Raw genomic sequence first — 110642 nt, 5'->3', positions numbered from 1 at the left:
GTACGTGACAACGCCCCGTTCCTGAGGAGGATATAATGGCATCGATCTTCCGCACCATCGCCGACCTGTGGAGCCTTGTGGTGGGCCTTGGCATCACCGGCAAGGAGTTCTGCAAACCCGGCGTCACCGTGCACTATCCCCGGGCCGAGGTAACGCCGGAAGCGGCCGCCTCGTTCCGGGGCCCCATAGAACTCATCGGACTGGACAAGGACCCGGCGAAGCCCCGGTGCATCGCCTGCATGCTCTGCGTGTCGGCCTGCCCCAGCGGGTGCATCGCCGTCACCCGCGCCGTCGCGCCCAAGCCCACGCCGGAAGAACTGAAGGCCATGGCCGAGGCCGAGGCGCGCGGCGAAAAGCCCAAGAAGCCCGCGCCGCCCAAGGCCCCCGGCACCTGGACCTACGACTTCTCGCTGTGCAGCCTGTGCGGCAGCTGCGTGGAAGTCTGCCCGGTGGATTCCATCGGCTTCTCCAACGACATCTACCTGGTGGGGACGAAACGCGAGGACTTCGTGTTCGACCAGCTGGCCCGCCTGGCCCGCAAGGCCGCGGCGCGCAAGCCGGAACCGAAAAAGGCCGCGCCCGAACCCCCTGCTCCGGCGACCACGGCAGCCCCCGAGGCCCCCGCACCGGCCGCCGCGCCCTCCGCCCCCGGCACCGCAACCCCCGCAAGCGAGGCGTGACATGGAAACACCGGCAATCCTCGCCTTCGGCTTCTACTTCCTGGTCATCGTCGTCGGCTGTTTCATGGCCGTGGGCTGCGCCAGCCTGGTGCGCGCGCTGGTGGGGCTCGTCGCCACGCTGCTGGGCGTGGCGGGCATGTACCTGCTGCTCAACGCGCCGTTCATGGCCTTCATGCAGATACTCATCTACGTGGGCGCCATCTGCGTGCTGATCTTCTTCGCGCTGATGCTGGCCCGGGCCGACGCCGACGGCGACGAGGCGGACCCCGCCCCGGCCGCGCGCACCTTCAAGGGCGTGCTGGCGGCCATGCTGCCCGGCGCGCTGCTGGCCCCCATCCTGCTGCTGCACCCCACGGCGTCGCACCTGCTGCCGCCGGACGTGCCGCTGGCCGACCTTGGCCGCAGGCTGATGGAGGACTACGTGCTGCCCTTCGAACTGATCTCGGTGGTCCTGCTCATCTCCATGGCCGGGGCCGTGCTGCTCGTCTGGGAAAGGAGGGACAAGTGAAACCGCTCGTGCTCTACCAACTGGCCTCCCTCGTGCTGCTTGGCGCGGGCCTGGCCGGGCTGGTCAAGCGGCGCACGCTGGTGGGCATGCTCATCGCCGTTGAACTGATGCTCAACGGCGCGGGGCTGTCCATCGTGGCCGCCACCCAGCTCACCGGGGCCGACGCCGCCCTCGGACAACTGGCCACGCTGCTGGTCATGGGCCTTGCCGCCGCCGAAGCCACCGTGGCCCTGGCCGCCATCGTGGTGGTGTTCCGCCGCTTCGGCACCACCCGCACCGACGCCCTGGCCACCCTGAGGGAGCAGCAGTGATGACAGCGCCCAACACCATCGAAACCGCAAGCCTGCTCGTTCCGCTTATCATCACCCTTGTGGCGCCCTTCGCCATCATGCTGGCGCGCGGCAACGCCAACCGGCGCGAGGCCGTGTCGTTCATCGCCGCCGCGCTGACCTTCGTCTCGGTGCTGCAACTGGCGCCGGGGGTGATCGGCGGGACCATCTACACCTACACCGTCACCACCATCCTGCCCGGCATCAGCCTGACCCTGTGCGCCGACGGGCTGGGGATGATCTTCGCGCTCATCGCCACCTTTTTGTGGGGCTTCGCCACCAGCTACAACATCGGGTACATGCGCGGGCTGAACGAACACGCCCAGACGCGCTACTACACCTGTTTCGCGGTGGCCATCTTCGGCGCGGTGGGGGTGGCCTTCTCGGCCACGGTGTTCACCCTGTACCTGTTCTACGAGGTGATCACGGTCTTCACCTACCCGCTCGTCGCGCACCATCAGGACGCGGAGGGCTTTGCCGGGGCGCGCAAGTACCTGGTGTACCTCATGGGCACCTCCAAGCTGTTCCTGCTGCCCGCCATGATCCTGACCTACGTGCTCACCGGCACGCTGGACATGCGCCTTGGCGACGTGCTGAACGGCATGTTCCCGGCGGACGTCATCGCCGCCCACCCCAACCTGGTGCGGCTGACCTACGTGCTGTACATCGCGGGCCTGGCCAAGGCGGCCCTGGCCCCGTTCCACAACTGGCTGCCCTCGGCCATGGTGGCCCCCACGCCGGTCTCGGCCCTGCTGCACGCGGTGGCCGTGGTCAAGGCGGGGGTGTTCTCCGTCAGCCGGATCATCCTGTCCGGCTTCGGGGTCGAGGCCATGGACACCCTGGGCCTGGGCATTCCCACCGCGTGGCTGGCGGCGTTCACCATCGTGGGGGCCTCGCTCATCGCCCTGACCAAGGACGACATCAAGGCCCGGCTGGCCTATTCCACGGTCAGCCAGCTGTCCTACGTGATCATCGGGGTGGCCCTGCTGACGCCGGCGGCCGTGCAGGGCGGGTTGATGCACATCCCCCACCACGCCTTCTCCAAGATCACCCTGTTCTTCGGCGCGGGGGCCATCTACGTGGCCACGCACATCAAGAAGATCAGCCAGATGAACGGTCTTGGCCGCCGCATGCCGTGGACCTTCGGGGCCTTCGGCCTGGCCTCGCTGTCCATGATCGGCATGCCGCCGGTGTGCGGCTTCGTCTCCAAGTGGTACATCGTCAACGGCTCGCTCCAGGCCGGGCAGACCGCCCTGCTGGTGGCCCTGCTGCTGTCCACCCTGCTCAACGCGGGCTACTTCGTGCCCATCTTCTACCGGGCGTTCATGCTGCCGCCCGCCCCGGACGCCAACATCGAGCAGTACAGCGAGGCCCCCGCCTCCATGGTGGTGCCGCTGTGCCTGACCGGGGCCATATCGCTGCTGCTGGGCCTGTACCCGCAGGTGTTCCTGAACTTCATCCAGGCGTTCGGCCACTTCTAGGAGCGCACCATGAACGGACTCGGAGCATTCCTTGAACGCCAGCGCGAACTGCGCGGCGCATGGCTGAAGGCGCTGTACGGGGTGCTGGCCGCCCTCGTGCTGCTGAACCTGTTCATCGGCCCGCACGAGCCGCACTTCGGCCTCGATGCCTACCCCGGCTTCTGGGCGCTGTTCGGCCTCGTGGTGGGCGTGCTGATGGTGGTGATCATGAAGCGCATGGTGCAGCCCGCCATCGTGCGCAAGGAGGACCACTATGGAGACGTCTAGCTTCCTGCATCCCGCCATCGGGTTCCTGGCCCTGGCGGCGGTGCTGCCCTTCCTGCGCGGCAAGTGGTGGAACTGGCTGCTGCCCGCCCCGGCGGTGCTGGCCATCTTCGCCGTGTTCACCATGACGCCGGGCGACCATCTGACCCTGCACTGGCTGGGGCAGACCCTGCTGCTGGGCCGCGTGGACAAGCTGTCGCTGGTCTTCGCCCAGGTGTTCGCGGTGATGTCGCTGGCGGGCATGCTGTACGCCATGCACGTGGAGGACCGGGGCCAGCACATCGCCGCCGCCCTGTACGTGTCCGGCGGGTTCGGCTGCGTGTTCGCGGGCGACTACCTGACCCTGTTCGTGTTCTGGGAACTGATGTCCATCGGCTCCACCTTCCTCGTGCTGCTGAACCGCACGCGCGAGTCGGTGCTGGCGGGCTTCCGCTACTTTCTCTACCACACCGCCGGGGGCCTCTTGCTGCTGGCGGGGCTGCTGCTGCGCTACAAGGCCCTGGGCACGTGGGAATTCACGGCCATGGCCCCGGCGGGAACCCCGCCCCTGTACGAATGGCTGATCCTGGCCGGGTTCTGCGTCAACGCGGCCGTGGTGCCGCTGCACGCCTGGCTGCCCGACGCCTACCCGCGCGGGACGGTGACCGGTTCGGTGTTCATGTGCGCCTACACCACCAAGACGGCGGTGTACGTGCTGGCGCGCGGCTTCGCCGGGTGGGAAATCCTGGCGGCGGCGGGCACGGTGATGGCGGTGTACGGCGTGCTGTACGCGTGCATCGAGAACAACGCCCGGCGCATCCTGTCGTACCACATCGTCTCGCAGGTGGGGTACATGGTGGCGGGCATCGGCGTGGGCACGGCCATGACGCTGAACGGCGCGGTGGCCCACGCCTACGCGCACATCCTGTACAAGGGCCTGCTGTTCATGGGCGCGGGCTGCCTGCTGCACGCGGCGGGCACCGCCAAGCTGGACAAGCTGGGCGGCCTGGCCGCGCGGCTGCCGTGGGTCATGGTGCTGTACATGGTGGCGGCCCTGTCCATCTCGGGCATGCCGGTGTTCAACGGGTTCATCTCCAAGACCATGACCATCACCGGCGCGGCCGAGGCGCACCGCACCCTCGTGGCGCTGGGCCTGGAAATCGCGGCGGTGGGCACGTTCATCTCGGTGGGCATCAAGCTGCCCTACTTCGCCTTCTGGGGCGGCAAGCCCACGGACAACGCCCGTGCGCTGGCCCCCATCCCGTGGAACATGTACGCGGGCATGACCGTGCTGGCCGTGCTGTGCATCGCGCAGGGCGTGGCCCCGTCCATCCTGTACGCCTGGCTGCCCTTCGAGGTGGAACACCCCTACGTGCCGTGGTCCGTGTGGCACGTGTTGCAGGCCCTGTTGCTGCTGGGCTTCTCCGGCCTGGCCTTCTACCTGCTGCGCAAGGTGATCACCCCGCACGAAGGGCTGAACCTGGACGTGGACATCGCCTACCGCGCGGTGGGCACCGGGGCCATGCGCTTCGTGTGCCGCCCGCTGGCCTTCCTGGACGACCGCTGGACCGAGGCCTATCGCACGGGCGGCCTGCGCGGGCTGATGGGCGTCGCGCTGGGCTCCGTGTGGTTCGACCGCAGGGCCATCGACGGCGTGGTGGACGGCAGCGCCCGCACGGTGCGGGGCATCGGCGGGCTTGGCGCGCGCACGCAGAACGGCAGCCTCCAGGACTACCTGGGGCTGGCCGCCTTCCTCGCGCTGTGCGTGTTCGGGCTCGTCTGGTACTTGGGCTAGCCGCAACGGGACCCACAAAAAACGGAGACGCCTGTGTATCCTGACATACCGGTCCTCAGCATCCTGATCTTCCTGCCCCTTGCGGCGGCGGCGCTGCTGCTGCCCCTGCGCGACGACGAGACCGTGCGCCGCGTGTCGCTGGCGGCGTCGCTGGCCGGGCTTGCGGCGGGTTGGCCGCTCATCGCCTTCAACCCCGACGCCGGGTTCCAGTTCGTGGAGCGCATGACCTGGGTGGCCCGCTGGGGCCTTGAATACCACCTGGCCGTGGACGGCATCAGCATCCTGATGGTGTGGCTGACCCTGTTCACCCTGCCGCTGTGCGTGCTCTGCTCGTGGACGTACATCGGCAAGCGGGTGAAGGAGTTCCACATCTGCCTGCTGCTGATGACCTCCGCCTGCATCGGCGTGTTCACGGCCATGGACCTGGTGCTGTTCTACGTGTTCTGGGAGGCCATGCTCATCCCCATGTACCTGCTCATCGCGGTGTGGGGCGGGGCCGAGCGGCGCTACGCGTCCATCAAGTTCTTCCTGTACACCCTTGCCGGGTCCACCCTGCTGCTGGTCGCCATCGTGGCCTTCCGCATCGCCGGGGGCACCTTCTCCATCCCCGACCTGATGCAGCAGACCTTCGGGTTCCGCTTCCAGTACTGGGCCTTCCTGGCCATGGCCCTGGCCTTCGCCATCAAGGTGCCCATGTTCCCCTTCCACACCTGGCTGCCCGCCGCCCACGTGCAGGCGCCGTCGGCGGGCAGCGTCATCCTAGCGGCGGTGCTGCTGAAGATGGGCACCTACGGGTTCCTGCGCTTCTGCCTGCCGCTGACGCCCGAGGCCAGCGTGCACTTCGCCCCGCTGATGATCGGCGTCTCGGTGGTGTCCATCCTGTACGGGGGCGCGGTGGCCCTGGGGCAGACCGACATCAAGAAACTGGTGGCCTATTCGTCGGTGGCCCACATGGGCTTCGTGACGCTGGGCATCTTCCTGTTCCAGAAAAGCGGCGTGCAGGGCGCGCTGCTCCAGATGCTGAACCACGGCATCGTCACCGGCGCCATGTTCATGATGATCGGCGCGCTGTACGAACGCAGCCACAGCCGCGAGGTGGCGGACAACATGGGCATGGGCAAGTACCTGCCCGCGTTCATGTTCTTCTGGGGGCTGTATGCCCTGGCCTCGTTCGGCTTTCCGGGCACCAACGGCTTCGTGGGCGAGGTGCTGGTGTTCGTGGCCGCCTTCCAGCAAAGCCTGACCGTGGGCGCGCTCATCGTGCCCGGCGCGCTGCTGTCGGCGGCGTACATGTTCCGGGTCAGCCTGCGCATGGCCTGGGGCAGCCCGTCCACGGCCAGGACGTGGAACGACCTGAACCGCCGCGAATGGACCTACCTGCTGCTGCCCGCCGTGCTGGTGCTGTGGATAGGACTTGCGCCCGCGCCCTTCCTGCGGCTGATCGACCCTTCCGTCGACCGCCTGCTGGCCGACCTGCGGGGCCGCGCCCCGGTGAAGGAAGCCCCGCTGGCACAAGACGCCCACAGGCATGAACCGCCCGCCGTCCTCGCATCCGCCGCCATCGCCAAGGAGGTGCGCCAGTGAACCTCGACCTTGCCCTGCTTGTTCCCGAATGCGCCATGCTGCTGCTGGTGGCCGTGCTGTTCGTGCAGGCGCTGGCCGCCGGACCCATGTCCGTGACGGCGCACCGCTGGCTGCCCTACGGGGCGCTGGCGGTGCTGGCCGCCACCGTGGCCGGGCTGCCCGCGGAAGGACTGCTGCTGTGGGACGCCTACAAGGTGGACGCCCTGTCGCAGTTCTTCAAGCTGTGCGTGGCGGGCGGCTTCTGCATCGCCGTGCTCAACGCCACCCGCCAGCCCACGCTGGAGGAAGGCAAGCGCGCCGACTACTTCCTGTTCCTGGGGGTTTCGGCGTGGGGCCTGATGCTGCTGGCGTCCGCCGCCGAACTGGTGACCCTGTACCTTGCGCTGGAACTGTCCTCGTACAGCCTGTACGTGCTCATTCCCCTGCGCGGGCGCACCCGCGAGGGAGCCGAGGCCGGGGTCAAGTACATCCTGTTCGGCGCGGCGGCCACGGCCATCTCGCTGTACGGGCTGTCGTACATCATGGCCGCGCAGCAGACCACGTACATCGCGGCGCTGGCCGCGCGCGACTGGTCGTGGGCGGCAAGCCCCACGGCGGTGGTGGGCCTGTCCCTGTTCCTGTGCGGCATGTTCTACAAGCTGGCCCTGTTCCCGTTCCACTTCTGGTGCCCCGACGTGTACCAGGGCGCCAGCAACGAGACGGCGGCCTACGTGGCCACCCTGCCCAAGCTGGGCGCGGTGGTGGTGCTGGTGCGCCTGGCCGCCCTGCTCCAGCCGGGGCTGGAGGTGACCACGGCCATCGCCTGGCTGGGCGTCATCTCCATGACCTTCGGCAACCTGTGCGCCCTGGTGCAGCAGGACCTGAAGCGCATGCTGGGCTTCTCGTCCGTGGCGCACGCGGGCTACGTCACCGTGGGCCTGGTGTCCGGCACGGCGGAGGGCCTTGCCGCCGCCGCGTTCTACGCGCTGGTGTACGTGGTCATGAACCTGCTGTGCTTCTGGGTGGTCTCCCGGGTGGCCGTGGACGGGCGCAACCTGGTCCTGTCCGACCTCAACGGGCTGCACCGCCGCTCTCCCGTGCTGGCCTTCGCCCTTGGCGTGGGGGCCTTCGCCCTGGTGGGCCTGCCGCCCACGGCGGGCTTCATGGGCAAGCTGTTCCTGATCACGGCGGCGTGGAACCACGGGTACAACTGGCTGGTCATCGCCCTGGCCCTGAACAGCGCCATCGCCATCTACTACTACCTGTCGCTGGTGCGCCACGCCTACACCGAGCCGGACGAGAACACGGCCCTGCCCGCGCCCGACCAGAGCGCGTTCAGCCTGGGCGGCGCGGTGGCGCTGGCCGCCGCCACGCTGGTGCTAGGCATCGTGCCCGCGCCGCTGTTCGAGAAGGCGGTCAAGGCGGGGATGGCCCTCTTCGGCTGATCCGGTCCGAAAACGAAAGAACGAAGGGGCCGTCCCCCGGCCCCGGCTTTCCCGAAACCATACGGAATCCCCCTGTCCCGCATCACGGGGCAGGGGGATTCCTTACACTTCCCGATGGGCCATGCCCTCGACAGGCCGCGCGGAAATCCCCTACCATGGCCCCATCGCGCGCGCCCGTCCCCCGTCATTTCCCGTTCGCCGCGCGGCACAACCTGCCGGAGGCTCCGCCATGTCCGAACACGCCCCCTCCGCCCTGCTCGGCACCGCCATCATACCCGGCCCCGCAGCCGGGCCGCTGCTCGTCGCCCACCTTGGCGGCCCCAAGACCGGCAGCAGCGCCATCCAGTCCTTCTGCGACCACAACCGCACCGCCCTGTTCCGCGAGCACGGCATCCTCTACCCCACCCTGAACCCCGACCTCGTGCCCGGCGAGACGCACCCCGAAATCCCCGGCGACCCGAACTTCGAACTGCCGCACCACGGGGCCGTGATCATGGGCATGGAGCCCGGCGCGCAGGACGACTACCTGGACCGCGCCGTGGCCACCTGCCGGGCCACAGGCGCCCGCATGTTGCTGCTGAGCCTGGAAGCCCCCAGCCTGCCCGCCTATGCGGACATGGTGCGCCGCCACACCGAGCGGACGGGCCTGCGCGCCGTGGCCGTGTGCTACGTGCGGCGGCAGGACACCTGGATGGAGGACGCCTGGAAGCAGTGGGGGCTGAAGTACGACCAGTACCCCACGCCGGACGACTTCGTCCGCGCCCTCATGGACCGCGCACAGGACGACGTGTTCTTCCGCGCCGCCGTCTCGGTGCTGGAACACGCCTGGCTGGACGCGACGTGGGGTTTCATGGCCCCCGGTGACGTGGTGGTGCGCCCCTACGAGCGTTCCGCCCTGCGCTGCGGCGACGTGGTGGCCGACCTGCTGGGCCTGCTGGGGGTCGGCTCCATCGCGGACATGGACCCGCCGCCCGCCACCAACTTCAACACCAACCACGGCTTCACGCCAGAGGCCATCCGGCTGCTGCGCACGGTGCGCCCCATGTTCGACGGGGTGTTCGACAACGGCCCCTTTGAGATGCTGTACGATGCGCTGCCCCGCGCGGCCGCGGCCCCGTTCGGCCACGTGGGCCTGCTGTCGCCCGGCATGCGCGCCAAGGTGCTGGCCCACTACGCCCCGTACAACCAACGGCTGGCCCGGCGCATGCCCGGCCAGCCCGGTCATGACGGCGGCGTGCTGTTCCGCGAAACGCCGGACCCGGACGCGCCGTGGTGGCCCGACCGCGACCTGACCGCGCAGGAGGTGGCCACCATGCTCATGCAGTGCATCCACCGCCAGCACGTGCGCATCGGCCAGTTGCAGGGCCGCATCGAACGGCTGGAACGGCTGGAGAAGAAGGCTCGCAGGCGACTGGCCGCGCTGGACGGGGGGCCAGGTTCGCCGGAATGACGCCTCCCCCACGGGCGGCATCGCCGGGGACGGGGCTTCCCGCATGTCCTGCGTTCGCCGTGTGGCACGGCAACCACACCATTCCGGACAGGGCGTGGTGCCAATGTCACGCCAAGTCGCGCTTCCGTGACTGCCGCGCCGAAACCTGCTAGTGTCCTGCCGCAGGGCGGGAGTATTACGGCAACACACCGGTTTTCCCTGAAATTCCGGCCATACGGACCAGCCACGCGGACCGGCCCTCCAGGCCGCCGCGCACCCATGGCCCACGCGCTGCCGCGCGAACACGCATCCGCGCCAACGGAAGGATGAAGTGCGCGCGAACGCCGCTCGACGCAGGCATCCCCGGCCGGTTCCCCGCCGCCGCGCCGTTCACGCAACCTTTGCCTTCACGAGAACCACCACATGCTCATCGGTCCGCACACCCACGACGAATTCATGGAAGTGGCGCGCACGTTCCACGGCTACCCGGCCCCCGGCCTGATCATCGGCGGCTACATGGTCGAACTGGCCCGCCGGGGTCTGCCGGAAGGCGTGCTGTTCGACGCCATTTCCGAGACCGAACAGTGTCTGCCCGACGCGGTCCAGCTGCTGACCCCCTGCACGGTGGGCAACGGCTGGCTGCGCATTATGAACTTCGGCATCTACGCGGTGTCGCTGTTCGACAAGCGCACCGGCGAAGGGGTGCGCGTGCACCTGGACGTGGACAAGATGGGGCCGTGGGGCGAAATCCGCACCTGGTTCCTGAAGCTGAAGCCCAAGAAGGACCAGGACACGCCGCTGTTGCAGGCGCAGATCAAGGAGGCGGGGCCGGACATCCTCACCGCCCGGCCCATCACCGTGCGGCCCGACCGGCTGGGCCACAAGGGCAAGGGCCTGGTGGGCCGCTGCCCGCTGTGCGGCGAGTACTATCCGGTGTCCTCGGGCGGCATCTGCCGCTCGTGCCAGGGCGAATCGCCCTACCACGCCGGGCCGGGCCTGGCCTTCGAGGGTCAGCCCGCCCTGCGCGCCGTGCCCGTGGCCGAGGCCGTGGGCAGGCGCGCCCTGCACGACATGACCCGCATCGTGCCCGGCGAGCACAAGGACGCCGAATTCACCGCCGGGCAGGAACTGACCGCCGGGGACATCTGTAGATTGCAACTGATGGGGCGCAACTCCATTTACGTGCAGGAGGACACGGACGCCGCCGTGGCCGAGGGCGGCAAGACAGATGGGGCCTGGGTGCACGAGGACGAGGCCGCCAAGACCTTCGCCGCCATGCTGGCGGGCGAGGGCGTGGCCATGCGCGAGGACCCGCGCGAGGGCAAGGCCAACCTCACCGCCACCCGCGACGGCCTGCTGCTGGTGGACGCCGAACGGCTGGAGCGCTTCAACCTGGTGCCCGACGTGATGTGCGCCACCCGCCAGGGCTACAGCGTGGTGCTGGCGGGCACCAAGGTAGCGGGCACGCGGGCCATCCCGCTGTACCTCTCGCGCGAAAATTACATCAAGGCCACGGCCATGTTGCAGGACGGCCCGCTGTTGCGGGTGCTGCCCATGCGCGCCGCGAAAATCGGCATCCTGGTCACCGGCACCGAGGTCTTCCAGGGGCTGATCCAGGACAAGTTCGCGCCCATCATCGCCCAGAAGGCCCAGCGCCTGAACTGCGAGGTGGTGAACACCGTGTTCGCCCCCGACGACGCGGCCCTGATCACCCAGGGCGTGCGCGACCTGATCGCCGCCGGGGCGGACCTGGTGGTGACCACGGCCGGGCTGTCCGTGGACCCGGACGACGTGACCCGCAAGGGCCTGGTGGACGCGGGCCTTGCCGACATGCTGTACGGCCTGCCCATGCTGCCCGGCACCATGAGCCTGGTGGGGCGCATCGCCAACGAACAGGCCCCCCACCCCGTGCAGGTGCTGGGCGTGCCCGCCTGCGCGCTGTTCTACAAGACCACCGCGCTGGACATCCTGCTGCCGCGCCTGCTGGCCGGGGTGGAGATCACCCGGCGCGACCTGGCCAAACTGGGCGAAGGCGGCCTGTGCATGGAGTGCAAGAGCTGCACGTATCCCAAGTGCCCCTTCGGAAAATAGCGCCCGGACGGTACCCCGATCACGAGCGAAACCGGGAAGGCGCGGGCCTTCCCGGTTTTTCCGTTTCCGGCGTTTGCCGCTGCCGCCCCCACCCTTGACGCGCCCGGCAAGCCCCCCGATACTCCCCCCATGAGCCGTACCCCACGCCATGCCGCCGTCCGCTTCTGGCGCGACCCGGACCTGCCCGGAGTGGAGGTGCGCCGGTCGAGCTACAACGAGGAAACCTTCCGCCGCCACACCCACGCCGCGTATTCCATCGGGCTCATGGACGGCGGGGCCGCCTCGTTCATGCTGGAAGGCGCGCCGCACCGGGCCGTGGCCGGGCAACTGGTGCTCATCGAACCGGGCCGGGTGCATGCCTGCAACCCCGACCGCGACACCTTCTTCGCCTACCGCATGTTCTACGTGGACCCGGACTGGCTGGCGGAACCGGCGGCAACCGCCGAGACCCCGGAAGCTCCCGCCGCTTCCGGCCCGTCAGGCCCGTCAGGCCCGTCAGGCCAGTCTGGGCAATCCGGCCAGTCCGGCCAGTCCGGCGAACCCGGTAACTCCGAAAGCTGCGCCCGCCCGGCTTTGCCGCCCCGCTTCCGCTCGCCGGTGGTGGACTGCGCGCAGACCACGGCCGCGTGGTCGGCCCTGTACGACGCGGTGACGCGCGGCGGTTCGGTGCTGGAAAAGCAGTCGCTGCTGGTGCAGGCGGCGGAACTGCTGCTGGCCCGCCACTGCCTGCCCGCTTCCGGCACCGGCCCCGCCCCCGGCGCAGCCCTTGCCACGGACCACGCCACGGACCCCGCCCCAGCCCTTGCCGATATCCCCTTGCCGTCCCGGCCCGCCGCAGCCGCGAACCCGCCGGACCCCGCCGAGGCGGTGGAGGCGGTGCGCCGCCACCTGCGCGGCCACGTGGCCGACCCGGTACGGCTGGACGACCTGGCCCGGCTGGCCGGACGCAGCCGCTGCCACCTGCTGCGCATGTTCCAGCAGGCCACGGGCCTGCCCCCGCACGCCTACCAGACCCAACTCCGCGTGGACGCGGCACGACGCCTGCTGGCCGCCGGGCATTCCATCAGCCACGTGGCGGCGGAAACCGGCTTTTCCGACCAGAGCCACTTTTCGCGCGTGTTCCGCGACCTGACCGGGGCCACCCCCCGCCAGTACCAGCAGGGCGGGGCCGGGGCGCACCCGTCCGGAGAAACCGCCGACGACGCTTGACGCCACGCCGGTTCGCATTCCTGCGCGCCCTTCTGCACCCCTCCGCCGCAAAATCCTTCCATACGCCAGCACCACCCAATGCTAATGGATGATCCGGCGTGCCGCATGCCGCCAACCGTCATCCACCGACGCGAGATGCCCGCCATCCGGACCATCCGGACCATCGGGGCCACCAGGACCATTCGGGGCCGCGCCTGCTGCGCATGGCCGCCCCGCCGGGCGACGCATTCCGCACCCCCATGGGAGATTTTGCATGAACCTCGATTCCACCAAGTTCGCCATCATACTCGACGGTGGCCTGCCGGGCGGCGTGGCCGCCAATGCCGCCGCCGTGCTGTCCCTGTCCGTGGGCCGCGCCTTTCCGGAAATCGTGGGCCCCGCCGTCACCGACGGCGACGGGGACGAGCACCCCGGCATCACCCAGTTGCCCATCCCCGTGCTGCGCGCCGCGCCCGAGGCGCTACCCGAACTGCGCCGCAAGGCCGCCGCGCGCGGGCTGTACTGCGTGGGCTTCACCCACACGGCGCGCACCGCGCGCAGCTACGACGCCTACATGCAGCGCATGGCCGCCACCGCCCACGACGACCTGGGTTTCGTGGGCATCGCCATCGTGGGAGAACGCGGTGCCGTGGACGGCCTGTGCGGCGCGCTGCCCATGCTGCGCTGACCTCGCTGCACTGGCCTCGCTGCACTGGCCGCCCCGCTCCGCCACCTCCGGACGTCTTTCCGGCTGTACGCTTCCAGCACCTTGGGCAGCTTTTCTGCGGCAAGCGGCCATCACGCACCCCCCGCCTGTCACCACGCCCACGCCAGCAGCACTGCCAGCACGAGCACCACAAAACTCACCACGACCAAGGCTGCCACCACGGGCGCACCGGTGCCGTCATCGCTCATGACAGGTTGCACAACGCAGCCCGCAGGCTGTCCCGGCATGCGCTCACCGCTTCCCCGCGTTCGGTGACCGCTTTCCACAAACGCTTCCGACTTCCCCTGCATGGCGACAGCGCACCGGACGGGCGGTGCCCATCCACGTGAACGAGGCCGGTAATCCTGCAATATGCCATCGTCATCACGCCACCTTTCCTTCTTCATGCGTGGCGTCCTGCGCCATGTTGCGAGGGTCGAACAGATACCGCTCCGGCACACCGGCAGCCCGCAGGGCGTCCAGCACCCGCTTTGAGTGCGAATGCCCCTGGATCACCCGAAGGACTGCCTGATGGGATATGCCGAGACTTTCCGCGACCCGCCTGGCGTTGGTGTTGTTGAGATCCAACGCCTCGCGGATCCGGAAGCGCATCCGCCCCCGCCGCGCCCCACAAAGCTGCCGCTGCTCCAGATTCATCACATTTCCTCCTCCGGCATTTTCCTGTGCTTGGAGCCTGCTTCCCTTGCAGGCACGCCCGGCCGTAGTCCCGCAGTTTCCTGTCCTCGCCGGTCATCACGTCCAACCCCATCGTGCGCAGAATCACACGCAGAGGCCCGGCGTCTCCGGTTCCGAAACAGGCAGACCGTCCAGTCCATACGAGGTTGCTGCCGTTGACCCATGGCACCGGGGCGGGTAGGTTGGACCTGCTAGGATTGTGTGCAACCTCTCGCAAGTCAATAATAGCTCACATGGAGCACGGAATCAAGCCAAAAACAGCTCAAAAGCTAAAAACGGTTTCTTTCCGGATTAACATGCCAACTCCGCAGATTGGCTTGCGATTGGGCGCAAAACCTCATGCAACACTTCTTCAGGTGGAACATTTGCGCCATGAGTAGCTTCCAGGAACGGCTCAAGGATCTGCGCGGGCAGACTAGCCAGGCCAAATTCGCAGAGATGATTGGGGTGCCTCAAACCACTCTTGGCAGATATGAACGGGGCGAGTCTCAACCGGATGTGGAGTTTGCGAGCCATGTTTGTCTTGCTCTCGGCATAAATCCCAATTGGCTATTGTTGGGTATTGGCCCCATACGGCAAGAGCACCAGCCCGAAACGGCAGCAAAGAAGACACCGGCCGCGTCCGAAACGCTCGTCTGCGCCGACTGCGAACTGATCATGGTGCCGATGGTTGAAGCCCGGCTCTCTGCGGGGAGCGATTCTTTCGAGGTGGGAGAGAACGTGGGGCGGCGCTATGCCTTCCGCACCGACTTCCTGCTGCGCAAGGGCTCGCCGTCAAGCATGGTGCTCATGCGCGTCGATGGCGACAGCATGGAACCCTACGTCCTGAATGGCGACGCGGTGCTGATCGACCAGAGCCAGCGCGAGACGCGCCCGGGCAAGATCTACGCCGTGGGCGTCGAAGACATGGTGTACCTCAAGGTCGTGAACGCCGCGCCCGGCAAACTCGTGCTCACCAGCCACAACGCGGCCTATCCGCCGCTGGAGGTCGATGCGCGCGGCGACCTCGCCGGTGGTGTCCGCATCATCGGCCGGGCAGTGTGGGTCGGCCGCGAATTGAATTGACCCGTTGCGGCACAAGACGTGAAAACGCCCCGGAAATGTGCGCTGTTTTCTGCGCAAACTCCGGGGCATCTCGTTCTCAAGTCCGGCGGCAATGGCAGCCGCTGACGGGCTGTTGTCCCTAACCCATCGCCAGGTCCGCCACCACAGGGCGTCGTTGCCAGTTTTTCCGCGTCGTTCCTGCACCCTTCCCGCATTTTACTGATTCGTTCCAGGCCCAACGCCCTTTCTCATCCGTCTAGCCCCCCTATCCGGCGCACACCGGACCGTGGGGCGGCGGTGCAAGCCCCGCCCACCAGCCTCTTTCTCCACCCCCGCCGTACACCCCAAGGGCCGGACCTGTTCCGGCCCTTTGCCGTTTCCGGGCCGAACCCGAAGCCGTACCCCCGGACCGCGCCCGCCGCCTCCATTGCCCCGCCGCCGCTCTCCTGCCTTCCACCCGCCCCCCTGTTTCCGCCTGCCGTCCGCCCCGCCTCCCATCTCTCCGTAAAGCCGCCTTTACATCTCTTTCCGTCTCTTGATGGGCATTCCGGCCTGCCGTTTCCGTACATACCGGTAACAGGTCCTTCACACCTCAGCACGGAAGTTCAGCCCATGAGACAGCAACGGCACCGCACAACGGTGCTCCATTCCATCGAGGAAGGACTGTGCACGGACGATTCGCCATGTCCCGGCGTGAACATGATCGCCTGCTACCTGGAAAAATCGGCCACTCCAGCCGAACGAAGGCGTCTTGAATCGCACTTCGCATCGTGCAGGTCATGCAGGGCAGACCTTCTTGAACTGCGCAAGATCATGAAGGCTCCGGAAGTGAAGACACCGTTCGAGGCCGTGGAGGCGGCGCTGGCCCTCTCCACCCGGCACGACACGGGACATGCCACTGAACTGGGCACGGAACAGGGCACGGAGGACAGCAATGACCACTATCTCATCCTTGTATAGCGCCACCAGCGCGTCGTCTTCCAGTAGCAGCAGCGGGACCACGCTGGATTCCGACGCCTTCCTGCAACTGCTCATCGCGGAGTTGCAGAACCAGGACCCCACCAATCCCACCGACTCCACCGAGATGATCAACCAGATCGCCTCGTTCTCCACGGTGGAACAGCTGTCGGCCCTCAACGACACGGCCACGTCCATCTACGACTCGCTCACCGCCATGAGCCTGAACTCCGCCGTGAGCTTCATCGGGCAGTCCGTGCTGGCCGAAGGCGACGACATCTCCAAGACCAGCGACGGAACCACCGCCGTCAGCTTCACGCTGGAGTCGGACGCGGAAAGCCTGACCGCGCACGTCTACAACTCCAGCGGCACCATCATCAATTCCATCTCCCTCGGCGCCACGGACAGCGGCACCTACACCTTCACCTGGGACGGCACCAGCTACACCGGCGCCGAAGTGGCCAACGGCACCTACAGCGTGGTGTTCGAAGCCTACGACGAGGACGGCGACAGCCTGGAGGTCTCCACCATGGTGGCGGGCACGGTCTCCGGCGTCTCGGTGGAGAACGGCACTACGGTGCTCACCCTGTCCGACGGCCGCACGGTGAACCTCGAAGACGTCTACAGCGTCGTCTCCTCCGACGCATAACAACCAGCACGCGCACTGTCGCGGGAGCACGCCATGGGCCTTTCATCCTCCATGTATGCCAGCGTCTCGGGGCTGCTGAGCACCGCCGAGTCCATCAGCGTCATCGGCAACAACCTCGCCAACTCCAGCACCACGGGCTACAAGTCCATGTCCATGCTGTTCGAGGACGTGTTCTATTCCTCCATCACCACGTCCGGCGGCATCGACCAGATCGGCAACGGGTCGGCCATCTCGGCCATTTCCACGAACTTTTCGCAGGGCTCGTACCAGGACACCTCCGAGGCCATGAACATGGCCATCGCGGGGGAAGGGTACTTCATCGTGGAGGACCCGCAGAACGCGGGCCAAATCTACTACACCCGCGCGGGCGACTTCACTTTCGACGCCGAAGGGTACCTGACGAACTCGTCCGGCTACCAGGTGCAGGGCTGGGCCGTGGACCCGGACACCGCCAGTTCCAGCGACCCGCAGACCACCGGAGCCCTCGGCGACATCCAGCTGAAAAGCCGCACCTCACCCGCGTCCGCCACCACCAACGTCACCCTGGCGGTGAACCTGGATTCCGACGGCGAGGACAACTCCACCTCCACCACCGACCCGTACTTCTCGTTGCTCACCGAATGGGACGGCAGCGCCGACGATCCGCTGGGCACCACCAAGTACGAGTACCAGACCACCATTACCGTGTACGACGAGGCCGGTTCCGCCCACGAGCTGACCGTGTACTTCGACAAGGTGGAGGACGGAACCACCGGCACCACCACCTGGGAATACATCGTCACCATGGACCCCGGTGAGGACGTGCGCACCATCAACGGCCAGAGCGTGGCCGGCACTTCGGCCGCCGGGCTGCTGATGGCGGGCACGCTGACCTTCGACGCCACCGGCGCGCTGGTCTCGCAGACGGCCTTCACGCTCGACTCCACCGCCAGCGGCGACCTGACCGACCTTTCCAACTGGACCCTGGCCGACCTTTCCACCAGCGGCCTGCCGGTATTCACCTGCAACTTCTCCGGCTCGGCCAACGCCAGCACCACCGACGAGGCGGACGCCATCCAGATCGAACTGGACTTCGGCCTGTCGGCCAAGTCCATCACCGATGGCTGGGACACCACCGTCACCAGCGCGGCGGACATCGGCACGGACAGTTCGCTGCTGTTCGGCTTCACCTCCACGGCCTACGACACCGACCGCTCCACCAGCCACGATTCGGCCAGCAGCACCGACAACTCCAGCCAGAACGGCTACGCCACCGGCTACCTGACCAGCTACTACGTGGACGAGGGCGGGGTGATCTACGGCACCTACTCCAACGGCCAGACCCAGGCGCTGTTCATCGTGGCCCTGGCCAGCTTCGACAACGACCAGGGCCTGCAACTGGAAGGCGGCAACCTGTACTCCGCCACCACCGAATCGGGCACGGCCAACATCGGCAGGGCAGGGCAGGGCATCTACGGCAGCATCTACGGGGAAAAGCTGGAGGAATCCAACGTGGACGTGTCCACCGAGATGGTCGACCTCATCGTGATGCAGCGCGCCTACCAGGCCAACAGCAAGGTCATCACCACCGTGGACGAGATGCTTCAGACCGCTCTTGGCCTGAAGCGCTAGGGACTGTTTCCAAATTGTCCTTTCGCCCGTTGGCTTTGGAAACAACCCCTGGCGCAGCCGGGGCGCGCGGGGTTCGTCGGCCCCGCGCGCCCGCCTCCCGGTCCCGCCGCAACGCACGGGTCTGCCCGTAAGGACGCGCCATGTCCTCGCTCAGTTCCATTTTCAACATCGGTGCCAGCGCGCTTTCCAACGCGCAGATCGGCATATCGGTGACCAGCAACAACCTGTCCAATGCCGACGTGGAAGGCTACTCGCGCCAGACGGTGCAGTACACCACGGGGCCCACGGTCAGCAGCGGCGGGTACACCTACGGGTCGGGCGCCACGGTGTCGGAGATCACCCGGCATTTCAGCTACACCGTGGAGTCGCAGTACCTGACGTACAGTTCCCAGGCGTCCATGTGGGAAACCATCACCTCCACCCTCTCGTCCATGGAAACGCTGTTCGACGACAGCGACGACGAGGGCTACGACCTGTCCACCGCCCTGGACGCCTTCTGGACCAGCCTCGACGCCCTGGCCGCCGATCCGGAAAGCGAGGCCGCCCGCACCGAACTGACCGGCTATGCGGAAACGCTGACCACGCTGCTCAATTCCACCAGCGCCAGCCTGGAGGCGGTGCAGACCAGCCTGAATTCGCAGATCGAACAGCAGGTGGACGACATCAACGACCTGCTGGACACCCTGGCCGACCTCAACTCGCAACTGGCCGGAGACCCGGAAAACGCCACCCTGCTGGACAGCCAGGCCACCGCCCTGCGCGACCTCGCCACCTACATCGACCTTTCGGTGGTCTACAACGACGACGGCCAGGCCACCGTGTACACCAGTTCCGGCCAGACCCTGGTGCAGGGCGACGTGACCTACAAGCTGGCCTACGAGGGGCCGCAGGCCACCCAGTCGCTGACCTCCGCTTCCACCTTCGACGGGCAGATCTACTTCGAGGGCGAAAGCAGCAACGAGATCACCCTGGAATTCGTCACGTCGGGCACGACCGACGGAGCGGCCGGGGCGGCCACCTACAAGGTCTCGCTGGACGGCGGGGAAACCTGGCTCACCGACGATTCCGGCAACACCCTGCTGTTCACCGCGTCGGGCGCGGACGACAAGGTGACCGTGGCCGGGGTGTCCATCTGGTTCGGCTCGTCCACCGATTCCGGCGCGGCCGCCAGCGGCAACCTGGCCGTGGGCGACGACTTCACCGTCATGGCGAAATCCGGGGTGTACTGGTACCAGACCACCTCCGGAAAGGTGAACGTCACCCCCATCGATGTCACCGACTCGGACAGCAACAACCACCTTTCCGGCGGCAGCCTGGCCGGGCTGCTGGCCACCCGCGACCAGTACGTGGGCAGCTACCTGGAAACACTGGACGCCCTGGCCGAAGAACTGGCCTGGCAGGTCAACTACGTGCACAGCCAGGGCGCGGGGCTGGCCAACTTCTCGTCCGCCACGTCCGAAAACTCCGTGGGCGACGCCACCGAGGCCCTCTCGGACAGCAGCCTGACCTACGCCGACCGGCTGACCACGGGCACCCTGTCCATCTCGGTGTACGACGACGCCACCGGAGAGGTGTCCACGCTGTCGTCCATCGCCATCGATCCCACGTCCGACAGCCTGCAGGACGTGGCCGACGCCCTCAACACCACCTTTTCGGGCCTGCTCACGGCCAGCATCAGCAACGGGCAACTCACCATCGCGGCGGCGGACGGCCATTCGTTCCAGTTCGCGGGCGACACCTCGGGCCTGCTCGCGGCGCTGGGGATCAACACCTTCTTCTCGGGTGACGACGCCGGAAGCATCTCGGTGTCCGACTCGGTGCTGAACGACCCCAACCGGGTCAACGCCGCCGCCGTGGACGCCTCGGGCGAGGTGCTTTCCGGCGACTCCACCTGCGCCAACAACCTGGCCGCACTGGCGGACACCAAGGTGACCCTGGACCTGGCCGGAGGCTCCACCTCCAAGACCCTGAGCAAGCAACTGGCCGCGCTGGCCTCCACCGTGGGCACCGACGTGGACACCTCCGCCCGCAAGTACACCTACTACAGCACCCTGGCCGACAACGCCGACGACCTGCAACAGTCCATATCCGGCGTGAACACCGACGAAGAACTGATCAACCTCACCAAGTACCAGCAGGCGTACAGCATCGCCGCGCAACTCATCCAGGTGGCCAACGAGATGTTTGAAACCGTTCTTTCGTTGCGGGACTAGGCGGATACGCCCCGCCCTGCCCCCCCAGGAGCCCGCCATGCGCATCTCCACCAGCATGACCTACGCCAACTCGCTGAAATACATGACCCGGCTGCAATCGGACATCAACCGGCTGACCATCCAGATGGCCACCCAGCAGCGCATCAACTGCCCGTCGGACGACCCCTACGGCACCGAGGTGGCGCTGACCAATTCCACGCTGATCAGCCAACTGACCCAATACCAGAGCAACGTGGACACGGCCAAGGGCTGGCTCTCGCTGGCCGACGACACCCTGGGCGACGCCAGCACCGTGATCACCAGCCTCATCGAACTGGCCGAGCAGGCGGCCAACGGCACGCTCACCGAGGCCAACCGCGAGGCCATCGCGGAAGAGGCGCGCGGCCTGTACGAACAGCTGATCACCTACGCCAACACCCAGTACAACGGGCAATCCATCTTCGCCGGACGCGATTCCGGGGGCACGGCCTACACCCTGGGCCTGGGGGCCACGGTGACCGGGGCCACCCTGTCTTCGGGCGCCGGGTCCGCCGTACTCTCCCCCGTACTGGCCGTGGACGGCGAGGCGGACCAGAGCATCCGCATCGAATTCACCGGCGACGGCACCGTGGGCACGGACGACATCACCTACCGCTATTCCACCGACGGCGGCGACACCTGGACCGAGGCCACCCTGGCCGCCGGAGAGACCACCCTGTCCTGCGACGGGGTGCAGGTGCACATGCAGGACGGCACCGGTGTCTCCGCCGTGTCCGGTGACGACACCGGCGCGGGCACGCGCATCACCGTGCGCCCGGCCGCCATCTACACCGGCGACGCGGACGACGGCGCAAAGGTGACGGCCCAGAGCAACACCGACGTCACCGCCACGCCCACCGGCACCTTCAGCAGTTCGGTGGTGGTGCGCATCGAGGGCGACACCACCGTGTCCGGCCCCGTATCGTACCGCTATTCCAGCGACGGCGGGCTCACCTGGTCCGACGTGAAGAGTTCGGACAACGGCACGCTGACCGTGCCCGGCGGCACCCTGGAGCTTTCGGCGGGCAGCGGCAGCGACCTTGCGGCGGGCGACACCTTCACCATCACCTCCGACTCCACCGACCTCACGGTGCGGGTGTCCACCTCCACCAGCATCGCCATCAACAGCTGCGGGCTGGACGTGTTCGGCGGGCTCTACAGCGCCGACGGCACCGGCTACTCCGGCACCGGCGACGACGACCTGTTCGAGGCCATCGGCCAGTTCATCGGCTACCTGGAGACCAACAACGAGGAAGGCATCGCCGAAAGCCTGGAGGCCATCACCGCCGGGCAGGCCAGGATGCTTTCCGCCGCCAGCGACATCGGCGCGCGCGAAATACGCCTGGAACACATCGAGACGGCCAACACCCTGCTCACCTCCACGGCCAAGAACGCCGTCAGCAACGTGGTGGACGCCGACACCACGGAACTGGCCACCGAACTCTCCAAGCTCACCACCATCTACGAGGCGGTGCTCAGCACGCAGTCCGCGGTCATGAAGCTGAGCCTGCTCGATTACCTCTGATCCGGCTCCCGCCCGGCTTCAGCCCCCCGCGCGCCCCGCGCTCCCCGCTCTCACGGAGGCCCTCATGTCCGAATACTGGTCCGGCTCCATCACCTTCACCGGCCTGAACACCGGCACCGACTGGGACGAGATCATCGAGGCCCAGATGGCCGTGGAGGAATACCGCTACAACAGCATGCTTGCGGCACAGTCGGACTACGAGGCCAGGCTGGCCGCGGTGCAGGACCTGGAAACCCAGATGACCACGCTGTACCAGACCCTGCAAAACTACAGCGACGTGTCCGACTTTCTTGCCAAGGGGGCCACCTCTTCCGACGAGACCTGCGTCACCGTCACCGCCGACAACGACGCCGAAGAAGGCTCGCACACCGTGGTGGTCAACCAGTTGGCCAAGAACGACATCTGGAGCAGCGACGACGGCTACGCCTCCACCGACACGGTGATCACCGACACCGACCAGACCTTCTCGTTCACCTACGGCGACGAGACGTACACCATCGACGTGCCGGGCGGCACCACCCTTTCGGAGTTCGCCAGCCTCATCAACAACGCCAGCGGCAACAACGACGACGTCCGCGCCGGCATCATCAACGAAGGCAGCGCGTACCACCTGCAGATACGCGGCATGGACCTTGGCGCGGACAACACCGTGACCATCAACGATACCGGCTTCGACGCCATGGGGCCGGACGCCTTCACCAACACCCAGAAGGCCCAGAACGCCCAGATCAAGGTGGACGGCTTTCCCGCCGCCGCCGACGAGTGGATCGAGCGCTCCACCAACACCATCGACGACGTCATCGACGGGGTGACCCTGCAACTCAAGAAGGCCACCGGCAGCGACGGCGTGAACGTGGACGTCACGCTGGACAGCGACGCCATGGTCGAGGCCATCGAAACGGTGGTGGAGAGCATCAACACCATCCTGCAACTGCTCATGGACCTGCGCAGCCAGGGCACGGTGTCGTCGTCGGTGTCCACGGCCACGGCGTCCGACGATGATGACGACGACGATGACGACGATTCCACGGCCGCTTCGGTGCTGGCCAGCAACTACGGCATCAAGCTGGTGCAGAGCAGCCTGAAGAGCATCCTGTCCACCAAGGGGCTGGGCTTCTCCTACTACAACTCCACCGACGAAACGGGCGACCTGTTCACCAGCCTGTCCACCATCGGCATCTCCACCGACGCCGACGAGGATTCGGAAACCTTCGGCCTGCTGGTCATCGACTACGACGAACTGGAAGCGGCCATAAAGAAAGACCCGCAGGCCGTGGCCGAACTGCTGTCGGCCGACGTTGCGGGCAGCACCGATTCCGGCGACTTTTCCTTCGACAGCGCCATCTCGGGCACCACCAAGGCCGGCGAGTACGACGTGTCGTACCGCATCGAGAACGGGGAGATCGTGGAGGCGTACATCAACGGCAACGCCGCCTCCATCTCGGGCTGGACCATCACCGGCGCCTCGGGCGAGGACGAGCAGGGCCTGGCCATCAGCGTGGACAACACCTCCGACGGCGCCTACACCGGCGCCGTGTACCTGAAGCAGGGCAAGATCGGGCAGCTCGTCGACACCCTGGAGGACATGACCAGCAGCGAAGGCACCCTCCAGATCATGGAGGACAGCTTCCAGGACATCCTGGACCAGTACGCGCAGTCCATCTCGCGCGAGGAGGAACGGCTGAGCCTGGTGGAAAGCCGCCTGCGCACCCGCTATTCCAACCTGGAAACCCTGCTCACCAGCTACGACAACCTGTCGTCCACCATCGAATCGCTGCTTGCCTCGCTGGACAGCGACTAGCCCGGCCCAGCCCGCATGCCGCAAGGGCCATGCGAAAGGGGAAACACCACATCCGGGCGTTTCCCCTTTCGTAGTTTGCGCGCCTGCCTGTTCGGATCCCGCTCCGTACGGCGCACGCAGAAGGGGCCGGACGTAAGCCCGGCCCCTTGCCGTCGGTGTGTCCGCCCGTCGTTCCCCTCCACCCTCGGGCAGCGGCCCTGTTCCGGCTCGCTCCCCGAAGGGGTCCGGCTAGCCGCTGATCAGCGAAAGCGCCATCTGCGGCAGCGAGTTGGCCTGCGACAGCATGGCCACGGCGGTCTGCGCCAGCACCTGCTGCTTGGTGTACTCGGTCATTTCCAGCGAGACGTCCACGTCCGAGATGCGCGATTCCGCGGCGGACAGGTTTTCGGACTGGGTCTCAAGGTTGGTGATGGTGGCTTCCAGCCGGTTCTGCATGGCGCCCAGCGAGGCGCGGATCTGGTCCTTGGAGATGATGGCGTTGTCGATGGCGGTCAGGGCGTCCTGGGCCGCCTGCTGGGTGGAGATGCTCGCCCCGTTGCCGGAGGCGGAACTGCCGAGGCCCAGCGCCTTGGCCGACACCGCGCCGATGCGGATGTTGTAGTAGTCCTGCGCGCTGTCGTTGCCCGAGCCGAAGTGGATGTGCAACTGCCCCGTGGATTGCAGGCCGGAGCCGTCGTAGGTCGATCCGGACAGGTTGCCGTTCAGCAGCATGATGCCGTTGAAGTCGGTGGCGCTGGCGATTCGGGTGATTTCCGAGGCCATGGCCTGGTATTCGGAATCGATGATCAGGCGCTGATCCGAGTTGTAGGTGCCGGTGGCGGCCTGTTCCGCCAGTTCCTTCATGCGGATGAGCTTTTCGTCGATGGTTTCCATGGCGCCGTCGGCGGTCTGGATCAGCGAGATGGCGTCGTTGGCGTTGCGCACGCCCTGGTTCAGCGCAGTGATGTCCGAACGCATCAGTTCGCGGATGGCAAGACCGGCGGCGTCGTCCGCAGCGGAGTTGATGCGCAGGCCGGAAGACAGGCGCTGGGTGGACTTTTCGAGCTTGTTGTAGGTTGCGTTCAGCGTATTGGCTGTGGTGAGCGCCGTAAAGTTGTTGTTGACGACGAGAGACATGATGTTTCCTCCATGAAAAATACACTATCCTTGTGTGCCTCTGCCATGCATGCAGCGCATGCTTGTTGGCCTTATCGACATCGCAACGCCACGCTCTTAATTTTCATATTTCCATAACCACTCGCAAAGTCACGAAATTAACGTTCATAACAGTATCTTTGCATTACTTTGCGTTGCTTGTGGCGTCTGCCTTTGGCACAAGAAAAAGGCCCGGAAGGTTCCGGGCCTTTGCGTTGCGCGGCGCGCATCACAGGCAGAAGTGGTGGCGCAACCGCGCAAGGGCGTTCTGCTTCAGACTGCGCACGGTCTTGGGATGGATGTCCAGCGTGCGCGCCACTTCATCGGTATCGAGGTCGTCCTGGAACAGCAGCCGCAGCACCGTGCTCTGCCGCCTGCTCAGCAGGCCGGGGGGCAGGTCCAGTTCGCCACGGTCGTCGGAAACCGGGGCCTCGGCCCACAGCCGTCCGGCCAGTTCGTCCTCAACGTCATGGCCGTCATAGGCATCGTGGGCGTCATGGTGGGGATAGGGCACGTGGCGCGCCAGCCGTTCGGTGCGGCGCGCGCGCAGGCAGTCCAGCGCGGTGGAGCGCGCCACCACGGTAAGCCAGGTGGACAGGCCCGCCCGGGCGGGATCGTAGGTGGACAACAGATGGAACCCGTCGCCGACGAGACGGCAGAACACCTCCTGCGTCACGTCCTGCGCATCGAGTCCGGCGGCGTCCCCGCCGTTCCACTGAAGGGTGTAGTGCACGGCCTTGTGGATCACCGGGGCGTAGGCGGACACGAAACGGCGCCATGCCTTTCCGTCGCCGGTCATGCATGCCGTTATGTCCGTAGCGGTTCCTGTATTGGCTTCCATCTTCATCTCCAGTCGTGCGTTCTGTGGAGCCGGAATTGCGGCAACCGGGTCCATGCACCACGCCGGAAATTGTGGAAAAGCCAAACCCCGCGCATCGCGGGCTGTCATCATGTATACGCGCGGCCATCCGCATTGTCCGTTCAGAACGGGTAGTGTTTCGAAAACATCGGACACACTAGTTTACATTGTTTTACACTAACGGAAATCATTAGGGCGTGATTCTTGCAGTATACCGGTCGCAAGCGGCAACCGGGTAATATGTGCCACCGCCCAGAGGGTGACATCATGGAACGAGTCCTGTTGATCGACGACGACAAGGAACTCTGCGCATTACTGACCGAATATCTCGCTCCCGAAGGGCTTGCCGTGGACCCCTGCCATACCGGTGGCCAGGGGCTGGCACGCGCGTTGTCGGGCGACTACGACGCGGCCCTGCTGGACGTGGCCCTGCCCGACACCAGCGGCTTCGACGTGCTCGGCACCATCCGTTCCCGTTCGGCCCTGCCCGTGCTCATGCTGACCGGGCGCGGCGACGACGTGGACCGCATCGTGGGGCTGGAGATGGGCGCGGACGACTACGTCCCCAAACCTTTCGTGCCACGCGAACTGCTGGCGCGCCTGCGCGCCGTGCTGCGCCGCACCCGCGTCCACGGGATGGGGGGGATGGGGGGAACCGGGGGGACGGCAGGGACGGCGGCGGGCGCGGCCGGGCCGGGCTTCATTGGCGGCGTGGGACCGTACCGCAAGCGCAACCTGACCTTCGGGGGCATCACCGTGGACCGTTCGGCCCGCACGGCCCTGCGCGACGGCGCCCCCCTGCCCCTGACCCCCGTGGAATACGCCATCCTGGTGCTGCTGCTGGAGGCCGAAGGCGGCACGGTGGCGCGCGAGGACATCTCGCGCGGGGTGCTGGGGCGCGACATCCTGCCCTTCGACCGGTCCATAGACGTGCACGTCAGCAACCTGCGCAAGAAGCTGGGCCCCTGCGACGACGGCCAGCCGCGCGTGGGCACGGTGCGCGGGGTGGGCTACTATTTCCGCGTCTCGCCCACGGAATCCACCTTCGGCGGGCAGGATGCGGAGGAACCGCGCCTCGGGGCGGGGCATGAGAACGTGGCCCGTTAGGCTGGTGGTGCTGCTGCTGGTGGGCTGCGGCATCTTCACCCTGGGCACCTTCGTCCGCATCCGGCTGGAAGACCGCCCCAAGCGCGGCCCCTTCGAGATGAACGCCGTGCTGCTGGACCTGCTGGGCGAGCGCATCTCGGAGTACATGGCCGAAGGGCGCACGGAGAAATTGGACGCCCTGCTGGACACACTGCGCAGGCGCGGCGTGCATGTCGTGGTGCACGACGCCGGATTGCAGCCCCTGGCCGACAACGGCCCGGTTCCGCCGGTTCCGTCGGTTCCGCCGATGCCCTTCGGTCCGCCGCCCCGCCCCAATGGAAAGGACGGAAGGGGTGAAACGGGCGGGGAGGACGGCGGCAACGCCGGGAGAGGCCCCGCCGTCACGGGCAATTCCGGCTCCCCCGGCTCGGAGGCCTTCGCACCCGGTACGCCCGGCGTTGCCGGACATCCTTCCGCACCCCCCGGCCAGCCCATGGGGCCGCCTCCGCGTCCCTCCTGGCCGCAACGCGTCCTGGCCGCCCTGGAAGGGCGCACCCCGCCTCCGGGTTCCCTCGCGGGACCGCCCCCGGCGCCCGCGCGGCAGTCGCCGGAAACCGAGGCCGCCGTGCAGGCCGAAGCCCGCCAACAGGCCGAGGAGGCGCGCGACACGGGCGCCACCCAGGTCGATTTCCCCCCGCCGTTCACCTTCCGGCCGGTGATCCTCATGGCCGACCCCATCGACCTGCCCGGCGGCGAACACGGCGTGCTCACCCTGCGCAAGGACATGCCCACCCCGCCGGACATGCGCCTGCCGCCCTTCGTGCTGCCCCTGGCCCTGGCCATGGTGCTGGCGGGCGGCGTGCTGCACCTGCTGCTGCGCCAGACCAGCCGCCCCATCGGCGAGGTGGGCAGCGCGCTGCAACGCTTCGCGCGGGGGGACCTGCACGTGCGCGTCAACGGCAGCGTGGCCTCGCATGGCACGGAGCTTGCGCACCTTGCCAACGATTTCAATACCATGGCCGAACGCACGGAAGAACTGCTGCAAACCCAGCGCCGCCTGCTGCACGAGGTGTCGCACGAGATGCGTTCGCCCCTTTCACGCGTGGCGCTGGCGCTGGAAATGGCCTCGCGCACCGTCTCTCCGGAATCGCAGCGCTTTCTGGAACGCATCCGCCGCGACGCCGAGCGCCTTTCTGCCCTCAGTTCGCACCTGCTGGCCACGGGGCATCTGGACCACCAGAAGGAGGACGCCCCGCCCGCGTGGTTCGACCTGGAAGCGATGCTGACGCAATTGGCGGACGAGACCGACTTCCAGGCCCGCGCCGACCGCAAGCGGGTGGTGCTGCACGTGGACGGGCCGTGCGCGCCCTTTCACGGCATGCGCGAAATGCTGTACGGCGCGCTGGACAACGTGGTGCAGAACGCCCTGAAGTTCTCGCCGCCGGGCAGCCGGGTGGATGTATCCCTGTCGACCGGGGCAGCGATGGTCGGGCCGGAACGGCCCGGCTGCGCCACCGTGCGTTCCGCCTGCCCCCATCCGGAGCGCCACGCCGTGATCTGCGTGCAGGACCAGGGGCCGGGCGTGCCCGAGGCCGACCTTCCCCTGCTCTTCATGCCGTTCTTCCGGGCGGGCAACGCCCCGCGCGGCTCGGGCACCGGGCTTGGCCTGGCCATCGCCCAGCGCGCCGTGGAACTGCACGGCGGCTCCATAGCGGCCGAAAACCTGCCCCAGGGCGGGTTGCGGGTCACCATCCGCCTGCCCGCGTAGAGGCAGCCATCCCGCCACATCTTCACCCCTTGTCGCCACCCTTTCCGCCCGGAAAACGAACCGCCCCGCACGGCAACGTGCGGGGCGGGCAAAGCCGGGCAAATTTTGCCGGGCGGCTTCTTTACAGTTCTTTACTGGGTCGAAACTGCCCATAGCGGGTCGCCGTTCCCCGTCGCGGCCGGTTCCGCGCCCTCCGGAGCTTGCCAGCCGCCGCCCAGCGCCCGGTACAGGGTGATGGCGCGGGTGGCCAGCACCGCCCGCGCCTGCACGTGGGTCAGGGCGGCGGTGGACAGTTCGCGCTCGGCGTCGGCCACGTCCAGAAAGTCGGTCAGCCCGGCCCGGTAGCGGTCCCAGGCCAGGGTCAGGGCGGTGCGGTCGGCCTCCAGCACGGCGGCCAGGTCTGGCAGCCTGCGCTGCTGGCGGTCCACGGCGTACAGGGCCGCTTCCGCCTCCTCCACCGCCGTGCGGGCCGTGGACAGGTAGGTCAGCGCGGCCTGCTCGCGTTTGGCGTCGGCCTGCTCGATGCGCGCGGTGGTGGCCCCGGAATCGAACAGGGTCAACCCCAGCGCCGGGGCCACCGACCACACCCCGCTGCCCGAGGACAGCAGCCTGTTCATGGCGGACGCCTGCGAGCCCAGCGCCGCCGACAGGCTGAGCGTGGGCCAGCGTTCCGCCGTGGTGGCGGCCAGGTCCGCCGCCGCCGCGGCCAGGCTGCGCTCCGCCGCGCGGATGTCCGGGCGGCGCAGCAGCAGGTCGGCGGGCAGGCCCACGGGCACCTGGCGCGCGGGCGCGGGAATGGGCGCGGTGCGTTCCAGCACCGGGCGCAATTCGCCGGGGGCGGCGTCCGCCAGGCGTTCCAGGCGGGCCAGGGCCGCCCAGGCGTTGTTCTCATAGTCGGCGGCGTCGGCCAGCGAGGAATGCCACAGCGCGGCGGCCTGGGCCACGTCGATGTCCCCCACAAGGCCGGCGTCGCGCCGGGCGGTGACCAGGGCCAGGGTTTCGGCCCGGCTGGCCGCGATGGTGCGGGTCAGGTCCAGTTCGTTCTGGGCCTGGCGCAGGGTCACGTACTGGGTGGCCACCTCGGCCAGCAGGGCGACCAAGGTGTCGCACCGGTCCTCTTCCGCCGCCTGGGCGTCGGCCACGCGCGCCTCGCGGGTGGCGCGCAGCCGCCCGAACAGGTCGATCTCCCAGGCCATGTCCAGTCCCGTGGCGTACACGTTGCCGTTGCGCGAACCGGTGGACTGCGCCTCGCCCGTTCCCGCGCGGCTGCGGGTGGCCGAGGCGGAGCCGGTGACCGTGGGGCCAAGGCCGGCCCCGGCCTCGCGCGCGGCGGCGCGGGCCTCGCGCACCTTTTCGGCGGCGATGCGCACGTCGAAGTTGGCGGTGGCAGCGCGGGCCAGCAGGCCGTCCAGCACCGGATCGCCGAAGCTGGTCCACCATCGGGCCAGGGTTGCGCCCGGATGCGGCGCCAGCGACAGCGGGGCGGACCGACCGGCGGCCGCCTCCGCGCTCCACGCGGCGGGCATGTCGGGCCGGGGGGCGACGGTCGCGGCCGCGCAGCCCGCAGCCAGCGCCGCGCACAGCAGGACGCACGGCAGCATGGCCGCACGCCGGGAACGGAACGGCGCGGTCATCCCCGCACCCCCGCGCCGGATCCGGCCTTGTTGCCGATGGGACGCGCACCGGCGTCGCGCACCGGCACCACCACCTCGGGAAGCTGCCCGTCATCAACGAACTGCCTGACGGGTACAAACGTCTTGGCAGGTGCGAACCGCCCGGCGGGTACGGACTGCGCATCCTTCCTCCCGTCCTTGCGGTCGCCGCCGCCCGTTGCCGCGTCGCGCCCGGTGTCGTCGAAATACACGTCCACCTGCTGGCCCACGTAGGCGGGCATGTCCCTGGCGTCGAAGGCGTACAGCACCTGCAAGACGCGGATGTCCACGCGTTCGGTGGTGTCGCCGGTCAGCGAGGTCTTGGGCAGCACGTAGGGCTCCACCCGAACGAAGCGCAGCGGCGCGGAAAGGTCGCGGTTGCCGCGCAGGAACACCGTGGCGGGCATGCCCGCGCGGTAGCGCCAGGCGATGTTCTCGTCGATGTCCACCCGCACGTGCAGCCGGGTGACGTCGCCCAGCATGACCAGCGGCGTGGAGAGCGCCCCGGCCGTGGCGTATTCGCCCTCGCTCACGTTGACCTGCAACACCGTGGCGTCCATGGGCGCGCGCACGCACAGCCGGTCCAGGTCCACCTCGATGGCCCGTGCGGCGGCCTCGGCCTGGGTCACGTCGGCCGTGGCGGAGGCCAACTCCGCGCGAGCCGTCTCTTCCGCGTAGCCGCGCTGGGCCGCCTCTTCCGCGCTCACGGCGCGGCCGTCGCGCAGGCTGCGCACCCGTGCGGCGTCGGCGCGGGCCTTTTCCAGGGCCACGCGCGCCTCGGCCACCTTGGCCCGGGCCACGGCCAGGGCGGCCTTCTGCTCGGCCAGCGCGGCCTTGCGCTCGCGGTCGTCCAGCCGGAACAGCAGGTCGCCCTTGCGCACCGCGTCGCCCACGGTGACGGGAATCTCCACGATGACCCCGGAGGTGGGCGTGGCCACGCCCACGTCGCGGCTGGCCGCCTCCACGATGCCGGAACCGCTGATGTACTTCTCATAGGGCGGCGCGGCCGGGTCGGCCACCGGGGGCACCGGGGCCGGGGGCGCGGACGCGCGCGAGGCGTACACGACGCCCGCCGCAAGGCCAGCCAGGGCCAGGGCGGGCAGGACGTAGGTCAGGATGATGTTGCGTCGCATGGTTGTCCCTGTATTGTTACGTGGCGGAGGAAGGTCCGGGGGAATGCCGGGCCGCGCCGGGCGTGCCCACGCGGGTCACCCGGCCGTCGTCCAGTTCCGCGATGCGGTCCGAAAAATCGAAGATGCGCGCGTCGTGGGTGACGATGACCAGCGCCCGGCCGTCCACGGTGCCCACCCGGCGCAGCAGTTCCATGACCCGTTGGCCGTTGGCGTGGTCCAGGGCGCTGGTGGGCTCGTCGCACACGATCAGCTGCGGCTCGTGCACCAGGGCGCGGGCGATGGCCACGCGCTGCTGCTGCCCGCCGGAAAGGTCGCCGGGCGCGGATTCCATCTTGTCGCCAAGGTCCACCAGGTCCAGCGCGGCTTCCGCCCTGCGCATGGCCTCGCGCACCGGCGCGCCGCAGATGCGCAACGGCACGGAAACGTTCTCCGCCGCCGTCAGCGCGGGGTTCAGGTTGTAGGCCTGGAACACGAAGCCGATGTTGCGGGCGCGAAAGGCCGCGCGCGGCCGGGGGGCCAGGGCGGTCATGTCCTGCCCCAGGATGCGGCATGCGCCGTCGGTGGGGTCCAGGATGCCCGCCATCACCGAGATCAGCGTGGTCTTGCCGCAGCCGGAGGGCCCCACCAGCATCAGCAGTTCGCCGCGCTGCACGGTCAGGTCCACGCCGCGCAGGGCGTGCACGGCGGTGGCCCCCTCGCCGTAGCGTTTCTCCAGCCCGGCGCAGACCACGGCGGGGCCGCCGGTCATGCCGGTGGGGGCGAAGGGTGCGAAGGCGGCGGCAGTGGCGGGCGCGACGCGCATGTTTCTGTCCTGCATGGATGCCGCCCCCTATTGCTTGAACACGATGGCCGGTTCCAGCCGCAGCACCTGGCGGATGCTCAGCACCGCCGAAACCAGGGTGATGGACAGCACCGCGCCCCCGCCCACCGCCAGGATGAGCGGGGAAAGGCGCATGCCCATGGGGTCGCCGGGCAGGTTGCCCATGATCATGGCCATGCCCACCCCCAGGCCGAATCCGGTGCCCGCCACCAGCAGCGCCTGCGACAGGATCATCAGCAGCAGGGTGCGGTCGTCGGCGCCCATGGCCTTCAGCACGCCGAAGTGGCGCAGCGCGTCCTGGGTGAAGTTGTGGAACATCAGCCCGGTGACCACCGCGCCGATGCAGAAGCTCATGAGGATGGTGGTGCCGAAGTGCATGATGATGGCCGTGCGCCTGATGAAATGCTGCAAGGTGCGCGCGCGGAAGTCGTCGGCGGTCAGGGCGGTCAGGCCCGTCTCCGACGCGATGCGCGCGGCAAGCCCGTGGTGGTCCTGCCCCTGCTGGGCCTTGACCAGCACGAAGGACAGCACCTTGCGCTCGCTCTTGTTGAACAGCTTGACCCGCGAATAGGTGGTGTACAGCATGGGCTGCGACTGGAAGGTGGGGGTGGCGTCGGCCACGCCCACCACCACGGCGCGGCGGTCGTTGGCCTCCAGCGCGTCGCCCACGCCCAGGGGGCGCATGCCGCGTTCCGTCTGCACGGCCAGGCGGTTGGCCGCGCCCTCGGCGTCCACCACCACGGCGTCGCTCATGCGCAGGTCGACCATGCTGCCGGACCTCATGACGCCCGGCGCGCCGACGAGCGACACGTCGTCCACGCCGATGAGCCCGCAGCCCACGGTGTTGCCGTCGGGCAGGCGCACCTTCAGCGAGCCCTTGTGCAGGGGCACGGCCCATTCCACGCCGCTGACGCTGCGCACCAGCGACAGGCGCGTGTCGGGCATGGCTTTCGATTCCTCCACCGACTGGGCCTGGGGGTCCATGACCCAGATGTCGGCGATGGCGATGTCGTCGATGAGGCCGTAGGTGCGGGTGAGGATGCTGGCGAACACGGCGGGCTGCTGGGTCATGATCAGCGAGGTGAAGGCCAGGCTCAGCACCATGCCGAGGTACTTGCCCCGGTTGGCGAGCAGCATCTTGAGGGCGATCTGGTACATGCGGGTTCCGATGGCTGGGGCGTCGCGCCGGTGCCGTATGCACGGCGCGTGGGGCAGGGTCTAGCCCGGCGGCGTACCCGCAATATGTGTTGCCCGTTGCCGCTTCGTTGCCGCAACAGGCAAAGTGTTGCCGCGTATTGCGCCCCGCGCCGCGGAAACACTGTGTTGCAAAAAACCCGTGCACGGGGACCGGCGCGGCGCTATAGGAGGCCCATGAACACCCCGGAACACATCCTTGTCGTGGACGACGACCCCGAAATCCGCGAGTTGCTCACCGGCTTTCTGGACAAGCACGGCTTCCGCGCCGAATCGGCCGCCGACGGCGTCGAGATGTTCCGCATGCTCGAGGTGGGGCGCTACGACCTCGTGGTGCTGGACGTGATGCTGCCCGGCGACGACGGGCTGACCCTGTGCCGCAGGCTGCGCGCCCGCTCCGACCTGCCGGTGATCATGCTCACCGCCCTGGACGACGACACCGACCGCATCATCGGGCTGGAACTGGGCGCCGACGACTACGTGGCCAAGCCGTTCAACCCGCGCGAACTGGTGGCCCGCATCCGCACCGTGCTGCGCCGGGCCCGCGCCCTGCCCGAAAACATCGCCAAGGCCGAGCCGGAGGCCATGTCGCGCGCCATCCGCTTTGCCGGGTGGACGCTGGACACGGTGCCCCGCCACCTGGTGGCTCCCGACGGGGTGGTGGTGAACCTGAGCGGCGCGGAATACCGCCTGCTGCGGGTGTTCCTGAAGTATCCCAACAGGGTGATGAGCCGCGACCAGTTGCTGGACCTGACCCAGGGCCGCGCGGCGGAAGCCTTCGACCGGTCCATCGACGTGCTGGTCAGCCGCCTGCGCACCCGCCTGCGCGACAACGGGCGCGAACCGCAGATCATCAAGACCGTGCGCGGCGACGGCTACTACCTGGCCACCGACGTGGAACGCGACGCCGGAACCGACGGCGTCCCGGCCGCCACGCCCGACGCATCCCCCGGCGCGCCCTCTTCCCCCTTCCCCGGCCCGGCCGACGCATGAGCCCCGCCGCCGTCCCCCCGGCCGCACGGCCGCCGTTACCAGAAGCGCGGCCGCCGTTTCCCGGAGCGCGGCTGCTCTCCGCCCTGCCCCCGCGCACCCTGCGCGGCCGGGTGGTGCTGGTGCTGGTGTGCGGCATCGTGCTCATCCAGATCGTCAGCATGCTGTACGTGATCTCGCGCGGGGGGCCGTTCGTCTACAGTTCCGTGGCCCGCCAGGCGGCCATGCGCCTTGCCGGGCAGGCTCTGGTGCTGGACGCGGCCCGGCCGGAGGCCCGGGGCGACATGATCGGCCAGATGGCGCAGGGCGCCAGCCGCATCGCCATGACCACCACCCCGCCCGCCGCCACCCCGGCCGACATGTCCGGCTGGGCCGCCGACGTGTATTCCTCCATTTTCGCGGATCACCTGCGCGGGCTGCTGGCCCCGGACATGCAGATGGTCTGCCGGGTGGACGGCATCGCCCGCGACGTGGGACGCCGCCCGCCGCCCCCCCCGGGCCGCATCGACGACGGCCACTACGACATCGGCTACACCGTGGGCGTGCGCCTGCGCGACGGCATGTGGGCCGTGTTCACCCACGTGCTGCCCGAGGGCAACCGGCCGTGGATACCCGAACCCATGCTGTGGGACCTGGGCTGGCGCATCGTGGGCGTGGCCCTGCTGGGCCTGGTGGTGGTGGGCTGGATGACCCGCCCCCTGCGCATGCTGGCCGACGCCGCCGACGAATTCGGCGCGGGGCTGGTGCGCGCCCCCCTGCCGGAGCGCGGCCCGCTGGAAATCCGCCGCGCGGCCCAAGCCTTCAACCGCATGCAGGACCGCATCCGCCAGTTCGTGGACGAGCGGGGACGGCTGCTGGCCGCCATCTCGCACGACCTGCGCACCCCGGTCACCCGCATGCGCCTGCGCGCGGACCAGGTGGAGCCGCCGGAGCTGCGCGAGCGGTTTCTGGCGGACCTCGACGAGATCCGGGACCTGCTCTCCACCACCATCGACTTCGTGCGCAGCACCGACAGCCGGGAGGCCACGGCCTCCGTGGACGTGACCGCCCTGCTGGAAAGTCTGGCGGAAGACTGTCGTGACCTCCAGATGGGGCAGATGGGGCAGATAGGGCATACAGGGCAGATAGGGCAGATAGGGCACATGGGGCAGACAGGGCACACCGCTCCCCCGCAGGTCCGCATCACCCTGCACGGCGCCGCCGAAGGGCGTCCCACGCACATCCAGGCCCAGCCCCTGGCGCTGAAGCGCTGCCTGTCCAACCTGCTGGAAAACGCGGTGCGCTACGGCGGCGGGCAGGTGGACATCGAGGTGCGGGACGCGGACGACATGCTGTCCGTGGCCATCCGCGACCGGGGACCGGGCCTGCCGGAACAGTACACGGACAAGGTGTTCGAGCCGTTCTTCCGCGTGGAGCATTCGCGCAACCGCCAGACCGGCGGCAGCGGCCTTGGCCTGTCCATCGCCCGCAACATCGCCCGCCAGCACGGCGGCGACATAACCCTGGCCAACCGCGAGGGCGGCGGACTGGAGGCGCTGGTGCGCCTGCCCCGCGCGCGCCGCGCCGCGCAGTAGCCCCTCCGGGCGCACCACCCGGCCTTCCCCCGTCCGCCGCGATCCCCGTGCCTTGGCGGCCGCACAGGCCATGCCGCGCCCCCCGTTCACGCTGCTTCCGTCAAGTCGACGCACCCCCCAAAACGGTATCGCCCCGCCCTGCCGCCCCGTGTTTCACGCCGGGGCGATTACCTCCTGCGTGACCGCAGCTACCGGATATCATGCGCAATCCGGAATACGGCACTCAACATGCAATCTCCGTTAGAATGTGTCGCGCTGCCATCCCCCGGAAAATACTTTAAAATTCCGTCTCGCGCGCTAACCTCTCCGGCATGACTGCCGATGAAACACAGAGGGGCTGCATCATCAGGGAGGCACAATGCGGGGCACAACGGGATTTTTCGACAGGCTGAACACCAGAATCGGCGCGCTGGTCGTGGCCCTGCTGGTGGCAGGGTTCGGCGGGCTGGGCTGGTACGTCATGTCGGCCACCACGAATCTGGCGCTGCACCTGCGCCAGGCCAGTTCGCAAGGGCTGGTGGACACGGCGCGGATAGCCACCGATCTCAACCTGGAGAACGAAAAGAAGCTCACCGCCGCCCTGGCCCGCCAGAGGGCCATCGTGGAGGCGGTGGCAAGCGGCCGGGACGAGAACGGCGTGGCCCAGGGGCGCTTCCGCGACTACCTGCGCACCTACAGGGAAATCTGGTCGGCCTACGCCTTCGACCGGCGCGGCGTGGTGGTGGCCGGCGCCAACAACGGGGGCGAGGACGAACGCGGGAAGGACAAGAGCGGGCACGCCGTGGTCCGCCAGGTGCTGAACGGCAGCGAAACGGCCCTGGACAAGACCGTGGCCAAGGGTGACGGCGGCCGGATGATCTTCCGCATGGCCACCGCCCTGCGCGACGCATCCGGGGCGGTCACCGGCGGGGTGCAGGTATCCTTCGACTTCAATGCGTTCGCCGAAACCGCCATCTCGCCCATCAAGGTCGGACAGACCGGCTACCTGTACATGCTCGACGCCGACGGCACCTTCATTGCCCACCCCGACCCGGCCATGCTGCTGCAACCGGGCAAGGACATGCCGTTCGTGCGCGAGATGCTGGCCAACCCGCGCGGGACGCTGGAGTACGAATTCAAGGGCGCGCGCAAGCTGGCGGCGTACACCCGCGTCGCCCAGACCGGCTGGATCATGGCCAGCACCGTGAACGAGTCGGAACTGCTGGCGGAGGCGTACTCCCTGCGCAACGTGGTGGCGGGCATCGCCGCGCTGGTCTGCGTGGTGCTGGCCGTAGCGGTCGTGCTGCTGCTGCGCAGGCTGGTGGTGGTGCCGTTGCAGGCCGTGGGGCAGTTCACGGCGGACATCGCCGGCGGCAACTTCGGCACCACGCTGGAAGGCGGCTTTTCCTGCGAACTGGCGCAACTTGCCGACAACACCCGGCGCATGAAGGACCGCATCAAGCACGAACTGGGCTTTGCCCGGGGCGTGCTGGAAAGCATTCCCACCCCGTGCGGCATCGTGGCGCCCGACTTCACCATGTCCTGGGCCAACACCCAGGTCTGTGAACTGCTGGGCAGGCCCAATCCGCCCTCCGACCATTACGGCCTGAAGTCCGGCGAATTCTACTGGTTCGACCCGGACCGCGAAACCTTGTCGGACAAGGCCATCAAGGAACGGCGCACCCTGACCGGGCAGACCGTGTGGACGTCGCGGGACGGCAGGCGCACCGTGCACATCAGCGTGGTGACCACGCCGTTCTACGACATGGACGGCGTACTGCTGGGCTCCATCTCGTTCTGGAACGACATCAGCGAGATGGTGGAAAAGCAGCAGCAGATCGAGGCCCAGCGCGACCGCATCGCCGAGGCGGCCCGTGCCGCCATGGACGTTTCGGCCCGGCTGTCCACGGCGGCGGAAGAACTCGCGTCGCAGATCGAGGAATCCAGCCGGGGCACGGAAAACCAGAAGACCCGCGTTGCCGAGTCGGCCACGGCCGTGGAACAGATGAACGCCTCCATCCTGGAGGTGGCGCGCAGCGCGGGCAGCGCGGCGGAAAACGCCGACCTCGCCCGCTCGCGCGCCGGGCAGGGCGAAAAGGTGGTGCAGGACACGGTGGGCTCCATCCGCGCCCTGCGCGACCGCATGTCGGAAATGGGCGGCAGCCTGCACGAACTGGGCAGGCAGGCCGACGGCATCGGCGCCATCATCGACATGATCTCGGACATCGCCGACCAGACCAACCTGCTGGCCCTGAACGCGGCCATCGAGGCGGCCCGGGCCGGTGACGCCGGACGCGGCTTCGCCGTGGTGGCCGACGAGGTGCGCAAGCTGGCGGAAAAGACCATGAACGCCACCGGCGAGGTGGGGCAGGTCATCCGGGCCATCCAGCAGGTGACCCAGAAGAGCGTGGACCTGATGGGCCTGGCCGACGCCGACGCCAACGCCTCGGCCGAACGGTCGGCCCAGGCGGGCGCCTCGCTGCGCGAGATACTCAGCGTTTCCGTGGACACGGCGGACATGGTGCGGTCCATCGCATCGGCCGCCGAGGAACAGTCGGCGGCCAGCGAGCAGATCGCCCGGGCCACGGACGAACTGAACGTCATCTCCGGCGAGACGGCCGAGGCCATGAACCAGTCGGCCCTGGCCATAGCGGAAGTGGCCCGCATGGCCGAGGAACTGCGCGCCATCATCGAGAGCATGAAGTCCTAGCCGGGACGGCGCGGGCGTGGCCCGCAGACGAAAAGAATCCCACCACACCGGGAGAAAGCCATGGAAACGACTAGGCCAACCTTGACCGATACTATTTTTTGGTATATCTCCCCCTCATGAACTGGATCGTCACCATCAGCGCCAAGGCTGCGAAGGGGATTGCCAAGCTGCCCCAGCGGGTGCAGGACGCCGTGGCCGCGCTTATCGCGGACATCCGCGCTGCTGGCCCGGTGCGCGGCGACTGGCCCAACTACAGCAAGCTAGGTGACGACAGGCACCACTGCCACCTCAAGAAAGGCAGGCCTGCCTATGTGGCCGTGTGGGAAGAGAAGGACAAGAAAGCCAAGGAAGTGGAGGTGACCTATGCTGGCACCCACGAGAAAGCACCCTACTGAAACGTTTACCGTGACGTGTCCGACTGACGTGCAGGCCAGCGTCATGGCCTTTCTGCGCGATAAGGGCTGCACGGTGCAGGGTTCCGTGGCCCCTGAGGAAGTGTTGGACATGTCCCCGGCGGCCATCCTGCGCGGCATGCGCTACCGCGAGGACATCACCCAGGCCGAACTTTCGCGCCGCACGGGCATTCCGCAGCGGCATATCAGCGAGATGGAAAACAACCGCCGCCCCATCGGCAAGCAGAACGCCCGCAAACTGGCCGAGGCGTTGAACTGCCCGCCCGCACGTTTCCTTGCAGCGTAACCACCGGCAGAAAAGCACAGGCCCCACTTCGGCGGGGCCTTTTCTATTGCTCAAAGGCATATCGAAAGCCTACGCCGTTCCGCCATCGCCTTTCCCAAGGCCCCAACACCCAGCCGCACCCCATGCTCTGGTTGACAAACCCGCCCCGATCCGTACCCTGTTTCCAACGCGCCAGGGCGGTGCGCCGGGGGCAATCGGAGCCCCACCATGGCCGCCCCGGCGCGTTATCTTTTCCCCATCCCAATGGCCGCAAAAAGGCGCAATCCGTGCGGACCATCGTGCGGACCACTCAACTCAAAAAACGCGAAAAAGGAGCCAGAATTTCTTCTAACTCCTTAATATTGCATGGTGGGCGGTGAGGGGATCGAACCCCCGGCATTCGGCTTGTAAGGCCCAATTATTGCTGCCAAGTTCCTATTTTAAATACACTTCCATTTTCAAAAAAACCGCACAGGCTAGCATGATTCACCGTGGTCCGAGTGAGTCACGAGTGAGCCGCGAAAGCCCCCTCGGGCTTTCGTTTTTCTCCTTGCCACAAAACTTATTTTGACTTATTAAAAACTCATGACGCGCATCGAATGGGCACTGAAGGCGGTGAAGCAACTGCGCAAGCTGCCGCAGGCAGAGCAGGTGAAGGTTCATGCCGCCGTGGGAGCCCTTTCCGAGTGGCCGGATGTGCGCAACGTCAAGGCGCTGGTCAACAGGATTGACTACCGGCTGCGTGTCGGGCGCTACCGCGTCCTGTTCCATGTGACGCCCGATGGCGAGTTGACCGTCATCAACATCGACGAGGTGAGAAAACGCGATGAACGCACCTACTGAACACCAGATCATCCGGCACAACGGGCAGCCCGTGGCCGTCGTGGTACCCTACGCGGAGTACGTTCGGGCCTTCGGTCCGCAGGCCGGGACGGAATCCACTGTTCCGCACGATGTGGTGGGGCGCGTGGTCAACGATGGCGTTTCCCCCTGCCGGGCATGGCGCGAACATCTTGGGCTGACGCAGGCCGAGGTGGCCGCCCGCATGGGCGTCACCCAGTCCGCCTACGCCCAGATGGAGGCCAGCGACGCGAAGCTCCGCGTCGCGACCCGGCGCAAAATCGCTACCGCCCTCAGCGTGGCGGTCGAGTTGCTCGACCTGTAGCCCAGGCCCTTGCTCATCCCCTCGGCTTGTTGCCCCAGAACACTAGCCAGTTCACACCAAAAATCCCACCTCCACCGCTCTCACATCCTCCACAGCACCGGCGGCCATCACAGCCGCCGCAAGGTCGCGCTGCTGTTCTGCCAACCGCTGCCGCGCATAGTCGAGCCCTTCCGAGTCGCTGACGGCCAACAGAGCCGCCTCCACCGCCACCACGGTGGGCGCAGGGTTCGACAGCGCCACAAGACCCGCCAAGGCGGCGTCATGGGCCTTGGCGATCTCAGCCAGCTTCGCGGCTTTGGCCTCTTCAAGCGTCGGCTCCGACAGCGGGGCATCTTCGACTTGCCGCACCGCCTCCCACGCATCGACCACAGACTGCCAAGCCGCAATATTCTCCAACCTCTCGTTGGACGTGCCGTCGTTGTACTCTACGTGCCCCGCCAGCCCGTCCCACTGCACGGCATGCAACTTGTCAGGCAACCCGGACAGATCCACGGCCAGGGCGCGCCCGTCCACGATCACCATGTTGTCGTCCCGGATGATGGTCAGTCGCATGAATTAGCCCTCCACCTGCTGCTGATGTCCTGCAATCCCCCGCTCCCGGGTGCTCATGCTGGCAAGGCGCACGATCTCGCCGATCCCGGCCATGGTCACTCCGCTGGCCCTCACCATCTCGTTGCGGAACGACTCAACCGCCGCCGCGCCTTGGCGCACCTCTTGCGCATTCTCAATGAGCAGGACGGGCAGCCACGAGACCGCGCAGCCCCACTCGTCGATATCCTGTCCCGTTTGCGGATGCTTGCCCCGCAACTGGATGTACCAGCGGCATGTTTCCCGGCACGCCTTGAAGCCGTTAAGCGGGCACTTGTCCTGTTTCTTCATGGCTAGTCCTTCTGGGCGATGATGAGGTCTATGTACTTCACACGCATATCCAATCCATGGGAATGGGCACCGCCGGAACCGGCGTTCGCCGTGGACGACGTGGAAGGCTTTACCAGCCAATATTCGCTACCGCTGCCGGCAGTCCCCTCCCATGACCGCGCGTACACTCCTCCGTGGGCATGGCTGGGCATATGCGCCGTCGTCAGCGTAAATGCATCAGTGGTCGTCCTTCCGAACAGCGTGCTGAAATTCACGCTGCCTCCGCTGGAAACCGCGCCACTGACCACCCTCAACGCCTTGTCGTTGTGGCTGGCGTCCTTGGTCCAGCCCGTGGGCGCCGTGGACTGCTGGAACAGCATCCGGGTGCCGGACTCAAACCCGCCCCCGCCTCCGGCCGCTTTCCACATCACAGGGTCCGTGCCCACCAGCATCCACAGGCTGTTGTCGTCCAACTGCCGGGCCAGCTTCCCGATGCCGCTGGCATCCACTCCCACACCCGTCTCGCGCGCCGCCTGGTTGGGGAACTCCCACGCATAGGGCACGTGCATGTTGTCAGGGCCTTTCAACCCTCCGTGCATCGTCGTCATCAGAACACCCCCATGACCTGCTGCGGTTCGCCATTCACCAACGCGTAGAGCGGCACCTCCACGCCGTTTTCGATCACCGTCACCGGTCGGATAGCCCCGGAGGGCGTGTTGAGTTGGTAGTCCACGTCAACGGTCAGGCCATCAGCCACACTGCCAGTGTGGCTGACTGCGAAGCGGTACATGTGCCCGACCTCGATGTTGCGGGCGAGGAACGAGGGGTATGGAGTCTTGCCAAGGTAAGCCCACTCGTCGGCCTCGGCGCCCAGCCTGCGCGCGAATACGCGCCACTCCAGGGCCGTTCCCCGCCAGGCAAGAGAGATGAGCTTCTTGCTCACCAAGTCCTCGTTGGCGTCGATGATGGTGGCCACAAGGCCCACCACGGCAGGCAAGTTGGCCGCGCTGTCGGTTTGCGGCGCCACGCCCTCGTCAGCATAGACCGCCTCGTCGTATTCCAGCGCCTTGAGCGTCACGCGCATGTCGCTGGAACGGCTCAGCGAGCGCACCCGGTACCACCGCGTCACACGCTGCACCTCACCCACAGCGGCGGAACAGCCGGGGGACGGTACCTGCTCCCACGGAGCCGCGAGCGTCAGGGTATCGGTCAGCGTCGATTCGGCCACGGGGGCAAGGGGCCGCACCTCGACCTTCTCCACGCCCTCCACGTCGCCCGCCACATCCACATGCGCCAGCCGCACCTCGTAGGCCGTTCCGGGCTCAAGCTGCACCGGACGGCTCAGCTTCACCGTGGTCTCGGTGGCCGACAGCACCACGCCCGATTGCGTGGCCATGAGCCGGTCGGCCGCAACCTGGATCACCGAACCGCGCCGGATGTGCGGCCCCAGGGCACGCCAAAGCAACGTGAGGTCCACGCGGCGGCTCAGGTAGCGGTTGCACCGGTTGATGTATTCTCCGGCCCGCTGCGCCCCCTCATCGCTGTTGCACGGGTACAGGGTGATCTGCGCCACCGTCGGCGGCCGGTCCACCACCGCGTTGAAGAAGTCGCCAGGGGCAAAGACCACCTGCTTGCCCCGTTCCGGGTCGAACCAGGTGATCTCGCACCCGTCGGCCAAGTCATCCGAATTCGGGTATTCGAGGCCCAGCGTCCCTTGCAGGATGTCGGCAGAGGTCGCGAGAAACGCGGCATCCGGCAGGGCCACGGGGCGGTCGCTGATGCACACGATCTTCGTGCCCACCCTGTCCACGATGAACCGTCCGAACTGCCCCAGATACCCGAGCGCAGTTTCCAGCGTGCACTGGGTGTCCCAGTACATCGAGCCTTTCAGCCCCTTGATCTCACACCACTCGGCAGCCTCCGCGAACGACGGAACATCGATGCTTTCCACGGGCTCGCCCGCGCCCCAGCGAGTGTTGGTGATCAATTCCAGCGCAGCCCACGCCATGTTGCCGATGTCGCGGCTGACGGCCCCGCCCTGCCCATCCGGCAGCATGGCCGTCATGCGCCTTGCGCTGCACGTGACCTTCGGCGCGCTGCCGTTGAGTTTGTCCGTGGGGAGCGCCCTGATCGCCAGCAAGGCGCAGTGCGGCAGTCGGAAGTCATCCGGCACGATCTCGTGTGTGTATTCGAGCCAGGTGTCCGAGATGTACCGATCACCGGTCGGGGGCGCGACGGGGTGCCGGTAACGTACCTCGTGCCGTCCCTCGGCCACCTCGAACTCATAGTAGCGCATGATCGCGGCACGTTTTGCCCCGGAAATCGACACCGTGCCGAGGTTCACCCACGCCGTCTCCCCATAGAGACGGTGCTGGAACTGCACCTGCACGGTCACCGGGTCCAGCCCGCCCTTGTCGTTGGCGTACCCGAGGCCGGACGCGCACTGCACGCCGAAGCCCAGCTTGCGCACGCCGGTGCCGTCCAGCACCACCTCGTGCCATTCCGTGGAGAGCTTGACCGTCACCCCTTCGGTCCGCTCGGTGATTGCGTCGTTGAACCACGGGAGAACGTCCTGCCCTTCCGTCCCGAGCCGGATGTCGATTTCGAGGCCCTCGTAGTTGCCAGCCTTGTTCCCGTCGATCCGGACATCGAAAATCTCATCCACCGGCCCCTCGGAGATGAGGAAAAGGCCATTCCACAACCGACGGTCGCCCGAGGTCGAAAGGTGCTGCGTCAGCTTGGTCGGAGTGAGGTTGCGCTTTTCGCCTTGGAGCACGGGTACCGGTCGCCCCGGCTCCATGGGGTTGGCCTGCGCGCTGAACCCATATGTGGGCGAGTTGTCCATCGGATTCTGACCCAGCCCCTGCCCAAGCGAAGGCTTGGCCGAGGGGATGAAGGCGTTGACCCCCACCGCTCCCACCAGGGCCACAGCCGCAGTGCCAAGCCCGGTCATGGTCCCCACGGACAAGGTGGAAACAAGACCGTATGCACCAATGGCGTTTTCAAAACCAAGCGCAAGCATGCCGCCAACAGCAGGCGCGGCAAGCATCACCGCCATCATCGCCACTGCGGCAATGGTATTCGACCCCCCACCGCCGCCGTCACCCGGCACCAGGGCCACGGATATGCCGTCACCCGGTCGTACGATGTAGCGCTCCGCCTCCTCGAAGGACAGGAGGCGCCCGCTCGCCAGAAAGAGCAGGTCCAGCCCATCCTCGATGAGCATGCCCTCAGGCCACCGCGCATCAAGGATGTCGGCAATAGTCAGCCCCGGTCGCCACTCCACCCACTCGCTCACCACCTGCGTGAGATCGAGGCAATTCCGGTGCAACACGAGCAGCACGTCGTCCGCCCGCATCTTCATTGCGGGCGGAAAGAACGGCACGGCGTTGTTGGCAGGGGTCAACCGTTCCATACGTAGAACCCGGCGATGAGCCTGGCATAGGGCGAGGTATCCAGTCGATCCGCATGCACCTGCATGTTGCGCTGGATGTGCGCGAACCGACAGGAATCGAACACCACGCCCACATGGTCCACGAAATCCCGATGGCGGGGACTGGTGCGCAAGGCCACCACGGCGCCCGGCTCCGGTCCCGCCAACTCCTTCCATTCGCCGCTCTGCAACGCCCTCTCGTAGAGGCCATGCCGATCAACAGCCGAGGCAGGCGGAACGATGTTGGGCACCCGACGCCCGAACACAGCGGACAGTGCCATCACGAAGCCCCAGCAGTCATAAAGTGGCACCCGGCGCACCGGGCACATCTCGCCCCGGCCACGCCGCCGGAACTGCCCGGACAAAACGTGGCGCAACTGCTCGGCCTGTCCCTGGGGCAACATGAGGCTAGCCAAAGAGAGCCCCCTTTCCGATGAACGGGAACCCGCCGAACCGCTCGAACCGGCCTGGGTCCAGCGTCTGGTCGATGAGCTTGCAGTTGGTGGCGGTATGGCGGCAGGTGGCCACATGGGGGCACTCGTCCGACCGCAGCCAACTGCAATAGTCCCGCATGATGCGCCGCCTCGGCACCATGCGGCCCATGGTGTTGAGCGTGCCCAGGGTGAAGTGCACCTTGTCGCCGGGGGCCGGAATCGAAATGCCCAGGTCAACAAGGGCAAGCTCGTGCGTGGGTTCCGGGTCATCAAGCAAAGCCGTGTTGACCACCAGCACCCGAACCTTGCACGACACCCGGCCATGCTGCTTCCGCCAGTCCTCCAACTCCTCGACGTACTTCTGGGGCACTCCACCGGCGTTGAACACCGTGAGAGTCAGCGTACCCCGGCGCGCGCCCTCGCCTTCCGCCCAATCCTCATGCTCGAAATTCATGGCCTGCCAGAGCCGCGTTTCCTCCGGTCCCAGAATGGCGCGAACCTTGCCGCCGAAGTCCGGCCGGGCCACCAGCCGATATGCACCTGCGGGCTGCCCCTGGAGGGTGTCCTCGCTGCGGCGGTGGAACACCGCCACCTCAAACCACGCCTCGCCCGCGGCGCGCTCCAGAGCCACCGAACCGCTCCAGTCACCATCCCCCACGGAGAAGGTCAGCCCCCCCGCCTCCGGCAGGACAAAGGTTACCTCGTCGCCAGGCTGGGCCAAGTCGCCAACCTGCGCATCGGTCAGGGGCCATACCCACGACTGAGGGTCACGTGCGAAACGCATGGTACGTCCGGTGGGCAGCCCCACCTCCAGAAACAGCAGGTAAGGACTGCCCCCGTGGCGGCGATTGCGTTCGATGATCTGGGCAAGCGTAGCCATGGTCACTCCGTGCGCCGGATAGGCTGGATGGTGCATTGCACGGCGAGCCTGCTGGGTGTGTCCCGCGACTCGCTGTGCGTGATGGCGTTGGACACGAAGCGGGCCTCCCACTGCACGCCAGTGCGCGGTCGCACCCACAGGAACGGCGTGGACCGCTGGTTGGCATGGAATGCCACAAGGGTGTCGAAGTCGGCGTAGCTCATGGCCGCCCACTCCAGCCGCATGGGCTGTTGCCGGGGCACCGAGAAACGCGGCCGGGCAGCATCGTCCCCGGTCTCCATGTTCGCCTCGTCCAACGGGTCGAAAATCCCCCCGGACATGGACGAAGGCACGGCGATGTCAGGCCAGACGTTCATGCTCACGCTCCGCTGGCCACGGCGTCACGGACGCCCATGATGTTGTTGGCCCAGCCCTTGAGCCAGATGGTCATCACGGCGGCGGTCTGGTCGAAGCGCATCTCCGTGCGCCGGGCCTGCACAGGCTGCCCGCCCTCGTTGATCACCCGGACCTCGAACTTCGTAGGCATGCCTCCCGTCCCTCCGGCCACCTTCACCCCAAGGTCGCCCCGGCTGGTACGGCCAAGAGGCATGATGGCCTCCTCGCCCGCCTCGCCCATGAGGCCGATGCCGTGAGCGAAGGGGAACAGGGTGGGCTTGTTCACGACAGAGTTGCGGTAGGCCGAGATGCCGGGGCCGCTGAACACATTCCCCTGCGCCGACGCGGTGAACAGTCCGCCCCAATTGATGCTGCCGAAAGCCTTGGCGAGCGGCCCGGTGATGTTCTGCTCGACCTGGGCCTTGATGATCATGCGCGCGAAAGCCTCGCCCACCGCCTCGATGTTGGCCTGTGCGCCCATGGCCCAATCGGTGATGGCATCTGCCATGCCGTCCAGCGCCTTCTTGGTGGCCTCCTTCCACTGTGACGCGGCGTTGCTGGCGGCCTCGGCGTACTCGATGAACGCCAACTTGGCCCCGTCGCTCCCGGCCTGCGAGATTTCGAGCATCTTCCGGGCTTCCACCTCCGCGAGCAGAGTCTTGTCCTGAACCACCTTCCGGTAGTTCGACATTTCGCGGTCGAGGATGCGGGCCTGCAAATCCTCCCGGTTCTTCAGTAGCCCGGCTGCCATCTGGTAGAACTGCTGCTCCACCTGCATGTTGCGCTGGGCGGTGGTCAGGTGGATGCGCTCGACCTCAAGCGCCACCTGTTTTTCCACCTCCTCGCGGGAGCCCACCTTCTCCCAGTCGCGGCGCTTGTTTTCGAGTTCGGCCAAGGCACGTGCGCGGTCGATCTCGGACTTGTCGAGGTTGCCCCCGGCCTGAGCCGCCACCTCGTTGCGCAAGAACGAAAGCTCGGTCTCCCGGTCACGCCCTTGGTCAAGGAAGGCCTTGCGGGCGCTGCGATACTCCTGAATCGTGGCAAAGCCCTTGGCGAACGCTTCCTCTGCCGCAGCCTTGAGGCGTTCCATCTCCGGCGTGACCGAGCCGATGTCCTTCTTCCACTTCTCGAAATTCTTGCTGAACCGAAGCTGCGCGGCCTGGGCCTCATCGCCGGTGATGCCTGCCAGCGCCTCGTTGACCTCGCGCAGCGCAGCCGCCGCGCGCCCCGCCGCCGCAGCCTCGTTCTTGCCCACGGAGGAAAGCTGCCGGTCGCGCTCCTTGGCGGCCTCGACGAGCTTGCCCTCCCAATAGTCCGTGCTTTCCCCCGCATCACGGAGACGTTCAATGACACGGGTGATGGCGGTCTCGGTCTCGTTGTAGGAATCGTTGATCTTCTGGATTTTCGCAGCGTCCGTGTCCTTGAGAAAGGCGTTGGCAGCCTGCCGTGCCTTGCCCAGGGCGGCATCGAGCGCTTCGGCGGCGTTCGTCTGGTCGGCAAAGGCCCCGTCGCGCTGCCGGTTCCCGGCGGCGATTCGAGCCAGGTAGGCGTCGATCTGCTCCTGCGAGTAGCCATATTGCCCTTCGCCAATCAGCTCATTGCCCTTGATGCCCTTGGCCTGCATCTCGGCGATGATGGCGCGGCGCCGGGCAGTCGCCTCCATGGCGTCCGAGGTCGCCTTCAACGCATCCTTCACGGCGTTGATCCCGGCCACCATGGCATCGGTCTGGCTGGCGCTGGCCTTGAACCGCTCCCACTCGGTGGAGAGCCCGCTGGTCGCCTTCTGCGCCTCGGAAGCTCCGCCGGTGTACTCGGTGCGCAGAACGCGGGCGAGCTTCGGCAGCAGATCGTCGGCAGTCACCCGACCCTGTTCCAGCAGCTTGTCGAGCTCGGCGGTGGTCAAGCCCATGGCCTGTGCCGCGAGACGGAACGCGCCGGGCAGCCGTTCACCAAGTTGGCCCCGCAACTCTTGGGCCTGCACCTTGCCCTTCGAGATCATCTGCCCGATGGCGAGGTAGATGCCCTGCATGTCCGCCTGCGACAGGGACAGCGCGGCCCCTGCCTCGGACACTGCCGTGAAGATGGAGTTCATGTCGGCCTCAAGGGCGGTGCCCTTGCCCGACGCGAAAAAGGTCTTGGCTGACTCGGCAGTGGAGCGGAACTCAAGCCCGAGGCGCTGGGTGGTGTCGTAGATGAACTGGAGTTGCTGGCGGGCGGCTGTCGTGGAGCCGTAAATGGTGGTGTAGGCCCGGTTCAGCCTCTCCACCTCCATGGCCGCCCTGAAGGTGGCCATGGCTGCGGCACCCGCCGCCACGCCAGCCGCTGCCACATACGGGGTAAACGCCATGGCCGCAGTGCCCGCCATGCGCAACGCCCCGCTCGTGTCGCCCAGTTCAAAGCGCAGGCGGGCCATTTGCAGCGAACTCGCCCCCGTGCTGCGCTGGATATTGACGAAGGCACGCTCGGCAGCCTGCGAGGCGGACTGGCGCACCATGGAGGCGGCCAGTTCATCCATGCGCGAACGGCTGACCCCGGCCTTGCTCGCAAGCTCGTCCAGATTCTTGCCCAGCCCCGAGAAGGAACTACCCGAGGCGGTGGCGCTTCGGGAGGCCACCGCAAGGGACGATGTGAGCTTGGTCAGGTTGCCCGACATCGTGCGCGGAGACAGTGCCCCGTTGATGGCGTCCGACATGGCCCGTCCCTGCTCGCGCGCAAGGGCCTTCGCACGGTCCAGGTCCGTCTTGAGCCCCTCGTACGTCAGGCGAACAGGCACGTAGATGCCGGGTATCTTCCTCGCCATGAATTCCTCGTTCGGTATTCAGGGCGCTGGTGGAATAATCTGCCATACGGTGCTATCTTGACGGCATGCCTTCCCCGTTGGTAGGGCTGCCCTTGGTTAACAAAGAGAGACCATTTGTAACCGGCTTCTTGCGCCAAAGCGGCTTCGTGAGTACCCTGTCAGCAAAGGAGGTAGCTATGGGACGCGCTATGAAATACCTGTTCGCGGGTATCGGCGGCATGCTCGACATGGCTCCTCGAGCCAATCCCCCCGCATCCCGCCGTTTGCAGGAAACCCGCAATGCGATCAACGCCCAGGGCCCCCTCGGGACACTAGGGCGGGACTTCGAAATGGTCGGAAACGACCTTCGCGCCGCAATAGCGAGGTACACCCGTGGCAGAAAGGCCGCATGACCACGCCGTTGAGCCTGCCGTCCAAGCCCCGGCCCAGGTCGCCCAAGGCGTCCTGCCGGGGCTTGAAGCTATGGAAGCATCCGTCACCATCTCCGGCGAACTGCACTCAGGTCCACTTCCCGCTCCGCAAACTCTCGAGGCTTACGAGCGCATAGCTCCGGGAGCCGCCGGGCGCATCATAGCCATGGCCGAAGAGGAGCAGAGGCACCGCCACGCCTGCGACTCCTCGCTGATCTCCGCGCAGATACAAGACAGCAAAGCCGAGCGGCAGGCCGAACAACGCGGACAGTGGTTGGCGTTCTGCCTCGCCATGACCATGAGCCTTGTCGCCGGGATGGCCATATGGCAGGGGCATCCCGTCACTGGCGGGGCCATTCTCGGCACCACGCTGGTGGGCATCGCAGCCGTGTTCATCACCCGAAAGCCGTGGGGCAAGCCGCCCCCGGAACAACAGCAATGACCCCCAATGGGGCCGGGCCATCCCGGCCCCCTTTCATTTCCACCAGCACCCTATTTGCTTGTCAGTGAACAGGCCCGGCAACGTCGGGGTTATTCCGAAAACAGCGTCTCGATCGCTTCGTCGTCGTTGGCGAAGCCGGTTTCTACGCGACGCCGCCGAATGGCGCAGAACGCCATCCATTCGGTGAACTCGGCGCTACTCATGCGCCGCAGCATTTCACCGACCGTCATCCCCAGTTCGAGCGCAAGGGAGAAGGCGAATGCCCTCTCCCCGCGCGTCAGGAGTTTTTTTCAGCCTCCTCCACGGCTCCGGCATGCAGGCCGTTGAGCCGGATGGCCTCCTGCAACAGCCGGTCGATCACTTCGGGGTTCTTGCGGCCAAGGGTCGTGTCCGCGTCCTCGGGCGCGAACAGTGGCAAGCCCTCGTCATCCACCAGGCAGAGCGCGAGGAACTCGGCGTTGCTGATCTCCACGCCGCCGTTCTCGTCGGTCCTGCGCTTGGCGAGGTTGTCTCGGGCGGCGGCACTGAACCCGCGCAGCGTCACCTGTCCGCCCCACTCCGGCACGTCCACGACGGCCATGGGCAAGTCCTGCGCGTTCAGGATGTCATCTCTCGTCAGGCCCATGATCTGCTCCTTAGGCGGCAAGGCGCGTCACCTTGCCGGAAACCTTGATGGTCAGGGAGAACCGCTGCACGTTGTTGGTTTCCCAGTTGAGGGGCAGCGACTTCACGTAGCCAGCGAAGCCCCACTTGGTTCCGGCCGACGTGACCACCTGCCAGTTCTGCACCTCGCCGCTGTCCAGCAGGTCGAGCAGGGCCAGATGCTGGGCGTTGGTGTCGTCCCAGATACCCTCGGCGCTGAACGAACCGTAATCGGCCAGACCCGGCGCATACTCCTTGCCGTCCGACTCAAGGTCGGTCACGTCGATGTCGTCTTTGGAAATGCCGTCGATGGAGAGCTTGGTCAGGCCGGGCAGGGTGGTGAACACCTCCGGTTCGGCACCGTCCCCGAGCTTGAGCACGGAGCCCTTCGACAGCGTGTACTTCTTGGCCATGGTGAATCCTCCGGGCTACGCCCACACGATGAAGTCCATGGAAACACGGCAAACACGCGCCTCCCCGTCCGAGAGGTCGCGGTCCTCGTCCAGTTCGGCGGCAAACTCGGCACCGGTCATCACGCCGCGCACCGCCTTCGCCAGCCGCTTTGCCTCGGCATAGGTCTTGGCCCAGGCGTCGATCTGGATGCTGATGCGCTCGCACGGCACGTCCCCATCCAGAACCGCCTCCGGGGCTCCGCTCACCCGCTGGTAGGTGATGAACGGTAGCGGCGCGCCCTTGGGCGCGGACAGCGGGAAGATGCGCCGGGACACGATCCCGGCCACGCCCGCATCCGCCGCAAGGGCGGCCTGCATCACCTGCTCGAAATCAACCCCGCTCATCGTAGGCACCCCCGAGACGGGCCTGAATCTCGTGAATGGCGGCCCGCATCACCCTGTCCCGCGCCGGGCGCAGGAAGGGATGCGCCGGGACATGCCCCACGGTCCGACCGTTCGCGTCGATCATGGCGTGTCCGAACTCCACGAGGTGCGCATGCGGCGCGCGGGCGACAACGATGTAGCCGCCCCCCTCGAACTTGGACTTCCGGGCCTTGATCGACCTGCGCAGCTTCCCGGTCTTGTCGGTGAACGCCGCCGTGTTCCGGGCGTCGGCCGCGATGCGCTCGGCGAGCATCTCAAGCTCGGGTTCCAGCATCTCTCGCACCTGCTCGGCCACGGCCTCGTCCGGGATGTCCACGGACACGGAACTCACGGGAATGAGCGCCATCAAATCCTCTCCTTGCACATCAGGTGCATCTCGCCCCCATCAAGGGACAGCACCGCGTCGATGGTCAGCACCCGCCCGCCGAACGACACCCGCATGTCGGCCCGCACGTCGCTCCGGCTCCGGATGCGCACCCGGTGCGTCACCTCGGATTGCGCCTGCGCCGCCGCAAAGAACTCACGCCCGGCAATCGGCTCCACAGCGGCCCACACGGTGGCCACGTCCTGCCATTCCGTGGCGTCCGCCCCGCCCCATTCCCCCGGCTGGTGCATGGGGGCCTGGAGCGTGATGCGATGACGCAGCAGTCCGGCGCGCATGGTCAGGCTCCCACCATCACGTAGGGGTCGAGCAGGCAGTCCACGAAGTCGCGGGTCATGCGGGTCACCAGCGTTCCGGTGATGAAGGTTTCGCGCTGGGCGTACAGCCCGCCGAGGCGCACCAGCATCCATTGCCGGATGGCGTGCGGCGTCGTGGCCCGAGCGTTCTCCTCATCTCCTTCCACCGGCCAGCCCGCCCTCACGCGCACCGTCACCTCGGCCCCATCGGGAAAGCCCGGCAGTGGCGTGAACGTCCCCCGCACGGGATGCTCCTGCGGGGACAGGCCGGAGGGGACGAGGGTGTAGAACCCCTGATCCACCTCCGCCCCGTCCACGGTCACGGCCTCCACCTCACGCACGGGAGCAAGAGGCAGGGGCACCGGGTCCACCAGCGGGCCGGGCATGGTGATCGTCCAGGGCGAGTCCACGAAGACCCGCCCGGTGAGCGTCTCGCCCTGCTCCCGCACCGCGACGATGAGCGCGGCCAGCAGCGCGTCATCCTCGGAGACCTCCACCCGGCAATGGGCCTTGGCCTCGCCAAGGGTGACGGGCTCGATGCGGGGTGCGGCGACACGGCGGATGATCATTTCCTCTCCTGCTTCCCGGCGGGCTTGCCGCCTTTGGAGACATCGGCGGCGACACCGGCGGCCCGTGCCTGCGCGGCCACCTCGTCGTCCACCTCCACGACACCAGCGGGATAGTCCTCGGGCCAGCATCCGTTGCGCCAGTAGCGGAACGGTTCTTTCAGGGTGATCTTCTGCATGGGGCTTCCCCTATGGCCGGGGCCTCTCGACCCCGGCCGTCATAGTTACGCCGCAGCGAGCTTCAGCAGCTTCACCGCCTCGGAATCCACCAGCATGCTCCCCACGCGCTTCGTGGTGTAGAAGTGCACGTAGGGCTTGTTGGTGAACGGGTCGCGCAGGCTGCGAATGCCGATGCGGTCGATGATCCAGTAGGCGCGGGCGAAGTTGCCGAAGGCGATGGGAATGGCACCGGCCCCGATGTCGGGCATGTCCTCGTTCTCGGTCACGCCGTAGCCAAAGACGAGCGAGGGCTGGCCCGCCTGCATGGACGGCTGCCAGATGTAGTTGCCGTCCAGATCCTTCCACTTGCGGACGGCGGCCAGCGTCTTGCCGTTCATCATGAACGCGGCCCCGGCCCGGTGCCCCTTCTTCAGCGTGTAGATCAGGTCCACCAGGTCATCGGCGGGGTTCACGTCGGCAGTGCGGGCCTTGAAGCCACCGGCAACGCCCGTGGTCAGGAACTGGAGCGTGCCGAAGTCGCGTTCGCCGTCGGGTTCCGCGCTCTGGGGGTAGGCCAGAAGGCCCTTGGGCTTGTTGGCCCCGTCGCCGAGGATGAAGGCCGCGCCTTCCTGCTCCGCAAACTCGGTCACGATGTCCGCGCCCAGTTCGGCCTCGACGTTGTAGAACAGGTCGTCGAGGGCCTTCTGGGTGACCGCCGGATTGGCGTAGACCTCGCCCATCACGGGCTTGAGTTCGGCCAGCGTCGGCGTGCCGGTTTCCGGACGGGCGGCCTTCTCGCCCACCCAGCCCGAAGCCGTACCGCCGAGGTTCACCAGTTTGCGGTACTCCTCGGTTCCGATGGTCACGACGCGGCACACCTGGCGCATGGGGGACTCGTCGCGCAGGAGGCGCGTGATCTCCTTGTCCTGCTCGATGGGCAGCGCGTAGCCGCCATCGGCGGGGGTGCCGACGCTGACGGCCTTGGCCTCGATCTCGGCCAGGCCGGTCTCGTCACCCTTGCGCGCCCAGCGGTTCCACGCCGCCTTGTGCTCGGCGTGAAGCTGGGCTTCCTCGTCGCCGCCCGCACCAGGGCGGTTGGCCTTCTTGGCCAGGTCATCCAGTTCCTTCCCCAAGCGGGAAAGTTCGGCGTTGGCCTTCTCGACCTTGGCTTCGAGTTCCGAGACGGCCTTGCCTTCCGCCATGGCCTTCAGCCGTTCATCGTTGGCCTTCTTGAACTCCTCGAAGGCCGTCCCCTGCTGTTCGAGCAGGCGCTTGATTTCCTCGCTCATGTTGTGTCTCCGCTACGCCCGGAGGGCGTCGATGTTCCGCCGCACCATGGCGGCAAGTTCGCCAACGTCGCCTTCCTCAGCGTCCCGCAGAGGCAAGCCCTTGAAGCCATCCGCAAGGATGAGCTTCGCCTGTTTCCTCGAAAACCCGGCTTCTCGCAGGGCAAATTCCGCTTCCCGGATGGTGGGGCACTCGCCGTCACTCTTGACCCCGGTGACCCGAGCCTTTCCGTTGGCCGGGAAGGTCACGAGGGATACCTCGACAAGTTCGATGGCGGTGAGGGTGCGCCGTGGCTCCTCCGGCTTCGACCGCGCAACCCATTCCTTGGCGATGTAGCCGATGCTCATCCCGTTGATGGCCGGGCGCGGCTTCATCTTCATCAGCGTGTAGATTTCCCGACCGCGCGGCGTGTCGGCCAGCGTGCCCTCCACGTAGAGACCGTGCCCGTCCTCGCGGATTTCGGTCCACACACCGACCGGCGTGAAGTCGTCGGCCCCGATGCCCCACCCGCCGTGCTGGAGGAGCATGGCGGGCCACACGCCCGAGGTCTTGAACTCCGCGATGGTCTTGGTGAACGCGCCCTTGGCGATCACATCACCGTAAGCGTCCATGTTCCCGAACACCGCGCCATACCCACTGAACGTCATGGAGGCGGTATCCTGGCCAGCGCCCTCGGCGAGTTTCAGGTCGAGCAGGCCGAAGCTAAGCCTTTCCATCGCTTCCCTCCGTGCGTTCCGGCGCGGAACCGGGTTCCACCATGTTCAGCGGCACCCGGTACTCGTCGCCGCCCTCATAGGGATTCATGTCTTCAAGCTCCCGGATGTCGTTGGGGGACAAGGCCCCCACCCCGTAGAGCCGGGTGTAGAATTCCGCCCGGTCCCGCGCGGCCCCGCGCATGAGACCGTTGGCGTTGAACCGCAGGTAGTAGCCCTTTGCCCTTTCCTCCGGCGTCAGCAGCTTCTGCGTGCCGCTCTGCTCGATGCAGGCGTACCAGGGGCCAAGGGTGTGCACGCCGTGCTGGAGGAACATCTGTTCGGCGCTGGCGTAGGTGCTGGCCTTGTCGTAGTGGCCGACCATGATGGGCAGCACGCCGAAGGCCCGGCAGACCTCCTCGACCTGGTGCCGTCGGGTTTCGAGGAACTGTGCCTGATCGTTGGGCGACACGAGGGGAAACCACTTCATGCCGCCGCCGAGGATCGCGGTCTTGAAGGCGTTCTCGTTCCCGCCGTGGGCCGCCTGCCACGCCTCGCGCAGTTCCTTGCGCTGCTCCTGCGTCAGGTTGATTTCCGTCGTGAGCAGGCCCGACATCCGGGCTCCGTTCTTGAACAGGCGGGCACCGTGCTCTTCCGTGGCCAGAGCAAGCCCGATGGCCTCGCGCGCCTGCCGCACACCATCAAGTCCGCACACCCCATCCCAGGACAACCAGCGGAGATGCCACATGTCCTCCGCAGGCACCCGCACCCGCTTTCCGTCCTTGGTCGAGAGGTCGTAGGTGATCTCCCACCCGTTGCGCGTGACGGTCACGGAGCCCGGCTGGTACGGCAGCATCTCGACGATGCGGTCGCCCACGCGGTTCAACCAGACGAAGGCGTTGCCGGTCAGGCTAAGATGCAGTCCGAGCATGTGCCGGAACTCGAAACTGGTCTGGTACTCGTTGGGGCCATGGGCCACGAGGGAGAACAGCGGGTGGGCCGACGCCTCCATTCGGGCCCGGCCATCCGCCCGGTAGAGCTTGAACGGCACCTGTGCGAGGCCGTTGGCGATGACGCGGGCGCAAGCGAGCACCGCAGTGCATTGGATGGCCGTAGCCGCTGTCACGTGGACGCCGCTCTTGGCCAAAACCCCACCCAGCACCTCCGCCAACAGGTCGTAGGAGGTCATGCGGGTGCCCTTCCCTTCGCGCCGGAACAAGCGGGACAACCAGCCCATCACCAGACCTCCGCGAAGATTTCCGGTTCCTCGGCGGGGGCGGCCAAGGCACGCCCAACCGCCATGATCAGGGCAACGGCGCCGTCGATCTTGGAGCTCTCGCGCTCCTTGGTCGGGTAGAAGTATTTCACCGGCCCGCCGCCGCGCGCCTGCTTGAGCACCACGTTGCCCATCATCCACGTGAGCACCGGATCATCGGCATGCGCATGCCTGCGCGCCTCGTTCAGCATGGCCACTTCCGGATAAGGCCGACACATCACGTCACCCTGCGCGGTGGTCGTGGTGTACGAGCGACCGTTCTCGCGGATGAACCGCTCAAGCTCCTCGATCTCGGCAAGACGGGCGGCCAGCAGGCCCAGCGTTTCCTCGAAGGTCTCGGAGGCCAGCCCAAGCGGTGAGAGCTTGGCGCAGAGCACTCCGAACCACACCAGCGCCCGCCCCGAAAGGAACGCAGGGGCGTTCGCCACCACCGCCGAGGGTTCAGGCGCGGCCTCGTTTGCCCGGTCCTTGCGGAACGTGCCCTGAAGCACCTTCAGGGTGCGTGGTTTCTGCTTCCGTCCTGTCGCCACTTTTGGTCCTCAGTTTTGACATCGCGCGAAATCGGGAGACCATCCCGGTCTACCGATTGCCCACTCAAAGATTTACCCTCCCCCTCCCCTTGGCCGCCCGCCGTCCTCGCGGTTGGTCTTGGCGGTGTGGCACCGGTGGCAAAGGGGTTGGAGGTTCGCCCTGTCGTCCGTTCCACCGCGTGCCCTGCTCACGATGTGGTCAACGTCGGTGGCCGGCACGAGGTGGCCCTGGGCTGCACAGGCGCGGCAGAGCGGCTCCTCGCGGAGCACCTGGGCGCGGATGGCCCGCCATGCCCGGCCATAGCCACGTGCGGCGGCGCTTCCCCTTGCCTTGTCCTGCCGTGCCTCGCGTTCAGCCGCTCGGCCTCGCGCCGCTTCGGCGTGCGGAGGGCAGTAGCCCGAGGCGTCGCGGGTCAGGGCCCGGCAACCGGGATGCCGACAGGGCTTGAGGGGCCGGAGGGTGCTCATGTGCGCCTCCTAGCCTCCCGTTTGCATCGCTCTTCGGCGAGGGTGCTGTAGGTGGTGTCGAGGCCCCAGGGATGGGGGCCGATAGGACACTGGTGTCCTATCAGAGCGGACACGGGTGTCCTCTCCACTATTCCACCTCTCTTTCCACCCTCCGGAGGGCTTGCAGCCCTCAGCACAGAGGAGCGCCCGGTGCGCTGGGAGACGAAGAGTCCGGAGTCCACGAGGGTGGCCACAGCGCGTCGGACGGTCCTGACGGTGACCCCGCAGAGTTCCGCCAGCCTGGCTTGGGAAATGCGTGCGCGCCCGGAGCGCGCATCGAGCGAGAGCGCCAGCACGAGCCCGACGAGCCGTTCGGTGGGCGTCAGGGCTGCCGCAAGGATGCGGCGCTGGAGTGCGAAGGTGTCTGTGCATGGGCGTTCGCTCGTCATGTTGGCAGGGGCGGGTTGTTGTTGCCTTCGGGCGTGGCCCCGCCCCTGTGCCCCACGGCTCCGCGCACCAACGCAGCCCGTGGCGGCGGCCCGAGAACTAGCGTCCCTTCCTGTCGAGGGTCTGGCGAATCCAGCGCACGTCGGTTTCGATGGCGGCGAGCCGCTCCATGGCCGACTGCTGGCGCGCCTGCTCGATCTCGATGGCCCGGACGCGGGCCGAGAGGTCCGCCGCCCACCAGATCGAGGAGGCAGCCTGGAGGAGGATGGCGAAGATGAGGGCGAGGCCCCATCGGCGCTCGATCATCCAGCAGCTTGCGTCACGTGCGGTCATCGCGCCCCCTGCACCTACCGGGCGGCCCGGCGGCCGATGCTGATCCGATCCCCGAACCACGAGCCTGCGATGCCGCAGAAGGTCACGCGGGTGCCCTCGTCGATGGCGTCCGGCAGGAAATAGCCGACGGCGAGCACGACCACGGCCGCCACGGTGACGGCGGGCCGGATGGCGGCGCGAAGATCGACCACCCACTGCGAGGGGGTGCCGGACACGTCACGATTGAAGAACTCGGCCTGGGCGCGCTGGGACTCGGCTGTGGCCCGCACATAGTCGGCCATGACTTCGGGCTTGGTGGTGGCGAGGGTGGCCAGGGTGCGCTCGGGGCTGTCGTCGTCCTTGCCGAGCACCTTCTTGCGCACGAGGTCCACGACCGGCGGCAGGATCATGCCGCCGACCGTGGTGATCGCTTCGAGCAGGCCGGGAATCATGCCTGCCCCCGCGCCATGTCGATCCCGCGCCCGATGGTGGCCGTGTCGTAGGGGTGCTGGCCGTTCTCGTGCCGGATGATGCAGGCGACGAGGGTGGGCAGCACATCGGCGACGACGATGGGCTCGTCAGGGCTGACGCCGAGGCGTTCCGCGACGTGGCGGATGTAGGCTTCGGTGTTGTTCTCGGTCGGGGGTGCCCAGCGCGAGATGATCTGCCGGACCGTCTTAAGCCCGTGCTTGCGCTGGTAGTTGAGCAGGATGACGGCCATCGCACGGATGCCGTCTTCGGGCGTGGCGAACGTGCAAAAGTCGGGATCGCCCTGGGTCGGGGCGAGGCCCTTCCACTTGTCGCCGTGCCGGATGTTGCCGGGGTTGTTGTTGCGGATGCCGCGCGGGATAGCCATGGCTACGCTCCTGTTTGGGAGAAGCGTAGCGCGGGGGGGCGGGGGGAGATCAAGAAAGGCTAGCTTGGAAACGGGGGTTTACAAGCAAGCAAGCTCAAGCGGAAAAAAGGGGGACTAAAAACTAGTAAGAGAACACTCTGCCCGGCGACAATAAATTAGGGGCAACAATCGCAAAGTTGTCTTCCGCGCGTTGTTCACGTAAGATGCTACTATCGACAATCGTAACCCTGTGTAGCTCCGCGCACGAGCACAAAGAAGAGAGAGAATGGCGACTGGACAGAAAAGTGACCTTCCCTTTGGCAGCGAGTTCTCCCCTTCGCAGGTCAATCTCCCTCGGCTGCTTGATCTCGCTGACAAACACGGGGGCGACCAGAAAGCGCTTCAAGACGCCATCCGGGCAGAGTACTTCGCGGAACATGGTGGAGGCAGCGTCAAGAACCAGCAAACCCTCGCTATGAACTGTCGTCTGGGTATGAGAGCCTATGGGCTCATCGACGATATGGCCACCCTAACCGAGTTCGGCCGGGTGCTCTATGACATCCGCAGCGATGAGGCCAATCTCTACGACAAACTTGGCACGCACATCCTACTAAACCTCAAGGGCATGGCGTTGGTGCGCTGCATCCAAGAGATGACCATCGCGGGGGAGCGCGTCACACTCGACGCGCTGCGCCACGCGCTCGAAGAGCGCGGCATCCACTTTCCCAAGGGCGGCAAGCATCCGAGCATGATGCGCCTTTGGCTGGAAAAGGCGGGGGTGTTCGCTGCTGGCAGTTGGCGTATCAACGAGGCACGACTGCGCGCACTGATCGGCGCAGACAGTGACGAGTTCGCTGCACTCGCCCGCTTCACACCCGAACAACGCGCTTTCCTCCTAGCGCTCGCTAACTGTGGTGTGACCGCCCCGCAGCCCGCCAACGTCATCCGCGACCTAGCCGCAGCCACCTATGGCGTTCGCTTCCCCGACAAGAATTTGCCGCAGGCGATACTAAACGCGTTGCGAGATGCCGGGTACATCAACTTCACAAAGACCACCAGTGGCCGTGGCGGTAAGCCGATGGAGGTGACGCCCACTGCGAAGCTGCGCAGCGACCTTGTGGAGCCGCTACTCAACCAGCTGAAAAACCAGCTAGACCCGAAACTCATCGCACTACTGACCAAGCCCCTTGACGACATCCTCACGGAGCTTGATGCCGACGACAAATACCTTGCAGGGCTTGCTCTTGAGGCGCTGGCCTTCAAGCTCATGCGCATCCTCGGGATGGACTACATCGCAACCCGTCTCCGCAATATCTCCGCGACTGGTGGTGCGGAGGTTGATCTCATTTTCCACTCGTCCCGATTAGTCTATTCGCGCTGGCAGGTTCAGTGCAAAAACACGGCGCGCGTGTCTCTTGATGACGTGGCGAAGGAAGTTGGCCTAACGCACTTTCTTAAGAGCACTGTCATCGTGATGGTCAGCACTGGTGCCATCGGCGAAGATGCTCGCCGCTACGCCAATAAAATCATGCAGGACTCGAATCTCTGCGTCGTGATGATCGATCGACAAGACTTGGAAGCCATCAAAGAGAATCCTGCAAGCATCGCCGATGCTTTCAAACGCGAAGCGCACAACGCGATGACTCTAAAAAATATTGACTTATAAGTATCCCATCATGCCAAACAGAAAAATTCAGAAGCCGTTGTTGTTCCACAAAACCAAACACGGGAAAATTTATCTCGGCGACAGTCTTGACGTGATGGCGGGCATGAAGCCGGGCAGCGTTGACCTTGTAATGACTAGCCCGCCCTTCGGGCTCGTCCGCAAGAAAGAATATGGCAACGCCGACTCTCATGAATATCTCGAATGGTTCCAGCCTTTCGCTCAGCAATTCAATCGCGTGCTCAAAGACAGCGGTAGCCTCGTGATTGACATCGGTGGCGCGTGGATGCCCGGTCAGCCGACGCGTAGCCTGTATCACTTCAAGCTACTCATCATGTTATGCGAAGAATTTGGCTTCCATCTAGCGCAAGAATTCTATTGGTGGAGCCCGTCGAAGCTCCCCACACCTGCCGAGTGGGTTACGGTACGTCGCATCCGTGTGAAGGACGCAATCAATACCGTGTGGTGGTTGTCTAAAACCCCGTGGCCTAAGGCCAGCAATCGCCGCGTGCTGCAACCTTACAGCCCTAGCATGAAGCACCTGCTTGCCAAGGGTTACAAAGCACAAAGGCGGCCTTCGGGCCACGACATCAGCGAGAAATTCGCCATCGACAACGGCGCGGCCATTCCGCCAAATCTCATCGCCCTACCTAACACTGAAAGCAACGGCGTCTATCACCGCTTCTGCCAGGAGCATGGTATCAAGCCACACCCTGCTCGCTACCCTGCCGAGCTTCCCGAATACTTCATCAGGATGTGCACGGATGAACGCGATACAGTGCTCGATCCATTCGGAGGAAGTTGCGTCACAGGCGAAGTGTCTGAACGCCTCAAACGGAAGTGGGTGTGCGCAGAACTCAACGAAGAGTATCTAGAAGGTGCGCTCGGACGCTTTACATCCGACAACGCGGAAGCGCTTGCCGCTCGGGCATCCATCGCTACAAAGCTAGACGACGAAGCAAACTACTATAAGATCCCTCGCCCTGGCATCCTCTGGAATGGCAGTCACGGCGACACACTCGCCGAGGATGGAGGCAAAAAACGCGCTATCAAATCTACTGCTCCAAGCAAAGCATCAAGCAAAGCTCACGATGGCTCAAGTGATGTTGAGCCTATGTCCAAAACAGATTGGCGATGCAATCGTTGAGCGCGAAGCTGACTGTTCTCTTTGATATCATAAATCTATCGCAATATCGCACTTCACGCGATTGAGGCTTTTAATATAGCAAACTTGAAATCAATGACATTGCCACTTAGGCATAGTGATCTGTCAATCCATGGCCTCATGCGACAGGAAGACCTCAAAAACCCGCATGGCACCCTTTACGGAATATCGGAACTGTCACGCTTCCCAAGCTAATTACCATCATACTAACAAACTGCATCAGTTGCGCGCAACATCTCTAGATTCTTCCGGCAGCAAATCTCCTCCTCTTGTCTCCACCAGAATGGCGGGACTCCACCTCACCCATGCACAATGGGGTTCCCTGCGCGTGCCTGTCGCGCCGCAGCCGGGGCAAAAGTAGTCTGCCTCTCGATCATCAGGCCCATAGACACGAGAAAACCTGAATCGAAGCTGAGCCCCGCAATCCGGACACAGTGGAGCCCACGAAGGCCTCGCCATCAGCACGTCCTCCCGGCGCTCGCGCGCATTTCCATGGTATCCGGCACCACTCCGGACCGCATGTTGACAGACATGACCGCCCCCCTTAATTTAACGACAAACGGTAAACGCTGGACGGGAAATGGTCGCATCGTTCCGCTGCAAGGAAACACGGGCACTCTTCGAGGGCGCGCCAACCCGCAGGTTCAGGGCCTTCACCAGCGTTGCCCTGCGCAAGCTCGACATGCTCGACGCCGCCGCATGCATTGACGACCTGCGCATCCCTCCGGCCAACCGTCTCGAAGCACTCAAGGGCGACCGGCAGGGGCAGCACAGCATCCGAATCAATGACCAATGGCGCATATGCTTCGTCTGGCGCGACGGGGCCGCCCATGATGTCGAAATCGTGGATTACCACTGAGGATACCGCCATGCGCATCCGCACCCACCCCGGCGAAATTCTGAACGAAGAATTCTTGAAGCCCCTGAACATCACGGCCCATGCCCTTGCCGTGGCGCTTGGGGTGCCCGCCACCCGCATTTCGGACATCGTCCACCAGCGGCGCGGCGTCACCGCCGACACGGCGGCGCGGCTTGCCCGGTTCTTCGGGACCAGCGCGGCCTTCTGGATGAACCTGCAATCCGCCTACGACCTGTCCGTCGTGCAGCGCGACAAGGGCGACGATCTGCTGCATATCCGTCCGCATCCTTCCGCCGGTACGGCCCACGCCTACTGATCCGGGCATCAGAACCTCTCCACGTCCCACTCACCGCGCTTGCCGGGCTTCACGGCCACGAACGTGAACCAGGGCTTCTGCTTGGCCGCGACCTTGATCTTCACGCGGGCATCATCTTCCCAGTGCCCTTTCACCTCGTGAAGTTCGACAACGCCGCTTGCCCGGATGACGAGGAAGTCGGGCGTATAGAACGTCTTGTCGGCGAGCCGCAGCTTGAGCCCCTCGTAGTCCCAGCCCACGATCTTGCCCGCCCGTTCGAGGCCGGCCAGATGCTCGGCATACCGGGCCTCGGTCTGATTCATCCCCTCGCTGCGGTAGGTCCGGCCGGGCGCGGGTAGCCGCCCCTTGGCCCTCACCGGCGCCGGGACACCCGCCGGGCGCTGCACGGGTGGCGCTGCCTGCACCGGCGCACGGTTGCGCATCCACTTTTCCAGCCCCCCAGCCGCCTTGATCTCTGCTGCGCTGACCGTGCTCATCGTGCGGCCCCCGCCAGAGCCTCGGCACGCGCCCGCTCGTGCTCCGGCCGCTCCTGCCAGTCCACGCCGCCACGCTCGAATGCCCGCACTGCGCGCGGCACCGGCCCGCCATGGTTGCCCCTGTCCGGGTAGAGCCCGAGGCGTTCGCGCTCGAAGGCAACGGTGCCGCCCACGTAGCCGCGCGGCATGACCATGAGTCCCAGCGCCTCGATGTCGCGTCGGCTCTCCCCGTTGCCGCCGGGATGGCACCGGCACCGGCGGACCAGGCGCTGCCACGTGTCCGCACCGGTGCGCGGATCGCGGGCCGGTGCCCAGGCGAAGATCACCCCCGGCTCATCGCACTCGGGGCAGCAGCGGGAATCGCTGACCACCTGCTCGGGGTGGTTGGCCTGCCACTCCTCCCACAGCACGCGGATAGCCTGGCCGAGGTTGCGCGGCAGCGTGGCGCCGTCGAGCAGACGCTGCCGAATCCACTCCAGCGGTGGCCCCGACGGGACATGCCCGCACTGCTCGAACCAGATGTCGCGGGAACGCTCGCCGGGCGGGTTGCACCCGAATCCCGCGTAGACATCGCTCACCAGCGCCTCGAATGCCGTCCGCCCCATGTTCCGTGGCGTTGCCTTGCTCATGCCCGTACCTCCGTCTGCTCTGCTTCTCTGGCCAGCCTGGCCTCATAGTCGGCGGTGTTGATCTCGTGGAACGACTTGCCCCGCAGGTTGGCGTACGGGTCCGGCGACCGTGGCGGCTTGTTGAGCCAAAACCGCCCGGAGAGGAACTTCTGGGGCGACGGGATGAACCGTCCGCCCTCCTTGGCCCATTGCTCGCTGCCCTCCCACTCGGACAAGGCATCGAAGAGCCGGGGAAGGCCGGGGTACGCCCTGGCCTTCTTCATGGCCAGCCACGACGGCAAGACGGCGTAGATCGGCTGCCGGGCCCGCTCAGGGTAGGCGTCGAGGAACTGCTCAAGCTCGATGTCCGGGACATGGCGAGGCGGCTCTGGCGCATCAGCCTCTTCGGGAGGGAGAGAATCGACCGGCCCCAACCCGTCTCCACCCCCCAACGGGGGGGTAGGGGGGGTGCCTTTATTCTTCTCTTCTCTCTTCTCTTCTCCTCTGTCGTGACCATGCGTGACGGGGCGTGACTCTTCGTGACCGTGCGTGACATCGCGTGACATGTCGTGACATGCAGTCGCGTCACGCTGCCGCATACGCTGGGCGCGTTTGCGGTCAGTGGCGGTGACGTCCTCTCGTTTCGGCTGTCGCTCGTCCCACTTTGCGATGCGCTCGTTCAGGATCATCCCCTTGGCACGCATGGCCTCGACGATGGCGCATGCTGCCCCGTCATCAAGACCAAGGATGGCGTCTGCCCCCTCGCAGTCGAAACCATCGACCATGCCCCTGTCCCTGGACTCGCAGGCCCTTTCCAGAAGCATCGCCCAGACGGCCACGACTGCGGCCACGTTCTGGCGAGACTTGCGGGCCACGACCTGAAACTTCGGGTCGCTAGCGGCCCCTGTGTACCAGCGGAACCAATTCATCACGTCCTCCACTCAAGCGGCGTTGCCGCCACCCTCGCATGTCCGGCCACGGATTTCCGGAGGCTGTGCGAGATATGCAAACGACCTGCTTCTAACGGCTGCCTTTCGATAGGCAGTCCCCTTATTCTCACCACATGGGTAAACTTCAACCCACGAAATTCCTGTAATAATCTTGGCTGATCTTTACTGTGGACACCCATTCGCCAAGCCTTAACGTGAACGGTTTGACCGCGTCTTTTAGCGTCGGCGAAAAAATGCACCCTGCCGTCCGTACCCAACTACCTGTGAACCCCAGACGCGTCTTTTAAAGGGTATGAATACAAGCGCCCTCACCGGACAGGGTGCCCCCCTCTCCCCCTCCCCTCTGGTTCCTGCCCCCTCCTCCCCCAGCAACGGGTCTTGCACCACTCGACGTGCAGCCACTGCCAGGGCGGCTTGGTGAAGGGACACGGGCGCAGGTGGGGATATCGGAGGTACGCGGCGCGGGCAGCCTCTGGCGTCGTGTAGCCGATCTGCTCGGGCGACTTGGGGCGGTAGGGGCATCCACAGGGCACGCCCTGAGCATCGCTCCGCGCAGGGGAGCGACCAACCCCGGATGCACGCAGGCTTGCCACTCCTGCATCGCAGTGCCGGGAATCGCCCGCCAATTGGACTTCACGCTGCCTGTACTGTCCCGTCACACGCGCCCCCTTCATGCATGGGCACACGGCGTCATCGCCGCGCTATCCTGCCTTGCGTATCCATTTGTGGTTATTGCACAACATCAGCAATTCATGTTGACCGCACCAGAAGTGGACACTACACATCTTGAGAGCACATCGCCTCCGATGTACTCCCTCTCTGAGGAGCCTCCGTCTGCACCACGGGGGCTTCTCTCTTTTCGGGCTATGCGCCACTGCGTCGCAGCCAGATTGGCTCCGCAGTCTGCAACCACACCACGCGCCACGGAGAGCACCTACCCTGCGCCGCTGTCCCGGTCTCTGGCGCGCACAACCACGTCCTCCAATTCCTTGAGTGCGGCGCGCAGCCTGGGCATGAGGTCGGTGTAGTGCCGCCCGGCGCGCGCGGCCTTGATGAAGTCGGTCACGGCCTCGTAGCCTTGCAGGCACTCGTCCTCCATGCTCCGGCCATCCGGCTCGCCGCCAAGGGGCCGCAGCCCGTAGCCCATGAACCCGGCCAGCGCCTCCAACGGGGCCACGGAGCCGCAGGCGCGCATCAGCGGCACCAGCGATTCGACGCCGAGCTTCGCGCCTGCGTCATAGGGGGAAAGCTCGCGCGAGAGCGTGGACTTGTGCTTGCCGATCTCGGCGGCGATGGCCGTCAGGGTCCGCCCCGAGTTCTCCACCATGTCCGCGATCACATCTTCCAACGCGCGCATTAAACAACCTCCTGACAAGTTTCATTTTCCCTTCACGCATGGCGGGGTAACGTGTGAGCATGGAAAAGAAGGTACATGCCCACGTCACCAGCCGCCGGTGCCTGAACGGCAACCACGCCGCCCTGGTCCGCCTGACCTCGCCGGAGGATGTGGACTGGCGATCCGTCCTGCTCCCCTCCCCCGCGTTGTCCGGCTCGCTGCTTGATGCCGTGGTTGCAACGGCTCTGCGTCACCACGCGGGAGGGCATGGGGCGCGCCTGCGCGCCGAGTACCAGCTACGACTGCCGACGCACCCTTGATGCAGGATGCTGTACCGCCAGCACCCGGCCAGTCCCCTCCGGCAGCAGCGCCCCGCGTCCTGTAAAAATCATGCTGCATAATTGACCTTGCCCGTGTGCCCGCCCTACCCCACAGGAGGAGACAACTACCCACCAACACACTCATTCTCGCGGGGCACCTCATGAACGATCTCATCAGTACCGCCATCCGGAACCGCTGCTGCCTTTTCGTCCGCAGCGCAGAGCATGAATGCATCATCGAGCCACACCTTCTGGGGCTCAGCGCCAACGGCAAGCTCCTGCTCAAGTCCTACCAACCACCCATCCCGGACGTGCCGTCCCCTGTTGCTGGCTGGAGGACTTACCGGCTGGAGGACATCGAGGAGATCGAACTCACAGACATCCCGTTTCCCGGCCCACGCGCTGACTATGACGCCACGCAATCGGGCCGCATCGCCAAGGTCATCTGCCAACTGTAGCGGGGGATCACCCTCCCGCCCGCAATGCCGGGGGCGTAGTTGCCCCCGGCTGCGCACCCTCGGTATGGAGGTGGCAACCACCCCAACCTTCAACCAAGGAGATTGTGATGGACGACAACACCCGCGCACTGCACAAGGTATTCGGCGCCCTGCTCGTCAACGCACGGTATGCAGCGTTCAACTTCTACCAGCAGCGCAAAGGAACACCGCTCACACAGGAAGAGATGGAAGAGATCGCAAACGGTGTCCTGAACGAGATCGGCGAAAACGTCGTAGCTGTCATAAAGACGGAACTCGACGACGAATAAGCTCCCTCTGCGCATGCAGGCCTCGCCGCAGCCCGGTGTAGTCAAGGCGAGGGGCAACGTAGCGCCCCCCATCACCCTGCCCCTCGTCGAGATCATCCCGGAAAGCCTTGCGGTATGCGGCTCTGGAGTTATCAAACGCCGCCAGCCAAATCCGCAGGGCACTCTTGGCATCCAAGGAGGTGGTCAGGTGCCGCCTGACCGCCTCCACCTCTTCCCGGATGGCTCGGAGTTCGGTGAGCAGTTGCTGGCCCGTGGCCTCGGTCATGAGAGATCGGGACATGCTGCCTCCTGGTTCCGCCCGCAGGCGGGTTGAAGTGACAACGCGGCCCGGCAGCATGGGCATGACATGCCGTCAGGCCGCGTCGCGGGGAGGGGTGGGGGAAGGGAGAGAGGTGCCGTAGACCAGCGGGAGCAGCTTAAAAACAGACTCACCGCTCAACCCCTTTTCTCCACGCAAGAAACGAGAAAGGCTTGCCTGCTCAACTCCACAGGCCTGCGCAACCGCCGTCTGGGTCAGGCTGCGACGAGCCATTACTGCCCGCAAAGCTGTTCGAAAGTCGTCTTGCCGCATGCCCGCATTTTATGTCTTTAAACATCATGATGCAATACGGACAAAGACTTTCAGCATATGACAAAATTCATAACCTATGATTCTGTCCAAGCATGGGATTTAAAGAAGACTTCAGAGATGGCCTAATCAGGGCTTCACAGGGAATGTTCCGCAATCCCTCGCACTTGGCTGCGGAGGCCCATGTGGAGCAGGCCTCAGTCTCGCGCTATCTCCGCAACGAAAAAGGCCTATCCCTTGAATCCGTCGGAAAACTCCTAGACGCGATCGGGGCGCGCCTAGTCTTTCCGGATGAGCAACTCCCCTCCCGCGAAGTCTGCTGGGTGGATGCCAAGGTGGTTGCTGCCGGGAACGGTCTCCCCTCGCCAGAGCATGAGGACTATTACGCCGTCCCGCTGGTGGACGAGGCCGGGGCCGGACCTGGCATCATTCCCCAAGGGCAACTGATCTCCTGGTTCCTCGTTTGGAGGCACCAGGAAACCATCCGCCATAGGGCAGACTTGATCGCCGTGCGGATTGCAAAGGGATCGGACTCAATGGCCCCGACGCTGGCACCGGGCGACATTGTGCTTGTGGACAGACAGGACAAGAACGCAGATAGGCCGGGGCGCATCATGCTTGTGATGGACCCGGATGGGGCGGGCAAGGTGAAGCGAGTGCATGCGCAACACCTGCCGGAAGAGAAGGACTACCGCCTCACCTACTACTCGGACAACGCGGCGGTGTATCCGCCAGAGGTCTACAGCCTCAAGCGCGACTTCGAAGGGGATTGGCACCGGGCCATCGTCGGCCGGGTTATCTGGGCGTGGAGCGATGTGAGCGGGAAGTAACTCAAAGACGCGTGCAGGACTGAATCATGCAAAGAAAAACTGCAAAGTTTATGTTTTATGAAATCACAGAATGTGGGTATTACACGTTTAGAAAGAGGCAACATGAGTTTTGCACAGCAAAAGATGCGTTTACAACACTCTACACATGGATAAAATCGCGAAAATCAATATATGAAACAGCAACATTTGAACCAGAAGAAGACTCTGATGACTACAAAGTATACTGCTATGAGATGGAAAAAGGAAACAGTTTTGTCTTAACCACATGGAACGCCTCACCCGACACGGATGGGCAAATCGCAGCAATTAATGGACTTGCCCAGGTTGGGGCTTCTGATGTGCGAACATCAAATTTTCCAGATGGGTATATTGCCGGGTACGAAACATATTTCTGGATCATTCCTGAGATGAACGTACTCGTGACCATTCGCTTTGACCGGACAAACAACGGGCAAAGCGCCCTTTGCAAGTACGTTGACGGTTTTCTCAGGTGCCTCTCCCCCTATGTCATAGAATTTAGAACCAAAAAAGGCGAAATCGCGACCAGATATGGCGCGACAAAAGAAACGGCCAAGACCTTAAGACCGGCCTTTGCTACCAAACGACGCCGCCTCCCCGGCAAAATCGAAGCCATTAAGGCGAGGCGTGCCCACATCACAAAAATCATTCAGAAGACAAAACTTACCCCGCTAATCAAAGCCAACGACACCGCCCTCTGGCAAGCCGCTCTTGCCAGAGTGGGCATGCGAACCAAGGCGGTGCAGCCGGTTGAAGTAGATTTTGATACCGAGTTTGCCTACACCCCATCCAAGGAAGAGTTGGAAGACATCATCACGGCGTGGGAGACGCAGCGAGGCAACCAAGGGAGCGATGACGTCGGGTTCAGAATGCGGGGCAATGCAAATGAAATAGAATGGTTAGGGAGATGCCTTGCAAAGGGAGAAATCGACCTTAACGTTCATATAAATGAACAGGGAATCATCAGGGCCTCCTCGCTATTAGAGGCACTTGAAGAAAAACGTGAATGGATCATCAACAGTGCGTATCCCCAAAACAATCGCTAGGATACTCGCAGGTGGAGCCCTAATTGCGATATTCTTCGTTGGTTACGCCTACGGACAATCAATCCCATTTTCAAATCAGCTTCAGGCGTTTGACACTCTAAGACAGACGTCTGTGCTCATATTTGGCGTTGTAGGAGCGTGGCTAGCTGTTTTGTTTCCAATGGTGCACACTCAAACAGCATCCCAAAAAGATGCTCAAGACCTTACACGAAAACTCTTCAAGCCAATAACGTCTTCACTATACATCATCACCTACTCGCTCATGGCACCACTGCTAGCTCCATTAATCAAAAAAGTACCATACGCCGTACATATTATTCCAGAACTACGCGGTGTCGGCTTCGCCTCACTCTGCGTAGCAACAGCCATTCAAATTTATACTCTCCTCCTTGCTCTGCAACCTTTCGACCTCTTCAAGACAGAAACAGACCTCATCATTGAGAAGGATGCATGCAGAAAACGTTACAGAGGAAATATTACGGAGACACAAGAGCCCAATCCTAGCGACAAGACTGACCACGCACCATAACATAAATAAGCCCCGCCGACGGGGCTTTTCGCTTGCACAGCTTGCGATGCGAGCACGCATATTGGCATGATGCTCCCCCCACCACCGCAACACCCTAGGCATTCCCATGGACAGCCCAGAAAAACGACAACACGCCTCGGAGCTTGAGTTTCGCAGATCAATATTTTTAGAACAACTCAAAGCCCGTGGCGTCGTCTACAACAGCAGCAATCTTGCAACGATCGAATACGGAAAAATGGCTCTTCGGGGCTGCTTTCTCCTTAATGGTGCAGCTGCTGTCGCCATACTTGGCTCCGGCAACCCACGCCTACTAGAAGACGTCAAATATTTTGCTATTGGTGCGCTCTTGAGCGTTTTCGCTACAGGAATTTCGTATCTCTCTCAATATTTCATCGCAGAATCGTGGAAGTCATCTATATTTACACCTCCACATAACGACATAGCAGTAAATGAATCAGCAAAATACGACACGTTGTACAGCAAAATAGGAATTGTGCTGACCGTGCTAAGCTCTCTCGCAATCATCCTTGCATACGCCTCGTTTTCCTTTGGCGTTTACCAATGCAACGACAAAATATGCGTTCAAAAAGCAAGCATCGCCTGTACAGAGATAGTATTCACCTGACACTGCCGTGCCCGGCGAGGCGCTGATCAGGCCGCCTGCTGTCCTTCGCTGTCCTCTTCCAGGTGGCCTTCGGGAAGGCCATCAAGGAAAGCTTGGTAGGGTGTCCGGCCGTTCATGCTTCTGCCTTGGTGCGTCCGTTCGTGGTTATAGTGGTGCAGGTAAGCGTCCAGGTCCGCCTGCATTTCGTCCAGGGACTCGTACCAGTTCCTGCGCCCCTGAATTCTGAAATGTTCGTCGAGCAATGTCCTGTGCAGTCGCTCCACAAAGCCGTTGCTTTGCGGGCGCCTGACGCGGGTTGTCCGGTGTTCGATGCCTTCCAGTTGCAGGAACAACTCGTAGGGATGTCTGTCGGGACGCCCGCAGAATTCCCGACCATTATCCGAAAGCACCGTGACGACCGGCGTGTCGTGCTCCTCGAATAAGGGCAGCACGGACTCGTTGAGCATATGCACCGCCGTAACCGGCAGCTTGCTGGTGTACAGCCTGCCGAAGGCGTAGCGGCTGTGACAGTCGATGGCCGATTGCAGATAGATTTTCCCCACGCCTTTCAGCGTGCCCACGAAAAACGTATCCACGGCTACCAGATCGCCGCTGCATCGGGTTTCGATATGCCGCTCCCGGAATTCCGGGCTGAATCGCTCCAGGGTGCGAACCTGATCGTCATTCAGGGCGATTCCGGTATCTCGTACATGCCGCTCCAGGCGCAGCAGCCGCTCATGCCGGGTCAGCATCCCGTTGCGGCTCCAGACGCCCCGCACACCCCCGGAACTGACCTGAACACCTTGCAGCACCAGTTGCTGAGCCACGCGCACCGGGCCATGCGTCGGGAACTCAAGGCTGTGCGCCAGAATCCTTTCTGCCGTCGCCTCGTCCACCCGGTTCGGGTGCGGTTCTCGTGGCCCCGGCAGGCGGTCCGCAAGCCCTTCAGCTCCGAACGTCTGGTAATTGCGTCGGATTTCATAGAACTGCTGCCGCGAATACCCCATGATGCGGCACGCCCTGCTCACATTATCCAGTTCGCTTGCAAGCTCTAGCAGGCTCAACTTCCTTCGTGCTACCTTCTTGCCAGTGGTCATGTCGGTCTCCTTGCTGGTGGTTGATGAAGCTTCGCAACCTCATCGCTACCCCAGACGGGCACGGCATGACCACTTCCTTTCGGAAGGCCTACTGTCAGGTAATAACTAGCTCAGCACACATCGCCTCCCTTGCCACCCCTAGACAACCCACTTTCGAGGCGAACTATAACAAGATGTTAAAAACCCATTCCGCTGAATAGCCACCGAGATACACAACCCCACTACCTCCTCGCCACCACGTTCATCATTGCCCCCCTCTCACCCCCCTGATATAGGATACCCACCCTTGGGGAAGGGCTTTCACCAGCATGGCCGATATCGGTCGAGGAGGTTCAATGAACCGACTGCTCATGGTGATGGCCCTTTGTGCCTCACAACAGCCCCGGCGGCGTTCGCCGCCGACGCATCTGCCCTGCCTCCTGGCCCGTTGGCCTGTGAGGAGTTGCGTCTCCTTCGCCTTCTTTGCTAATCTCCCCTGCAATCATCCTTGCGGCTATGGTTGAAACAAACAAAGGGGGGGCCGCCATGGCACAGGAACAGAATGTTCCACAGCAGTGCGACACCACAGATGCACAGCGAATAGCGTATAATGCAAAATATTGTGCATCACTTGAATCTATTGTTCGCTCTGCAATGGACGACTATAACCACACAACGTACACCCTAAAGAGCTTTCAGCACTCAACAATAAAAACGTATCTCTGGATATCTACCGTTGTTTTTGCTGCCGAGCTTGCGTTCTATGCAGATGTATCAGGGTCAAATACGCTTATTTCGTTCATCGGAATGGAAATAAATATACAAAGCAAGATATTTAAAGCCCTCTCATCGCTATCACTGATGCTTTCCATGGCTGTCTTTATCCTTGGCGTTGATACAATGCGCGGAAGGAACTCGACAAGTTCACCCACATCACATGGCTGGTTAGCTTTGTCGAATATGGCATATGCAGACTGCGACGAAGATTACCGCGATAACTACAGAATTGCTCTTATTCAAGACATAAGCAACGCGATCACTAGTCATTTAAAAGAATCCAACTCAAGAGGCAAAAAACTAAGATGTATGTCATGGGGCATACTCGCTTCCGTGGGATGTGCCATCCTGACACTGCTTTGTTGACCGCAACTGGCGGATAAAGGAGGTGATACAGATGAGCGACAGTAAGAAACCCTCTGCGCCCCCACCACCTCCTCCCCCGCCACCGGCTCCGACATCTCAGCATGTCACCAACGGGTGGACTGGCGACCGCATTATTGATCGCAAGGCCCCTCCACCTCCTCCGCCGTCCAAGAAGAAGTAGCGCCCGTCGCTTCCGGTTCTGACCAACCGGACTTTCGAGCCCCCGCCTTGGGGGCTCACTTTCCGCCGCCCCCCCCCAGTGGGCGGTGTTTTTTTTATCAGTTTTAATGATTTTAAACATGAAAAAATTGACTCGCAATGTTTTATGACATAAAACATATTCACCACCACCGAGGAACACCCCACGAGCAGCGCCACCCCGGCAGAGCGAGCGGAAGGAGCCAAGGACGGTGGTGCCCAGCAAGTACCGAGCACGGCAAGCCGCAAGCCCTTGGGAGCGGGAAGGCACGCGACGGCAGGGAATGGGCCACGGTATCGAACCTGATTCATTACCGGCGGAGGGAACATGGCGACCATCATCACCAGAGTGAACGGCAAGCCCGTCTGGGCGAACAGCGCCGACATGCTGGCCCTGCTCATCGTGGCCATGCAGATCGGGGCGCTCAGCGCGCAGGCCCGCACGTGGCAGCGCGCGCAGGGGTGGAGGTAGCGGCGATGCCTACCTTCAAAAACCTCCTCACCGCCGCCGTCGTGCCTGCGCTTACCGGCATGGGCGTGGCCTGCGCCATTATCGCGGCCTTGGCCGTGGCGGCGCACGTGGGCACTATCCTCATCGACGGGGGGCTGTAACCATGCAGTGGTTCACCATCGCCTACACCCGCGAGGGCGCAGACCGCATCCACCTCGAAACGGTCGAGCACCCCAACGAAGTCGAGGCATGGGGCTACGCCGTGGACATGGCCGACACCGGTTGCGAGGTCGAGATCATGCCCCACTACTTCTGCATCCCCTCGCACCACGGCCACAGCTTCCGGCGCGAAGTCAGGGACGCCAGCGCCCGCGCCGATGCGGTCAACTGGCACCACAAGGGACTCGCGGCCCGCGAGCGCCTGAAACAGGTGGCCCAGGCACCGGCGACCTAGCGCACCGCGCGGCCCCGCGCCGCACCTTTCCCACATCCCTGTCACGGGAGGACAGCATGAACCAGGCACAGACTCTTGCGCCCATCTCGCCTCACGCCCCGGCTCCGGCCAACTACATGCCGGTGACCGACCTTGTGGCGCAGGTGGGGCACATCCAGCAGGTGATGCACGCAGTCATGAAGGACGGCGAACACTTCGGAAAAATCCCCGGCTGCGGCGACAAGCCGACCCTGCTCAAGGCCGGGGCCGAGAAGCTGGCCATGACGTTCCGGCTCGCGCCCGAATACGACATCCAGGAGCGCGAGATGCCCGGCGGACACCGCGAGTACCGCGTGATGGTTCGGCTCGTGTCCATCCTCACCGGCGTCATGGTCGGCGCTGGCGTGGGCCTGTGCTCCACCATGGAGGGTAAGTACCGCTACCGGGCCGGTGATGGCGAGATCACCTCCGTCCCCGTGCCCAAGAACTACTGGGACACCCGCCGCAGCGACCCCACCGCCGCCGCCCGCATCCTGCGCGAGATTGCCAACAAGGCCGGTCTGCCCGGCTCCAAGTTCGGCACCAAGAAGGACGCGGAAGGCCGCTGGATGGTCAGCACCCACGGCGAGCGCGTCGAGCACGACAACCCCGCCGACTACTACAACACGGTGCTCAAGATGGCGAAGAAGCGCGCCCTCGTGGACGCGGTTCTCACCTCCACTGCCGCCTCCGACATCTTCACGCAGGACATCGAGGACATGCCCGAGGTCATTCCCGGTGCCGGTGCCGCCACCTCCACGCAGCAGCCGAAGCCCCAGGGCGCGGGCAAGAAGACCACCGCCCCGCCTCAGGGCAACCAGCAGCCCGCCCACAACCCGGACCAGCCCCCGGCCCCCTCTGCCGCGCAACTCGCCATGCTGCGCAACGAGGGCAAGAAGGCCGGGCTCGATGAGGTGGCCCTGGTCTCCCTCGCGCGCCACATGACCGGCGACGACTCGATCCAGAGCATCGACCAACTCACCAAGCCCGAAACCACCCAGATGATCGACGGCATCAAGTCCGGTGCGCTGCTCAACATCCCGCCCGATGCCAACCAGCAGATGGGCGACATGCCCTCGGGGTTCTAGCCATGACCGAACCGAAGATCACCGAAACCCTGCCCGCCATCTCGTTCAACGCCGAGGAACTCGAAGCGTGGGTGCGGGCCATCGTGGCCAACTACGAGGGGCTCGTGGTCACCGAGGACATGGTGCCTGCCATCAAGTCCGAGATGGCTGGCCTGAACAAGGTGCGCGACCGGCTCGAAGCGGCCCGCAAGGAAGCAGTGCGCCGGGTCAGCGCCCCGATCAGGGAGTTCGAGGAGCAGATCAAGGCGGTCACCGCCATCATCGTGGAGGCCCGCGCCGGGCTCAATGCGCAGGTGAAGGCGTTCGAGGAACTCCAGCGCGCGGACAAGCGCCGGGAGGTCCAGTTCCTCATCACGGCCACCCTTGATGAGCACGGGCTGCCCGGCCTCGACATCCCGATTCAGGATGCCTGGCTGAACAAGACCAAGCCCCTCAAGACCATCAAGGCCGAGGTCGAGGCGATCATCCTGCGCCACATCCAGCAAGAGCGGGAACGCGCCGCCCTCGAACAGGCGCAACAGGACCGGGCCGTGGCCATCGAACAGAAGGTCGAAGCCCTGGCCGAAATCTACGGCTTCTCCCTCCCGGCCTCGTCCTTCCTGCGCTTGCAGGACTTGCAGGTGCCCTTGGCCGAAGCACTGGCCCAGATCGAGCAGGCCTATTCGGCGCGCGCGCAGGCCATGCGCATCGCCCCGGCGGCTCCTGCCGCCACCCCATCCCGGTCCGCGCAGGTGCTCCAGCCCGTGGCCCCTGCCGCCGCCCCCGGACGCCCCCTGCGCAAGACGCTGACCATCACGCTCGAATACGACGCCATGCGCGAGCCTGCTGTATTGGCCTCGCTCCGGCATCTCGAAAGCCTCTGCGCGTCGTTCACCCGCACCCCCGGCATGCGCGCCGCGTAGCCGGAAAGGAGGCCCCATGGCCCGCAGGAAGAAGGAAAAGGCCCCGGTTCAGGCCGATCTCCCCGAGAACACCGTCTTCATCACCATCACCGCCGACATCCTCCAGGAGACCGACGCCGCAATCCTGATCCGCTGCGGCGAGGTCGAGGACTGGTTGCCCCTCAGCCAGATCGAATTCACCGGCACCAAGGGCGACGCCGGCGTGGTCATCAACCTTCCCGAGTGGCTGGGCGACGAGAAGGGCCTGACCGACGGCATGGGCGCGGCCCCGGCTCCGACCGATGCCGAGCAGGCCGACGCCTCCGGCGAAGACGACGCGGCCACCGAAGAACCCGGCGCGTCGGTGGTCGCCAACGACCAGAACTGGCTGCGGCAGGAAACGATCACCGTCACGCAGGAACTGACGCAGGCCGAGAAGGTCGAGTACGCCGAAGAGATGGCCCGCCTTGATGACGAGATCGAGGAACTGGAAACCGAACGCGACCGGGTGAGCAAGGCGTTGAAGAAGCAGATCGACGCCAAGGAAGACGAACGCCGCGCCCTGTCCAAGGTCGTGCGCGAAGGCACCGAGACGCGCGAAATCTTCTGCGACCTGGTGGCCGACTACAACACCTGCGAAATGGTCTGGACCGACGCCCACCCGCCCCACGAAGAAGTGCGGCGCCGCAAGATGACTGCCGAGGAACGGCAGCTTCCCCTGATCATGAACACCCGCCCCGCCCCGGCGGACCAGCCTGCGGACGACGTGGCCGACAACGGCGAGGAACTGCCCGAGGACGCCCCCGGCTTCGATGCTCACGACGCCGAGGTGACCGGCAATGACGCGCCGGACGATGGCGGGCCGGATGATTCCGACATTGATCCCGACTACCCCATCCCGGTGCCGCCCATGGCCGCACACGCCGAAGCCGAAGCGGTGCAGTAACCGACCACCCCTGACCAAGGAGCAAGACATGACTCGTGAAGCTGGTTTTCTGGGGATTCTGGCCAAGATGGGGATGGAGGACTGCGCCTGCGAACGGAAGCGCGCCAACTTCCCGAAGTTCGAGAACGAGGGCGATGCCCTTGCCTATGCCAAGCGCATCGCCACGCTCAAGCCCGGCGAGATCGTGATGTTCGGCAACGAGGACGAAGACCTCACCACGGCCGTGTACATGCACCCCGTTGAGGGTGGCCAACGGGCGTTTGTCCTCAAGCTGGACGAGGACAAGGAAGTCTCGGGATCGGTGTGCCCCTGGGCCGCCCTGTGGTTCCCCGACATGGTGAAAGCCTCCTGACCCGGCGCAGCCGTGGCGACCGGGCATCCCCCCTTCCGTGCCGGGTCGTCACGGCCAACCGGGCAGCGATCACACGCAACTAGCAGGGCCTGTCTCGCTGTCCGGGCTTGAGGAGCCCGCCGGGGGGTGCAAGCCCCCCGGCAAAGGAGGTCACCTGAATGCATGAAGGCAACGAGGCCGCACCGGCCAAGAAGCCCCGCCCCACCAAGAACTTCGCCGCCATCAACGGGGCCTGCAAGATGGCCCGACTGACCGACGGCAGCAAACCCAAGTCATGCCCCCATTGCGGCACCAACTCCAAACTCCGGACGTGCCCGTTCTGCCACCGCAAGAAATAGTTCCCTCCCCCCAACACCCGCAGCGACAAAACCTCCCTCCTCCGTCGCTGCGGGCACTCCGGCCACACCCTCCGGTGTGGTCGGACGGGGATCACGCTCAGCAAGGAGGTCCAGGACATGCACCCCACAACCGGAAGCAACACACCGCAGCCATCTGCCCGACTGTGCGCGCCCCTCCCGGCTCTCGGCCCCCTCATCTCCCCCGAAGACCTGGCCGCGTCTCTTGGCTGGACGGTGAAACGTCTGTATGCCCACGCCAAGGAACTTGGCGGCATCAAACGCGGGCGCGCCTGGCTGTTCTATTCGGCCAACGTCGAACGCGCCCTTCAATGGAGGAATGATGCCAATAACGAGGAAAGACCGGCACGGAAAACCGGTGATCTATGGGAGGGTGAAGCTTCCGAGCGGGAAGCACCGGGAGCATCGTTGCACCACATGGCGGGAGGCCGTGGCGTGGGAAGAGAGCGTGAAGGTGACGCAGCCCGATACGGTGACCGGCACGGTCTCCTTGGCGGCGCTCTTCACGGCGTATCTGGATCACGTGCAGGCGCGCGGCATGGCGGACAAGACGTACGGGGAGAAGAGGCAGGCGTTTCGTGAACTGCTGGCCGACGTGAAGCCGTCCCTGCCTGTCCAGCGCGTGACCTACGCCCTGATCGAGGCGCACCTGGACGGCATTGCCCGGCGCATCAGCGGTGCGCAGGCCAACCGGCGGCGCAAGAACATTCTCGCGGCCTATTCGTGGGGCGTGCGCGCCTTCAAGCTGCCCGAGCCATGCCCGTGGCGCGTGGAACGGTACAGGGAAGACAAACGCCCGAAGTACGTCCCGACGCCCGAGGACTTCTGGAAGGTCCACGACGCGGCGAAGTCACCGGATGAACGCGCCATGCTGTTCACGGCGCTGCACACGGCGGCCCGCAAGGAAGAGTTGTTCCGCATGCAGCGGAGTGACCTCGACTTCGCCAACCGCCGTCTCCGGCTCTGGACACGAAAGCGCAAGGGCGGCGGGCTTGAAGAGGACTGGATACCCATGACCCAGGCCCTGCACGATTGCCTCTTGCGCCACCGCCTGCAAATGGGCTTCCGCGAGCATGTCTTCGTCAGCAGCCGGGGAACCCCGTGGGTATCCGCAACGCACCTCATGGACTCGCTGTGCGACAAGGCTGGGGTGCGCCGCTTCGGCTTCCACGCAATCAGGCACCTGAGCGCGTCGATGCTCGACGGGGCCGGGGTGCCGCTCTCGGTGATCCAAGCCATCCTGCGCCATCGGAGCGCCCTGACCACATCGCGCTACCTCACCTCGTTGCGCGGCGTGCAGGCGTCCCTGGACGGGGTGTTCGACAGAACAAAAAGTGAGTCACCAAGTGAGCCATGCTTGGCGGCTACTCACTTGGTGACTCACAACTAACTGCAAACAATGGTGGGCGGTGAGGGGATCGAACCCCCGGCATTCGGCTTGTAAGGCCGACGCTCTACCAGCTGAGCTAACCGCCCCGATATGGCTGCAATGCGGCAGGACAACGCGGCAGGACGGTCAAAACCGCCGTGGCGGCCCCGCGGGCCACTGCCGACCGTGATGGGATACTGCTCATAGTGCAGGGGTGGCGGTCATGTCAAACACCTTGTGCTTTTGCACTGGACAACGCCGCGCTGGATATCTATGTAGCACTCGCGCGGCCTGACGCCGCGCCCCCGCGCCGCCCCGTGCCCGCCGTGCCGCCTTCTCTCGCGGCGGCGGACACCCGTGCCCGCGCCGCGCTTTCGCGATGACTTGCGAACCGGCAGACGGACCGTGAATCCGCCCCTCATGCCCCCCACCGCCCCCCGCACGTTGCGGCAGGACATCTCACTGCTGCTCCGCTCCGCGCCGCCCAAGGCGCGCACCGCCATCCTCGCCCTGCTGCCCGCCGCCAAGGCCGTGCTGGACACCGGCTGGCGGCCCGACATGCACGCCGCGCCCATCCGCAACTGGCGCGACCTGATGCAACTGCTGTCCGGCCTCACCGCCCAGCGCCACGACACGGAAACCCTGCTGCGCGTCACCAGCGAACTTCTGGGCATCGCCGACGAAATGGCCCCGCCGGAAGTGGTGCTGCGCGAAAGCGCCGCCGTGCTGCTGCGCGCCTTCCACGCCGACATGTTCGTGTGCCGCCTGCGCGACGACGACGGCGAATGGCAGATCATCGCGGCGGAACGCGAGGACGGCGGGCCCATCCCGCTCTTCTCGCCGGTGCTGGAAGAAGGCCTGGCCGGGCATCCGGTCATGCGGGCGGTGTGCGACGGCACCCGCCACGTGCTCTCCAACAACCTGATGGGCATGGACCGCGGCGGCGAATCCTACGACTGCATGGCCTACAAGGTGGGCTACCGCTCGCGCCTGGCCTTCGTGCTGCGCGACCGGGGCGGCCGCCCGCCCTTCGGGCTGGTGCTGCTGTATTCCGAACGCGAGCACGGCTTCGACAGCTACGACGCGCGCTTCCTGGCCAAGTGCTCGCGCATCGTGGCCCTGACCACCGGCAGCCGCGTGGCCGTGGCCCGCGACGCGCTGGAAAAGGCCGCCGGGGCCGTGGCCCACCACGGCAACAACGCCCTGGCCATCCTGCGCAACCACGCGGAATACTGCGCGGAACTTCTGGACGACATGGCCGACGACTGGGACGACGCCGTGCACGCCGCCGACGAGTTGCGCGAATTCCTGCCCGAAGGGTCCAAGGCCCACGCCGCCGCCGCGCGGCTGGCCACCGCCCTGCACGGCATGGACACCCTGCAACTGACCGAACAGCTGGACGGCGTGCTGCGCTCCACCCGGCGCATCGCCCGGATCATCGACGCGCTGGAGGAATCGGCCGAGCGGCCGCGCCTGATGCACTACGTGATGGGCCGCCACGTGCTGGACCTGGGCAACCCCGCCGACGACGAAGAAGAACTGGAAACCCTGCGCAAGACCTGCTCCACGGCCTGACCGGCCTGCGGATGCGGCGCGGGGACACCATCCCCCATGCGCCTCGCGCCCGTTGATCGCAACATTCCCTCCGGCCATGGGCCGGAGACGCAAAAAGCGCCGGTGGATCACGTCCATCGGCGCTCTCGCATTTCCTGCCTTGACCGGAATCCGGTCCGGCTAGTCTTCTCCGGCGGGCCCAGCGGCCCCGGCGGCCCCGGCGTCGCCGTCCTCCAGCGCCCGCCCCTTGTGCTTGGGCGCGTCGCGCCGCTTGCGGCGCTTGTCCTCCTGCACGCGGGTGCGCAGGTCCAGCGGCGCATCCAGCAGGGCATCGCGCCGGGCGGCGCGCAGGGCGCGGCGTTCCTCTTCGGAAAGGCCGGTGTCCCCGTCCTGTCCGGCGTCTTCGCGGCCGGTACCTTTCGGCACCGTGCGTTCCTTGCGGTCGCGGTCCTTCATGTGCTTCTCCGTCTGCTTCCGGCCCGAGCCGCCAACGGCGACCTACAGGCCGATGACCACCTTGGTGGCCACGGCGATCTGGTAAAGAATCTGCGACATGTCCTTGACCGTTTGCAGGTTCTTGGAATCCACGCGCGGCAGCACCAGCAGCTGGTCGCCCGCCGCGATGGTGGTGTCGGCGGTGCGGAACACCTCGCCATTGGGGCGCACCAGCAGGATGGTGCCGGTGTCCGCGCGGTTGGTGTAGCCGCCCGCGCCGCGCACGTAGTCCTTCAGCCGCTTGTCGCCGTTCCACACGATGGCCTGGGGCATCACCACCTCGCCGGTCACCAGCACCACGTCGCTCTTTTCGGGAATGACGATGACGTCGCCGTCCTCCAGCGCGATGTCGGCCACCTTGCCGCCGCTGCCCACCACCACGATGCCCTCGGGCGTCACGTTGCGGGCCTTTTCGGCGAACTTGCCGATCATCTCCGCCTCGTGGTTGCGGATCTGCGCCTCTTCCGGGCTGGACGAGGTGGCCGTGAACGAGCTTTCCTCCAGCCGGCGCAGGGCGTCCTCGATGGCGCGCTTCTGGCGGGCCGCCACGCTGCGCCGCTTGATGTACAGGCCGGTCAGGTCGGCCCGGTCGGCGTCCACGGCGATGTACTGCTGCACGTCGCGCAGGCGGGCGGTGCGCTTGAGCGGAAAGCGCGACGCCCCCCGGATGGCCCCCTGCACCTCGACCATGATGGTGTCGCCGGGGGTGTCGGCCAGGAATTCCACCCGGTCGCCGTCGGCCAGCGGCAGGGTGCGGAATTCGCGTAGGGGCAGGTACAGGTTGAAGGGCGCGCCGTTGCGGGTGCCCACGATACTGGCGTGCGAGGCCGTGGCCAGCGGGTCGGCCATTTCGGCCAGTCTGGCCCCGGTGGCCTCGCCCTTGCGGAATTCGAAGCGCGCCGCGTTGCGGATTTCACCGCTGGCGGACACGGCAGGCCCCTTTTCGCCCACCACGATGGTGTCGCCATCCTGCAGGCGCACCAGCGGCAGCGCGCCCTTGAGCGCGAAGGGGTACAGGTCGAAGCTGCCTATCTCCGCCCCGCCGCGCAGCAGGCGGATGGTGCGGTAGCTGCCGCGCCGGGGGTCGATGCCGCCCGCGCGGTCCAGGAAGGCCAGCACCGAATCGGACGGCGAACCGCCATAGCGGCCCGGCTTCATCACGAACCCGGTGACGAAGACCGACACCGGCCGCCCGTCCATGGGGCTGACGTAGACCTGCACGTTCTCCACGCCCGCCGCGCTGAGCTTGCTGCGGATGGCCTCGGTGACCTGGGCCTGGGCCAGCCCGGCCACGGGCACCCCGCCCAGGTCCTGCAACTCGATGTCGCCCGCGTCGTTCACCGTGGCCACGCCGTCGTAGTTGCGGTCGCCCCACAGGCGCAGCACCAGCCGGTCGCCGGGGGCCAGTTCGCGCGCCTCGGCGCTGCGGGCCTGCCCGAAGTTGCCTTGGAACAGGTTGGCGGCGAAGGGAGGCAGGTCGGCCGCCGCGCCGGTGGGCAAGGCGGCTCCGGAAGACGCGGGCGACTTGGCCTCGGACGGGGCGGCGAGCGCGCTGGAGCGCGCCGGGCCAAGCAGCACGGCCAGAACGAGCAGCAGGGCCAGCGCAAGCCGAGGGGCAAGGACGGGCAGCCATGCGGCGGCCCCCGCGCGGCGCGGCGCGGCGTGGCGGAAAAGCGGTGCGGTATCCATGGCGGGTATCCGTAATCGGCTACGCCGGGCGCAGCGCGCGTCCGGCGGATGCAAGCGTGATGTGTCTGTCATGAAGGTTCCGGCGGGAAGGGCGCTTTCCCGCCCGAAGCCGGAAGCCATCCGGCAGCGGAAACGCGGAAATCTTCTACTGAGGCGGCCGGGAAATCCCCTGCCCCCAAATGCGCGGGGCCATCTGCCACGCGTCGGCGTCGCCGCTGCCCACCGGGCGGCAGGCAATGACCACCTCCGCCTCGCCGTGCTCGGAAAGCAGCGTGGCGCGGCGGCATTCCTCGCCGGTGGCCGAGATGAACAGCCCTTCCACCACCACCCGGATGCCGGTGCCGAATTCCGGGTCGTCCAGCACGGCGGAAGACCCGGCCGGATTGCCGGTCATGAATTCCAGGATGGGCCTGGCGGGCAGGGCCTGTTCCTGCGCCTGCGGCGCGGGCTGCTGACGCCCCCCGCAGGCGGCGAGCAGGACGGGCAGCACGCCCAGGGCGCACAGGGCCAGCACGGCGGCGGGGCGGAAGCGGCGGATGGCGAACATGAAATGAACCTCTGGGTGGGTGGGCGGTGTCTCGGTGTGCCCCCGGTGTGTCCTTGATGTGTCCCCGACATGTCCCCGATATGTCCTTGACGCGCCGGGGGGGGATCCTGCGGCCCCGTCCCGGTCGGCGGCGGACGCGGAAAACGCGGCAAGCCGGGCGGACTGGCCGGACGGGGGAGACTGGGGGACTGGGGGCGCGTCCGTGCGGATGCCGCCTTCTATACTCCCGGCAACGGGCGGCTGTCCACTGGCCTGCCCCCCCTCGGGCCTCCGCCGGGCAACGGCTTTACACTACGTTTGGCGGGCTAACCCTCCACCGCCCTGTGCACGTCGATGCCATACCGCAGCATGCGGTTGCGCACCGTGCCCCGGTGCACCCCCAGCAGCCGCGCCGCCTCGGAGACATTGCCCCCGGCGGCGCGCAACGCCTCCACCAGTTCGGCCCGCTCACGCTCGTGCCGGGCGGGCCGCCCCCCGTACATGAACGCCCCGGTGGGCGGTCCGGCGGATACTCCGGCCAATGGTCCGGCCAATGATCCGGCGGACGGCATGCCGCCGTCCTCCGCGCGGGCCGGGTGTCCCTGCGCCTCGTGCCCGGCCCGGGCCGGATGCGGGCCATTGTGCCTGTCGCCCGTTCCCGCAAGTCCCGCCGCCATCCCCGGCCCCGCGCATTCCGGATGCCACGCCGCCCCGGCGATGTGCTGGGGCAGGTGTTCCACGCCCAGCCGCCCCCCCTCGGCGATGACGCAGGCGTATTCCAGCGCGCTGCGCAGTTCGCGCACGTTGCCGGGCCAACCGTAGGCCGTGAGCAGGCGCAGGGCTTCGGGGGTCAGGCCGGTCACGTCGCGGCCGTCGCGCTCGCGGATGCCCTTCAGGAAGTGGGCGGCCAGCAGGGGGATGTCCTCGCGCCGGTCCGCCAGCGGCGGCAGGTGGATGGGAATGACGTTGATGCGGAACAGCAGGTCTTCCCGGAACCGCCCCGCCCGCACCAGCCGCCCCAGGTCGCGGTTGGTGGCGGCGATGATGCGCACGTCCACCTCGCGCGAGGCGTTGTCGCCCACCCGCTCGATGCGCTTGGTCTCCAGCACGCGCAGCAGCTTCACCTGGATGGGCAGGGGGATGTCGCCGATCTCGTCCAGGAAGATGTCGCCGCCGTGGGCCGCCTCGAAGCGGCCCTGCCGGTCGCGGATGGCCCCGGTGAACGCCCCGCGCACGTGGCCGAACAGCTCGCTTTCCAGCAACGCCTCGTTCAGGGCCGCGCAGTTCAGCTGCACATAGGCCCCGTTCTTGCGGCGGCCCAGTTCGTGGATGGCCCGCGCGGCCAGTTCCTTGCCCGTGCCCGACGGCCCCAGCACCAGCACCGGGGCGTCGCTTTCCGCCGCCCGCTCGATGATCCGGAACACCCGCTGCATGGCGGACGAGGTGCCCACCATGCCCGCGAAGCCCTCGTCCGACCCCAGCAGGCGCGAAAGCTCCTCGATGCGCCGGTCCTTCTCCACCACGGCGGTGATGTCGGTGATGGTCTCCACCGCCGCGATGACCCGGTCGCCGTCCTTCAGCACCTTGGCGTTCTTGAGCACGGTGAGCGAGGTGCCGTCGCGCCGCACCAGCGTGCAGCGCTTGCGGTGCTCGTCCTTGCGGTCGAACAGGCGGCACCAGTGGCCGCCGCCCAGCGAACGCGAGCGCACGCAGGCGTCGCAGTTGAGCACCGCGCAGGTCTGGCCCGTCAGTTCGCCCGCCTCGTAGCCGGTCAGCCGTTCCAGGGCCGGGTTGGCCATCAGGATGCGGCCGTCCGGTCCCACCAGGAAGAAGCCGTCGTTGATGGTGTTGATGACCTCGCGCAGGAAGCGGCCGGATTCGAGGGCGTCCATGCTGGGTACTCCTTGGTGCGACGGGTACGGAAACCATGGGGGCCGGGGCGGGGCCAGGTGCGGGGCCGGATGCGACGCCACGCTGCCGGACACGCCGCCCGCCTTGCAGCATCGGGGCCGTTACGCGCGCCGGGGCTCGGCGCCGGACGGTGCATGCGACCGGCAAGGCGCGCCGCCGCGCCAACTGCCTGCCCCGCATGGAGATGCGCTGCATGCACGTCCGGCGGCCGGGGGATGCATATGGCCGGGCCCCCCCCGCGCCTGCCATGCCGCATGGCGCGACATGTGATCAATATTTCATCATATGGCGCATCATATGCCGAATATTCCCCACCGCGCAAGCAGGCTTTCCCGCCACCGCCGCACATGCAACAGGCTGGTTCCAAAAGACAAACACGAAATCCAACGTCCGGGCACGCTTCCTGCTCTCGGGAAAGCGGGGGGGCCGTGTCGCCGCGACGCGCCCGCCCCGCACCGACACCAGCACACGGACGACCACATGACTTTACGCAACCGCGCCATTTCCCCCCGCCGCCTGTCGCGGCGCGGGTTTCTCAAGGGCCTCGCGGGCACCGGGCTCGCCGGGCCCGCCTCCCTCGCAACCGGCATGTTCCCCTCCACGGCGGAGGGCGCGGGCGCGCCCAATCATCTGGCAGTGGTGAATGACAGCGCGCCCGTGCCCTCCGGACGGAACGGCTCGGGTTCCGCCACTGGTGGCCCCTTCGCCACCCTCATCGACATTTCCGCCTGCGTGGGCTGCGGGGCCTGCGTGCAAGCCTGCCGCGACCGCAACGCGGCCCGGCATCCGGAGCCGAAGAAGCCCTTTCCGCCCATGTTCCCGGCCTCGGTCAAGGCCGAGGACTGGTCCGCCCGGCGCGACGTGGACGACCGCCTGACCCCCTACAACTGGCTGTACATCCAGAGCGTGACCGTGGACCACGGCGGGCAATCGGTGGACCTGAACATCCCCCGCCGCTGCCTGCACTGCGACAACCCGCCCTGCGCCAACCTGTGTCCGTGGGGCGCGGCCCGGCGCGAGGCCAGCGGCACCGTGTCCATCGACGCGGACATCTGCCTGGGCGGGGCCAAGTGCCGCACGGTGTGCCCGTGGCACATCCCCCAGCGCCAGACCGGCGTGGGGCTGTACCTGGACCTGCTGCCCCGCTACGCGGGCAACGGGGTGATGTACAAATGCGACCGCTGCGCCGACGTGGTGGCGCGCGGCGGCACCCCGGCCTGCATCGAAGCCTGCCCCAACGCGGTGCAGTCCTTCGGCCCGCGCGACGCCATCCTCGCCGAGGCCCGCCGCCTGGCCGCCGAGCGCGGCTGGTATCTGTACGGCCTTGACGAGAACGGCGGCACCTCGACCATCTATCTTTCGCCCGTGCCCTTCGCGGCCATCCAGACCGCACTGGAGGCGACGCTGGAAGCCGCGACCACGGCCGCGGCGCCCGGTGTGGGGCAGAATCCCGGACAGGGCCAGGGATCGCCCGCCGCGCTGGGTCCCGGCAGGCCGCACTTCCGCGCCGTGGGCGATTCCATGCGCAACGAAACCATGCTGGCCGCCGCGCTGGTCACCGCGCCGCTGGCCGGTGCCGGAGCCGCCTTGCTGCGCGTGGCGCGCGGCCTTGGCGACATGGCCCGCGACGATGCCCGACCCGATGCGCCCGATGCGCCCGATGCGCCGGACGCGCCGGACGCGCCGGACGCGCGGGCCGCCATGTCCCCGGCCCGCCCCCTGCCGGTGGCCCGCTGGCTGTGGATCGCCTGCGCCAGCGTGCTCGGGGTCACCGGCATGGCCCAGATGCCCATCGCCGCGCGCTACGGCATTTCCTCCGTGCCCGGCCTGGCCTGGACCGCCGACTTTTATTTCACCCACCTCATGCACTACGCGGCCGCCGCCGTACTGCTGGCCCTTTCCGCGTGGCTGGCCGTGCGGTGGTTTGCCGGGCCACGCCTGTCTCGCCTGTCTGGCCAATCCCGCCTGTTTGGCACGCATCGCCTGACGGGCGGCGGCGCGGTCCGCCTGTGGCTGGTGGCGGCGCTCATCGTCACCGGGGCCATGCGGGTGGCCAAGAACCTGCCCGGCTTCGACTGGGGGCCCGCACTGACCATGTACCTCGACTGGACGCACTTGGGCCTGGCCGGGCTGCTGGGCCTGGTCGCGCTGGCGCTGGCCCTGACGGGCCGCTCCGCCTGGACCGCACTGCGCACCGGGCCGCGTACCGCCTCATCAGGCAGCCGCCATCCGGAACATCCGCCCCGCGCGTAGCGCCGGGCTTACCCGTTGAAGGAGGAGTCCCCATGTCGTCGCCACACGTTTCCGCCCACCGGGCGCACGGCGGTTCGCCGCCCGCCCTGCTCCCCGTGCCGCTGGCCGCCCTGCCGCTTCTGCTGCTGTGCCTGGCTGCCTGCCTGATCACGGGCCTGCCCGCGCGCGCCGCGCAACTGGCCACCGAGGTGCCCGCCGGAGCCACCGGCGCGGTGAAGAAGCCCGAGGCCCACGCCATCACCGCCGACCATTCCCGCCACCCGGCCCTGCAACAGCCCTTCGCCACGCCGCAGGAAGTGACCAAGGCCTGCCTGTCGTGCCACAACGCCGCCGCGCAGCAGGTGCACAAGACCATCCACTGGACCTGGCTGGACCCGGCCGACCCGGAACGCAAGATGGGCAAGGGCGGCATCACCTTCAACAACTTCTGCATCGCCATCCCGTCCAACGAGCCGCGCTGCACCTCGTGCCACGCGGGCTTCGGCTGGAAGAACGCGCAGTTCGACTTCTCGTCGCAGGAAAACGTGGACTGCATGGTCTGTCACGACCACACCGGCACCTACAAGAAGTTCCCCACCATGGCCGGGCTGCCCGTCAGCGAACCCACCGAGTTCGAGGGCAAGACCTTCACCCCGCCCGACTACAACGCCGTGGCCGCCTCGGTGGGCCGCCCCACCCGCGACAACTGCGGGGTCTGCCACTTCTACGGCGGCGGGGGCGACGCGGTGAAGCACGGCGACCTCGATTCCACCATGTTCAAGCCCGGCCGCGAACTGGACGTGCACATGGACGTGAAGGGCGCCAACTTCACCTGCCAGCGCTGCCACACCACCGAGGCCCACGTCATCGCCGGGCGCACCTACAAGCAGCCCGCCTTCACCGAGCGCACCAGCGTGCTGGACGACGACCGGGTGCACCGCATCGCCTGCGAATCGTGCCACACCGCAACCCCCCACAAGGCCGGGCACAAGGCCAACGACCACACCGACAAGCTGGCCTGCCAGACCTGCCACATCCCCGCCTTTGCCCGCGAACAGGCCACCAAGATGTGGTGGGACTGGTCCACGGCGGGCAAGAAGAAGGACGGCAAGCCGTTCGCGGAAAAGGGTCCCTTCGGCAAGCCCGTCTACGACAGCAAGAAGGGCGACTTCCGCTGGGAAAAGGACGTCGTTCCCGAATACCACTGGTCCAACGGCCGCATGGAATTCCTGCTGCTCACCGACGTCATCGCCGACACCTCGCAGCCGGTGGCGATCAACCGCATCGACGGCAGCCCCGTTGACCCCAGGTCGCGCATCATGCCCTTCAAGGCGCACCGGGGCCGCCAGCCCTTCGACGCGGGCAACCGCACCTTCGTGGCCCCGCACCTGTTCGGCAAGGACGACGCCGCCTACTGGAAGACCTATGACTGGCAGAAGGCCGTGGAGGCCGGGCAGAAGTCGCTGAACCTGCCCTTCAGCGGCAAGCTGGAATTCGTGGACACCGTCTACTACTACCCCATCACCCACCAGGTGGCCCCCAAGGAACGGTCCGTGGCCTGCGGCGAATGCCACAAGCCCGCGGGCAGCCGCCTTGCCGCCGTCACCGGGGTGTGGATGCCCGGCCGCGACCGCAACGCGGGCGTGGACGCCGCGGGATGGATCGCCGTGGCCGGGTCCGTGCTGGCCGTGGGCGTGCACGGGTTCCTGCGCCTGGCCGCGCGCGGCCGCAACAACCGCAAGGAGGACTAGCCATGCACGCCACCGAACGACTCTACCTGTACAGCCGGTTCGAGCGGTTCTGGCACTGGGCGCAGACCCTGCTCATCCTCGTGCTGCTGGTCACCGGTTTCGAAATCCACGGCACCTTCGCCCTGCTGGGCTTCGAGCGGGCCTTCGCCGTGCACAACTTCTGCGCCTGGTCGTGGCTGGTGCTGTACGCCTTCATCGTGTTCTGGATGGCCGTCACCGACGAATGGAAGCACTACGTGCCCACGTTCCTGAAGCTCATGGACGTGGTGCGCTACTACCTCTCCGGCATCTTCAAGGGTGAGCCCCACCCCGTGCCCAAGAGCGAGCGCGCCAAGCACAACCCCCTGCAACGGCTCACCTACCTCGGCATCGTCTCGTTCCTGGTGCCGTTCCAGATGATCACCGGCTTTCTCTACTACACCTACAACCAGTGGCCGCAGCTCGGCTTCGCGGGCAGCCTGACCCTGAAGGCCGTGGCCGTGCTGCACACCCTGGGCGCCTTCGCCTTCCTGGCCTTCGTCATCGTGCATGTGTACATGACCACCACCGGCCATACCCTCTCCGCGCACATCGCCGCCATGTTCACCGGCTACGAGGACGTGCCGCGCGATGGCGTGAAGCCCGAGGGGTAGAAGAGAAAACAGATGAAGAAAATGTGGGGGAGGGAGGAAACGTTGAAAAGTTTCCTCCCTCCCCCACACCCCCACCCACCTTCCAAAATTTTCAATTGGGGGGTGGCCCAGAGGATGAATGACGTCCCGCCTCACATGAAGCGCACCAGTTCGAACAGCTTTTTCCGCTGCGTGGCCACGATGTGGTAGTACTGCGTCTGCGGGATGAAGATGTACGGCACGTCCTCCGTCCGCCGGTACAGGAAGTGCGACAGGATCATCCGGTTGATGGCCTGGTGCCCGATGATCATTACCCCCGGCGCGCCGCCCGCCAGGAACAGCGCCCGCCGCACCCCGCGCTCCACCCGCTCGCGCAGGGTCACGTAGCCCTCGCCGCCCGGATACACGTAGTTGTACTTGTCCTTCTGCCTGGCCGTGTAGTCTTCCGGAAAGCTCCTGCGGATGTCGTCGTAGCGCAACCCCTCGCGTTCGCCCGCGTCGATCTCGTCGAGTTCGGGCAGGGCCATCACCGTGGCCCCCGGCCTCGCCTCGCGCAGGGGGGCCGCCGTCTGCGACGACCGCCTGCGGGTGGAGGTGAAGATGTACGGCACCTCGATGTCCGCGAAATGCGCGGCCAGTTCCCTGGCCTGGGCCTGCCCGCGCAGGGTCAGGTCCGAATCGCCGCCGATGCGCCCCTCCACGTTGTAGTAGGTCTCGCCGTGCCGGACCAGGTACAGGTTGCGCACCCACGCGGACACCAGGATGTCCCGGATGCGATGGTAGTACGGCAGCCGCAGGCAAATGCGCTCGCCCACCACGCGGTTCTCCAGCGTGTCCACCCGCACCCAGCACGGCTCGTCGGCGCACGGGGCGTACATGCGCTCGTAGTAGTGGATGCGCTTGGTAAAGCTGTCCACGGCCGCCTGCGTGGTCTCGCGCGCGAATTCCGGCATCTGCGTCTTGCGCCGGATGGCGGCGCCCAGCGCCACCGGGTCGTCGTTGACGCACTCCACGAACAGCAGCGGATGGTCGGTGAGCATGGCCTCTATGGTGGCCCGCCGGGCGCGGCTGGCGTTGGTGGCGTCCAGGATGGCCACATGCCCGTCGCCCGCCAGGTAGTCGCGCGCCGCCGCGATGTTCAGCCGGGCGATCTCCTCGCGCCGGGCGCGGCCTTCGGCGTTGTCCGGGTCGTAGAATTCCGGCCGGGCGGAATCCATGCCCAGCAGGGAGCGGCGGATTTCGCCGTTGTTGAACACCTCGACGCGGAAGTCCTCCGCCTCCAGGCCCTCGCGGATGCGGCGGGCCATGGTGGATTTGCCCCGCGCGGGCAGGCCGACCATGACGACGTAGAGTTTGTTCATGTGGGGGTCCTGTGGGGGGGGGAATTGCATACGCCGCTGGGACAGGAAAAACGTCCGGTCCCCACGTTCTGCTCTATCGGTAGCGGCTTCTACGGATGCACGCCAGCCCTTTTGATTGCGCTCGATTTCGTTATGCCTCCGGCGGGGAGGCGGAAGGGGCGTGCGTAATGGACACGGCTTCTACGAAGACACCCCAGCGTTATTGACCACGCTCGATCTCGTTATGCCTCCGGCGGGCAGGGGGTGTTGTAACGAACACCCCCTGCACCCCCGCGTTCCAGGGGGGCTTCGCCTCCCCTGGACCCCCAGGTTTTCATGCACCGCATTCCTGTGCCGGGCAGCTTCCCTCCGGCGCAGGGCGCCTCCGGGCGATCTGCCCGGCGGAATGCGATGTGCGCATGACTCCCGGCGGCGTAGCGGAACCTGGGTGCCTTATTTGTACGGCCACAGCGGCGCGCATGCGGGTTTCTGCCTGATGCAAAGACGACGCTTCGTGCGTGGAAGCGTGTGACGCTGGGCTTTGGCGGCGGCACATGCGTCGCAACGAGGGCTCTGGTAAAGGCTCCCCCGCTTAGCCATGCCTGCGGGAGCCATGCGCGCATTGGCGTCACCGGCGGCAGATCGCCCGGAGGCGTCCTGCGCCGGAGGGAAGCTGCCGCCGAAGGGACGCCGCGCAGGATAAGCCGGGGGTCCAGGGGTGGCGAAGCCCCCCTGGAGCGCGGGGATGCAAGGGGCCATCGCTCAATGGCCCCTTGCCCGCCGGAGGCATAACGAGATCGAGCGTGGTCAATAACGCTGACGTGTCTTCGTAGAAGCCGTGTCCATTAACGCACGCTCCCCTTCCAATCCGCGCCAGCCCTACCTCCCAAACAACCTCGTCAACCGCCCCAACTCCGCGTACAGCCCGGCCTCCATCTGCTCCGGCGCCATCCGCCACGCCCAGTTCCCCGCCGCCACCGACGGGGTGTTCATCCGCGCCTCGGCCCCCAGCCCCAGCACGTCCTGCACCGGGGCCACGGCCAGTTCCGCCACACTGCCCATGGCCAGCCGCAGCAACACGCCAGGCGCTTCATGCACCGCAATGGAGTGCCCCACGTATTCCTCCACCCGCGCCCGCTCGTGGGACGGGGCCGCTTCGAACCACGCCCGCGTGGGCGCGTTGTCGTGGGTGCCGGTGTAGACCACGCTGCGCACGTCGTGCCGGAAGGGCACGTCCGGATTGTCGGCTGGGTCGCCGCCGAAGCCGAACTGCAACACCTTCATGCCCGGCAGGCCGAAGGCCGCCTTCAGTTCGCGCACGTCGGCGGTGATCACGCCCAGGTCTTCGGCAATGAGCGGCAGCGCCGTGAACCGCCGGGCCAGCGTGCCGAACAGTTCCATGCCCGGCGCGTCCACCCAGCGGCCGTTGACGGCCGTCTCCTCCGCCGCCGGAATCTCCCAGTAGCCCGCAAAGCCCCGGAAATGGTCCAGCCGCACGATGTCGGCCATGCGCAGGTTGTGCGCCACCCGGCGCACCCACCACGCGAAGCCGTCGCGCCGCAGGGCGTCCCAGTCGTACACCGGGTTGCCCCAGCGCTGGCCCGTGGCGCTGAAATAGTCGGGCGGCACCCCGGCCACGTGGGTAGGGGCCAAGTCCGCGTCCAGCCGGAAATAGCCGGGGTTGGCCCACACGTCGGCGCTGTCGTGGGTGACGTAGATGGGCACGTCGCCCACCAGCCGCACCCCCAGGTCGGTGCACGCGGCCCGCAGGTCGTACCACTGGCGGAAGAACAGGTACTGGCAGAAGCGCACGTGGTCCAGCGCGGCGGCCTCCTGCGCGTCCAGCAGGGCCAGCGCGCCGGGGTGGCGGCGGGCGAAGGGCTCGTCCCAGGTGGTCCAGGCCGCCCCGCCGAAGCGCTCCTTGAGCACCACGAACCGGGCGTAGTCGTCCAGCCAGTGGGCGTTGCCCCGGCAGAAGCGCAGATAGGCGGTGTCCATGGCCAGTTGGTGGCGGTTGCGCTCCCACGCGGCGCGCAAGAGGACGCGGCGGTGCGCCTCCACGGCCTCGAAGTGTACCGGACCGCCCTGTCCGCCCGATCCGCACGTCGCGTCGCGGAACCGTTCCGCCCCCGCGTCCACGTCGGCCCACGAGACGAAGCCCTCCTCGGCCAGCCGTTCCGGGCTGACCAGCAGGGTGTTGCCCGCGAAGGCCGAAGGGCTGGAATAGGGCGAATTGCCGATGAACGTGGAGGTGGGCGTCAGCGGCAGGAACTGCCACACCGTCTGCCCGGCCCCGGCCAGCAGCCGGGCGAAGGCGTGCGCCGCCGGACCCAGGTCGCCGATGCCGAAGGCCGAGGGCAGCGAGGTGACGTGCAGCAGGATGCCGCTGGCGCGGACCGGTCGGGACATGGGAACTCCTTGATGGCCTGGCGGCCGTGATGTCATTGAGGCGAGGCGGGGCGGGCGCGGGCGGGATGGTGAAAACTGTCCGTGGCGGCGGGCCGCCGGTGCCTGGGGGCAACACTCCGCGCGCTCTGCTCCGCCTGCGAGGCTAGCATGAACGTGCCCGGCACGCCATGCGCGTAGACGGTGGGACGGCGGGACGGCACCAGGGCACGGCAAGGGAAGAAATGAAACGGAACGGGCGCCCATCCGCCCCTTCCCGAGGCGCGTCGCGGAACTCCCGCGCGCCAATGCGAAAGCCCCTGCGGCGCGGGCGGCAGGGGCTGCATGTGCGGATGACGCCGGTTGACGGCGCGTCGCTCAGTACACGTAGAGGAAACCGGGCGCAACCACCCGCGACGCCGGTTCCAGTTCCAGCACCGTCTCCAACGCGTCGCGCAGCCACGACGAGGGCTTGGGCTGTTCCACCAGCACCGGCCGCTCGACGATGCCGCACAGCTGCTGCACGTCGGTCAGGGCCACGTCCATGCCGCCCAGGGCGTCCACCAGGCCCAGTTCGTGGGCCTGCCGCCCGGTCAGGGCCCGGCCGTCGGCCACGGCGCGCACCTTTTCCACCGGCAGGTTGCGCGAATTGGCCACCTCGGTCACGAACTGGTCGTACATGTCCATGACGATGGATTGCAGGTATTCGCGTTCCTGCGGGGTCATCTCGCGGAACGGGGACCCCGCGTCCTTCATGTCGCCGGAGACCAGCGTCTGCCGGGCCAGGCCCAGCTTGTCCATGAGGCCCCGCACGTTGGGCAGTTCCATCTTCACGCCGATGGACCCGGTGAGCGTGGCCGGATTGGCGATGATGCGCGTGGCCCCCAGCGAGATGTAGTAGCCGCCGGACGCGGCCACGGTGCCCATGGACACCACCACCGGCTTCACGCGGGACACGCGGCGCACGGCCTCCAGCAGTTCCTGCGAGGCGGCCACGCCGCCGCCGGGCGAATCCACCCGCAGCAGCACGCCGCGCACCGTGGGGTCGTCGCGCAGCTTGTCCATCCACGCCACGGTCTTGGCGATGTCCGCGATCATGCCTTCAACCCGCACCACCCCGACGCGCGGGCCCGCGAAGGGGCCCGCGTCGCCGGTCAGATGGCGCAAGGCGGCCGAAGCCCCCATGAAGAGGGCAACGGCCGCCATAATGAGCAGGAATCCGAAGATGAACGGATGCCGCTGGCTGAAGGAGGGTCTAGCTGTCGGAAGCATCCTCTTCCAGCTTCTGCTTCAGCAGGTCGCCAAGGTTCTGGCCGCCCGTGTCGGCGGGACCGGCGCGGAATTCCTTGGGCTTGCGGCGTTCTTCCTCGTCCTTGAGCTGCTTGATGGACAGCCCGAGGCGACGTTCTTCGGCGGAGACGTGGATGACCTTGGCCTGGATGACCACGCCTTCCTTGAACATCTCGGAGGGCGACTTGATCTTCTTCTGGCTGATTTCGGAAACGTGGACCAGGCCTTCGATGCCTTCTTCCACTTCAACGAACAGGCCGAAGTCGGTGATGTTGGTCACCGTGCCTTCGATCACCCCGCCGACCGGGTAGCGCGAGGGCACGTGGGTCCACGGATCTTCGGTCAGCTGCTTGATGCCGAGGGTGAACTTCTCGTTCTCCTGGTCGACGGTCAGCACCTTGGCCTGCACCACGTCGCCGGTCTTGAACACTTCGTTGGGATGGCGGATCTTCTTGGTCCAGCTGATGTCGGACACGTGGATCAGGCCGTCGATGCCGTCCTCGATGCCGATGAACATGCCGAACTCGGTGATGTTCTTGATCACGCCTTCAAGGATGGTGCCTTCGGGGTACTTCTCGGCCACCACTTCCCACGGGTTCGGCTTGACCTGCTTCATGCCGAGGGAAATGCGCTTCTTGTCCTGGTCCACGCCGAGGATGACCACTTCCACTTCGTCGCCCACGCGCACCATCTGCGACGGGTGACGCAGCTTGCGGGTCCACGACATTTCGGAGATGTGGACGAGGCCTTCCACGCCGGGCTCCAGCTCGACGAACGCGCCGTAGTCCACCAAGTTGGTCACGCGGCCCTGCAGCTTGGCGCCTTCGGGGTACTTGGCGGTGATGTCCTGCCACGGATCGGGCACCAACTGCTTCATGCCCAGCGACACCTTCTGGTTGTCGCGGTCGAAGGAGAGCACCTTCAGCTGAAGTTCCTGGCCAAGGGTGACCAGTTCCTTCGGGTGACGGATGCGCTTCCAGGACATGTCGGTGATGTGCAGCAGGCCGTCCAGCCCGCCAAGGTCCACGAACACGCCGTATTCGGTGATGTTCTTGGCCTTGCCGGTGACGATCTGGCCCTCTTCGAGGGTGCGCAGCAGATCCTGACGCTTGGAATCGCGTTCCTCTTCGAGCAGGACGCGGCGGGAAACGATGACGTTGCTGCGCCGACGGTTGATCTTGAGAACACGGAATTCGTATTCCTGGTTGACCAGCGCGTCCATGTCGGGGACGGGGCGCAGGTCCACGTGCGAACCGGGCAGGAAGGCTTCGACGCCGCCGAGATCGACGGTGTAGCCGCCCTTGATGCGACGCACGATGCGGCCGGTGATGACCCCGTTGTTTTCCTGGATCTCTTCGAGCTTGTCGAAGAGCTGCATGCGCTTGGCCTTCTCGAAGGACAGGGTGATGGTGCCTTCCATCTCGTTCTTGCGAACGACGAAGACGTCCACCTTGTCGCCCACGGCGATGTTGACCTTGCCGGTGCTGTCCCTGAACTCGGAAGCGGAAATCTGCCCTTCGGACTTGAAGTTCACGTCGACGAGGACGCTGTCCTCATCCACGCGCACCACCTCGCCCTTGATGATCGACCCTTCTTCAAGGTCGCCGAAATCGGAGCTGAGGTAATTCTCGAGGGCGCTCTCGAAACTCAGATCCATTTCAAGAGCGGCGTTTTCCATGTTTTCGGGGGTTGCTGTCATACGTTTCCTCCAACCGACACAAATTTTCCCGCCCCCGAGGAGCGGGACGAGCGGGATTGGTCTGCATAGCAGAATGCCCCGGGAATGACAACAGCGGTGGGCGCGGCGGACGGTGCGGCGAAATGGGGGAGGGACGACGGGAGAAAAGGGGCGGTGCGCACCACCCTGCCATGGAGGTCCGGCAGCGGCCCTGTTGATGCGGGGGGTGCCCGGCCGGAGCCGATTCCATTCAGGCCAGTATCAGGTCAGTTCAGGCCAATTCGGTGTGCGCGAGACGGTATTTCACGGGGCGTCCGCCTTTTTCCACCATCCCTTCGGCCATCAGCCGTTCCAGCCAGGCGCGGGCCTGCACGGCGGCCACGCCCAGTTCCGCGGCGATCTCGTCTTCCTTTTTCGGGGTGCGCAGGATCTGCCGCACCATCCGCCGGACCAAGGCATATAGCTCGTCGGCCGGGGGCATGGGCGACGCCGCATGCCCGTCCCCGGCCGGTACGGCCTCGGGCACGCCATCGCCACTGCCCCTTCCGTCCGGCGCGGGCTTCGAATCGGCCACATCCAGCAACGACAGGGACTGCACCCTTGCCGGGGCGGCAACGGGGTGGCGAAGCAACGCCGCCAGCCCGGCGGGATCGACGGGTTCCGGCCAGGGATGGGCGCCCTTGGCGCGCAACGCCTCCAGCCCTTCGCGGCGCGAACCCGTGGCGCGCACGTAGACCGGCGCCAGCCGCAGCCTGTCCAGTTGTTCCTGCGCCCCGGCCCAGGTTCCGCCCTTGCCCGCATCGCTGCACACCACCAGCGCCGCGTCGGACAATGCGTAGACGAGCTTGTTGCGCTGCATGGCATTGCCCACGTTGAAGGCCGCGTTGGGGTCGTAGGGCGAAAGCAGCAGCAGGCGTCCGTGGGCGATGGCGTTGCGGTTCTCGCGGCGCAGGGCGCGCGGCTCCAGTCCTTCGGCCAGCACGCTCACCGCCGTGCCGCCCCCGGCCAACGCCCCGTCGGTGGCCGCGCCGTCGATGCCCCGTGCGCCGCCGGACACCAGCGCCACTCCCGCAGCGGCGGCAAGCCCGCCCACGCCCGCCGCATACGCCAGCAGCGCGTCGTCCGCGTTGCGCGAACCGACCACGGCCAGCCCTTCCCGGTCGAGCAGCGACCGGTCGCCGCACCCGTACAGGACGGGGGGGCAATCTTCCTTCAACCGGGCCTTCAGCCGGGCCGGGTACGCGCCATCGGCACGGCTGACCACCCAGATGGCCCTGGCCTGCCAGCGCTCCACCGCCTGGCCCAGCAGAAAGCCGCGCCCCAGAAGCCGCCGCATGCGCTCCGGCTCGACGATGTCGGCGCAGTCCGCGCACAGCGCATCCCCCTCCGCAGCCAGCAGGTCGGCGGGCTGGCGGGAAAGCTCGCGCAGGCGGCGGGCAAGGCGCTTGTACTCGCCCAGGCTCAGCAGTTCCGCAGCCGAACCGCCGCGTCCCGTGGAGCTTCGTCCCACCACGAGCGGAGCCGTCAGCAGCAGGATGGCCCTGGTATTCAGCGAAAGGGTGTCGTTCATCTATCCCCGGCCTGTCTGGGAAAGCGCCACCGGCCACACCTCGCCGCAGCCGTTGCGGCGCAGCAGCCAGGCGGCCACGGTCAGCGTCCAGCGTGAATCCACCATGTCGTCCACCAGCAGCACGGGGCCGGCGGGCACGGGAACATCGGCAAGGCCCAGCGAGCCATCGACGTTGCGCGCCTGCTGCACGCTGTTGCCCATGGTCTTCTGCTCGGGCCTGTCCTCCGTTTTCTCCAATACCGGAACAAACGGCAAGCCCAGCCGGGCCGCAAGGCGGCGCGCGAAATCCGGCACCAGGTCCGGGTGCCGCAACGACGGGATGCAGGCCACCCATTGCGGCGCGGGCTGCGGGGTCCACCCCTGCACCATGGCGGCGCAGGCGTCCACCAGTTCATCGGCAAGGCGTCCGTCCCGGTACTTTCCCTGCCGCACCGTGGTCCCCCACCCGGCGTCGCCCCACGCGCTCAGGGCCATGCCCGGCTGCGCCCGCTCCGCCACGGGAATCCTGCCCCGCACGCCGTAACGGGGCATGCCGCCGGCGGGCCATTGCGACCTGGGCTCGATGGACATGTTGCCGCGACGCAGGAACGCCACGGCCTCGCGCACCAGGGCGGGGTCGGCGGTTTCCGGCAGGGGCGGCAGCGCGGGGGGCGCGATGCCCGCCGCGTCCCCGTCCAGCGCCCGCACCAGGTACTGCATGTGCCCGCCGAAAGGCAGGTCCACGTATTCCCGCATCTGCGCCTGCTCCACACGGCGCAACGCCGTCAGCCGGTCCGCCCGGTCCCAGAATTCCTCGGACAGCGGGGCCGCCGTCAGCTGCCATTTGGCGCCCTGTTTGGCGATGGGCGCGGGCGATTCCAGCGACAGCAGGGTGATGCCCTTGTCGATGCGGCCCTTGCCCAGGTTCACGCCGCCCATCAGGTCCGGCACCGAAAGCCCGTCCGGCGCGCGTTCCAGGGCGTCCAGAATCTGCTGCACCTCCGCGCGGGTGGGAAAGGCGCTGCGGATGAACCAGTCGTTGATGTCGTCCTCTTCCGGCCCGCTCAGCAGGACGCCGTAGGCGGCGGGCAGGGCGCGCCCGGCGCGGCCCACCTGCTGGTAGTACGCCACCACCGAGCCCGGCGTCTGGAAATGGATGACGAAGGCCAGGTCCGGCTTGTCGTAGCCCATGCCCAGCGCCGTGGTGGCCACCAGGGCCTTGACCCGGTTGTGCAGCAGTTCCTGCTCCAGGCGTTCCCGGTCCTCGCCGGTTTCGCCCGTGTACGCCGCCACGGCGACCCCGCGCTGTTGCAGCCATGCCGCCACCAGCCCGGCATCGCGCACCGTCAGCGTGTAGATGATGCCGCTCCCGTCCAGTTCGCCAAGCCGCGCGGCCAGCCAGGCCAGGCGCCCGGCCCGGTCCGGCAGGCGGATGGTCTGCAATGTCAGCGAAGGGCGGTTCAGGTCGCCCCTGGACACCGCAAGCTCCGGCCCCAGCACGGCGCCCAGGTCGGCCATGACCCGGTCGTTGGCGGTGGCCGTGGTCGCCAGCAGGCGCACGGCGGGGGGCAGGTTGGCGGCCATGCGCCCCAGCAGCCGGTAGTGCGGCCGGAAGTCGTGCCCCCAGTCGGAGATGCAGTGCGCCTCGTCCACCACCAGCAGCGAAATCCGCGCCGCCACCGGGGCCAGCACCTGCGTCTGGAACCAGTCGTTGCCCAGCCGTTCCGGCGAGATGAGCAGGATGTCCACCTCGTCGCGGACAAGCCGCGCCTCCACGTCCGCCCAGTCGTCCCGGTTGTCCGAGTTGATGGTGGCGGCCCGCACGCCCATGCGTTCGGCGGCGGCGATCTGGTTGCGCATCAGCGCCAGCAGAGGCGACACCAGCAGCGCGGGCCCCTGCCCGGCGTCGCGCAGCATCCGCGTGGCGATGAAATAGACGAAGCTCTTGCCCCAGCCCGTCTTCTGCACCACCAGCAGGCGTCCCCGGCCTTCCACCACGCGCCGGATGGCGTCTTCCTGCCCGTCCCGGAATTCCGCCCCGGCCAGCCCGGACCCGGCGCGCAGCAGCGCCAGCGCCCGCTCATGCGAATACGTCATGTCCGCTCCCCACTGTCTGCCTGACGTCTGCGCAACGGCGGCAATGCCGCGCGCGCCGCCACCATACAGACATGCCGCCGCAGGGGAAACACGCCCGCGCGACACCGGACGCCCCGTGCGCGCCCTATTCCTCCGGCTCGGCCAGGGCCACCAAGTCGTATGTCCGAGCCTCCACGATGTCCGCCTCCACCAACGCGCCGGGGGCGACCCCGGCCCCGCTCACGTAGGTCACCCCGTCTATCTCCGGGGCCTGGAACCAGGTGCGGCCGGTGTGCAGGCCGGGCCATTCGTCGTGGGGGGCGTCCACCAGCACGGGCAGGCGCTGGCCCACGTAGCCTTCCATGATCTCCTCGCTGATTTCGGCCTGCGCTTCCATCAGCGCGTCGCGCCGCCATTCCTTCACGTTGTCCGCCACCTGGTCCGGCATGGCGGCGGCGGGGGTGCCTTCCTCGGCCCGGTAGGCGAACACGCCAAGGTGGTGAAAGCGCGTCTCCACCACGAAATCGGTGAGCGCGGCGTAGTGTTCCTCGGTCTCGCCGGGAAAGCCCACGATGATCGAGGTGCGCAGGGCCGCGTCCGGGAAATGCTTGCGGATGCGCTCCACCACCACGCGGGGGTTGCGGGCGAAGGGACGCCCCATGCGGCCGAGTACGTCCGGGTGGGCGTGCTGCAAGGGCACGTCGAAATAGGGCACGAAGGGCGCGCCCGCCGCCGCGAGGTAGGAGAGCAGTTCGTCGTTCAGCCCGGCCGGGTACAGGTACAGCAGGCGCAGCCGGTCCAGCCCCGGCAGCGGCAGCAGGCGGTCCAGCAGGCGGCGCAGGTCGCCCTTGCCGGTGGAACCGCCGGGTCCGTTCTCCAAATCGCCGCCCCAGGCGGTGACGTCCTGCGCCACCAGGATCAGCTCGCGCACGCCCATGTCCAGCAGTTGCCGCGCCTCGCGCTCCAGTTCCGCCGCCGGGGTGGAACGGTGCGCGCCGCGAATGGAGGGGATGGTGCAGAACGAACAGTTGTGGCGGCACCCGTCGCTGATCTTCAGCCAGGCGTACGACGGCCCGGTGGACAACAGCCGCGTGCCGCCCGCGTAGCCGGGCACGATGCCGCCGGATGCGGCCACCCCCACGGCCCCCATGGAGTTGACCAGCAGTTGCGGCCACGTCCCGATGGACTGGTTGGGCAGCCACAGGTCCACCTCCGGCAGTTCGGCGGCCAGGTCGCGCTCGCCGTAGCGGCCCACCAGGCACCCGGCCACGGCCAGCAGGGGCCGCCGGGCCAGGCCGGAAATCTCGTCCACGGCCTCCACTACGGTGCGCACCGATTCCTCCACGGCGGGCAGGATGAAGCCGCAGGTGTTCACGAGCACCACGTCGGCCTCGGCCATGGTGTCCACGGGGCGCACCGGGGTGCCCAGCGCGCCCAGCAGGCGTTCGGTGTCCACGCGGTTCTTGGGGCAGCCGAGGCTGACGGAATAAACACTTATCATTGGATGGAGTTCCGGGTATGGGAAAGGTGGAGGGTACCGCACGCCCCCGTGGCGGCACATGCCGTGCCACGGAAGCCGATCCGCCCCCGGCCCCCCGGTGGTAACCGCAGGGCAGGCCTATGGGCGTGGTGCTGGGTGCCGCGTACCCGCAATGCGCGCCGCGCGCAAGCCCCCGCCTCCGGCAGTCCGGGCGCGACATCCGCGCCGGGCTGCCCCCTGTCCGTCTCACGTCCGCCGCCCACACCGGCCCAAGGAGCCCCGCATGACCACGCTGCCCTCTTCCGGCCCCCCTGCGCCGCACGCCCCCAAGCCGGAATCCGGCGACGACACCCGCCCCGCGTCCGAACATGACGACCATGGAACCCGACATGCCGGATACGAGGCCAAACACGGGGCCGGGTGCGGGACAGGCTGCGGCCCTGCCTGTGCGCCGGGGGGCCAGTCCGCCCGGCCCGCCCGATCCGGCGAGTCAGGTGCGGATGACAAGTCAGGCGCCGATGCCGCCGCCCGGCAGGCGGCCGACCAAGCCGCGCCGCGCCGCCCCTTTCCGGTGGCGCTGGCCGGGGTGGGCCGCGCCCTGCGCCCGGTGGCCGGATTGCTGCAACGGCCCGACTTTCTGCAGGGTTTTCCGTGGGTGCATCTGGCGGGCATGCTGCTGACCAGGCAGGACCACGACGAACTGGTCCTTCACGCCTGCCAGCCGCTGAGCGCACCCGCCACCGCCGCCCCGCTTTCCACTCCGCCAGACCCCGCCCACACGGACCCCGCCGTGCTCGAAGCCCGCGCGGGCCTGCCCCCCGCGCCGCCCGCGCCCGGCGGGGTGGGCCGCTTCGAATCCGCCGCCGACCTGTTCGCGGCCCTGCCCGGCCTGCGCATGGTCATCGACCTGTCCGACGACGGCCGCCACATGGCCGGTCTGCGCGCGGCGGCCCCGGCCGGGGTTTCGCTGCTGGACGCGGGCGGCGCGCTGTGGGTGTGGGAAATGCTGGCCTCGGAAAAGCTGTGCTCCACCTGCAACCTGCACCTGCGCGAGGCGCGCGACCTGTTCGCCACGCTCATCGACCAGGTGGACGAGGACATCCTGCTGCTGGACACCGAAGGCCGCATCGTGGACCTGAACCGCAACATCCTGCAACGCAAGGGCGGCACCAAGGACGACTGGATCGGCACCTGCTGCTGGCAACTGGACGGCGCGGCCTTCTGCTGCCCGCCCGAGCACGGCGGCTGCACCTTCCGCGAGACCGTGACCACCGGCCACAAGGCGGAGCGCATCCACACCAAGGTCAACGACGACGGGCGGGCGCAGTACTTCCGGGTGTACACCTACCCGGTCACCGACGACGCGGGCCGCCTGACGCGGGTCATCGAGATGCGGCGCGACATCACCAACCGCACCAACATGGAACTTCGCCTGCAACAGGCCGAGAAGATGGCCGCCATCGGCGAACTGTCCACCTACGTGGCCCACGAGATACGCAACCCGCTGTTCGCCATCGGCGGCTTCGCCAATTCGCTGCTGCGCTCGCCCTCGCTGGACGAGACGGCGCGCGGCAAGGTGCAGGTGATCCTGGAGGAATCGCGGCGGCTGGACACCATCCTGAAATCCATCCTGAACTTCGCGCGGCCCACCTCTCCGGTGCAGGGCGAGGTGGACCTGAACCTGCTGGCCCGCCAGACCATGGAACTGATGAGCATCGGGTTCGACCAGCGGCGCATCGAGGTGGACATGCAGCTTGCGCCCGCCATCCCCAAGGCGCACGGCGACGGCGAGATGCTCAAGCAGTGCCTGATCAACCTCGTCAAGAACGCGCAGGAGGCCATGCCCGAGGGCGGCCGCCTGACCGTGCGCACCGGCATGTCCCAGCAGCACGTGCACATCGCCGTGGCGGACACGGGCGTGGGCATCCCGGCGGAACTGCACGACAAGATCTTCAGCCCGTTCTTCTCCACCAAGGAGAAGGGCGCGGGCATCGGCCTGGCCATGAGCCGCAAGATCATCGAGGAAATGGGCGGCCGGGTGGACCTGCAAAGCCAGGTGGGCAAGGGCACCATCATCACCCTGTACCTGCAACCGCTGCTGGCCGTGCCCAAACCGGCGGAACCCCGAAGGGACGACCCGGCGGGCGAGGGGATGAAGGGCTGACCCCCGGGGAGGGGGGGCAGGGAAACCGGGCGGCCGACGCAGGGCCACGGCCGTCGCTGCCGCCACCGTCACCGGGCATGCCGGAAGCCACCCGATGCCCGCTTGCCTCCGGGACGATTCTTCCGCACAATGCGCCCCGCGCGGGCATCGCCCGCCCCCATCCCAACCCCGAACCCAGACCAACGACACCATGCCCACCGCTTCGAACACTACCCCCACGAACATCCCCGGTGACACCTCCGTCATCGTGCTGGCCACCCGCAATGCGGGCAAGATCCGTGAACTCGACGACATGCTGAGGGACACCGGCGTCACCGTGGTCGGCCTCGACGCCTATCCCGAAATCGGTGAAATCGAGGAAACCGGCACCACCTTCGAGGAAAACGCCCTGCTCAAGGCGCGCACCGTGGCCCAACTGACCGGCCGCATCGCCGTGGCCGACGATTCCGGGCTGGAGGTGGACGCCCTGGGCGGCGCGCCCGGTGTGTATTCCGCCCGCTATTCCGCCGAAGACGGCGTGCCCGCCACCGACGCCCGCAACAACGAAAAGCTGCTGGCCGCCCTGGCCGACGTGCCGGACGAGCGGCGCACGGCGCGCTTCCGTTCGGTCATCGCCGCCTGCGCGCCGGACGGCCGCCACATCACCGCCGCCGGGGCCTGGGAAGGCCGGGTCGCCACCGCCCCGCAGGGCGACAACGGCTTCGGCTACGACCCGCTGTTCTTCGACCCGGAACTGGGCCGCACCGCCGCCACCCTGACCCGCGACGAAAAGAACGCCCGCAGCCACCGGGGCAAGGCCCTGCGCCGCCTGCTGGAACTGTGGCCCGCCTTCGCCGGGGGCCGGGACTAGCCACGGCCAGTTTCCCACCGCTCCGCTTGCCATACGTCGGACATGCAACGCCCCGCGAGGCTCCGGTACATCCGGACCATCGCGGGGCTTCTGGTTTTTTGAAAAGATGCGGGTGGCCGGGCGGCCCGCCCGAGGGCTTCCTATTTGGCAGGCTGTTCCGGCTGGGCTGGCTCGGCTGGCTGGGCTGGGGCCTGCGGAACCGGCTGGGGCGCTGGCTCGGGCTGAATCTGCTGCGACTGGACGGCGGGCGCGGTGGCGTTCACCGGCTGCACCACCTTGGTTTCGATGGGCGACACCAGGTTGCCGAACACCAGCAGCATGGCCCCGCCCACGGCAAGGTTGCGCGCGCGGATGCCCGCCGCCCGGTTGCCCGCGCGCCAGCGCAGCCAGTTGAAGGCGGCCCCGGCCAGCATGGCCATGCCGCACAGGTTCAGCAGATAGTTGATGGCGTACATGGTCGGCCTCCTGCCGGGGGTCGGCGGGTGTCGGGGGTGTCCTGTCGGGGGGAAGACGGGGAAGAGTGCTCCCGTCGCGGGATTTTTGTTGGCATGCCGGGCGGGTGGCGTCAAGTGGGGGGAAGGGCGGCGCGGGTGCGGGAGGGGGAAAAGGGAAGGGAGGGGGTGTGCGCGGATGGGGGCGGCTTCTACGAAGACACGCCAGCCCTTTTGCCCACGCTTGATCTCGTTATGCCTCCGGCGGACAGAGGGCCGCGCGCTGCGGTCGCCATTCAGCGCAGGACGCCTCCGGATTACTCGCGCCGCCATACACCACGGCGGCGAGGTCCGTGCGCATGGTAATGGTGTCGGCTCCGGCCGTACCGCTCACTATGGCGGCCAAGGCATCCACCTGCGCCATGGTGAGCGTCACGACGTTGGCAAAAGCCTCTATCCACCGTATAGGAAGAGCGAAGCGCGCAATTAGCTGGCGCCATGCGTCGCCAACCACGTAATATAGCAAGATAAAACTGAATGATTCCATTGACTTCCCCCCTGTACGACAAGGTCCACATACTGCGCCCATCTAATGCCCTGCCCAACGAGTTCCCCGCGTGCGCCATGTGGAGCGGGGAGGTCGAGCAATTCCTGACGCGGTTGCCAGACAAACCGCTCTTCGACCTCGTGGTCTCCTCTCCGCCCTATAACATCGGGAAGTCCTACGAGAAGAAAGCAGAGCTTGAGGCGTACCTAGATTGGCAAAAAAATATCCTCGACCTCATCATCCCGCGGCTCAAGGACACCGGGAGTCTCTGTTGGCAAGTCGGAAACTACATTGACAACGGCCAGATCATGCCGCTGGACATTGAGATGGCGTTCATCTTCAAAAAACACGACCTGCAACTCCGTAACCGCATCATCTGGCACTTCGGGCATGGATTACACACCAAGCGGCGCTTTTCCGGCCGCTACGAAACCGTGATGTGGTACACGAAGACCGGGAACTACATCTTCAACCTGGATGCCGTCCGCATCCCGGCGAAGTACCCTGGCAAAAAGCACTTCAAGGGGCCGAAGACCGGTGAACCGTCCGGCAACCCCTTGGGCAAGAACCCCGAGGACGTTTGGAGCATCCCGAACGTCAAAAGCAACCACATCGAGAAAACGGATCACCCGTGCCAGTTCCCGGTCGGCCTCATCGAACGACTCGTGCTCGCGACCACAAACGAAGGTGACCTCGTGTTCGACCCGTTCGCTGGTGTGGCGTCAGCAGGCGTTGCCGCAATCATCCACAAACGCCGCTTCATCGGGTGCGAGTGCAAGGCAGGGTACGTCAAGACGGGCGTGAAGCGGCTCAAGGACGCCTTGGCGGGCAAGGCGAAGTACAGGCCGCACGACCAGCCGATCTACGACCACACGCAGAGTAGCCTCTCCAAGCCACCAGAAGGATTCAAGGCATGAAGCACTGCACTTACAGTCATATGGGTGGGTTCGAGGCCCTCTCCGAAACCATCAGGCAGGAAATCGCCACGGCCATCACCGCTATCGACATCAAGCTCGTGAAGGGCTGCGTCACGAGCATCCGCGAGGCGTTTCTCGCCGAGATCCATGCGACCGGGTGGTCCGGCGAGGTGCTCGTCTCCCGCGACTCGAACATCACCATCACCTCGATGAAGGACCGCATCGGACTGTGCCTGCAGACGGGCAACATCGCCCGTATGTATGCCGACATTCTCAAGCTGCAGACCATGTACCTTGCCGGGACGATACGGGCGGCCATCATCGTCGTGCCGTCGTCTCCCGTCGCCAAGGTACTCGGATCGAACATGGCCAACGCCGGCAGACTTGAGCGGGAACTCACGATTTTCAGACCTGCCTACTCGACCCCGACACTCGTATTCTCCCTGGAGTGAATATGGCGGAGCACACGCAGAGCAGATTCGGATGGCCGCAAAACAAACGGGCCGAGGAAATCAAGAGGGCGCACGAGAACCCGGCTCGGAGCGGCTCGGAACGCGTGACGTTTCAAGGTCAGAACCTCGATATTCCCATCGTCCGCGTCCCCATCGACCTCCCCAAGTACAGGCTCACGAACGGGCGGACGGTTTCGCTTCAGGCGCAACACCTCGCGGAACGGCCAGACGTGCGTCCAGACCTGTTTTCGGGTGATCCGGAGTTGTGGGATGCTCAAGAGGCGCAACACAACCTGCTTTTAAGCGTGGTCAAGGTTCAGGGGCTTCTGGAATACTTCACGGACACCGCGCACCAGCAGGTCAATCCGATTCTTCTCGACGAACACGGATTTGTCGTAAACGGCAACCGTCGACTGGCATGTTGGCGACACCTCCTGCACTCCGACACGACGAAGTATGGACACTTCCGGCATATCGACGTTGCCGTACTCCCGCCTTGCGACGAGCGTGAAATCGACCGCATTGAAGCAAAAATCCAAGTCAAGAAGGACATCCGCGCGGACTACACGTGGGACGCCAAGGCGAACATGCTCATTGAGAAGCAGAAGCGGGACGGTTTCAACGAGGCGGAACTCGCAGAACTCTACGAGATGACCGAGGGCGAGGTCCGCGAGTTGCTCGACATGCGGGCCTACGCCGACGAGTATCTACGGTCTCGGGGCCAACAGAACATGTGGTCAAACGTCTCCAACCATGAGTATGCGTTCCAAAAAATCGTCGCGTTGCGGCAGAAGATGAACGGCGTCGGCGACAAGGAGCTTTTCAAGGAGGCAGCGTTCACTCTCATCGACAAGCCCGAGGAGGGCGGCGGCCGTTTGTATGACCAGATTCCCGCCATCGCCGCAAGCATGGACGCCATTAAGGAGAAGCTGCAAGAAGAAATTCCGGTCGAAGTGCCGGAGGCGGTGCCAGACCTTGATGAAATGTTTGGCGACGGTGGAGGCGGAGACGCCGCTCCGGCTCCCCAGGGCGAGGCGATAACGGTTCCTCTCGCCGTGGCGCTCAAAAAGCCAGAGAACAGCGACAAGGCGCGCAAGATCATCGTGGAGATCATCGAGAGCCAAAAGCAACTTAAGCGTGACGCAAAAAACGCCAACTTCTTGCTGACCTGTTGCTCAAGAGCGCATTCGCAACTGGAAGCCGCCGTCTCCGAGGGACTGCGCCCCGAATCGAAACGGAACGGCGTCGCAAGACAACTGGACGCCATCATGAAGCTCGTCGGACGGATTCAGGAATACTTGGACGCCCATGCTGCAGATTGACTACCGAAGCCACGACAGGCGCGCCATTCTTCGGTGGGCCGAGCAAGACGAGACAACGCGTTGGCTCGACTCCATCCGGCGCCTCTCGTTCGACCAAAGCGATGATACGGAGAGTGAAGGCCCATGGCAACTCTCTATGCCGTGGTGGAACTTCGTCGCCATGCGCCCACGGATTCTGGAGTTGTTCCGTGGCTTCGGGCTTCACATCGGCAGGGAATTGTCCATTGGGCGGGAAGCCGCGGAACTCCTACGACAGGCATCTCGAATCCGTGGCACATACGACACCGCCAAAGACGCCGCAGGAATCCCCGAAGCCGCACTCCGTGAACGTCTCGCCGTCGTGGGATTCGGCAGAACGCTCTCCGCAGAGCAGGTGCGCAACGTAGGGCGAATGGCGGCCCTGCCAGCGGCGGCCACGTTCTCCGTACCGGGCGCAGGAAAAACGACCGAGGCGCTGGCCTGCTTCTTCTACAAAGCGCAGGCCGACGAGCGTCTGCTTGTCATCGCCCCGAAAAACGCATTTGCGGCTTGGGATGAACAAATCGCGGAATGCATGCCTGGCCGCGACTACATCTTTCATAGACTGCGTGGCGGCATGGATCGCATCACACGCGACCTTGCCGATGACCCGCGCTTCATGCTCATCACCTACCAACAACTCGCACGCGTTCCTGATGTCATCGCTCAACATTGCGCCGCCCATCGCGTGCATGTGTTCCTTGACGAGAGCCACCGCATCAAGAGCGGCATGAACGGCCAGTCGGCAAGGGCGGTTTTAAACTTCTCGCACCTGCCCGTCGGGAAGCTCATCATGTCGGGCACGCCGATGCCCCAGTCCACCGAGGATATCATCCCGCAGTTCACCTTCCTCTATCCGGAGGTGCCAGCAAGTTCCACGGATGTGGTTGATTTAATTCGGCCCGTTTACGTGAGAACCAACAAGGCGGAACTCGGCCTACCGCCAATCACGTTGAACACCATTTCCTTGCCGATGGCGCCGTTGCAAGCGGAACTCTACCGGCTGATGAAGTTTGAGGTGGCTCGTGAGGCAGCGACAGCCTTGAATTACCGCAGCAAGCGGGCCTTCCGGACCTTGGGGCGTTCCGTGGCGCGTCTGCTCCAATTCGTGTCGAACCCCGCACTGCTCGCTTCTGAAATCGGCTTCGCGCACGCCGACATTCTCGCCGCCGTCCTCGCCGAGGGGGACGGGCCGAAGTTGCGATTCCTGCTACGGCGAGCAAGAGAGCTGGCACGAGCCGGGAACAAAGTGCTCATCTGGTCATCTTTCGTGCGCAACGTCGAGTACATCGCGGAGCGCTTGGCTGACCTCGGGGCGGTTTACATTCACGGCGGCGTGGACGCTGGCGACGAGAACGATGATGACACGCGGGAAGGCAAGATTCGGCTCTTCCACGACGACACGAACGTGCGCGTTATGGTCGCCAATCCCGCGGCGGCCAGCGAAGGTGTAAGCCTGCACCGCGTCTGCCACCACGCCATATATCTTGATAGGACGTTCAATGCGGCGCACTACCTGCAATCTCTCGACCGCATTCACCGCTTCGGGCTGCCGCCAGATCAGGCGACAAACATCGAAATCATCGCATGCGCCGAGTCGGTGGATGAAACCGTCCACGAGCGGCTCCGTCTCAAGGTCGAGCGCATGGCCGATGCCTTGAATGATTCTTCGTTGCGCATCGACCCCATCCCTATCGACCCTACCGACCTCGACGACTCCGAGGACTACAGCGCTGGCCTGATGACGGAAGACATCGAAGCCTTGTTGCGCGATTGCTCCAGGGAGCAGAGATGAAGCCCTTGTCGCCCGGCCTTGCGCAAGGCTGCTTCGACCTGCTCGACATTGTCGTGCGCCGCGCTCCGCGCTTCGCTGCCGTCCTCGCCGAGTTTGCGAAGTTCCGCGGCATGCCAGTGGATCAGGTCGTCGAGGCGGCA

The 110642-nt window shown here is 66.3% G+C and carries 113 protein-coding genes and 1 tRNA gene (1 of these 114 cut by a window edge); 61 read left to right on the top strand and 53 right to left on the bottom strand.

Annotated features, from left to right (window positions below; all coding sequences use genetic code 11):
- Positions 1-35: 35 nt before the first annotated feature.
- The 12 genes from V6B97_RS01230 (at position 36) to V6B97_RS01175 (ending at position 13440) form a co-directional block, all read left to right on the top strand.
- Entirely contained in the window at positions 36-680 is a 645-nt protein-coding gene (locus V6B97_RS01230) for a 4Fe-4S binding protein (RefSeq protein ID WP_333504673.1), read from the top strand.
- Between the two features lies 1 nt (position 681).
- The gene (locus V6B97_RS01225) at positions 682-1188 is read left to right on the top strand and encodes an NADH-quinone oxidoreductase subunit J family protein (protein ID WP_333504672.1); all 507 of its coding nucleotides are present in this window, start codon (positions 682-684) and stop codon (positions 1186-1188) included.
- Positions 1185-1499: an NADH-quinone oxidoreductase subunit NuoK gene (gene nuoK / locus V6B97_RS01220; protein WP_196609706.1), complete on the top strand. Its 315-nt coding sequence runs from the start codon at positions 1185-1187 to the stop codon at positions 1497-1499. The genes V6B97_RS01225 and nuoK overlap by 4 nt, the downstream gene beginning before the upstream one ends.
- On the top strand, positions 1499-2998 hold the full coding sequence (locus V6B97_RS01215) for a monovalent cation/H+ antiporter subunit D family protein (RefSeq protein WP_333504671.1): 1500 nt from the start codon (positions 1499-1501) through the stop codon (positions 2996-2998). Before nuoK ends, V6B97_RS01215 begins: the two co-directional genes overlap by 1 nt.
- 9 nt (positions 2999-3007) lie before the next feature.
- A complete protein-coding gene (locus V6B97_RS01210) occupies positions 3008-3265 on the top strand; it encodes a hypothetical protein (protein ID WP_333504670.1) in 258 nt (85 codons plus the stop codon).
- Positions 3252-5036, top strand: a complete 1785-nt coding sequence (locus V6B97_RS01205) for a Na(+)/H(+) antiporter subunit D (protein ID WP_333504669.1) — start codon at positions 3252-3254, stop codon at positions 5034-5036. The genes V6B97_RS01210 and V6B97_RS01205 overlap by 14 nt, the downstream gene beginning before the upstream one ends.
- 33 nt (positions 5037-5069) lie before the next feature.
- Positions 5070-6620 (top strand): complex I subunit 4 family protein, encoded by a 1551-nt coding sequence (locus tag V6B97_RS01200; RefSeq protein WP_333504668.1) that lies wholly within the window; start codon positions 5070-5072, stop codon positions 6618-6620.
- Positions 6617-8044, top strand: a complete 1428-nt coding sequence (locus V6B97_RS01195; RefSeq protein ID WP_333504667.1) for an NADH-quinone oxidoreductase subunit N — start codon at positions 6617-6619, stop codon at positions 8042-8044. The genes V6B97_RS01200 and V6B97_RS01195 overlap by 4 nt, the downstream gene beginning before the upstream one ends.
- A gap of 229 nt (positions 8045-8273) precedes the next feature.
- Positions 8274-9494 carry a hypothetical protein gene (locus tag V6B97_RS01190; protein ID WP_333504666.1) on the top strand — a complete coding sequence of 407 codons (1221 nt, stop codon included), beginning with the start codon at positions 8274-8276 and terminating at the stop codon, positions 9492-9494.
- Between the two features lie 402 nt (positions 9495-9896).
- Positions 9897-11564 carry an FmdE family protein gene (locus tag V6B97_RS01185; protein WP_333504665.1) on the top strand — a complete coding sequence of 556 codons (1668 nt, stop codon included), beginning with the start codon at positions 9897-9899 and terminating at the stop codon, positions 11562-11564.
- Between the two features lie 129 nt (positions 11565-11693).
- Positions 11694-12773, top strand: coding sequence for an AraC family transcriptional regulator (locus V6B97_RS01180; protein ID WP_333504664.1), 1080 nt, complete (start codon positions 11694-11696; stop codon positions 12771-12773).
- A gap of 253 nt (positions 12774-13026) precedes the next feature.
- Positions 13027-13440: a DUF2000 domain-containing protein gene (locus V6B97_RS01175; protein ID WP_333504663.1), complete on the top strand. Its 414-nt coding sequence runs from the start codon at positions 13027-13029 to the stop codon at positions 13438-13440.
- Positions 13441-13842: 402 nt separating this feature from the next.
- On the opposite strand, the gene V6B97_RS01170 is transcribed toward V6B97_RS01175, so the two are convergent.
- Complete coding sequence (locus V6B97_RS01170; RefSeq protein WP_333504662.1) at positions 13843-14115, bottom strand: XRE family transcriptional regulator; 273 nt, start codon at positions 14113-14115, stop codon at positions 13843-13845.
- Positions 14116-14526: 411 nt separating this feature from the next.
- Between V6B97_RS01170 and V6B97_RS01165 the strand changes: the two genes are divergently transcribed.
- From V6B97_RS01165 to fliD, 7 genes are all read left to right on the top strand, one after another.
- The gene (locus V6B97_RS01165) at positions 14527-15219 is read left to right on the top strand and encodes an XRE family transcriptional regulator (protein ID WP_333504660.1); all 693 of its coding nucleotides are present in this window, start codon (positions 14527-14529) and stop codon (positions 15217-15219) included.
- Positions 15220-15810: 591 nt separating this feature from the next.
- Entirely contained in the window at positions 15811-16158 is a 348-nt protein-coding gene (locus tag V6B97_RS01160; RefSeq protein ID WP_333504659.1) for a zf-HC2 domain-containing protein, read from the top strand.
- On the top strand, positions 16133-16804 hold the full coding sequence (locus V6B97_RS01155; protein WP_333504658.1) for a flagellar hook assembly protein FlgD: 672 nt from the start codon (positions 16133-16135) through the stop codon (positions 16802-16804). The genes V6B97_RS01160 and V6B97_RS01155 overlap by 26 nt, the downstream gene beginning before the upstream one ends.
- A 33-nt stretch (positions 16805-16837) precedes the next feature.
- Positions 16838-18415 carry a flagellar hook protein FlgE gene (locus tag V6B97_RS01150; RefSeq protein WP_333504657.1) on the top strand — a complete coding sequence of 526 codons (1578 nt, stop codon included), beginning with the start codon at positions 16838-16840 and terminating at the stop codon, positions 18413-18415.
- Positions 18416-18555: 140 nt separating this feature from the next.
- The gene (gene flgK / locus V6B97_RS01145) at positions 18556-20628 is read left to right on the top strand and encodes a flagellar hook-associated protein FlgK (RefSeq protein ID WP_333504656.1); all 2073 of its coding nucleotides are present in this window, start codon (positions 18556-18558) and stop codon (positions 20626-20628) included.
- Between the two features lie 37 nt (positions 20629-20665).
- Complete coding sequence (gene flgL / locus V6B97_RS01140) at positions 20666-22171, top strand: flagellar hook-associated protein FlgL (protein WP_333504655.1); 1506 nt, start codon at positions 20666-20668, stop codon at positions 22169-22171.
- A gap of 64 nt (positions 22172-22235) precedes the next feature.
- The gene (gene fliD / locus V6B97_RS01135; protein WP_333504654.1) at positions 22236-23972 is read left to right on the top strand and encodes a flagellar filament capping protein FliD; all 1737 of its coding nucleotides are present in this window, start codon (positions 22236-22238) and stop codon (positions 23970-23972) included.
- Between the two features lie 228 nt (positions 23973-24200).
- Here the strand turns inward: fliD and V6B97_RS01130 are convergent, their stop codons facing one another.
- Positions 24201-25088, bottom strand: a complete 888-nt coding sequence (locus V6B97_RS01130; RefSeq protein ID WP_333504653.1) for a flagellin N-terminal helical domain-containing protein — start codon at positions 25086-25088, stop codon at positions 24201-24203.
- Between the two features lie 247 nt (positions 25089-25335).
- Positions 25336-25905, bottom strand: a complete 570-nt coding sequence (locus V6B97_RS01125) for an RNA polymerase sigma factor (protein WP_333504652.1) — start codon at positions 25903-25905, stop codon at positions 25336-25338.
- Between the two features lie 327 nt (positions 25906-26232).
- Between V6B97_RS01125 and V6B97_RS01120 the strand changes: the two genes are divergently transcribed.
- Complete coding sequence (locus tag V6B97_RS01120; protein ID WP_333504651.1) at positions 26233-27072, top strand: response regulator transcription factor; 840 nt, start codon at positions 26233-26235, stop codon at positions 27070-27072.
- On the top strand, positions 27053-28819 hold the full coding sequence (locus V6B97_RS01115; RefSeq protein ID WP_333504650.1) for a HAMP domain-containing sensor histidine kinase: 1767 nt from the start codon (positions 27053-27055) through the stop codon (positions 28817-28819). Before V6B97_RS01120 ends, V6B97_RS01115 begins: the two co-directional genes overlap by 20 nt.
- Before the next feature lie 131 nt (positions 28820-28950).
- Here the strand turns inward: V6B97_RS01115 and V6B97_RS01110 are convergent, their stop codons facing one another.
- Genes V6B97_RS01110 through V6B97_RS01095 form a run of 4 tightly spaced genes read right to left on the bottom strand, consistent with a single transcriptional unit; the run spans position 28951 to position 33582 of the window.
- On the bottom strand, positions 28951-30420 hold the full coding sequence (locus V6B97_RS01110; RefSeq protein WP_333504649.1) for an efflux transporter outer membrane subunit: 1470 nt from the start codon (positions 30418-30420) through the stop codon (positions 28951-28953).
- Positions 30421-30449: 29 nt separating this feature from the next.
- Positions 30450-31604: an efflux RND transporter periplasmic adaptor subunit gene (locus tag V6B97_RS01105; RefSeq protein ID WP_333504648.1), complete on the bottom strand. Its 1155-nt coding sequence runs from the start codon at positions 31602-31604 to the stop codon at positions 30450-30452.
- Between the two features lie 16 nt (positions 31605-31620).
- Complete coding sequence (locus tag V6B97_RS01100; RefSeq protein WP_333504647.1) at positions 31621-32406, bottom strand: ABC transporter ATP-binding protein; 786 nt, start codon at positions 32404-32406, stop codon at positions 31621-31623.
- A 27-nt stretch (positions 32407-32433) separates the two neighbouring features.
- Positions 32434-33582: an ABC transporter permease gene (locus V6B97_RS01095; RefSeq protein WP_333504646.1), complete on the bottom strand. Its 1149-nt coding sequence runs from the start codon at positions 33580-33582 to the stop codon at positions 32434-32436.
- A gap of 213 nt (positions 33583-33795) precedes the next feature.
- On the opposite strand from V6B97_RS01095, the gene V6B97_RS01090 reads away from it, so the two are divergent.
- From V6B97_RS01090 to V6B97_RS01060, 7 genes are all read left to right on the top strand, one after another.
- Positions 33796-34611 carry a response regulator transcription factor gene (locus tag V6B97_RS01090; protein ID WP_333504644.1) on the top strand — a complete coding sequence of 272 codons (816 nt, stop codon included), beginning with the start codon at positions 33796-33798 and terminating at the stop codon, positions 34609-34611.
- The gene (locus V6B97_RS01085; RefSeq protein WP_333504643.1) at positions 34608-36182 is read left to right on the top strand and encodes an ATP-binding protein; all 1575 of its coding nucleotides are present in this window, start codon (positions 34608-34610) and stop codon (positions 36180-36182) included. The genes V6B97_RS01090 and V6B97_RS01085 overlap by 4 nt, the downstream gene beginning before the upstream one ends.
- 358 nt (positions 36183-36540) lie before the next feature.
- Positions 36541-38871, top strand: a complete 2331-nt coding sequence (locus V6B97_RS01080; RefSeq protein ID WP_333504642.1) for a methyl-accepting chemotaxis protein — start codon at positions 36541-36543, stop codon at positions 38869-38871.
- Positions 38872-38987: 116 nt separating this feature from the next.
- Positions 38988-39266, top strand: a complete 279-nt coding sequence (locus tag V6B97_RS01075) for a cytotoxic translational repressor of toxin-antitoxin stability system (RefSeq protein WP_333504641.1) — start codon at positions 38988-38990, stop codon at positions 39264-39266.
- Between the two features lie 10 nt (positions 39267-39276).
- On the top strand, positions 39277-39570 hold the full coding sequence (locus V6B97_RS01070; RefSeq protein WP_333504640.1) for a helix-turn-helix domain-containing protein: 294 nt from the start codon (positions 39277-39279) through the stop codon (positions 39568-39570).
- Positions 39571-40134: 564 nt separating this feature from the next.
- Positions 40135-40392: a type II toxin-antitoxin system RelE family toxin gene (locus tag V6B97_RS01065; protein ID WP_333504639.1), complete on the top strand. Its 258-nt coding sequence runs from the start codon at positions 40135-40137 to the stop codon at positions 40390-40392.
- Positions 40376-40714: a helix-turn-helix domain-containing protein gene (locus tag V6B97_RS01060; protein ID WP_012612760.1), complete on the top strand. Its 339-nt coding sequence runs from the start codon at positions 40376-40378 to the stop codon at positions 40712-40714. Before V6B97_RS01065 ends, V6B97_RS01060 begins: the two co-directional genes overlap by 17 nt.
- Before the next feature lie 51 nt (positions 40715-40765).
- On the opposite strand, the gene V6B97_RS01055 is transcribed toward V6B97_RS01060, so the two are convergent.
- The 8 genes from V6B97_RS01055 to V6B97_RS01020 form a co-directional block, all read right to left on the bottom strand.
- Positions 40766-41266: a phage tail protein gene (locus V6B97_RS01055; RefSeq protein ID WP_333504638.1), complete on the bottom strand. Its 501-nt coding sequence runs from the start codon at positions 41264-41266 to the stop codon at positions 40766-40768.
- A 3-nt stretch (positions 41267-41269) separates the two neighbouring features.
- Positions 41270-41593, bottom strand: a complete 324-nt coding sequence (locus tag V6B97_RS01050; RefSeq protein WP_333504637.1) for a hypothetical protein — start codon at positions 41591-41593, stop codon at positions 41270-41272.
- A 2-nt stretch (positions 41594-41595) separates the two neighbouring features.
- A complete protein-coding gene (locus V6B97_RS01045; RefSeq protein WP_333504636.1) occupies positions 41596-42180 on the bottom strand; it encodes a hypothetical protein in 585 nt (194 codons plus the stop codon).
- Positions 42180-44987, bottom strand: coding sequence for a TipJ family phage tail tip protein (gene gpJ / locus V6B97_RS01040; RefSeq protein ID WP_333504635.1), 2808 nt, complete (start codon positions 44985-44987; stop codon positions 42180-42182). Before gpJ ends, V6B97_RS01045 begins: the two co-directional genes overlap by 1 nt.
- On the bottom strand, positions 44975-45286 hold the full coding sequence (locus V6B97_RS01035; protein WP_333504634.1) for a hypothetical protein: 312 nt from the start codon (positions 45284-45286) through the stop codon (positions 44975-44977). The genes gpJ and V6B97_RS01035 overlap by 13 nt, the downstream gene beginning before the upstream one ends.
- A gap of 127 nt (positions 45287-45413) precedes the next feature.
- The gene (locus tag V6B97_RS01030) at positions 45414-46319 is read right to left on the bottom strand and encodes a hypothetical protein (RefSeq protein WP_333504633.1); all 906 of its coding nucleotides are present in this window, start codon (positions 46317-46319) and stop codon (positions 45414-45416) included.
- Positions 46320-46321: 2 nt separating this feature from the next.
- Positions 46322-46675, bottom strand: coding sequence for a hypothetical protein (locus V6B97_RS01025; protein ID WP_333504632.1), 354 nt, complete (start codon positions 46673-46675; stop codon positions 46322-46324).
- Between the two features lie 2 nt (positions 46676-46677).
- Entirely contained in the window at positions 46678-49494 is a 2817-nt protein-coding gene (locus tag V6B97_RS01020; RefSeq protein WP_333504631.1) for a tape measure protein, read from the bottom strand.
- A 462-nt stretch (positions 49495-49956) separates the two neighbouring features.
- On the opposite strand from V6B97_RS01020, the gene V6B97_RS01015 reads away from it, so the two are divergent.
- Entirely contained in the window at positions 49957-50346 is a 390-nt protein-coding gene (locus V6B97_RS01015) for a DUF2335 domain-containing protein (protein WP_333504630.1), read from the top strand.
- An 89-nt stretch (positions 50347-50435) separates the two neighbouring features.
- Here the strand turns inward: V6B97_RS01015 and V6B97_RS01010 are convergent, their stop codons facing one another.
- The 17 genes from V6B97_RS01010 to V6B97_RS00935 all read right to left on the bottom strand — a co-directional run bounded on the left by V6B97_RS01010 (position 50436) and on the right by V6B97_RS00935 (position 59074).
- Positions 50436-50576 carry a hypothetical protein gene (locus tag V6B97_RS01010; RefSeq protein WP_333504629.1) on the bottom strand — a complete coding sequence of 47 codons (141 nt, stop codon included), beginning with the start codon at positions 50574-50576 and terminating at the stop codon, positions 50436-50438.
- 47 nt (positions 50577-50623) lie between these two features.
- Positions 50624-50971 (bottom strand): hypothetical protein, encoded by a 348-nt coding sequence (locus V6B97_RS01005; protein WP_333504628.1) that lies wholly within the window; start codon positions 50969-50971, stop codon positions 50624-50626.
- A 10-nt stretch (positions 50972-50981) separates the two neighbouring features.
- Complete coding sequence (locus V6B97_RS01000; RefSeq protein WP_196608330.1) at positions 50982-51401, bottom strand: phage tail tube protein; 420 nt, start codon at positions 51399-51401, stop codon at positions 50982-50984.
- Positions 51402-51416: 15 nt separating this feature from the next.
- On the bottom strand, positions 51417-51785 hold the full coding sequence (locus tag V6B97_RS00995) for a DUF3168 domain-containing protein (RefSeq protein WP_333504627.1): 369 nt from the start codon (positions 51783-51785) through the stop codon (positions 51417-51419).
- Complete coding sequence (locus V6B97_RS00990; RefSeq protein WP_333504626.1) at positions 51772-52170, bottom strand: HK97 gp10 family phage protein; 399 nt, start codon at positions 52168-52170, stop codon at positions 51772-51774. Before V6B97_RS00990 ends, V6B97_RS00995 begins: the two co-directional genes overlap by 14 nt.
- Positions 52170-52484 carry a phage head closure protein gene (locus V6B97_RS00985; RefSeq protein ID WP_333504625.1) on the bottom strand — a complete coding sequence of 105 codons (315 nt, stop codon included), beginning with the start codon at positions 52482-52484 and terminating at the stop codon, positions 52170-52172. The genes V6B97_RS00990 and V6B97_RS00985 overlap by 1 nt, the downstream gene beginning before the upstream one ends.
- Before the next feature lie 2 nt (positions 52485-52486).
- Positions 52487-53071, bottom strand: coding sequence for a head-tail connector protein (locus V6B97_RS00980; protein WP_333504624.1), 585 nt, complete (start codon positions 53069-53071; stop codon positions 52487-52489).
- Positions 53068-53247: a hypothetical protein gene (locus V6B97_RS00975; protein WP_333504623.1), complete on the bottom strand. Its 180-nt coding sequence runs from the start codon at positions 53245-53247 to the stop codon at positions 53068-53070. The genes V6B97_RS00980 and V6B97_RS00975 overlap by 4 nt, the downstream gene beginning before the upstream one ends.
- Before the next feature lie 45 nt (positions 53248-53292).
- Positions 53293-54516, bottom strand: a complete 1224-nt coding sequence (locus V6B97_RS00970) for a phage major capsid protein (protein ID WP_333504622.1) — start codon at positions 54514-54516, stop codon at positions 53293-53295.
- A gap of 12 nt (positions 54517-54528) precedes the next feature.
- A complete protein-coding gene (locus V6B97_RS00965) occupies positions 54529-55230 on the bottom strand; it encodes an HK97 family phage prohead protease (RefSeq protein ID WP_333504621.1) in 702 nt (233 codons plus the stop codon).
- Positions 55217-56395, bottom strand: a complete 1179-nt coding sequence (locus V6B97_RS00960; RefSeq protein WP_333504620.1) for a phage portal protein — start codon at positions 56393-56395, stop codon at positions 55217-55219. Before V6B97_RS00960 ends, V6B97_RS00965 begins: the two co-directional genes overlap by 14 nt.
- A 47-nt stretch (positions 56396-56442) precedes the next feature.
- A complete protein-coding gene (locus V6B97_RS00955) occupies positions 56443-57012 on the bottom strand; it encodes a terminase TerL endonuclease subunit (protein WP_333504619.1) in 570 nt (189 codons plus the stop codon).
- 72 nt (positions 57013-57084) lie between these two features.
- On the bottom strand, positions 57085-57480 hold the full coding sequence (locus V6B97_RS00950) for an HNH endonuclease (RefSeq protein WP_333504618.1): 396 nt from the start codon (positions 57478-57480) through the stop codon (positions 57085-57087).
- Positions 57477-57908 (bottom strand): helix-turn-helix domain-containing protein, encoded by a 432-nt coding sequence (locus tag V6B97_RS17375; protein ID WP_442935450.1) that lies wholly within the window; start codon positions 57906-57908, stop codon positions 57477-57479. The genes V6B97_RS00950 and V6B97_RS17375 overlap by 4 nt, the downstream gene beginning before the upstream one ends.
- A gap of 97 nt (positions 57909-58005) precedes the next feature.
- Positions 58006-58239 carry a hypothetical protein gene (locus tag V6B97_RS00945; RefSeq protein WP_333504617.1) on the bottom strand — a complete coding sequence of 78 codons (234 nt, stop codon included), beginning with the start codon at positions 58237-58239 and terminating at the stop codon, positions 58006-58008.
- A gap of 14 nt (positions 58240-58253) precedes the next feature.
- Positions 58254-58670, bottom strand: coding sequence for a hypothetical protein (locus tag V6B97_RS00940; protein WP_007526809.1), 417 nt, complete (start codon positions 58668-58670; stop codon positions 58254-58256).
- Positions 58667-59074 carry a structural protein gene (locus V6B97_RS00935; protein ID WP_333504616.1) on the bottom strand — a complete coding sequence of 136 codons (408 nt, stop codon included), beginning with the start codon at positions 59072-59074 and terminating at the stop codon, positions 58667-58669. The genes V6B97_RS00940 and V6B97_RS00935 overlap by 4 nt, the downstream gene beginning before the upstream one ends.
- A 265-nt stretch (positions 59075-59339) precedes the next feature.
- On the opposite strand from V6B97_RS00935, the gene V6B97_RS00930 reads away from it, so the two are divergent.
- The 4 genes from V6B97_RS00930 (at position 59340) to V6B97_RS00915 (ending at position 63056) form a co-directional block, all read left to right on the top strand.
- Entirely contained in the window at positions 59340-60719 is a 1380-nt protein-coding gene (locus V6B97_RS00930; RefSeq protein WP_333504615.1) for a restriction endonuclease, read from the top strand.
- A gap of 10 nt (positions 60720-60729) precedes the next feature.
- Complete coding sequence (locus tag V6B97_RS00925; protein WP_333504614.1) at positions 60730-61863, top strand: DNA-methyltransferase; 1134 nt, start codon at positions 60730-60732, stop codon at positions 61861-61863.
- Between the two features lie 598 nt (positions 61864-62461).
- A complete protein-coding gene (locus tag V6B97_RS00920; RefSeq protein ID WP_333504613.1) occupies positions 62462-62740 on the top strand; it encodes a type II toxin-antitoxin system RelE/ParE family toxin in 279 nt (92 codons plus the stop codon).
- A 10-nt stretch (positions 62741-62750) separates the two neighbouring features.
- The gene (locus V6B97_RS00915; RefSeq protein ID WP_333504612.1) at positions 62751-63056 is read left to right on the top strand and encodes a HigA family addiction module antitoxin; all 306 of its coding nucleotides are present in this window, start codon (positions 62751-62753) and stop codon (positions 63054-63056) included.
- Positions 63057-63064: 8 nt separating this feature from the next.
- Here the strand turns inward: V6B97_RS00915 and V6B97_RS00910 are convergent, their stop codons facing one another.
- From V6B97_RS00910 to V6B97_RS00895, 4 genes are all read right to left on the bottom strand, one after another.
- Entirely contained in the window at positions 63065-63532 is a 468-nt protein-coding gene (locus V6B97_RS00910) for a DUF1064 domain-containing protein (protein ID WP_333504611.1), read from the bottom strand.
- Positions 63529-64161, bottom strand: a complete 633-nt coding sequence (locus V6B97_RS00905) for a hypothetical protein (protein ID WP_333504610.1) — start codon at positions 64159-64161, stop codon at positions 63529-63531. Before V6B97_RS00905 ends, V6B97_RS00910 begins: the two co-directional genes overlap by 4 nt.
- Positions 64158-65069, bottom strand: coding sequence for a hypothetical protein (locus V6B97_RS00900; RefSeq protein ID WP_333504609.1), 912 nt, complete (start codon positions 65067-65069; stop codon positions 64158-64160). Before V6B97_RS00900 ends, V6B97_RS00905 begins: the two co-directional genes overlap by 4 nt.
- Positions 65070-66024: 955 nt before the next feature.
- Entirely contained in the window at positions 66025-66447 is a 423-nt protein-coding gene (locus tag V6B97_RS00895; RefSeq protein ID WP_007526798.1) for a phage regulatory CII family protein, read from the bottom strand.
- A 59-nt stretch (positions 66448-66506) separates the two neighbouring features.
- Between V6B97_RS00895 and V6B97_RS00890 the strand changes: the two genes are divergently transcribed.
- From V6B97_RS00890 to V6B97_RS00880, 3 genes are all read left to right on the top strand, one after another.
- Positions 66507-66746 carry a hypothetical protein gene (locus V6B97_RS00890; RefSeq protein ID WP_333504608.1) on the top strand — a complete coding sequence of 80 codons (240 nt, stop codon included), beginning with the start codon at positions 66507-66509 and terminating at the stop codon, positions 66744-66746.
- A gap of 161 nt (positions 66747-66907) precedes the next feature.
- A complete protein-coding gene (locus tag V6B97_RS00885) occupies positions 66908-67204 on the top strand; it encodes a hypothetical protein (RefSeq protein ID WP_333504607.1) in 297 nt (98 codons plus the stop codon).
- A gap of 107 nt (positions 67205-67311) precedes the next feature.
- Positions 67312-67512: a hypothetical protein gene (locus tag V6B97_RS00880; RefSeq protein WP_333504606.1), complete on the top strand. Its 201-nt coding sequence runs from the start codon at positions 67312-67314 to the stop codon at positions 67510-67512.
- On the opposite strand, the gene V6B97_RS00875 is transcribed toward V6B97_RS00880, so the two are convergent.
- Positions 67484-67792: a hypothetical protein gene (locus tag V6B97_RS00875; protein WP_333504605.1), complete on the bottom strand. Its 309-nt coding sequence runs from the start codon at positions 67790-67792 to the stop codon at positions 67484-67486. The two genes, V6B97_RS00880 and V6B97_RS00875, sit on opposite strands and share 29 nt — an antisense overlap.
- Positions 67793-67864: 72 nt before the next feature.
- Complete coding sequence (locus V6B97_RS17370; RefSeq protein WP_081437326.1) at positions 67865-68083, bottom strand: helix-turn-helix domain-containing protein; 219 nt, start codon at positions 68081-68083, stop codon at positions 67865-67867.
- 143 nt (positions 68084-68226) lie between these two features.
- On the opposite strand from V6B97_RS17370, the gene V6B97_RS00870 reads away from it, so the two are divergent.
- The 4 genes from V6B97_RS00870 (at position 68227) to V6B97_RS00855 (ending at position 71128) form a co-directional block, all read left to right on the top strand.
- The gene (locus V6B97_RS00870) at positions 68227-68910 is read left to right on the top strand and encodes a helix-turn-helix domain-containing protein (RefSeq protein WP_333504604.1); all 684 of its coding nucleotides are present in this window, start codon (positions 68227-68229) and stop codon (positions 68908-68910) included.
- Between the two features lie 26 nt (positions 68911-68936).
- A complete protein-coding gene (locus V6B97_RS00865; protein WP_333504603.1) occupies positions 68937-69974 on the top strand; it encodes a hypothetical protein in 1038 nt (345 codons plus the stop codon).
- Positions 69949-70503, top strand: coding sequence for a hypothetical protein (locus V6B97_RS00860; protein ID WP_333504602.1), 555 nt, complete (start codon positions 69949-69951; stop codon positions 70501-70503). Before V6B97_RS00865 ends, V6B97_RS00860 begins: the two co-directional genes overlap by 26 nt.
- A 106-nt stretch (positions 70504-70609) precedes the next feature.
- Positions 70610-71128, top strand: a complete 519-nt coding sequence (locus tag V6B97_RS00855; RefSeq protein ID WP_333504601.1) for a hypothetical protein — start codon at positions 70610-70612, stop codon at positions 71126-71128.
- Between the two features lie 26 nt (positions 71129-71154).
- Here the strand turns inward: V6B97_RS00855 and V6B97_RS00850 are convergent, their stop codons facing one another.
- Positions 71155-72204 carry an IS481 family transposase gene (locus tag V6B97_RS00850; protein WP_333504600.1) on the bottom strand — a complete coding sequence of 350 codons (1050 nt, stop codon included), beginning with the start codon at positions 72202-72204 and terminating at the stop codon, positions 71155-71157.
- Between the two features lie 525 nt (positions 72205-72729).
- Here V6B97_RS00850 and V6B97_RS00845 point away from each other — a divergent pair.
- The 10 genes from V6B97_RS00845 to V6B97_RS00800 all read left to right on the top strand — a co-directional run bounded on the left by V6B97_RS00845 (position 72730) and on the right by V6B97_RS00800 (position 79460).
- Positions 72730-73326 (top strand): hypothetical protein, encoded by a 597-nt coding sequence (locus tag V6B97_RS00845; RefSeq protein ID WP_333504599.1) that lies wholly within the window; start codon positions 72730-72732, stop codon positions 73324-73326.
- 526 nt (positions 73327-73852) lie between these two features.
- Complete coding sequence (locus tag V6B97_RS00840; RefSeq protein ID WP_333504598.1) at positions 73853-73996, top strand: hypothetical protein; 144 nt, start codon at positions 73853-73855, stop codon at positions 73994-73996.
- Positions 73997-74001: 5 nt separating this feature from the next.
- Positions 74002-74136: a hypothetical protein gene (locus V6B97_RS00835; RefSeq protein WP_333504597.1), complete on the top strand. Its 135-nt coding sequence runs from the start codon at positions 74002-74004 to the stop codon at positions 74134-74136.
- Between the two features lie 2 nt (positions 74137-74138).
- On the top strand, positions 74139-74429 hold the full coding sequence (locus V6B97_RS00830) for a hypothetical protein (RefSeq protein WP_333504596.1): 291 nt from the start codon (positions 74139-74141) through the stop codon (positions 74427-74429).
- 56 nt (positions 74430-74485) lie between these two features.
- A complete protein-coding gene (locus V6B97_RS00825) occupies positions 74486-75535 on the top strand; it encodes a hypothetical protein (RefSeq protein ID WP_333504595.1) in 1050 nt (349 codons plus the stop codon).
- 2 nt (positions 75536-75537) lie between these two features.
- Positions 75538-76437, top strand: coding sequence for a DUF1351 domain-containing protein (locus tag V6B97_RS00820; RefSeq protein ID WP_333504594.1), 900 nt, complete (start codon positions 75538-75540; stop codon positions 76435-76437).
- A gap of 16 nt (positions 76438-76453) precedes the next feature.
- On the top strand, positions 76454-77362 hold the full coding sequence (locus tag V6B97_RS00815) for a hypothetical protein (protein WP_333504593.1): 909 nt from the start codon (positions 76454-76456) through the stop codon (positions 77360-77362).
- A gap of 28 nt (positions 77363-77390) precedes the next feature.
- The gene (locus V6B97_RS00810) at positions 77391-77714 is read left to right on the top strand and encodes a hypothetical protein (protein ID WP_333504592.1); all 324 of its coding nucleotides are present in this window, start codon (positions 77391-77393) and stop codon (positions 77712-77714) included.
- Between the two features lie 158 nt (positions 77715-77872).
- On the top strand, positions 77873-78052 hold the full coding sequence (locus V6B97_RS00805) for a hypothetical protein (protein WP_012612808.1): 180 nt from the start codon (positions 77873-77875) through the stop codon (positions 78050-78052).
- Between the two features lie 466 nt (positions 78053-78518).
- Positions 78519-79460 carry a tyrosine-type recombinase/integrase gene (locus tag V6B97_RS00800; protein WP_333504591.1) on the top strand — a complete coding sequence of 314 codons (942 nt, stop codon included), beginning with the start codon at positions 78519-78521 and terminating at the stop codon, positions 79458-79460.
- A gap of 10 nt (positions 79461-79470) precedes the next feature.
- On the opposite strand, the gene V6B97_RS00795 is transcribed toward V6B97_RS00800, so the two are convergent.
- A tRNA-Val gene (locus V6B97_RS00795) sits at positions 79471-79546 on the bottom strand.
- A gap of 313 nt (positions 79547-79859) precedes the next feature.
- Here V6B97_RS00795 and V6B97_RS00790 point away from each other — a divergent pair.
- Positions 79860-81014, top strand: coding sequence for a hypothetical protein (locus V6B97_RS00790; protein WP_333504737.1), 1155 nt, complete (start codon positions 79860-79862; stop codon positions 81012-81014).
- 159 nt (positions 81015-81173) lie between these two features.
- Here V6B97_RS00790 and V6B97_RS00785 read toward each other — a convergent pair whose 3' ends face one another.
- From V6B97_RS00785 to V6B97_RS00770, 4 genes are all read right to left on the bottom strand, one after another.
- The gene (locus tag V6B97_RS00785; RefSeq protein WP_333504590.1) at positions 81174-81449 is read right to left on the bottom strand and encodes a hypothetical protein; all 276 of its coding nucleotides are present in this window, start codon (positions 81447-81449) and stop codon (positions 81174-81176) included.
- Positions 81450-81491: 42 nt separating this feature from the next.
- On the bottom strand, positions 81492-83177 hold the full coding sequence (locus V6B97_RS00780) for a polysaccharide biosynthesis/export family protein (RefSeq protein ID WP_333504589.1): 1686 nt from the start codon (positions 83175-83177) through the stop codon (positions 81492-81494).
- Between the two features lie 145 nt (positions 83178-83322).
- Complete coding sequence (locus V6B97_RS00775; RefSeq protein WP_333504588.1) at positions 83323-83724, bottom strand: DVU3141 family protein; 402 nt, start codon at positions 83722-83724, stop codon at positions 83323-83325.
- 305 nt (positions 83725-84029) lie between these two features.
- Positions 84030-85595 carry a sigma-54 interaction domain-containing protein gene (locus V6B97_RS00770; RefSeq protein WP_333504587.1) on the bottom strand — a complete coding sequence of 522 codons (1566 nt, stop codon included), beginning with the start codon at positions 85593-85595 and terminating at the stop codon, positions 84030-84032.
- A gap of 499 nt (positions 85596-86094) precedes the next feature.
- Here V6B97_RS00770 and V6B97_RS00765 point away from each other — a divergent pair, with 499 nt between their 5' ends.
- From V6B97_RS00765 to V6B97_RS00755, 3 genes are read left to right on the top strand one after another with little or no spacing between them, the layout of a single operon-like run.
- On the top strand, positions 86095-87867 hold the full coding sequence (locus V6B97_RS00765; RefSeq protein ID WP_333504586.1) for a 4Fe-4S dicluster domain-containing protein: 1773 nt from the start codon (positions 86095-86097) through the stop codon (positions 87865-87867).
- Positions 87868-87899: 32 nt separating this feature from the next.
- A complete protein-coding gene (locus V6B97_RS00760; protein WP_333504585.1) occupies positions 87900-89597 on the top strand; it encodes a tetrathionate reductase family octaheme c-type cytochrome in 1698 nt (565 codons plus the stop codon).
- A 2-nt stretch (positions 89598-89599) separates the two neighbouring features.
- Positions 89600-90229: a cytochrome b/b6 domain-containing protein gene (locus V6B97_RS00755; RefSeq protein WP_333504584.1), complete on the top strand. Its 630-nt coding sequence runs from the start codon at positions 89600-89602 to the stop codon at positions 90227-90229.
- Between the two features lie 131 nt (positions 90230-90360).
- On the opposite strand, the gene V6B97_RS00750 is transcribed toward V6B97_RS00755, so the two are convergent.
- The 7 genes from V6B97_RS00750 to rimO form a co-directional block, all read right to left on the bottom strand.
- Positions 90361-91569 (bottom strand): histidine phosphatase family protein, encoded by a 1209-nt coding sequence (locus V6B97_RS00750; protein WP_333504583.1) that lies wholly within the window; start codon positions 91567-91569, stop codon positions 90361-90363.
- 858 nt (positions 91570-92427) lie between these two features.
- A complete protein-coding gene (gene malQ / locus V6B97_RS00745) occupies positions 92428-93957 on the bottom strand; it encodes a 4-alpha-glucanotransferase (RefSeq protein WP_333504582.1) in 1530 nt (509 codons plus the stop codon).
- Positions 93958-94311: 354 nt separating this feature from the next.
- Entirely contained in the window at positions 94312-95205 is an 894-nt protein-coding gene (sppA, locus tag V6B97_RS00740) for a signal peptide peptidase SppA (RefSeq protein ID WP_333504581.1), read from the bottom strand.
- A complete protein-coding gene (locus V6B97_RS00735; RefSeq protein WP_333504580.1) occupies positions 95189-96922 on the bottom strand; it encodes a 30S ribosomal protein S1 in 1734 nt (577 codons plus the stop codon). The genes sppA and V6B97_RS00735 overlap by 17 nt, the downstream gene beginning before the upstream one ends.
- A 250-nt stretch (positions 96923-97172) precedes the next feature.
- A complete protein-coding gene (locus tag V6B97_RS00730; protein WP_333504579.1) occupies positions 97173-98471 on the bottom strand; it encodes a DNA-processing protein DprA in 1299 nt (432 codons plus the stop codon).
- Positions 98472-100547: a RecQ family ATP-dependent DNA helicase gene (locus V6B97_RS00725; RefSeq protein WP_333504578.1), complete on the bottom strand. Its 2076-nt coding sequence runs from the start codon at positions 100545-100547 to the stop codon at positions 98472-98474.
- A 124-nt stretch (positions 100548-100671) separates the two neighbouring features.
- Complete coding sequence (rimO, locus tag V6B97_RS00720; RefSeq protein WP_333504577.1) at positions 100672-102027, bottom strand: 30S ribosomal protein S12 methylthiotransferase RimO; 1356 nt, start codon at positions 102025-102027, stop codon at positions 100672-100674.
- Positions 102028-102289: 262 nt separating this feature from the next.
- On the opposite strand from rimO, the gene V6B97_RS00715 reads away from it, so the two are divergent.
- The gene (locus V6B97_RS00715; RefSeq protein WP_333504576.1) at positions 102290-104170 is read left to right on the top strand and encodes a two-component system sensor histidine kinase NtrB; all 1881 of its coding nucleotides are present in this window, start codon (positions 102290-102292) and stop codon (positions 104168-104170) included.
- Between the two features lie 190 nt (positions 104171-104360).
- Entirely contained in the window at positions 104361-105020 is a 660-nt protein-coding gene (locus tag V6B97_RS00710; RefSeq protein ID WP_333504575.1) for an XTP/dITP diphosphatase, read from the top strand.
- Between the two features lie 140 nt (positions 105021-105160).
- Here V6B97_RS00710 and V6B97_RS00705 read toward each other — a convergent pair whose 3' ends face one another.
- Both V6B97_RS00705 and V6B97_RS00700 read right to left on the bottom strand, forming a co-directional pair.
- Positions 105161-105475, bottom strand: coding sequence for a hypothetical protein (locus V6B97_RS00705; RefSeq protein WP_333504574.1), 315 nt, complete (start codon positions 105473-105475; stop codon positions 105161-105163).
- Positions 105476-105704: 229 nt separating this feature from the next.
- Positions 105705-105998 carry a hypothetical protein gene (locus V6B97_RS00700; RefSeq protein WP_333504573.1) on the bottom strand — a complete coding sequence of 98 codons (294 nt, stop codon included), beginning with the start codon at positions 105996-105998 and terminating at the stop codon, positions 105705-105707.
- Here V6B97_RS00700 and V6B97_RS00695 point away from each other — a divergent pair.
- The 5 genes in view from V6B97_RS00695 to V6B97_RS00675 are tightly spaced (at most 2 nt apart) and all read left to right on the top strand, a layout consistent with a single transcriptional unit that may run on beyond the window.
- On the top strand, positions 105989-106915 hold the full coding sequence (locus V6B97_RS00695; protein WP_333504572.1) for a DNA-methyltransferase: 927 nt from the start codon (positions 105989-105991) through the stop codon (positions 106913-106915). The genes V6B97_RS00700 and V6B97_RS00695 overlap by 10 nt on opposite strands.
- A complete protein-coding gene (locus V6B97_RS00690; RefSeq protein WP_333504571.1) occupies positions 106912-107367 on the top strand; it encodes a BglII/BstYI family type II restriction endonuclease in 456 nt (151 codons plus the stop codon). Before V6B97_RS00695 ends, V6B97_RS00690 begins: the two co-directional genes overlap by 4 nt.
- Positions 107368-107369: 2 nt before the next feature.
- Positions 107370-108689 (top strand): hypothetical protein, encoded by a 1320-nt coding sequence (locus V6B97_RS00685; RefSeq protein ID WP_333504570.1) that lies wholly within the window; start codon positions 107370-107372, stop codon positions 108687-108689.
- On the top strand, positions 108676-110502 hold the full coding sequence (locus tag V6B97_RS00680; RefSeq protein ID WP_333504569.1) for a DEAD/DEAH box helicase: 1827 nt from the start codon (positions 108676-108678) through the stop codon (positions 110500-110502). Before V6B97_RS00685 ends, V6B97_RS00680 begins: the two co-directional genes overlap by 14 nt.
- A protein-coding gene (locus V6B97_RS00675) for a hypothetical protein (protein WP_333504568.1) crosses the window boundary here: on the top strand, positions 110499-110642 show its beginning. 402 nt of this gene lie beyond the right edge of the window; only the first 144 of its 546 coding nucleotides appear in the window; the start codon lies at positions 110499-110501; its stop codon lies off the right edge, out of view. The genes V6B97_RS00680 and V6B97_RS00675 overlap by 4 nt, the downstream gene beginning before the upstream one ends.

The organism is Nitratidesulfovibrio sp. 1201_IL3209 (assembly GCF_036763125.1).
Lineage (GTDB): Bacteria > Desulfobacterota > Desulfovibrionia > Desulfovibrionales > Desulfovibrionaceae > Cupidesulfovibrio.
Note: the sequence above shows the minus strand (reverse complement) of the source record. Positions and strands in the feature narration are given on the sequence as shown.

Coding starts and splice junctions, on each gene's coding strand:
- V6B97_RS01125 (WP_333504652.1), bottom strand. CDS start 25,905: ATGACCGGCGACGGAAAGGCATGGCGCCGTTTCGTGTCCGCCTACGCC.
- V6B97_RS00700 (WP_333504573.1), bottom strand. CDS start 105,998: ATGGAATCATTCAGTTTTATCTTGCTATATTACGTGGTTGGCGACGCA.
- V6B97_RS00870 (WP_333504604.1), top strand. CDS start 68,227: ATGTTCCGCAATCCCTCGCACTTGGCTGCGGAGGCCCATGTGGAGCAG.
- rimO (WP_333504577.1), bottom strand. CDS start 102,027: ATGATAAGTGTTTATTCCGTCAGCCTCGGCTGCCCCAAGAACCGCGTG.
- V6B97_RS17370 (WP_081437326.1), bottom strand. CDS start 68,083: ATGCGGCAAGACGACTTTCGAACAGCTTTGCGGGCAGTAATGGCTCGT.
- V6B97_RS00930 (WP_333504615.1), top strand. CDS start 59,340: ATGGCGACTGGACAGAAAAGTGACCTTCCCTTTGGCAGCGAGTTCTCC.
- gpJ (WP_333504635.1), bottom strand. CDS start 44,987: ATGGAACGGTTGACCCCTGCCAACAACGCCGTGCCGTTCTTTCCGCCC.
- V6B97_RS00900 (WP_333504609.1), bottom strand. CDS start 65,069: ATGAATTGGTTCCGCTGGTACACAGGGGCCGCTAGCGACCCGAAGTTT.
- V6B97_RS01075 (WP_333504641.1), top strand. CDS start 38,988: ATGAACTGGATCGTCACCATCAGCGCCAAGGCTGCGAAGGGGATTGCC.
- V6B97_RS00875 (WP_333504605.1), bottom strand. CDS start 67,792: ATGTCCCGATCTCTCATGACCGAGGCCACGGGCCAGCAACTGCTCACC.
- V6B97_RS00785 (WP_333504590.1), bottom strand. CDS start 81,449: ATGAAGGACCGCGACCGCAAGGAACGCACGGTGCCGAAAGGTACCGGC.
- V6B97_RS00965 (WP_333504621.1), bottom strand. CDS start 55,230: ATGGAAAGGCTTAGCTTCGGCCTGCTCGACCTGAAACTCGCCGAGGGC.
- V6B97_RS00810 (WP_333504592.1), top strand. CDS start 77,391: ATGACTCGTGAAGCTGGTTTTCTGGGGATTCTGGCCAAGATGGGGATG.
- V6B97_RS00790 (WP_333504737.1), top strand. CDS start 79,860: ATGCCCCCCACCGCCCCCCGCACGTTGCGGCAGGACATCTCACTGCTG.
- V6B97_RS01160 (WP_333504659.1), top strand. CDS start 15,811: ATGAGACAGCAACGGCACCGCACAACGGTGCTCCATTCCATCGAGGAA.
- V6B97_RS17375 (WP_442935450.1), bottom strand. CDS start 57,908: ATGACGAGCGAACGCCCATGCACAGACACCTTCGCACTCCAGCGCCGC.
- V6B97_RS01225 (WP_333504672.1), top strand. CDS start 682: ATGGAAACACCGGCAATCCTCGCCTTCGGCTTCTACTTCCTGGTCATC.
- V6B97_RS01085 (WP_333504643.1), top strand. CDS start 34,608: ATGAGCCCCGCCGCCGTCCCCCCGGCCGCACGGCCGCCGTTACCAGAA.
- V6B97_RS00765 (WP_333504586.1), top strand. CDS start 86,095: ATGACTTTACGCAACCGCGCCATTTCCCCCCGCCGCCTGTCGCGGCGC.
- V6B97_RS00730 (WP_333504579.1), bottom strand. CDS start 98,471: ATGAACGACACCCTTTCGCTGAATACCAGGGCCATCCTGCTGCTGACG.
- V6B97_RS01205 (WP_333504669.1), top strand. CDS start 3,252: ATGGAGACGTCTAGCTTCCTGCATCCCGCCATCGGGTTCCTGGCCCTG.
- V6B97_RS00920 (WP_333504613.1), top strand. CDS start 62,462: ATGGTCGCATCGTTCCGCTGCAAGGAAACACGGGCACTCTTCGAGGGC.
- V6B97_RS00885 (WP_333504607.1), top strand. CDS start 66,908: ATGAACGATCTCATCAGTACCGCCATCCGGAACCGCTGCTGCCTTTTC.
- V6B97_RS01015 (WP_333504630.1), top strand. CDS start 49,957: ATGGAAGCATCCGTCACCATCTCCGGCGAACTGCACTCAGGTCCACTT.
- V6B97_RS00760 (WP_333504585.1), top strand. CDS start 87,900: ATGTCGTCGCCACACGTTTCCGCCCACCGGGCGCACGGCGGTTCGCCG.
- V6B97_RS01190 (WP_333504666.1), top strand. CDS start 8,274: ATGTCCGAACACGCCCCCTCCGCCCTGCTCGGCACCGCCATCATACCC.
- V6B97_RS00830 (WP_333504596.1), top strand. CDS start 74,139: ATGCAGTGGTTCACCATCGCCTACACCCGCGAGGGCGCAGACCGCATC.
- V6B97_RS00685 (WP_333504570.1), top strand. CDS start 107,370: ATGGCGGAGCACACGCAGAGCAGATTCGGATGGCCGCAAAACAAACGG.
- V6B97_RS00980 (WP_333504624.1), bottom strand. CDS start 53,071: ATGATCATCCGCCGTGTCGCCGCACCCCGCATCGAGCCCGTCACCCTT.
- V6B97_RS00680 (WP_333504569.1), top strand. CDS start 108,676: ATGCTGCAGATTGACTACCGAAGCCACGACAGGCGCGCCATTCTTCGG.
- V6B97_RS01010 (WP_333504629.1), bottom strand. CDS start 50,576: ATGACGGTCGGTGAAATGCTGCGGCGCATGAGTAGCGCCGAGTTCACC.
- V6B97_RS00805 (WP_012612808.1), top strand. CDS start 77,873: ATGCATGAAGGCAACGAGGCCGCACCGGCCAAGAAGCCCCGCCCCACC.
- V6B97_RS01215 (WP_333504671.1), top strand. CDS start 1,499: ATGACAGCGCCCAACACCATCGAAACCGCAAGCCTGCTCGTTCCGCTT.
- V6B97_RS00690 (WP_333504571.1), top strand. CDS start 106,912: ATGAAGCACTGCACTTACAGTCATATGGGTGGGTTCGAGGCCCTCTCC.
- V6B97_RS00865 (WP_333504603.1), top strand. CDS start 68,937: ATGCAAAGAAAAACTGCAAAGTTTATGTTTTATGAAATCACAGAATGT.
- V6B97_RS00850 (WP_333504600.1), bottom strand. CDS start 72,204: ATGACCACTGGCAAGAAGGTAGCACGAAGGAAGTTGAGCCTGCTAGAG.
- malQ (WP_333504582.1), bottom strand. CDS start 93,957: ATGTCCCGACCGGTCCGCGCCAGCGGCATCCTGCTGCACGTCACCTCG.
- V6B97_RS01100 (WP_333504647.1), bottom strand. CDS start 32,406: ATGCGCGTCGCGCCCGCCACTGCCGCCGCCTTCGCACCCTTCGCCCCC.
- V6B97_RS00855 (WP_333504601.1), top strand. CDS start 70,610: ATGGACAGCCCAGAAAAACGACAACACGCCTCGGAGCTTGAGTTTCGC.
- V6B97_RS00835 (WP_333504597.1), top strand. CDS start 74,002: ATGCCTACCTTCAAAAACCTCCTCACCGCCGCCGTCGTGCCTGCGCTT.
- V6B97_RS01090 (WP_333504644.1), top strand. CDS start 33,796: ATGAACACCCCGGAACACATCCTTGTCGTGGACGACGACCCCGAAATC.
- V6B97_RS00840 (WP_333504598.1), top strand. CDS start 73,853: ATGGCGACCATCATCACCAGAGTGAACGGCAAGCCCGTCTGGGCGAAC.
- V6B97_RS00895 (WP_007526798.1), bottom strand. CDS start 66,447: ATGCGCGCGTTGGAAGATGTGATCGCGGACATGGTGGAGAACTCGGGG.
- V6B97_RS01055 (WP_333504638.1), bottom strand. CDS start 41,266: ATGCGACTGACCATCATCCGGGACGACAACATGGTGATCGTGGACGGG.
- V6B97_RS00780 (WP_333504589.1), bottom strand. CDS start 83,177: ATGGATACCGCACCGCTTTTCCGCCACGCCGCGCCGCGCCGCGCGGGG.
- V6B97_RS01110 (WP_333504649.1), bottom strand. CDS start 30,420: ATGCTGCCGTGCGTCCTGCTGTGCGCGGCGCTGGCTGCGGGCTGCGCG.
- V6B97_RS00950 (WP_333504618.1), bottom strand. CDS start 57,480: ATGAGCACCCTCCGGCCCCTCAAGCCCTGTCGGCATCCCGGTTGCCGG.
- V6B97_RS01080 (WP_333504642.1), top strand. CDS start 36,541: ATGCGGGGCACAACGGGATTTTTCGACAGGCTGAACACCAGAATCGGC.
- V6B97_RS00940 (WP_007526809.1), bottom strand. CDS start 58,670: ATGATTCCCGGCCTGCTCGAAGCGATCACCACGGTCGGCGGCATGATC.
- V6B97_RS01210 (WP_333504670.1), top strand. CDS start 3,008: ATGAACGGACTCGGAGCATTCCTTGAACGCCAGCGCGAACTGCGCGGC.
- V6B97_RS01185 (WP_333504665.1), top strand. CDS start 9,897: ATGCTCATCGGTCCGCACACCCACGACGAATTCATGGAAGTGGCGCGC.
- V6B97_RS00905 (WP_333504610.1), bottom strand. CDS start 64,161: ATGAGCAAGGCAACGCCACGGAACATGGGGCGGACGGCATTCGAGGCG.
- V6B97_RS01005 (WP_333504628.1), bottom strand. CDS start 50,971: ATGGGCCTGACGAGAGATGACATCCTGAACGCGCAGGACTTGCCCATG.
- V6B97_RS00845 (WP_333504599.1), top strand. CDS start 72,730: ATGGCACAGGAACAGAATGTTCCACAGCAGTGCGACACCACAGATGCA.
- V6B97_RS00910 (WP_333504611.1), bottom strand. CDS start 63,532: ATGAGCACGGTCAGCGCAGCAGAGATCAAGGCGGCTGGGGGGCTGGAA.
- V6B97_RS01120 (WP_333504651.1), top strand. CDS start 26,233: ATGGAACGAGTCCTGTTGATCGACGACGACAAGGAACTCTGCGCATTA.
- V6B97_RS01175 (WP_333504663.1), top strand. CDS start 13,027: ATGAACCTCGATTCCACCAAGTTCGCCATCATACTCGACGGTGGCCTG.
- V6B97_RS00925 (WP_333504614.1), top strand. CDS start 60,730: ATGCCAAACAGAAAAATTCAGAAGCCGTTGTTGTTCCACAAAACCAAA.
- V6B97_RS01035 (WP_333504634.1), bottom strand. CDS start 45,286: ATGGCACTGTCCGCTGTGTTCGGGCGTCGGGTGCCCAACATCGTTCCG.
- V6B97_RS01150 (WP_333504657.1), top strand. CDS start 16,838: ATGGGCCTTTCATCCTCCATGTATGCCAGCGTCTCGGGGCTGCTGAGC.
- V6B97_RS00935 (WP_333504616.1), bottom strand. CDS start 59,074: ATGGCTATCCCGCGCGGCATCCGCAACAACAACCCCGGCAACATCCGG.
- flgK (WP_333504656.1), top strand. CDS start 18,556: ATGTCCTCGCTCAGTTCCATTTTCAACATCGGTGCCAGCGCGCTTTCC.
- V6B97_RS01020 (WP_333504631.1), bottom strand. CDS start 49,494: ATGGCGAGGAAGATACCCGGCATCTACGTGCCTGTTCGCCTGACGTAC.
- V6B97_RS00985 (WP_333504625.1), bottom strand. CDS start 52,484: ATGCGCGCCGGACTGCTGCGTCATCGCATCACGCTCCAGGCCCCCATG.
- V6B97_RS01050 (WP_333504637.1), bottom strand. CDS start 41,593: ATGAAGAAACAGGACAAGTGCCCGCTTAACGGCTTCAAGGCGTGCCGG.
- V6B97_RS00710 (WP_333504575.1), top strand. CDS start 104,361: ATGCCCACCGCTTCGAACACTACCCCCACGAACATCCCCGGTGACACC.
- V6B97_RS01025 (WP_333504632.1), bottom strand. CDS start 46,675: ATGAACGTCTGGCCTGACATCGCCGTGCCTTCGTCCATGTCCGGGGGG.
- fliD (WP_333504654.1), top strand. CDS start 22,236: ATGTCCGAATACTGGTCCGGCTCCATCACCTTCACCGGCCTGAACACC.
- V6B97_RS01095 (WP_333504646.1), bottom strand. CDS start 33,582: ATGTACCAGATCGCCCTCAAGATGCTGCTCGCCAACCGGGGCAAGTAC.
- V6B97_RS01180 (WP_333504664.1), top strand. CDS start 11,694: ATGAGCCGTACCCCACGCCATGCCGCCGTCCGCTTCTGGCGCGACCCG.
- V6B97_RS01000 (WP_196608330.1), bottom strand. CDS start 51,401: ATGGCCAAGAAGTACACGCTGTCGAAGGGCTCCGTGCTCAAGCTCGGG.
- V6B97_RS00825 (WP_333504595.1), top strand. CDS start 74,486: ATGAACCAGGCACAGACTCTTGCGCCCATCTCGCCTCACGCCCCGGCT.
- V6B97_RS01105 (WP_333504648.1), bottom strand. CDS start 31,604: ATGCGACGCAACATCATCCTGACCTACGTCCTGCCCGCCCTGGCCCTG.
- V6B97_RS00725 (WP_333504578.1), bottom strand. CDS start 100,547: ATGACGTATTCGCATGAGCGGGCGCTGGCGCTGCTGCGCGCCGGGTCC.
- V6B97_RS01045 (WP_333504636.1), bottom strand. CDS start 42,180: ATGACGACGATGCACGGAGGGTTGAAAGGCCCTGACAACATGCACGTG.
- V6B97_RS00990 (WP_333504626.1), bottom strand. CDS start 52,170: ATGGCGCTCATTCCCGTGAGTTCCGTGTCCGTGGACATCCCGGACGAG.
- V6B97_RS01060 (WP_012612760.1), top strand. CDS start 40,376: ATGAACGCACCTACTGAACACCAGATCATCCGGCACAACGGGCAGCCC.
- sppA (WP_333504581.1), bottom strand. CDS start 95,205: ATGCTTCCGACAGCTAGACCCTCCTTCAGCCAGCGGCATCCGTTCATC.
- V6B97_RS01170 (WP_333504662.1), bottom strand. CDS start 14,115: ATGAATCTGGAGCAGCGGCAGCTTTGTGGGGCGCGGCGGGGGCGGATG.
- V6B97_RS01165 (WP_333504660.1), top strand. CDS start 14,527: ATGAGTAGCTTCCAGGAACGGCTCAAGGATCTGCGCGGGCAGACTAGC.
- V6B97_RS00715 (WP_333504576.1), top strand. CDS start 102,290: ATGACCACGCTGCCCTCTTCCGGCCCCCCTGCGCCGCACGCCCCCAAG.
- V6B97_RS00750 (WP_333504583.1), bottom strand. CDS start 91,569: ATGAACAAACTCTACGTCGTCATGGTCGGCCTGCCCGCGCGGGGCAAA.
- V6B97_RS00820 (WP_333504594.1), top strand. CDS start 75,538: ATGACCGAACCGAAGATCACCGAAACCCTGCCCGCCATCTCGTTCAAC.
- flgL (WP_333504655.1), top strand. CDS start 20,666: ATGCGCATCTCCACCAGCATGACCTACGCCAACTCGCTGAAATACATG.
- V6B97_RS00770 (WP_333504587.1), bottom strand. CDS start 85,595: ATGGACGCCCTCGAATCCGGCCGCTTCCTGCGCGAGGTCATCAACACC.
- V6B97_RS00960 (WP_333504620.1), bottom strand. CDS start 56,395: ATGACCTCCTACGACCTGTTGGCGGAGGTGCTGGGTGGGGTTTTGGCC.
- V6B97_RS00945 (WP_333504617.1), bottom strand. CDS start 58,239: ATGACCGCACGTGACGCAAGCTGCTGGATGATCGAGCGCCGATGGGGC.
- V6B97_RS01230 (WP_333504673.1), top strand. CDS start 36: ATGGCATCGATCTTCCGCACCATCGCCGACCTGTGGAGCCTTGTGGTG.
- V6B97_RS00815 (WP_333504593.1), top strand. CDS start 76,454: ATGGCCCGCAGGAAGAAGGAAAAGGCCCCGGTTCAGGCCGATCTCCCC.
- V6B97_RS00915 (WP_333504612.1), top strand. CDS start 62,751: ATGCGCATCCGCACCCACCCCGGCGAAATTCTGAACGAAGAATTCTTG.
- V6B97_RS00755 (WP_333504584.1), top strand. CDS start 89,600: ATGCACGCCACCGAACGACTCTACCTGTACAGCCGGTTCGAGCGGTTC.
- V6B97_RS01130 (WP_333504653.1), bottom strand. CDS start 25,088: ATGTCTCTCGTCGTCAACAACAACTTTACGGCGCTCACCACAGCCAAT.
- V6B97_RS01065 (WP_333504639.1), top strand. CDS start 40,135: ATGACGCGCATCGAATGGGCACTGAAGGCGGTGAAGCAACTGCGCAAG.
- V6B97_RS00970 (WP_333504622.1), bottom strand. CDS start 54,516: ATGAGCGAGGAAATCAAGCGCCTGCTCGAACAGCAGGGGACGGCCTTC.
- V6B97_RS00880 (WP_333504606.1), top strand. CDS start 67,312: ATGGACGACAACACCCGCGCACTGCACAAGGTATTCGGCGCCCTGCTC.
- V6B97_RS01115 (WP_333504650.1), top strand. CDS start 27,053: ATGAGAACGTGGCCCGTTAGGCTGGTGGTGCTGCTGCTGGTGGGCTGC.
- V6B97_RS00890 (WP_333504608.1), top strand. CDS start 66,507: ATGGAAAAGAAGGTACATGCCCACGTCACCAGCCGCCGGTGCCTGAAC.
- V6B97_RS00995 (WP_333504627.1), bottom strand. CDS start 51,785: ATGAGCGGGGTTGATTTCGAGCAGGTGATGCAGGCCGCCCTTGCGGCG.
- V6B97_RS01030 (WP_333504633.1), bottom strand. CDS start 46,319: ATGGCTACGCTTGCCCAGATCATCGAACGCAATCGCCGCCACGGGGGC.
- V6B97_RS01155 (WP_333504658.1), top strand. CDS start 16,133: ATGACCACTATCTCATCCTTGTATAGCGCCACCAGCGCGTCGTCTTCC.
- V6B97_RS00975 (WP_333504623.1), bottom strand. CDS start 53,247: ATGCAGAAGATCACCCTGAAAGAACCGTTCCGCTACTGGCGCAACGGA.
- V6B97_RS00695 (WP_333504572.1), top strand. CDS start 105,989: ATGATTCCATTGACTTCCCCCCTGTACGACAAGGTCCACATACTGCGC.
- V6B97_RS00775 (WP_333504588.1), bottom strand. CDS start 83,724: ATGTTCGCCATCCGCCGCTTCCGCCCCGCCGCCGTGCTGGCCCTGTGC.
- V6B97_RS00705 (WP_333504574.1), bottom strand. CDS start 105,475: ATGTACGCCATCAACTATCTGCTGAACCTGTGCGGCATGGCCATGCTG.
- V6B97_RS00735 (WP_333504580.1), bottom strand. CDS start 96,922: ATGACAGCAACCCCCGAAAACATGGAAAACGCCGCTCTTGAAATGGAT.